At 60.2% G+C, this 113,955-nt stretch carries 104 protein-coding genes and 1 riboswitch (1 of these 105 only partly in view); of the genes, 56 read left to right on the top strand and 48 right to left on the bottom strand.

Annotated features, from left to right (window positions below; genetic code table 11):
• The first annotated feature begins 87 nt into the window (after positions 1-87).
• From FHT76_RS29415 to FHT76_RS29430, 4 genes are all read left to right on the top strand, one after another.
• Positions 88-1,749, top strand: a complete 1,662-nt coding sequence (locus tag FHT76_RS29415) for an alpha/beta-hydrolase family protein (RefSeq protein WP_183862778.1) — start codon at positions 88-90, stop codon at positions 1,747-1,749.
• 113 nt (positions 1,750-1,862) lie between these two features.
• A complete protein-coding gene (locus tag FHT76_RS29420) occupies positions 1,863-2,036 on the top strand; it encodes a hypothetical protein (protein ID WP_176705686.1) in 174 nt (57 codons plus the stop codon).
• Positions 2,037-2,467: 431 nt separating this feature from the next.
• Positions 2,468-2,683, top strand: a complete 216-nt coding sequence (locus FHT76_RS29425) for a hypothetical protein (RefSeq protein WP_183862776.1) — start codon at positions 2,468-2,470, stop codon at positions 2,681-2,683.
• Between the two features lie 113 nt (positions 2,684-2,796).
• Complete coding sequence (locus FHT76_RS29430; protein ID WP_183862774.1) at positions 2,797-4,218, top strand: aspartate aminotransferase family protein; 1,422 nt, start codon at positions 2,797-2,799, stop codon at positions 4,216-4,218.
• 13 nt (positions 4,219-4,231) lie between these two features.
• Here the strand turns inward: FHT76_RS29430 and FHT76_RS29435 are convergent, their stop codons facing one another.
• Positions 4,232-4,651 (bottom strand): DoxX family protein, encoded by a 420-nt coding sequence (locus FHT76_RS29435; RefSeq protein ID WP_183862772.1) that lies wholly within the window; start codon positions 4,649-4,651, stop codon positions 4,232-4,234.
• An 89-nt stretch (positions 4,652-4,740) separates the two neighbouring features.
• On the bottom strand, positions 4,741-5,787 hold the full coding sequence (locus tag FHT76_RS29440; RefSeq protein WP_183862770.1) for a sensor domain-containing diguanylate cyclase: 1,047 nt from the start codon (positions 5,785-5,787) through the stop codon (positions 4,741-4,743).
• Between the two features lie 228 nt (positions 5,788-6,015).
• Between FHT76_RS29440 and FHT76_RS29445 the strand changes: the two genes are divergently transcribed.
• The 3 genes from FHT76_RS29445 (at position 6,016) to FHT76_RS29455 (ending at position 9,419) form a co-directional block, all read left to right on the top strand.
• Positions 6,016-7,344 (top strand): extensin family protein, encoded by a 1,329-nt coding sequence (locus tag FHT76_RS29445; protein ID WP_183862768.1) that lies wholly within the window; start codon positions 6,016-6,018, stop codon positions 7,342-7,344.
• 390 nt (positions 7,345-7,734) lie between these two features.
• Positions 7,735-8,661: an ABC transporter ATP-binding protein gene (locus FHT76_RS29450; protein ID WP_183862766.1), complete on the top strand. Its 927-nt coding sequence runs from the start codon at positions 7,735-7,737 to the stop codon at positions 8,659-8,661.
• Entirely contained in the window at positions 8,658-9,419 is a 762-nt protein-coding gene (locus tag FHT76_RS29455) for an ABC transporter permease (protein WP_183862764.1), read from the top strand. Before FHT76_RS29450 ends, FHT76_RS29455 begins: the two co-directional genes overlap by 4 nt.
• Positions 9,420-9,428: 9 nt before the next feature.
• Here FHT76_RS29455 and FHT76_RS29460 read toward each other — a convergent pair whose 3' ends face one another.
• From FHT76_RS29460 to FHT76_RS29470, 3 genes are read right to left on the bottom strand one after another with little or no spacing between them, the layout of a single operon-like run.
• Positions 9,429-10,130 carry a TIGR02281 family clan AA aspartic protease gene (locus FHT76_RS29460; RefSeq protein ID WP_183862762.1) on the bottom strand — a complete coding sequence of 234 codons (702 nt, stop codon included), beginning with the start codon at positions 10,128-10,130 and terminating at the stop codon, positions 9,429-9,431.
• Positions 10,127-10,336, bottom strand: a complete 210-nt coding sequence (locus FHT76_RS29465) for a DUF1289 domain-containing protein (protein WP_183862760.1) — start codon at positions 10,334-10,336, stop codon at positions 10,127-10,129. The genes FHT76_RS29460 and FHT76_RS29465 overlap by 4 nt, the downstream gene beginning before the upstream one ends.
• Before the next feature lie 18 nt (positions 10,337-10,354).
• Entirely contained in the window at positions 10,355-11,137 is a 783-nt protein-coding gene (locus FHT76_RS29470) for an adenosylcobinamide-GDP ribazoletransferase (protein ID WP_183862758.1), read from the bottom strand.
• 138 nt (positions 11,138-11,275) lie between these two features.
• On the opposite strand from FHT76_RS29470, the gene cobT reads away from it, so the two are divergent.
• The 3 genes from cobT to FHT76_RS29485 all read left to right on the top strand — a co-directional run bounded on the left by cobT (position 11,276) and on the right by FHT76_RS29485 (position 14,018).
• Complete coding sequence (gene cobT, locus FHT76_RS29475; protein WP_183862756.1) at positions 11,276-12,292, top strand: nicotinate-nucleotide--dimethylbenzimidazole phosphoribosyltransferase; 1,017 nt, start codon at positions 11,276-11,278, stop codon at positions 12,290-12,292.
• 119 nt (positions 12,293-12,411) lie between these two features.
• Entirely contained in the window at positions 12,412-12,792 is a 381-nt protein-coding gene (locus tag FHT76_RS29480) for a diacylglycerol kinase (RefSeq protein ID WP_183862754.1), read from the top strand.
• A 119-nt stretch (positions 12,793-12,911) separates the two neighbouring features.
• On the top strand, positions 12,912-14,018 hold the full coding sequence (locus tag FHT76_RS29485) for a hypothetical protein (RefSeq protein WP_183862752.1): 1,107 nt from the start codon (positions 12,912-12,914) through the stop codon (positions 14,016-14,018).
• 6 nt (positions 14,019-14,024) lie between these two features.
• Here FHT76_RS29485 and FHT76_RS29490 read toward each other — a convergent pair whose 3' ends face one another.
• Complete coding sequence (locus tag FHT76_RS29490; RefSeq protein ID WP_183862750.1) at positions 14,025-15,560, bottom strand: HAMP domain-containing sensor histidine kinase; 1,536 nt, start codon at positions 15,558-15,560, stop codon at positions 14,025-14,027.
• A gap of 106 nt (positions 15,561-15,666) precedes the next feature.
• On the opposite strand from FHT76_RS29490, the gene FHT76_RS29495 reads away from it, so the two are divergent.
• From FHT76_RS29495 to FHT76_RS29505, 3 genes are read left to right on the top strand one after another with little or no spacing between them, the layout of a single operon-like run.
• Positions 15,667-16,203, top strand: a complete 537-nt coding sequence (locus FHT76_RS29495) for a thermonuclease family protein (RefSeq protein WP_183862748.1) — start codon at positions 15,667-15,669, stop codon at positions 16,201-16,203.
• On the top strand, positions 16,197-16,862 hold the full coding sequence (locus FHT76_RS29500) for a uracil-DNA glycosylase family protein (RefSeq protein ID WP_183862746.1): 666 nt from the start codon (positions 16,197-16,199) through the stop codon (positions 16,860-16,862). The genes FHT76_RS29495 and FHT76_RS29500 overlap by 7 nt, the downstream gene beginning before the upstream one ends.
• Positions 16,863-16,913: 51 nt before the next feature.
• Positions 16,914-17,402 (top strand): Lrp/AsnC family transcriptional regulator, encoded by a 489-nt coding sequence (locus FHT76_RS29505; protein WP_007533095.1) that lies wholly within the window; start codon positions 16,914-16,916, stop codon positions 17,400-17,402.
• A gap of 11 nt (positions 17,403-17,413) precedes the next feature.
• Here the strand turns inward: FHT76_RS29505 and FHT76_RS29510 are convergent, their stop codons facing one another.
• Positions 17,414-18,412: an ABC transporter permease gene (locus FHT76_RS29510; RefSeq protein WP_259186157.1), complete on the bottom strand. Its 999-nt coding sequence runs from the start codon at positions 18,410-18,412 to the stop codon at positions 17,414-17,416.
• Between the two features lie 34 nt (positions 18,413-18,446).
• On the bottom strand, positions 18,447-19,190 hold the full coding sequence (locus FHT76_RS29515) for an ATP-binding cassette domain-containing protein (protein ID WP_040674400.1): 744 nt from the start codon (positions 19,188-19,190) through the stop codon (positions 18,447-18,449).
• 213 nt (positions 19,191-19,403) lie between these two features.
• Here FHT76_RS29515 and FHT76_RS29520 point away from each other — a divergent pair, with 213 nt between their 5' ends.
• Together FHT76_RS29520 and FHT76_RS29525 are read left to right on the top strand one after the other, a co-directional pair.
• Entirely contained in the window at positions 19,404-20,384 is a 981-nt protein-coding gene (locus tag FHT76_RS29520; protein WP_183862744.1) for an NAD(P)-dependent oxidoreductase, read from the top strand.
• 47 nt (positions 20,385-20,431) lie between these two features.
• A complete protein-coding gene (locus FHT76_RS29525) occupies positions 20,432-21,421 on the top strand; it encodes a sugar-binding protein (protein WP_019279868.1) in 990 nt (329 codons plus the stop codon).
• Between the two features lie 68 nt (positions 21,422-21,489).
• Here the strand turns inward: FHT76_RS29525 and FHT76_RS29530 are convergent, their stop codons facing one another.
• Together FHT76_RS29530 and FHT76_RS29535 are read right to left on the bottom strand one after the other, a co-directional pair.
• Positions 21,490-22,191 (bottom strand): DNA alkylation repair protein, encoded by a 702-nt coding sequence (locus FHT76_RS29530; protein ID WP_183862743.1) that lies wholly within the window; start codon positions 22,189-22,191, stop codon positions 21,490-21,492.
• On the bottom strand, positions 22,188-23,057 hold the full coding sequence (locus FHT76_RS29535; RefSeq protein ID WP_183756368.1) for an NAD(P)-dependent oxidoreductase: 870 nt from the start codon (positions 23,055-23,057) through the stop codon (positions 22,188-22,190). The genes FHT76_RS29530 and FHT76_RS29535 overlap by 4 nt, the downstream gene beginning before the upstream one ends.
• A gap of 254 nt (positions 23,058-23,311) precedes the next feature.
• On the opposite strand from FHT76_RS29535, the gene FHT76_RS29540 reads away from it, so the two are divergent.
• The 4 genes from FHT76_RS29540 to FHT76_RS29555 all read left to right on the top strand — a co-directional run bounded on the left by FHT76_RS29540 (position 23,312) and on the right by FHT76_RS29555 (position 27,263).
• The gene (locus FHT76_RS29540) at positions 23,312-24,277 is read left to right on the top strand and encodes an aliphatic sulfonate ABC transporter substrate-binding protein (protein WP_183756369.1); all 966 of its coding nucleotides are present in this window, start codon (positions 23,312-23,314) and stop codon (positions 24,275-24,277) included.
• Between the two features lie 29 nt (positions 24,278-24,306).
• Entirely contained in the window at positions 24,307-25,482 is a 1,176-nt protein-coding gene (ssuD, locus tag FHT76_RS29545) for an FMNH2-dependent alkanesulfonate monooxygenase (protein ID WP_259128382.1), read from the top strand.
• A 109-nt stretch (positions 25,483-25,591) separates the two neighbouring features.
• The gene (gene ssuC / locus FHT76_RS29550; protein ID WP_183862739.1) at positions 25,592-26,428 is read left to right on the top strand and encodes an aliphatic sulfonate ABC transporter permease SsuC; all 837 of its coding nucleotides are present in this window, start codon (positions 25,592-25,594) and stop codon (positions 26,426-26,428) included.
• A gap of 10 nt (positions 26,429-26,438) precedes the next feature.
• Positions 26,439-27,263: an ATP-binding cassette domain-containing protein gene (locus FHT76_RS29555; RefSeq protein ID WP_183862737.1), complete on the top strand. Its 825-nt coding sequence runs from the start codon at positions 26,439-26,441 to the stop codon at positions 27,261-27,263.
• 265 nt (positions 27,264-27,528) lie between these two features.
• Here FHT76_RS29555 and FHT76_RS29565 read toward each other — a convergent pair whose 3' ends face one another.
• From FHT76_RS29565 to FHT76_RS29585, 5 genes are all read right to left on the bottom strand, one after another.
• Positions 27,529-28,005 carry an SRPBCC family protein gene (locus tag FHT76_RS29565; protein WP_183862735.1) on the bottom strand — a complete coding sequence of 159 codons (477 nt, stop codon included), beginning with the start codon at positions 28,003-28,005 and terminating at the stop codon, positions 27,529-27,531.
• 7 nt (positions 28,006-28,012) lie between these two features.
• On the bottom strand, positions 28,013-28,348 hold the full coding sequence (locus FHT76_RS29570; RefSeq protein ID WP_183862733.1) for a helix-turn-helix transcriptional regulator: 336 nt from the start codon (positions 28,346-28,348) through the stop codon (positions 28,013-28,015).
• A complete protein-coding gene (locus FHT76_RS29575; RefSeq protein WP_183862731.1) occupies positions 28,345-29,028 on the bottom strand; it encodes a glutathione S-transferase family protein in 684 nt (227 codons plus the stop codon). The genes FHT76_RS29570 and FHT76_RS29575 overlap by 4 nt, the downstream gene beginning before the upstream one ends.
• A gap of 90 nt (positions 29,029-29,118) precedes the next feature.
• A complete protein-coding gene (locus tag FHT76_RS29580; RefSeq protein WP_259186158.1) occupies positions 29,119-30,726 on the bottom strand; it encodes a hypothetical protein in 1,608 nt (535 codons plus the stop codon).
• Between the two features lie 127 nt (positions 30,727-30,853).
• A complete protein-coding gene (locus tag FHT76_RS29585) occupies positions 30,854-31,669 on the bottom strand; it encodes a class I SAM-dependent methyltransferase (protein WP_259186159.1) in 816 nt (271 codons plus the stop codon).
• Positions 31,670-31,793: 124 nt separating this feature from the next.
• Between FHT76_RS29585 and FHT76_RS29590 the strand changes: the two genes are divergently transcribed.
• Positions 31,794-32,516: a DUF2270 domain-containing protein gene (locus FHT76_RS29590; protein WP_183862725.1), complete on the top strand. Its 723-nt coding sequence runs from the start codon at positions 31,794-31,796 to the stop codon at positions 32,514-32,516.
• Positions 32,517-32,533: 17 nt separating this feature from the next.
• On the opposite strand, the gene FHT76_RS29595 is transcribed toward FHT76_RS29590, so the two are convergent.
• The 4 genes from FHT76_RS29595 to FHT76_RS29610 form a co-directional block, all read right to left on the bottom strand.
• A complete protein-coding gene (locus FHT76_RS29595; RefSeq protein WP_016554211.1) occupies positions 32,534-32,800 on the bottom strand; it encodes an usg protein in 267 nt (88 codons plus the stop codon).
• Positions 32,801-32,959: 159 nt separating this feature from the next.
• Positions 32,960-33,790, bottom strand: coding sequence for an ABC transporter permease (locus FHT76_RS29600; protein ID WP_183862723.1), 831 nt, complete (start codon positions 33,788-33,790; stop codon positions 32,960-32,962).
• Complete coding sequence (locus FHT76_RS29605; protein WP_016554209.1) at positions 33,787-34,590, bottom strand: ABC transporter permease; 804 nt, start codon at positions 34,588-34,590, stop codon at positions 33,787-33,789. The genes FHT76_RS29600 and FHT76_RS29605 overlap by 4 nt, the downstream gene beginning before the upstream one ends.
• A gap of 113 nt (positions 34,591-34,703) precedes the next feature.
• Positions 34,704-35,480, bottom strand: coding sequence for an ABC transporter substrate-binding protein (locus FHT76_RS29610; RefSeq protein ID WP_016554208.1), 777 nt, complete (start codon positions 35,478-35,480; stop codon positions 34,704-34,706).
• Positions 35,481-35,803: 323 nt separating this feature from the next.
• Here FHT76_RS29610 and FHT76_RS29615 point away from each other — a divergent pair, with 323 nt between their 5' ends.
• Positions 35,804-38,065, top strand: a complete 2,262-nt coding sequence (locus FHT76_RS29615; RefSeq protein WP_183862721.1) for an OmpA family protein — start codon at positions 35,804-35,806, stop codon at positions 38,063-38,065.
• Between the two features lie 90 nt (positions 38,066-38,155).
• Here FHT76_RS29615 and FHT76_RS29620 read toward each other — a convergent pair whose 3' ends face one another.
• From FHT76_RS29620 to FHT76_RS29635, 4 genes are read right to left on the bottom strand one after another with little or no spacing between them, the layout of a single operon-like run.
• Positions 38,156-38,944: a GNAT family N-acetyltransferase gene (locus FHT76_RS29620; protein WP_183862719.1), complete on the bottom strand. Its 789-nt coding sequence runs from the start codon at positions 38,942-38,944 to the stop codon at positions 38,156-38,158.
• A 22-nt stretch (positions 38,945-38,966) separates the two neighbouring features.
• A complete protein-coding gene (gene mobB / locus FHT76_RS29625) occupies positions 38,967-39,482 on the bottom strand; it encodes a molybdopterin-guanine dinucleotide biosynthesis protein B (protein ID WP_183862717.1) in 516 nt (171 codons plus the stop codon).
• Complete coding sequence (gene mobA, locus FHT76_RS29630; protein ID WP_183862715.1) at positions 39,482-40,114, bottom strand: molybdenum cofactor guanylyltransferase MobA; 633 nt, start codon at positions 40,112-40,114, stop codon at positions 39,482-39,484. Before mobA ends, mobB begins: the two co-directional genes overlap by 1 nt.
• Before the next feature lie 7 nt (positions 40,115-40,121).
• A complete protein-coding gene (locus FHT76_RS29635; protein WP_183862713.1) occupies positions 40,122-41,030 on the bottom strand; it encodes a DMT family transporter in 909 nt (302 codons plus the stop codon).
• Between the two features lie 202 nt (positions 41,031-41,232).
• On the opposite strand from FHT76_RS29635, the gene FHT76_RS29640 reads away from it, so the two are divergent.
• The gene (locus FHT76_RS29640; protein WP_183862711.1) at positions 41,233-42,003 is read left to right on the top strand and encodes an SDR family oxidoreductase; all 771 of its coding nucleotides are present in this window, start codon (positions 41,233-41,235) and stop codon (positions 42,001-42,003) included.
• 21 nt (positions 42,004-42,024) lie between these two features.
• On the opposite strand, the gene moaA is transcribed toward FHT76_RS29640, so the two are convergent.
• Entirely contained in the window at positions 42,025-43,071 is a 1,047-nt protein-coding gene (gene moaA / locus FHT76_RS29645) for a GTP 3',8-cyclase MoaA (protein ID WP_183756385.1), read from the bottom strand.
• Between the two features lie 134 nt (positions 43,072-43,205).
• Between moaA and FHT76_RS29650 the strand changes: the two genes are divergently transcribed.
• Positions 43,206-43,580 (top strand): gamma-butyrobetaine hydroxylase-like domain-containing protein, encoded by a 375-nt coding sequence (locus FHT76_RS29650; protein ID WP_183862709.1) that lies wholly within the window; start codon positions 43,206-43,208, stop codon positions 43,578-43,580.
• A gap of 26 nt (positions 43,581-43,606) precedes the next feature.
• Positions 43,607-44,788: a low temperature requirement protein A gene (locus FHT76_RS29655; RefSeq protein WP_183862707.1), complete on the top strand. Its 1,182-nt coding sequence runs from the start codon at positions 43,607-43,609 to the stop codon at positions 44,786-44,788.
• Positions 44,789-44,893: 105 nt separating this feature from the next.
• On the opposite strand, the gene FHT76_RS29660 is transcribed toward FHT76_RS29655, so the two are convergent.
• Complete coding sequence (locus FHT76_RS29660; RefSeq protein WP_259128428.1) at positions 44,894-45,361, bottom strand: MarR family winged helix-turn-helix transcriptional regulator; 468 nt, start codon at positions 45,359-45,361, stop codon at positions 44,894-44,896.
• 45 nt (positions 45,362-45,406) lie between these two features.
• Here FHT76_RS29660 and FHT76_RS29665 point away from each other — a divergent pair, with 45 nt between their 5' ends.
• Positions 45,407-46,360, top strand: coding sequence for an alpha/beta hydrolase (locus tag FHT76_RS29665; RefSeq protein ID WP_183862703.1), 954 nt, complete (start codon positions 45,407-45,409; stop codon positions 46,358-46,360).
• A 50-nt stretch (positions 46,361-46,410) separates the two neighbouring features.
• On the top strand, positions 46,411-47,022 hold the full coding sequence (locus FHT76_RS29670; protein WP_259186160.1) for a pyridoxamine 5'-phosphate oxidase family protein: 612 nt from the start codon (positions 46,411-46,413) through the stop codon (positions 47,020-47,022).
• A gap of 75 nt (positions 47,023-47,097) precedes the next feature.
• Here the strand turns inward: FHT76_RS29670 and FHT76_RS29675 are convergent, their stop codons facing one another.
• Positions 47,098-48,168 (bottom strand): GGDEF domain-containing protein, encoded by a 1,071-nt coding sequence (locus FHT76_RS29675; RefSeq protein WP_183862699.1) that lies wholly within the window; start codon positions 48,166-48,168, stop codon positions 47,098-47,100.
• A gap of 351 nt (positions 48,169-48,519) precedes the next feature.
• On the opposite strand from FHT76_RS29675, the gene FHT76_RS29680 reads away from it, so the two are divergent.
• Complete coding sequence (locus FHT76_RS29680) at positions 48,520-48,717, top strand: hypothetical protein (protein ID WP_183862697.1); 198 nt, start codon at positions 48,520-48,522, stop codon at positions 48,715-48,717.
• A gap of 6 nt (positions 48,718-48,723) precedes the next feature.
• Here FHT76_RS29680 and FHT76_RS29685 read toward each other — a convergent pair whose 3' ends face one another.
• The gene (locus tag FHT76_RS29685; RefSeq protein ID WP_183862695.1) at positions 48,724-50,331 is read right to left on the bottom strand and encodes a fumarate hydratase; all 1,608 of its coding nucleotides are present in this window, start codon (positions 50,329-50,331) and stop codon (positions 48,724-48,726) included.
• A 159-nt stretch (positions 50,332-50,490) separates the two neighbouring features.
• A complete protein-coding gene (gene fumC / locus FHT76_RS29690) occupies positions 50,491-51,882 on the bottom strand; it encodes a class II fumarate hydratase (protein ID WP_183862693.1) in 1,392 nt (463 codons plus the stop codon).
• 399 nt (positions 51,883-52,281) lie between these two features.
• Between fumC and FHT76_RS29695 the strand changes: the two genes are divergently transcribed.
• A complete protein-coding gene (locus FHT76_RS29695; RefSeq protein ID WP_183862691.1) occupies positions 52,282-54,156 on the top strand; it encodes a murein L,D-transpeptidase in 1,875 nt (624 codons plus the stop codon).
• Positions 54,157-54,213: 57 nt separating this feature from the next.
• Here the strand turns inward: FHT76_RS29695 and FHT76_RS29700 are convergent, their stop codons facing one another.
• Entirely contained in the window at positions 54,214-54,921 is a 708-nt protein-coding gene (locus tag FHT76_RS29700) for an HAD family hydrolase (protein WP_183862689.1), read from the bottom strand.
• A 190-nt stretch (positions 54,922-55,111) separates the two neighbouring features.
• On the opposite strand from FHT76_RS29700, the gene rpiA reads away from it, so the two are divergent.
• The 3 genes from rpiA (at position 55,112) to gor (ending at position 57,910) form a co-directional block, all read left to right on the top strand.
• Positions 55,112-55,810, top strand: coding sequence for a ribose-5-phosphate isomerase RpiA (gene rpiA / locus FHT76_RS29705; protein WP_183757502.1), 699 nt, complete (start codon positions 55,112-55,114; stop codon positions 55,808-55,810).
• Between the two features lie 17 nt (positions 55,811-55,827).
• Entirely contained in the window at positions 55,828-56,415 is a 588-nt protein-coding gene (locus tag FHT76_RS29710) for a DUF2059 domain-containing protein (RefSeq protein ID WP_183757501.1), read from the top strand.
• 109 nt (positions 56,416-56,524) lie between these two features.
• Entirely contained in the window at positions 56,525-57,910 is a 1,386-nt protein-coding gene (gene gor, locus FHT76_RS29715) for a glutathione-disulfide reductase (RefSeq protein WP_259128438.1), read from the top strand.
• A 4-nt stretch (positions 57,911-57,914) separates the two neighbouring features.
• Here the strand turns inward: gor and FHT76_RS29720 are convergent, their stop codons facing one another.
• Positions 57,915-59,243: a TadE/TadG family type IV pilus assembly protein gene (locus tag FHT76_RS29720; RefSeq protein ID WP_183862685.1), complete on the bottom strand. Its 1,329-nt coding sequence runs from the start codon at positions 59,241-59,243 to the stop codon at positions 57,915-57,917.
• A 288-nt stretch (positions 59,244-59,531) separates the two neighbouring features.
• Between FHT76_RS29720 and FHT76_RS29725 the strand changes: the two genes are divergently transcribed.
• Positions 59,532-60,905 carry a class II 3-deoxy-7-phosphoheptulonate synthase gene (locus FHT76_RS29725; protein ID WP_183862683.1) on the top strand — a complete coding sequence of 458 codons (1,374 nt, stop codon included), beginning with the start codon at positions 59,532-59,534 and terminating at the stop codon, positions 60,903-60,905.
• Between the two features lie 197 nt (positions 60,906-61,102).
• Here the strand turns inward: FHT76_RS29725 and FHT76_RS29730 are convergent, their stop codons facing one another.
• The 3 genes from FHT76_RS29730 to FHT76_RS29740 form a co-directional block, all read right to left on the bottom strand.
• A complete protein-coding gene (locus FHT76_RS29730) occupies positions 61,103-61,978 on the bottom strand; it encodes a hypothetical protein (RefSeq protein ID WP_183862681.1) in 876 nt (291 codons plus the stop codon).
• Positions 61,979-62,111: 133 nt separating this feature from the next.
• Complete coding sequence (locus tag FHT76_RS29735; protein ID WP_183757497.1) at positions 62,112-62,636, bottom strand: DUF1003 domain-containing protein; 525 nt, start codon at positions 62,634-62,636, stop codon at positions 62,112-62,114.
• 81 nt (positions 62,637-62,717) lie between these two features.
• The gene (locus FHT76_RS29740; protein ID WP_259128457.1) at positions 62,718-64,646 is read right to left on the bottom strand and encodes an LTA synthase family protein; all 1,929 of its coding nucleotides are present in this window, start codon (positions 64,644-64,646) and stop codon (positions 62,718-62,720) included.
• A gap of 205 nt (positions 64,647-64,851) precedes the next feature.
• On the opposite strand from FHT76_RS29740, the gene FHT76_RS29745 reads away from it, so the two are divergent.
• Both FHT76_RS29745 and bluB read left to right on the top strand, forming a co-directional pair.
• Positions 64,852-65,685, top strand: a complete 834-nt coding sequence (locus tag FHT76_RS29745; protein WP_259128458.1) for a hypothetical protein — start codon at positions 64,852-64,854, stop codon at positions 65,683-65,685.
• Positions 65,686-65,710: 25 nt separating this feature from the next.
• Positions 65,711-65,893, top strand: a riboswitch (cobalamin riboswitch).
• A 39-nt stretch (positions 65,894-65,932) separates the two neighbouring features.
• Complete coding sequence (gene bluB / locus FHT76_RS29750) at positions 65,933-66,622, top strand: 5,6-dimethylbenzimidazole synthase (protein ID WP_183862677.1); 690 nt, start codon at positions 65,933-65,935, stop codon at positions 66,620-66,622.
• A 6-nt stretch (positions 66,623-66,628) separates the two neighbouring features.
• On the opposite strand, the gene FHT76_RS29755 is transcribed toward bluB, so the two are convergent.
• Together FHT76_RS29755 and FHT76_RS29760 are read right to left on the bottom strand one after the other, a co-directional pair.
• Positions 66,629-67,711 carry a DUF2865 domain-containing protein gene (locus tag FHT76_RS29755; protein ID WP_259128459.1) on the bottom strand — a complete coding sequence of 361 codons (1,083 nt, stop codon included), beginning with the start codon at positions 67,709-67,711 and terminating at the stop codon, positions 66,629-66,631.
• A 127-nt stretch (positions 67,712-67,838) separates the two neighbouring features.
• A complete protein-coding gene (locus tag FHT76_RS29760; RefSeq protein WP_259128461.1) occupies positions 67,839-70,151 on the bottom strand; it encodes an NADP-dependent malic enzyme in 2,313 nt (770 codons plus the stop codon).
• 226 nt (positions 70,152-70,377) lie between these two features.
• Between FHT76_RS29760 and FHT76_RS29765 the strand changes: the two genes are divergently transcribed.
• Both FHT76_RS29765 and FHT76_RS29770 read left to right on the top strand, forming a co-directional pair.
• Complete coding sequence (locus FHT76_RS29765; RefSeq protein ID WP_114712829.1) at positions 70,378-71,202, top strand: UDP-2,3-diacylglucosamine diphosphatase; 825 nt, start codon at positions 70,378-70,380, stop codon at positions 71,200-71,202.
• A 160-nt stretch (positions 71,203-71,362) separates the two neighbouring features.
• Positions 71,363-72,583 carry an MFS transporter gene (locus FHT76_RS29770; protein ID WP_183862671.1) on the top strand — a complete coding sequence of 407 codons (1,221 nt, stop codon included), beginning with the start codon at positions 71,363-71,365 and terminating at the stop codon, positions 72,581-72,583.
• Here FHT76_RS29770 and dgcA read toward each other — a convergent pair.
• On the bottom strand, positions 72,535-73,518 hold the full coding sequence (gene dgcA, locus FHT76_RS29775; protein ID WP_259186162.1) for an N-acetyl-D-Glu racemase DgcA: 984 nt from the start codon (positions 73,516-73,518) through the stop codon (positions 72,535-72,537). The genes FHT76_RS29770 and dgcA overlap by 49 nt on opposite strands.
• Before the next feature lie 99 nt (positions 73,519-73,617).
• Here dgcA and FHT76_RS29780 point away from each other — a divergent pair, with 99 nt between their 5' ends.
• Genes FHT76_RS29780 through FHT76_RS29795 form a run of 4 tightly spaced genes read left to right on the top strand, consistent with a single transcriptional unit; the run spans position 73,618 to position 77,653 of the window.
• Positions 73,618-74,787: an MlaE family lipid ABC transporter permease subunit gene (locus FHT76_RS29780; RefSeq protein WP_183862667.1), complete on the top strand. Its 1,170-nt coding sequence runs from the start codon at positions 73,618-73,620 to the stop codon at positions 74,785-74,787.
• A gap of 9 nt (positions 74,788-74,796) precedes the next feature.
• Positions 74,797-75,642, top strand: coding sequence for an ABC transporter ATP-binding protein (locus FHT76_RS29785; protein WP_183757488.1), 846 nt, complete (start codon positions 74,797-74,799; stop codon positions 75,640-75,642).
• Between the two features lie 9 nt (positions 75,643-75,651).
• Complete coding sequence (locus FHT76_RS29790) at positions 75,652-77,022, top strand: MlaD family protein (protein WP_183757487.1); 1,371 nt, start codon at positions 75,652-75,654, stop codon at positions 77,020-77,022.
• Between the two features lie 22 nt (positions 77,023-77,044).
• Positions 77,045-77,653: an ABC-type transport auxiliary lipoprotein family protein gene (locus FHT76_RS29795; protein WP_183862665.1), complete on the top strand. Its 609-nt coding sequence runs from the start codon at positions 77,045-77,047 to the stop codon at positions 77,651-77,653.
• A gap of 179 nt (positions 77,654-77,832) precedes the next feature.
• On the opposite strand, the gene FHT76_RS29800 is transcribed toward FHT76_RS29795, so the two are convergent.
• Positions 77,833-84,498: a hypothetical protein gene (locus tag FHT76_RS29800; RefSeq protein WP_183862663.1), complete on the bottom strand. Its 6,666-nt coding sequence runs from the start codon at positions 84,496-84,498 to the stop codon at positions 77,833-77,835.
• A 468-nt stretch (positions 84,499-84,966) separates the two neighbouring features.
• Between FHT76_RS29800 and FHT76_RS29805 the strand changes: the two genes are divergently transcribed.
• Positions 84,967-85,335 carry an Hpt domain-containing protein gene (locus FHT76_RS29805; RefSeq protein WP_183757484.1) on the top strand — a complete coding sequence of 123 codons (369 nt, stop codon included), beginning with the start codon at positions 84,967-84,969 and terminating at the stop codon, positions 85,333-85,335.
• 204 nt (positions 85,336-85,539) lie between these two features.
• Positions 85,540-85,860: a 2Fe-2S iron-sulfur cluster-binding protein gene (locus FHT76_RS29810; RefSeq protein ID WP_027511814.1), complete on the top strand. Its 321-nt coding sequence runs from the start codon at positions 85,540-85,542 to the stop codon at positions 85,858-85,860.
• Positions 85,861-86,150: 290 nt separating this feature from the next.
• Here FHT76_RS29810 and FHT76_RS29815 read toward each other — a convergent pair whose 3' ends face one another.
• Positions 86,151-86,777: a DUF922 domain-containing Zn-dependent protease gene (locus FHT76_RS29815; RefSeq protein ID WP_183863016.1), complete on the bottom strand. Its 627-nt coding sequence runs from the start codon at positions 86,775-86,777 to the stop codon at positions 86,151-86,153.
• A gap of 98 nt (positions 86,778-86,875) precedes the next feature.
• Here FHT76_RS29815 and folP point away from each other — a divergent pair, with 98 nt between their 5' ends.
• The 3 genes from folP to folK are packed head-to-tail and all read left to right on the top strand — an operon-like array spanning position 86,876 to position 88,618.
• A complete protein-coding gene (gene folP, locus FHT76_RS29820; protein WP_183862661.1) occupies positions 86,876-87,742 on the top strand; it encodes a dihydropteroate synthase in 867 nt (288 codons plus the stop codon).
• Entirely contained in the window at positions 87,739-88,107 is a 369-nt protein-coding gene (gene folB, locus FHT76_RS29825) for a dihydroneopterin aldolase (protein WP_183757482.1), read from the top strand. Before folP ends, folB begins: the two co-directional genes overlap by 4 nt.
• Positions 88,100-88,618, top strand: a complete 519-nt coding sequence (gene folK / locus FHT76_RS29830) for a 2-amino-4-hydroxy-6-hydroxymethyldihydropteridine diphosphokinase (RefSeq protein ID WP_183862658.1) — start codon at positions 88,100-88,102, stop codon at positions 88,616-88,618. Before folB ends, folK begins: the two co-directional genes overlap by 8 nt.
• Positions 88,619-88,670: 52 nt before the next feature.
• Here folK and FHT76_RS29835 read toward each other — a convergent pair whose 3' ends face one another.
• The 4 genes from FHT76_RS29835 to FHT76_RS29850 all read right to left on the bottom strand — a co-directional run bounded on the left by FHT76_RS29835 (position 88,671) and on the right by FHT76_RS29850 (position 92,558).
• The gene (locus FHT76_RS29835) at positions 88,671-89,222 is read right to left on the bottom strand and encodes a hypothetical protein (RefSeq protein ID WP_183757480.1); all 552 of its coding nucleotides are present in this window, start codon (positions 89,220-89,222) and stop codon (positions 88,671-88,673) included.
• 210 nt (positions 89,223-89,432) lie between these two features.
• A complete protein-coding gene (locus tag FHT76_RS29840) occupies positions 89,433-90,512 on the bottom strand; it encodes a YcjF family protein (RefSeq protein WP_183862656.1) in 1,080 nt (359 codons plus the stop codon).
• Entirely contained in the window at positions 90,509-91,984 is a 1,476-nt protein-coding gene (locus FHT76_RS29845; RefSeq protein ID WP_183862654.1) for a YcjX family protein, read from the bottom strand. The genes FHT76_RS29840 and FHT76_RS29845 overlap by 4 nt, the downstream gene beginning before the upstream one ends.
• A 76-nt stretch (positions 91,985-92,060) precedes the next feature.
• A complete protein-coding gene (locus tag FHT76_RS29850) occupies positions 92,061-92,558 on the bottom strand; it encodes a histidine phosphatase family protein (RefSeq protein WP_183862652.1) in 498 nt (165 codons plus the stop codon).
• A gap of 273 nt (positions 92,559-92,831) precedes the next feature.
• Between FHT76_RS29850 and dksA the strand changes: the two genes are divergently transcribed.
• The gene (dksA, locus tag FHT76_RS29855; RefSeq protein WP_007532954.1) at positions 92,832-93,251 is read left to right on the top strand and encodes an RNA polymerase-binding protein DksA; all 420 of its coding nucleotides are present in this window, start codon (positions 92,832-92,834) and stop codon (positions 93,249-93,251) included.
• A 71-nt stretch (positions 93,252-93,322) separates the two neighbouring features.
• On the opposite strand, the gene FHT76_RS29860 is transcribed toward dksA, so the two are convergent.
• Positions 93,323-94,354 (bottom strand): flagellar biosynthetic protein FliO, encoded by a 1,032-nt coding sequence (locus tag FHT76_RS29860; RefSeq protein ID WP_183862650.1) that lies wholly within the window; start codon positions 94,352-94,354, stop codon positions 93,323-93,325.
• Between the two features lie 286 nt (positions 94,355-94,640).
• Between FHT76_RS29860 and cckA the strand changes: the two genes are divergently transcribed.
• Positions 94,641-97,241, top strand: coding sequence for a cell cycle histidine kinase CckA (gene cckA, locus FHT76_RS29865; protein WP_183862648.1), 2,601 nt, complete (start codon positions 94,641-94,643; stop codon positions 97,239-97,241).
• A gap of 31 nt (positions 97,242-97,272) precedes the next feature.
• Here cckA and FHT76_RS29870 read toward each other — a convergent pair whose 3' ends face one another.
• Both FHT76_RS29870 and FHT76_RS29875 read right to left on the bottom strand, forming a co-directional pair.
• Positions 97,273-98,199 carry a pseudouridine-5'-phosphate glycosidase gene (locus FHT76_RS29870; RefSeq protein ID WP_114712814.1) on the bottom strand — a complete coding sequence of 309 codons (927 nt, stop codon included), beginning with the start codon at positions 98,197-98,199 and terminating at the stop codon, positions 97,273-97,275.
• A 28-nt stretch (positions 98,200-98,227) separates the two neighbouring features.
• Entirely contained in the window at positions 98,228-99,172 is a 945-nt protein-coding gene (locus FHT76_RS29875) for a carbohydrate kinase family protein (RefSeq protein ID WP_183862646.1), read from the bottom strand.
• 240 nt (positions 99,173-99,412) lie between these two features.
• Between FHT76_RS29875 and recA the strand changes: the two genes are divergently transcribed.
• From recA to FHT76_RS29890, 3 genes are all read left to right on the top strand, one after another.
• Positions 99,413-100,501 (top strand): recombinase RecA, encoded by a 1,089-nt coding sequence (recA, locus tag FHT76_RS29880; protein WP_016554154.1) that lies wholly within the window; start codon positions 99,413-99,415, stop codon positions 100,499-100,501.
• A 156-nt stretch (positions 100,502-100,657) separates the two neighbouring features.
• Positions 100,658-103,318 (top strand): alanine--tRNA ligase, encoded by a 2,661-nt coding sequence (gene alaS / locus FHT76_RS29885; protein ID WP_259186164.1) that lies wholly within the window; start codon positions 100,658-100,660, stop codon positions 103,316-103,318.
• A gap of 134 nt (positions 103,319-103,452) precedes the next feature.
• Positions 103,453-104,304, top strand: a complete 852-nt coding sequence (locus FHT76_RS29890) for a GyrI-like domain-containing protein (protein WP_259128505.1) — start codon at positions 103,453-103,455, stop codon at positions 104,302-104,304.
• 1 nt (position 104,305) lies between these two features.
• Here the strand turns inward: FHT76_RS29890 and FHT76_RS29895 are convergent, their stop codons facing one another.
• From FHT76_RS29895 to FHT76_RS29905, 3 genes are all read right to left on the bottom strand, one after another.
• Positions 104,306-104,926: a glutathione S-transferase family protein gene (locus FHT76_RS29895; protein WP_259128506.1), complete on the bottom strand. Its 621-nt coding sequence runs from the start codon at positions 104,924-104,926 to the stop codon at positions 104,306-104,308.
• A gap of 102 nt (positions 104,927-105,028) precedes the next feature.
• Positions 105,029-105,475 carry a GNAT family N-acetyltransferase gene (locus FHT76_RS29900; RefSeq protein ID WP_259128508.1) on the bottom strand — a complete coding sequence of 149 codons (447 nt, stop codon included), beginning with the start codon at positions 105,473-105,475 and terminating at the stop codon, positions 105,029-105,031.
• An 82-nt stretch (positions 105,476-105,557) separates the two neighbouring features.
• Complete coding sequence (locus tag FHT76_RS29905) at positions 105,558-106,769, bottom strand: NADP-dependent isocitrate dehydrogenase (protein WP_113521065.1); 1,212 nt, start codon at positions 106,767-106,769, stop codon at positions 105,558-105,560.
• A 188-nt stretch (positions 106,770-106,957) separates the two neighbouring features.
• Here FHT76_RS29905 and FHT76_RS29910 point away from each other — a divergent pair, with 188 nt between their 5' ends.
• The 6 genes from FHT76_RS29910 to FHT76_RS29935 form a co-directional block, all read left to right on the top strand.
• A complete protein-coding gene (locus FHT76_RS29910) occupies positions 106,958-107,488 on the top strand; it encodes a hypothetical protein (protein WP_183862636.1) in 531 nt (176 codons plus the stop codon).
• Between the two features lie 163 nt (positions 107,489-107,651).
• A complete protein-coding gene (locus FHT76_RS29915; RefSeq protein ID WP_259128512.1) occupies positions 107,652-109,616 on the top strand; it encodes an FUSC family protein in 1,965 nt (654 codons plus the stop codon).
• 62 nt (positions 109,617-109,678) lie between these two features.
• Positions 109,679-110,509, top strand: a complete 831-nt coding sequence (locus FHT76_RS29920) for an RNA methyltransferase (RefSeq protein WP_259128514.1) — start codon at positions 109,679-109,681, stop codon at positions 110,507-110,509.
• Positions 110,490-111,290, top strand: a complete 801-nt coding sequence (gene murI, locus FHT76_RS29925) for a glutamate racemase (protein WP_259128516.1) — start codon at positions 110,490-110,492, stop codon at positions 111,288-111,290. Before FHT76_RS29920 ends, murI begins: the two co-directional genes overlap by 20 nt.
• A 114-nt stretch (positions 111,291-111,404) precedes the next feature.
• On the top strand, positions 111,405-112,532 hold the full coding sequence (locus FHT76_RS29930; RefSeq protein ID WP_183757464.1) for an MFS transporter: 1,128 nt from the start codon (positions 111,405-111,407) through the stop codon (positions 112,530-112,532).
• A 91-nt stretch (positions 112,533-112,623) separates the two neighbouring features.
• A protein-coding gene (locus tag FHT76_RS29935; RefSeq protein ID WP_183757513.1) for an ATP-binding protein crosses the window boundary here: on the top strand, positions 112,624-113,955 show its 5' portion. Its footprint extends 183 nt past the window's final position; the window shows 1,332 of its 1,515 coding nt (coding positions 1-1,332); the start codon lies at positions 112,624-112,626; its stop codon lies beyond the right edge, outside the window.

A 113,955-nucleotide genomic window follows, 5' to 3' on the forward strand; every position in this document is an offset into this window, starting at 1 on the left:
CCGCGCCGTTCAAGTTCCTCGGACTTTAGATGTGGCAAGACTGGGCACGCCGGTCGTTATCGGCGTCAGAAGCATGAGAGGGAACGCATGAACCGTTTGCTGCTGCGCCTGTTCGCGTCGTTTTCGACGCCGGGGCTGGCCCTAGCCTTCATTTTCTTCGCTGCGTCGCTGACGCCGAGCCTCATGCCGCGCTCCTATTTCATTCAAGGCGCTCTGTCCGGCATTGCCGCCGCGGTCGGGTATCTCATCGCGGTAAGTTTCACTTGGCTGTGGAAGTACTTGGAACTGCCCGTTTTCGACGGCCGCAGGCTGCCCGGCAACCTGATCGTTTGCGGACTTGGCCTCTTGCTGGCCGTGGCTTTCCTTTGGCGGGCTGCCGACTGGCAGAATTCGATCCGCGACTTATGGCATATCGAGCGTGTCGATACGGCCGACCCCTTCAAGGTTGCGACCATCGCCATCCTCGTCTTTTTCGCGGCCTTTCTGATTGGGCGGCTGTTCCGCCTTACCTGTCTGTCCTTTTCGGGATGGCTATCACGCTTCGTCCCGCGTCGGGTCTCGCAGGTGGTTGGCGGGGCACTGGCCATCGTGCTTTTCTGGTCCGTCGTGAACGGCGTGCTGCTGCGCTCGGCTCTCCATATGGCAGACACATCCTTCCGGAAATTGGATGCACTGGTGGAAGACAACATCCCCGTACCAGCCGACCCCGCGAAGACCGGAAGCACCGCCTCGCTTGTCACCTGGGAGGGACTTGGTCGCCAGGGCCGTCATTTCATCTCATCGGGGCCGACAGCCGTTGATATCGGCGATTTCTGGAAGACTGTGGCGCAGGAGCCGATACGAACTTACGTCGGCCTCAACAACGCAGAGACCATCGAGCAACGCGCAAGGCTTGCGCTGGACGAAATGAAGCGCCAAGGCGCGTTCGAACGCTCGCTGCTCGTCATCATCGTCCCAACCGGCACCGGCTGGATCGACCCCGAGGCAATGGATACGCTCGAATATCTGCAGCACGGGGACGTGGCGAGCGTGGGTCTCCAGTATTCCTATCTGACCAGCTGGCTTTCGCTGCTCGTCGAGCCGGAATACGGATCGGCTTCCGCCAGGGCGCTCTTTCGTGAAGTCTATGGCTACTGGACGACGCTGCCGCGAGACAAGAGACCCAAGCTCTACCTGCACGGCCTCAGCCTTGGAGCGCTGAATTCCCAGATCTCCGCCGACATATTCGATATCGTGTCGGATCCCTTCCATGGCGCGTTGTGGAGTGGCCCGCCGTTCGAAAGCAGAATGTGGCGCGACGTGACGGCTGCGCGCAATCCCAAATCGCCCGCTTGGTTGCCGCAGTTCCGGGATGGATCTCTCATTCGGTTCACCAACCAGACGAACCAGTTGGATATTCCCGGTGCACATTGGGGACCAATTCGCCTTGTCTATCTGCAATATGCCAGCGATGCCGTGACGTTTTTCGATCCTCATTCCTTCTACCGGGAGCCGGCCTGGATGCGGCAGCCGCGAGGACCCGATGTTTCGCCGAGCCTGCGTTGGTTTCCCGCGCTGACGATGCTGCAATTGCTCGTCGACATGGCAACCGCTACGACGTCCCCGATGGGGTACGGCCATGTCTATGCTCCGCAACACTACATTGATGGTTGGATCACCGTGACGGACGCGAAGATCGACGCGGAGCAGGTCGACGCCTTGAAGCGGTTGTTCCAGCAGCGGCCAGCGCAGACCGGCGAGGGCGACTAGTTATCCACAGGTCGCGCCTCAAATCGGGAAACGCTGAGCGTTAACCATGTTCATTAGGCTTTCATTCAGCGTCTCGTATCAGTTTGCGCCGCAGTGGCTGGGAAACCACAGCATTGAGGCTCGAAACAATGACCTACAGCGGCTTGCTTTTTACTGCCATCGTGGCGGGTCTGATAACAATTCTGGCCGTCGGTAGCCGTCCGGCCAGCGAAGCCGCGTCCAACTGGCCCCAGATGCAGGTGATGAAGACAGACCGGATCGTCACGGGCAGCGTTCCAGCTCGATAGACGAGGGGTGCGTCGGATTTGCCCGGCGCAAGCGACGCCAGCTGCACCAAATCGGAACCTCCGGCATCTCTTAGGGAGACGCCTTGCCTGACGTTCAGGCTTTGTTAGGCATCCCGGGGGCAATGCCTTTGTCAGGGCAGGCGGATGACCTAAGTCGACATCATGGGAGAGAAATCATCATCCGAGTCGCGGCCATGCCTGATCGATCTGGTGATCGTCGGACTGGTCGCGGGACTTCTGGCCTGCCTGCTACGTGGTGGCAGCATCGGTCCGATCGCGCCGGTGGGCTTGGGAACGGCCTTGTCCTGGTATTTTCTGGGCTTCCCGATCATCAGGACAAGAAATCGCTCGCGTTAAATTGGTAGTCCGAAGCAAGAGCACGTTAAGAGTCGAGGGCTTAAGCGGGTAGGGTTCTTTAAGGCAATTTACCCATGTGTAGTTCCGATCAACGTTACGATGTCATTTGCGACCCGCTCGATTCATGGATCGTGTGGGACAACGAGACTGAAGAGCCTGCTTCTTTCGGCGGGCAGATATTGCACGGCTTGACCGAAGGCCATGCCATCGAAGTCGCTAAGATCATGAACGAGCTCTACGGCAGCGAGAAACGCGATGTGCCGATGGCGTTTCGCAGCCTCGGCGCTTGAAGCCCTGAAGGCTGTCGACAGGTGCGCTTAGCCGGTGGGCTGGCCCCGTCATAGAGTTCAGGCTACTCTCCGCCATCGCGGGCTTTGACGGCGCGGCGTGGAGGGCGGATATCATGGGCACGAAGGAATTGTTCTCAATCGCTGCCGGTCATGCGGCCCGCTTTCGAGAGAAGAACGACGGCCGTCCCCATCACCCATTTCATGACTATTTCGCCTCGGTGGATGCCTTTGCCGGTCCGCTGCCCGAACAACCATCACCCATGGTCGACGTGCTCGAGCAATTGGTGACGGCAGCGGAGCCCGGCTTGCATCTAACGACCGGGGGGCGCTTCTTTGGCTGGGTCATCGGCGGCTCTCATCCGATGGGGGTTGCTGCCGATTTCCTGACGAGCGCATGGGGACAGAATGCCGGCAACCATATGGTGTCGCCTTCGGCTGCGGCGGTAGAAACAGTGGCTGCGGCCTGGTTGCTTCAACTGCTCGGGCTCCCGACAGGCAGCTCTGTCGGCTTTGTCACCGGCGCGACCCTCGCAAATTTCACCTGTCTTGCATCTGCTCGGGGCGAGGTGCTGCTAAGGGCCGGTTGGGATGCAGATGCCAATGGATTGTTCGGAGCGCCGCCAATCACCGTACTGATCGGCGATGACGCGCATACGACCGTGTTTTCGGCTTTGCAGTTTCTCGGACTTGGACACGATCGTGTGGTGCGCATCGCGACGGATGATCAAGGGCGCATCAAGCCTGCAGCGTTCGAGCGGGCGGTAGCGGATGTTTCCGGACCGTGTATAGCGGTCCTCCAGGCTGGCCAGATCAATACCGGCGGCTGCGACGATTTCCGTAGCTTGGTCCCGCTCGCCAAATCGAAAGGCGCATGGGTGCATGTCGACGGTGCATTTGGCCTGTGGGCGCAGGCTTCCGCCCTGCGATGCGATTTGACCGCTGGCGTAGAGCAGGCGGACAGTTGGGCCACCGACGGGCACAAGTGGCTGCAGACGCCGTATGATTGCGGCTATGCGATCGTGCGCGACGAACTGGCGCATCGGCGCGCGATGACCATCGCGGCGAGTTATCTGCCGCTTGCGAGCGAAGGCGAGCGCAATTCCTCGGACTATGTCCCGGAACTGTCGCGACGCGCACGCGGCTTTGCCACATGGGCGATGATCAAACACCTGGGGAGCAGTGGTGTCGGCGCTCTGGTCGATCAAGCGTGTGACGCTGCAAAGGCCATCGCTTTCGCTCTTGGCGCGGAACCGGGCATTGCTATCGGCAATGATGTCGTTCTCAACCAGGTTATCGTGCGCTTCGGAGCGGACCTGCCGCCCGAGCAGGGTGATGAGCTGACGAAACGAACGATCGGGGCCTTGCAGCGCGAAGGCGTCCTGTTTGCCAGCGGAGCGGCATGGCGCGGCAGGCACGTCATGCGGCTTTCGGTTTCCAACTATCAGACGGGTGCCGACGAGGCGGAGAGGGCGATTGACGCAATCTTGCGAGCCTATCGACGAGAGCGCCGCGACGCCAGTGTGACCGAGCGGTGACCTGTCGTTCGCGCTAGAACCCGCGACCCTTCAGCCAGGTATCAATCGAGAGAGCGCCTGCACCGACGGCCGCGAGCACGAACATGCCGCCTGCAATCGCGAGATCCTTCTCGAAATGAAAGAGCTCGTTCTGGTCGCTGAAGTTGGTGTGATAGAGCGTCGCCGTCGCAACGCAAAACAGGCCCAAGGCGGTCGCGCCGATGCGGGTCAAAAAACCGGCCGCGATGGAGAGACCAGCAACGATCTGCAGAGCGATCGTTGCCACAAGCAAGGGGACGCTCAAGCCGAATTGCGCGGCCATCTCGATGGCGCCGGAAAAATTCAGCGCCAGCGATACGCCCTCATGCAGAAAGATCCAGGCAAGAAGCAGCCGGCCGATCAACAGCGTAGTCTCGCGTGCACTTGTGACGACTGTGGATTTTCCGCCTGCCATATGGACCTCCAGCACGCTGCCAACGAACCCGGGATAGCGTTCCGGCATCTTACCTGAAAGCAGCAGATTCGTCAGGCTTTACCGGGTGGCTAGGCTGCATCCATCTTTCGGTTGTCGTCGCTGACCAAAGCCTGGCAGATTCGGAACCGGTTCTTGCCCTGAGACTTCGCCTCGTAGAGCGCGGCGTCGGCGCAAACGAAGATGTCGGAGCGCATGGTTGGGTCGAAGAAGGCGACGCCAACAGAGGCACCGACATGCATCCGGGAGCCATCCCGTTCGACGGAGCGGCTGAGGCAGTCGACGACCGTCTCAGCGAGCCTAGCGACGCTGCCGGCGCTGTCGTAACCGCTGACAAGGACCGCGAACTCGTCGCCGCCGATGCGTGCGACCAGATCTGCCCCCTGGCATGCCGCCAGCAGGCGCTCTGCTGTTTCCTTGAGGCATTCATCGCCGGCCTGGTGACCGAACGTGTCGTTGATCCCCTTAAAGCCATCAAGGTCGATGAGAAGCAGGGCTGTGGCGGTGCCGTTGATACAGCGGAGGGGCAGGCGTTGCAGCGCAGTCTGAAATTGCGCGCGGTTCGGGAGGCCAGTCAGGATGTCGAATTCTGCGAGATAGCGAATCTGGTCGAACATCGTCTTCTCGGCCGTGATGTCGAGTTTCATGCCGAAAATACGGACAGGTACACCGCCTTCACACTCAACGGTCGCGGTAATGCGGATCCATCGCGTATTGCCCTTGGGCGTGACGATCTCGGCGTCGAGTGTAAAGCCTGTGCGTTCCTCGATTGCACGCGTGCGGAGGCGAGCAAGCTCGGCGAGCGACTCCTTCGAGTAGCACTTCAGGATTTCGGCGCGATCGAGTTCGGCGTCGTCTGGCATATCGAAGAGATCATAGACCATCTTGGTCCAGACCAGGCGATTGTCCGGAAGGCTGCATTCCCATACGCCAATCCTGGCGGCCTCAGACGAGCGATCGAAGATCTTGCGGCTGTGGGCAAGCGCAACTGCCTGTTGTTCGAGCTGCTTTTCCGTTTCCGCGAGCGCGTTTTGGAGAGCCTCCATGGCAGCCTGGCGGCCGCGCCGGGAGGGCGCCACGCAGTCTGCGATTTTGGCGAAGGCAGCGAAGAATTTCATGCTCGACCCAACGTTGGATGGCCCAATCCTACAATCGTTGGAATGACTTAAGATTTCGTTTTGTACGCGGCGGCGCCAACGGTCTTGTCGCGCGCGCTTGTGCTAGTCCGGTACTGTTTTGGGCTCAAGGCCCGCCGTCGCCGGTCCGGGTAAGCTTTCGTTCACCGTTCTTCACTAAATTTCGGTTGAAGTTTTAGATCCCTGCCGTTCCTCGGAAGCGATGAGAGCATGGCGTTTGTTTCCATTCTTCGGCGATACGTGCTGCCAACGCTGCTCTCGACGGCGCTGGTAACATGTTCGACCGATGGCCTTATTCCGCCCGGTGACGTCGACAACGGAACTCGGGTCGGATCGATTTCGCCGCAGCGCCGCGCGCCGGCGGCGCAGATGCAGATGCCGCCGAACGAGCAACCCTATCCGGTCGCAGGTGCACCGGTCGCTGATGCAGCAGGTTCGGTCGATTACCTCGATACGCCCAATCTTGCCGGAACGGGACACAGTGGCGCGGGCACTCGGTCACGGACGCTACAGGCACCGCAGCAACCTGGGCGCTTGCCTATGATCGACAGCGATGAGGCAATGGCAGGGGCGCAGGGTGCGGCCGGATCGCTTCGCAGTCAGCCTTCGACCTGGGGAGGGACTCAGCAGCTCTCGGTGCCCGAGGGCGGCGTCAACATGGATGCCGAACTTGGTGCCGAACCGGTTGTCGGCCTCGCCGAGGAACAGCAGCAACAGATCGCGGAGGGGCACTCCGATCAGCCGGTCGTCGATGGCATCGGGACCGACAATCCTACCCAGCTCAATCCTGCACGGATCCCGGCGCCGGCGGCGCAGGCACAGATGAGCAGCGCGCCTGTTTGGAACGATGGCAGGGCGGTCGTGGCGCCCGCGCGGGTGCCCGAGGAGAACGACGAGCAGGAGGTCGCCATGCTGCGGCCGAACAACCCGACCGCGCCGATGATGAGTGCGCCCGCGGCTCCTGCTGATCCGAGCGTCATGCCGGCCTCGGAGCTTGCCTGCCGCCGCGAGCTGAAGCGAATGGGCGTTGTCTATACCGAGAAGCCACCAATCTCGAACGGGCCCGCTTGCCAGGTGCCGTATCCGATCTCGTTGCAGGGGCTTTCCGGCAATATCGGTGTCAGGCCAGCGGTGACACTGAATTGCCAGGTGACGCTCGCTTTTGCCAAATGGGTCAAGAACGAGCTCGCCCCGTCCGCGCGCTTCCGCTACTGGTCGGGCATCAAGACCATTCAGCCGCTTGGCGGATACAGCTGCCGCCGCATGAACAACAGCCGGCAGCGCTACAATCCGATGTCCGAGCATGCCCGCGGCAACGCGATCGATGTCGGCAAGTTCGTTCTGAAGAGCGGCCACGCGATCGACGTGCGCAAGAAGGGGCTGTTCTCGTTCCGGGAGGGCAGGCTGTTGCAGGCCGTGCGCACCGACAGCTGCAAATATTTCAATACAGTGTTAGGGCCCGGGAGCAACCCGGAGCACTGGAACCATTTCCATTTCGATCTGCGCGAACGCCAGAGCGGCAGGGTCTACTGCCACTGAAAAGGAAAGGCCGGCCCGAAGGCCGGCCCAAGGCGAACACGGCGCGGGCGGCACCGCCCGGCCGAGTCAGATCATGTAATGACTGGTAATGCACTTCACGCATGTCGAGGAAACACGGGAGCGTAACGAGATCGCTCAGGCGGCTGCTCCGCAAGGGGTGCGGCGGGACGGAGAGCGCTTGCTGCCTCGCCGCCTTTATGCCGCAGAAAGATCACCGGTTGATGACATGCTGCCACGCCGGAGTTTTCCACAGGCTTGGACATTTTTTTCGCTTGGAAGCGTTTTCACGGAAGTGAATACTCTGTTCAGCAGCGCCGGGATGTCAAAACCACCGGAAACGCATATATAGCGGCGAGCAACTTTTCGCCGCAGCCTCCATAAGAGCCCTTCATGGCCCCGATCATTTCCATTCGAAATCTCACCAAGACCTACGCCAACGGATTTCAGGCCCTCAAAGGCATCGACCTCGATGTCGAGAAGGGCGAAATCCTTGCCTTGCTCGGGCCGAACGGGGCGGGCAAGACGACGATGATCTCGATTGTCTGCGGCATTACCAATCCGAGCGGGGGCGCTGTTTCCGTCGGCGGTCATGACGTGGTGAAGGATTTCCGGGCGACGCGTTCTATGATCGGTCTCGTTCCACAGGAGCTAACCACCGATCAGTTCGAGACTGTGTGGAATACGGTCAGCTTCTCGCGCGGTCTGCACGGCAAGCGATCCAACCCCGCGCATATAGAGAAGGTGCTTCGCGATCTTTCGCTCTGGGACAAGAAGGACAACACGCTGCGGCAATTGTCCGGCGGCATGAAGCGAAGGGTGCTGATTGCCAAGGCGCTATCGCATGAGCCGGAAATTCTCTTCCTCGACGAGCCCACCGCAGGTGTCGACGTGACGCTGCGCAAGGACATGTGGCACGTCGTCGAAAAGCTGCGCCGCTCCGGCGTCACGATTATCCTGACCACGCACTATATCGAAGAGGCGGAAGAGATCGCCGACCGTGTCGGCGTCATCAACGGCGGCGAGCTGTTGTTGGTCGAAGACAAGACGGCGCTGATGGCGAAGCTCGGCCGCAAGCAGCTTATTCTCGAACTGAACGAACCGCTGCAAGCGCTGCCGGATCGGTTTGCGGGCAATGGTCTTTCGCTTGTGGCAGACGGCAGCCGCCTGATCTACGACTTCGATACTCAGAAGGAGCAGGAAAGCATCGCCACGCTGCTGAAGCGGCTCGGCGAGCACAACATTCACTTCAAGGATCTTTCCACGCAACAGAGCTCGCTGGAAGACATCTTCGTGGCGCTCGTGGGAGGGGCAAAATGAACTTCGAAGCCATCAGATCCATCTATTTCTTCGAAATGGCCCGCACCCGCCGGACGCTTCTGCAAAGTGTCGTTTCGCCTGTGATCTCGACATCGCTCTATTTCATCGTTTTCGGCGCGGCGATCGGTTCGCGCATCCAGCAGGTTGAAGGCGTGTCCTACGGCGCGTTCATCACGCCCGGCCTGATCATGCTGACGCTGCTCGGGCAATGCATCAGCAACGGGTCGTTCGGAATCTACTTTCCGAAGTTCACCGGCACGATTTACGAGGTATTGTCGGCGCCGGTGGCAATGACCGAAATTCTGCTTGGCTATGTCGGTGCCGCGGCGACAAAAGGGTTGATGATCGGGGTGATTATCCTGCTCACTGCGAATGTCTTCGTGGACATCCGGATCGAGCATCCAGTGATGATGGTTCTGTTCTTTCTGCTGACAGCGATCACGTTCAGCCTGTTCGGCTTCATGATCGGCATATGGGCCACGAATTTCGAACAGTTGAACCTCATTCCCATGCTCGTCGTGCCGCCCTTGACCTTCCTCGGTGGCAGCTTCTATTCGATCAACATGCTGCCGCCCTTCTGGCAGGCAGTGAGCCACTTCAACCCCGTACTCTATCTCGTCAGCGGCTTCCGTTGGAGCTTCTTTGGCATCGCGGACGTCAACCCGCTAGTGAGCCTCGGGATGATCGCGATCTTCCTGGCGATCTGTCTAGGGACGCTGGGCTGGATTTTCAGGACGGGCTACCGGCTGCGGAGCTGAACACTGCCTCTAGTCCCGCATCCGAAGCTCGTCAGTCTGGATCTGCAAGGATCCGAGGGTCGAGAGGAAGCTCATCCCGAGAAGGCTCTGATCGAGCTTGCCGTCCTGCGCGACGCTGGCGGGAACGTTATGACGGATGATTGGGCCGATGGCGACCTCGGAAAGCATGACACGGGCGGCGCGGGCGCGGCCGTTTGCAGTCATCACGCTCATCGAATATTCGAGGTTGTCAGGGATAATGCCTACTCGCTCGGCGTCTTCGCGGGACAGCGCGATCATGCTGGCGCCAGTATCGACCAGCATCGAAATACTCTGGCCGTTGATCGTGACATAGGCCTCGTAATGGCCGTTCAAAAGCTTGTGCAAGATGACCTCCTGATCACCCTCGCTGGTGGTCACGACCACGGCGCGGCCCGGGACAAGACCTGCGAGCAGACGATTGCCGACCCCGAGTGCTTCCTGCCGATAGAGATAAAGGGTCGCAAGGCCGAGGATCAGGACAAGCCAGATCATCAGGTTGCGAAGGGTCTCGCTGGCGCTGGCGCGGCGCGCCCAGATGCCGGCAGCCAGCATCAACGCGATCGGAAGCAGATAGATGAAGCGGCCGAAATCGTCGGTCCGCATACCGAAGATCCGGCTTGTGTCGTCGCTGAACAGGAGGACGGCGAGACCCAGGCCAAGGACCGCAAGGACGATCGTCAGACGGTTCATGCACGCCGCTCCGGCCTAATCTGCGTAGCCTGCGAGATATCCTGTCCCTTTGCGAAAAGCCGTGCGGGCAGTACGGCCATGAGCCGTTCGCGCTCGTCGTCGGAAAATGACATCCAACCGCCAATCTCGGCAAGCGTACGACCGCAGCCCGTACAAAGGCCGGTCTTTGGGTCGATACAGCAGACATCGATGCAGGGTGTTTGCATGCAATCTATATCGAGATTTCACAGGGCCATGGCAAGGGCGCAGACGGCGGCGATTTCCGAAATCTGTTGCGCCGCGCCGAGCGTGTCACCCGTATGGCCTTCAAGCTTGTGGCGCACGAACCGGGTGAAGGCCATGACCGACAAGCCGCAGCCAAGGAGAGCGCAAACGAGAGGAAGGAGACCAAGGCTCGGCCAGAGAAGCAGAGCGGACACAACACAGCCGGACACGAGCGCCATGTGCATCGAGCCTTCGCCGGGTTGGCCGGCGGCGGCTGCTACGCCCACGGGTCTTGCCGATGGCAGCCGGTGCCAGTGCCAGACGAGCGCGCCGCGGCTGATGCAGGCGATTGCGGGAATCGTGAGCGCCGCGGCAAGTGGCTGCGCTGTGCGTGCGATCGCAGCGAGTGCAGCCGCCCGAAGCGCGAACGACAGGATCAGCGAGAGCGCACCATAGGTGCCGATGCGGCTGTCCTTCATGATGGAGAGCGCGTGGTCGCGGTCGCGCCCGCCGCCGAGGCCATCGGCGCAGTCGGCAAGGCCATCCTCGTGCAGCGCGCCGGTCAATACTGCTTGAACGGCCAGGGCTGCAAACGCCGACATCAGACTGTCGGCGCGCAGGCCGAGCATGACCAGGAAGACAAGCGCGGGCACGAGCGCAATGACAATGCCTGCCATGGGAAAGGCGCGGGAGGCGCGGTCAAGCTTGCCGTCGAAGCCGGCGAAGGCGAAAGACGGCATCGGAATGCGGCTGAGGAAGGCGACGGCGCGAGCGAGGTCGGCCGCATAGTTTCCGATGTTCATTCTCACCCCGACTCCGCGACCATATGCAGCGCTTTAGGAGTTGTTCGCCCCGGCGCCTACCTTTAAGAGAGTGGCGACGAAAGAAGCTGATTTGCAGCGAAAAGACAAGTTACCGACCAAGACAAGGAAATCGCATTCATGAGCGTTTCAGGCCTGCCATTCGACGATTTTCGGGCACTTCTGCGCGATCTCCCGGGACCGGATGCCAGGGCACTTGCAGCCGCGCGCGAACGCGATGCTCAATTGACGAAGCCGCCCGGCGCCCTCGGACGGCTTGAGGAAATTGCGTTCTGGCTTGCCGCCTGGACGGGCAGGGCGCCTGCAGTGAACCGGCCGCTGGTGGCGATCTTCGCCGGCAACCACGGCGTCACCAAGCAGGGCATCACGCCGTTTCCGCCGGCCGTGACGCAGCAGATGGTGGAGAATTTTGCGGCCGGCGGCGCTGCGATCAATCAGATCTGCGTGGCCTATGATCTTGGGCTGAAGGTCTTCGATCTCGCGCTCGACTACCCGACCGGTGACATCACCGAAGAGCCCGCATTGTCCGAGCGCGATTGTGCGGCAACCATGGCCTTCGGCATGGAGGCGATCGCAGGCGGCACCGATCTTCTTTGCATCGGCGAGATGGGGATCGGTAACACCACGATCGCAGCAGCGATCAACTATGCCCTTTACGGCGGGAACGCGCGTGACTGGGTTGGCCCGGGCACCGGTTCCGAAGGCGAAATGCTGGAACGCAAGATAGCTGCGGTCGAAAAGGCTGTGGCGCTGCACAGTGACCATCTTGACGATCCGCTGGAGATCATGCGCCGCCTCGGCGGACGCGAAATCGCGGCGATGGCTGGGGCAATCCTGGCCGCGCGTGTCGAGAGGATCCCGGTGCTGATCGACGGCTATGTCGCGACAGCGGCCGCCGCCATCCTGAAGGCCGCCAATCCTTCGGCGCTCGATCACTGCTTGATCGGCCACGTCTCCGGCGAACCCGGACATTTGCGAGCGATTGAAATGCTTGGCAAAACGCCGCTTCTCGCGCTCGGGATGCGGCTTGGCGAGGGGACTGGCGCGGCGCTCGCGGCCGGTATCGTCAAGGCAGCGGCGGCCTGCCATTCCGGCATGGCAACGTTCTCGCAGGCAGGTGTCAGCAACAAGCACTGAAACCTTCAGGTTTATGACAGGTTGATGACAGAGTTCTTGCCGCGGGGACCGTGAACCGGTATCGCAATTTCTGACTGATGGCGGCAATGGCTGCCATTGACGGACGACGAGGGCACTTGATGAAACCTGCCGTGACAAAACTCACCGGCATCAGCCACTTCTTTGCAGCCGCCAGCTATTCGCTTGGCGGCTTTCGCCGGCTGATCAAGGAGGCGGCGTTCCGGCAGGAACTGTTGTTCTTCGTGGTTTCACTGATCCTGCTGGTCTCCGTCGGCGCGACGCTGGCGGAGTTGATGATCGCTGTCGTCCTGTTTCTCGTGCTCTTTGCCGTAGAGGCGCTCAACACCGCGATCGAGGAAGTCATCGACAGGATTTCGCCTGAGATCTCGATGGTTGGAAAGCACGCCAAGGATCTCGGCTCTTTCGCCGTGCTCTGCACGATTGCCGCGTGCGGGGTGTTCCTCCTGTTTACGATCGGCAAGCATCTGCTGTTCGGGTAAACGGCGCGCCTCCACTTCTTGATGTAATCGGTTGTTGTTACTACACAAGTGCATCTTGTGGGTGTATTTCAACCTACGCTAGGCTGGCTGTCAGGTGCGCACCAACTGGAGGGGTGGCGATGTCGGCGATGGCAGGGAGATCAAACTCAACTTCCGAGGAACGCGAGCGCGGCCGACATGCGCTTCTTCTCTGCATCGTGGGCGGAGTTGCAACGGTTGTAACCCTGCTCTTTATGCTTCTCTCGCAGTTTGACGGTTGGATCGCTGCTACAGGCGTCGGCGGTTTGATTACCTTCCTTGGAATGTCCATTGGTGGTTTCCTTGGCTTTTTGTTCTCGGTACCGCGAATTCTGGCGAAGGACAGCACAGCACCGCTCAGCGCCATTGTTGGCGCGGCAGCAAATGGGACGGGTCCATCTGCCCCGCCGGCGGCTGTGGCGGCGATTAAGCGCGAGCGTCTGCTCAGTTCGAACACGAACCTCGAGCGCATCTCTGAGTGGCTTACGACAATGCTCGTTGGCGTGGGGCTCACACAGATCGGCTCGCTCGATCGGGCAATAATGGGCCTTAGCGGCTTTCTCGACGCGAAGGCCCGGGTTTTCCTCGTCGATGGACAGCCAAATGCCGGCGTTCTCCCCGCAATCGGTCCTCTCCTGCTAGTTTGCGGATTGGTAAGCGGATTCATCTTCTTCTATCTGTATACCCGGATCTATTTGTCGCCACTCTTTCAGCGCGTTGAAGAAATTCTGGGAGACGAGCTAAGCACGGAACCACTGCTAACCGCGATCCCCGAGTTCCGAAATGCGGCGGCGAGCCTTGCCGAGGGCACTGATAACCTATCGATGGCGTACACTTCGAAGGCTTCGGAGATTTCTATAGCAGACAGTCTCGATGTCATCCAAAACCTCCTTTATAAAACCGATGGATACGCGCGAGCACTCGAGCTCAGCAACAAACTCGTGACCACGCCAGCAGTCAAGCTTGCACGGTACTGGTTTCTCATGTCGGCAGCCTATGGCCAAAAGCATCACGCACTATTGGACGCCGACGCACCCGAAGCAGAGCGTCTTTCTGCAAGGCGTGCTGTGCTTGACGCGGTGCAAAAGACCGTCCAGCTCAATCCTAGCTATAGAGCGAGGTTGATTGCCTTGACTGACGCAGGCGCGTTCGACAACGATCTGCAGGATTTTGCGACGAGTGATGATTTTTGGCGGATCGTCAAATAGTCGACATCACGCAAAACTGCGGCGCTTGCGGGAAACCGCTTGGGTATCCTCGACAGCCGGAACGGTCTGAAGCACGCGCTTGGCGGGCAGGATGGCGATAACTTCGGTGCCTTCGCGCAGCTTCGATTTGAGGATGAACTGGCCGTCGTGCTTGGCGAGGATCGCCTGAACGATCGGCAGGCCGAGGCCGGTGCCTTGTTCCGCGCTCTTGATCGCGATCGAGCCCTGGCCAAAAGCGGACAGGACCACCGGAATTTCATCTTCCGGAATACCGGGGCCGTTGTCCTTGATGGAGATGTATTGGCCGCCACCGGCGGTCCAGCCGACCTTGACGTGGATTTCGCCCGATTGCGGCGTGAACTTCACGGCGTTCGAAAGCAGGTTGAGGACGACCTGGCGAAGCGATTTCTCATCTGCCCAGACGGCGGGCAATTCGGGCTCGAACTGCTGCGAGATGGTGATGTTCTTGCCCCGAGCCCTCAGTTGCACCATGCCGATGCAATCTTCGGAAATGTTCAAAAGCGAAATCGCTTCCTCGCTGAGTTCGTATTTGCCAGCCTCGATGCGCGAGAGGTCGAGGATCTCGTTGATGAGATTCAGCAGATGCTCGCCCGAGCGGTGGATGTCGCTGGTGTATTCCTTGTAGGTCGGGTTGTTGAGCGGCCCCATGACCTCAGCTGACATGACCTCGGAGAAGCCCAGGATGGCATTGAGTGGCGTTCTCAGCTCATGCGACATTGAGGCGAGGAAACGGGACTTTGCAAGGTTTGCTTCCTCGGCCCGGCGGCGGGCCTCATCCGACATCGATTTTGCGACTTCGAGTTCGGCGATCAGGTCGTCCTTTTCTGCCTGATAGGCGAGAATCTTGAGGTTGGATTGGAAGAGCCGGTCGGCGATGTAGTTGAAGAAAATGACGGTGGTTGTGAAGATGGCGGTCAGGCTGATCTCGAGGATTTCTCGGGACAGACCGGCCTTGGCGACCAGGCCGAGGACGACAGGGGCGAAGGTTATCAGCACCGACGGTGTCAGCATGAAATTCGACATGGCCGTCACGGAAAGTGCGATCAGTAGCGTAGCGCCCTTGTAAAGCAGGAAGCTCGACGGCTCGCATACGGCGCAGTCCTGCAGAGCGAACACTGCCCAGCAGCAGCCGACCATGAGTTGGCCGAGCAGGAGAATGCGGCGCCAGCTGCGCGCGGTTGTCGCGTTGATTTCCTGGCTGCGGGCGCGGCGCGCGATGAAGACGTTTGCCGCATGGGCTGTCAGTGTCAGCAGCGCCCACAGAAAGATCTGCGTGTCTTCCGTGAAGTAAACGCCGAATGCGGCAATGATGATGACGAAGAGCGGGACGATCGAAGCGCCCTGCAGGACGGCATTGACATACATCACCAGTACGTCGCGATCGAACCCGCCGCTCGCGGCGTGGCTCGATTGCAGGCGTTCCCGCGTCAGCCGAACAGCCTTCGATACAGGCTTGTTCCGGTGACTGCGTGACTTGTCGACGATGTTCTTATCGGTCGATGTGCTAACGCCAGTACTCATTGTGCACGTTGAAACTTGATCCGCGGGTCTCTACACCCTAAAGCCCAATCCTTAAGATGATGTTAGCCATCTTTGCCAAGGATTTGTTTCTGAAGGAGGCGAAAGCGTGACGCGCGGTTGGCGGGTGATGCGCGACGGCGTGACGGCGCTGGCTTTGCTGGCGTTCCTGTGGCTGATTGCGGCGAAGTTGAACGACAAGACAGAAACGGTCCATTCCGGACAATTTCATGCCGCGGATGGTGACAGTCTGAATCTCGGCAATGAGCGGATGCGGCTCTACGGCATCGATGCACCCGAGTTGAGCCAGACATGCGAGCGGGCAGGTGGAGTATGGACCTGCGGTCAGGAGGCGAAGCGGGCATTGCAACGTCTTGTTGGGGCGGTCGATACACAGTGCGCTGGAACGGAGCGGGACCGTTTTGATCGCCTGCTTGTGATCTGCCGGGCTGGCGGCGTCGATTTGAACGCCGTGATGGTGCGGAGCGGCATGGCGGTGTCCTATGGCGCTTATGGTGACGAGGAGAGGCAAGCGAGAATGGAAAAGGTCGGGCTCTGGGCTGGGACGTTTGAGACGCCGCGCAGTGTGCGCGAGCATGCGCCAAGATCGAATGTGCGGGGAATAGCGGGATTACTCGGATGGTGACTGACGAAGGCGCGCCGGACGAGCGCGCGCTGGATCGCCTTCGGCAGGAGATTGCCGCCTGCCGGATCTGTCGTGACGCACCGTTCGGCGGGCCTGGTGCGCGATTGCCACATGAGCCGCGGCCGGTCGCGGTCATCTCTTCCAAGGCGAGGATATTGATCGCGGGGCAGGCGCCGGGGCTCAAGGTCCACGACACAGGTCTGCCGTTCAACGACGCATCCGGCGACCGCCTGCGCGATTGGCTGCATGTCGATCGGGAGACGTTCTACGACCGCGACCGTTTCGCCATTGTGCCGATGGGTTTTTGCTTTCCTGGCTACGACGCCAAGGGAAGCGACCTGCCGCCGCGGCGGGAATGTGCGCCGCATTGGCGGAGTAGGGTGATTTCGGCAATGCCGCAGATCGAACTGGTGATCGTGGTCGGCCAATATGCGCAGGCTTGGCACATGGGCCGGGAGCGCCGCGAGACTATGACCGAGACGGTGCGGGCCTGGCAGACGGCCCTTTCGCGTCCGGGCTCGCCGGTCATTTTTCCGCTGCCGCATCCTAGTTGGCGAAATACCGGCTGGATCAAACGCAATCCTTGGTTCGCAACAGAGTTGTTGCCGACGTTGCGCGAGCGGGTTGCGGCATTGCTGTCTGAAACAAAATTCTTTTAAACTCCCGGAATCGCGCTATACAGAGAAAATAATTCGAAGGGGCTTTGCCGTATGGACCGTCTTGACCGTAAGATCCTGCGTCTCTTGCAGGAGGATTCGACTTTGGCTGTGGCCGATCTTGCCAAGAAGGTCGGGCTCTCCACAACACCTTGCTGGCGGCGCATCCAGAAGATGGAAGAAGACGGCGTCATCAAGCGCCGTGTGGCCATCCTCGATCCGGAGAAGGTCAACACCAAGGTCACGGTGTTTGTATCGATCCGGACGGCAACGCACTCGATCGAGTGGCTGCGACGCTTTTCGGAAGTCGTCGCCGACTTCCCCGAGGTCGTCGAGTTCTATCGCATGAGCGGCGATGTGGACTATCTACTGCGCGTCGTCGTGCCTGACATCGCGGCCTATGATGCATTCTACAAGCGGATGATCGCAAAGATCGAGATTCGTGACGTCTCGTCTGCTTTTGCCATGGAACAGATCAAGTATTCGACGCAGTTGCCGCTCGACTATATGATCCTCGACAACGCCAAGTCGAACGAGGACTGAGGGCTCCTCAGCTACTCGCTCTGGCGGAGATTTCTCAGCCGGTCGAACAGAACCGCGAGTACGATCGCGCCACCGATGAAGGTACCTTGCCAGAAGGCGTTGATCCCCAATAGTCCAAGGCTGTTGCGGATCACCTCGATCAGCGCCGCGCCAACGATGGCGCCGAACGCAGTGCCGACGCCACCGGCTAGATTGGCGCCGCCGATGACGGCCGCGGCGATAACTTGTAGCTCCATGCCCGCACCGATGTTCGTGGTCACGGCGCCAAGCCAGCCCGTCTGGATGATGCCGGCGACCCCGGCCGAGAGTGCCGAGATCATGTAAACGGCGACCTTGATCTTCCTGACGGGCACGCCCGTCAGCGTTGCCGCGTGCTCGTTTCCACCGATGGCGAACACATAGCGGCCAAACCGGGTCCAGCGCAGCACGAAGCCGGTGAGGAGGGCCAGCACTGCCATATAGAGCACCGGATTGGCTATGCCGAAGAACCATGCGCCGCCGCCAAGCGCCAGCAGCTTGTCGTGGTCCGGGCCAAACTGGAAGACAACGGTGTTGTTCGAGGCAACCATCGCGAGGCTGCGGGCAATCGACAGCATACCAAGGGTGACGACGAAAGGCGGGAACCCAAGATAAGCGATCAGGAGGCCGTTGAAGGCGCCCACGACGAGCGCCGTGCCGATCGAAGCCGCAATGCCGGTTCCGATGCCATAGCCGGCATGCATGGTGACTGCCAATACCATGCTGCAGAGGCACAGCACCGAACCGACCGAGAGGTCGATGCCACCGGTGACAATCACAAGCGTCATCCCGAGCGCGATGATCGCGACGAAGGTGACATTGCGGGTGATGTTGTAGAGGTTGGTGGGGGTAGCAAAGGAGCTCGTGGCGAAGGACAGGAAAATGCAGGCGAGAACGACGGCGACGAGGACCCAGAACGTCTGGCTCACAAAGACTGACGACAGCCAGTTACGCTGCTTCTGCGCTATCGTTTGATCGAGGGTTATTGCCATGGTCGACCTTCGTTCGCTTGCATCCGGTGCTTGTTCACACCTGTTCGATTGCGCCGGTTATGAGCCCCGTGACTTCCTCCGGCGAGCTTGCCCCGATCTGCTTGTCGGCAACCTTGCGGCCGCGCCGCATAACGATCACCCGATCAGCTACCGAGAAGACGTCGGGCATGCGGTGGCTGATCAGGATGACGGCGATGCCGCGATCGCGCAGTTGGCGGATGAGGGAGAGGACCTCCGCAACCTGACGAACGGAAATGGCGGCCGTCGGCTCATCCATCAGCACAAGCTTCGCCTCGGCCAGCATGGTGCGCGCAATCGCGACGGCTTGGCGCTGGCCGCCCGACATCTGCTTCACCAGGTCGCGCGGGCGTGTCTCCGATTTCAGTTCCTTGAAGATTTCGCCGGCGCGCTTGTACATCGTCCGGTAGTCAAGAATGCGCAGCGGGCCGAGGCCGCGGCGGAGTTCGCGGCCAAGGAATACGTTGGCTGCGGCGGTGAGGTTGTTGCAGAGCGCAAGTTCCTGATAGACGATCTCGATGCCGCGCTGTCTCGCATCGATCGGCTTGTGAAGGATGAGATCCTGACCATCGAGCCGCATCGCGCCATGGCTCGGCCGAAAGTTGCCGGCGATCATTTTCACGAGTGTCGATTTGCCGGCGCCATTGTCGCCCATCAGCCCGACGACCTCTCCCGCTTCCAGTGAAAACGAAACGTCGTTGACCGCCTGTATGGCGCCGAAATGTTTTGATATGTTGGCGAGCTCGAGAACTGCCACCAGCCGTCTAGCCTCCTAAAGCCGAAACCCCTATTTCGGGCCGTGATGTAGCTCGCCAGTTCCTCCCTCGCGAGCCGTTGCAACATTACCCAGAACCGCGCGAAACCGTCAATCGGATGCTGCTAATTTACGGGCTCCGTTACAATTATTCGTTTTGTACTACAATTCGATTGACGCGCGTAGGTGTCTGTATATTAGCTATTGGTGGAGGAGAGTATGCTGATCCTTGTCACCGGTGGAACGGGCAAGGTCGGGCAGCACTTCATCGCTGGGCTGCTCGACGATCCGCGATTTTCAAAGGCGCGCATTCGCGCGCTTTGTCATAATCGCTTGTGCCCAGAAACCGAGCGGGTCGAAACCCTCCGAGGCTCGATCAGCGATCGCGAGACGGTAACCAAGGCGCTTGCCGACGTCACACATGTCGTGCATTTGGCGACATGCAAGGAAACGCCTGAGGACGTCATGGACGTCACCGTCAAGGGACTTTTCTGGCTACTCGAGGCATTCAGGACGAGCGCCACTGCGCGCCAGTTCATTCTTATCGGCGGTGATGCCGGAATCGGCCATTTCTTCTATCGCCATGAAGCGCCGATCACCGAGGCCACGCCGCACCAAGCCTATCCCGGGTGCTACGCGCTGTCGAAGGTTCTGGAAGAGGTGATGCTGGAACAATTCCAGATCCAGTACGGCATCAATGGCTGCTGTCTGCGTGCGCCCTGGATCATGGAGAAGGATGATTTCAAGTTCACGTTGTCGTTCGGTGATGACGTCTTCGGAGGGCCGGACTGGAAGACGCTTGTTCCGGCGAGCGATGCTGTGCGTTATGCGCGGGAACAGACGATCCCGCTCCTGCGTGACGCTGACGGTCGCCCATTGAAGCGCAATTTCGTGCATGTGGATGACCTTGTTTCCGCGATCCTTGCCGCGCTCGACAATCGGCGCGCCAACGGGGAGCTCTTCAACATCTGCATGGATCGTCCCGTCGACTACGGCGAGGTCGCCGCCCATCTGGCGCGCACGCGCGGGCTCAACTCGGTCGACATCCCAAGCCAGTTCCATTCGAACTGGATGGACAATAGCAAGGCCAAGTACCTGCTGGGATGGCGGCCCGTCTACGATCTGGAAATGCTAATCGACTCGGCCTGGGGGTATATGCGTTCGGAGGAGGATCCTCGCATCGTCTGGTATCCGGGTTGATCATGTGGCGGGCGATGGCGTCCGCCATTTTTAAATGGGAGGAAGCTATGAGGAAGGCATTATTGCTTACAGCCGCGGTGCTGGCGCTGACGGCTGGACAGGCCCTTGCCGCGAAGAAACAGCTGGTCATTGTCGTGAAGGGGCTCGACAACCCGTTCTTCGAGGCAATCAACCAGGGTTGCCAGAAATGGAACAAGGAAAACCCGGACTCCGAATATGAATGCTTCTACACCGGTCCCGCATCGACTTCCGATGAAGCCGGCGAAGCGCAAATCGTTCAGGACGTATTGGGTAAATCCGAAACGGCGGCCATCGCTATTTCTCCGTCAAACGCCAAGCTGATCGCGCAGACGCTGAAGACGGCAAATCCGAAGGTCCCCGTCATGACACTCGATGCCGACCTTGCTGCCGAGGACTCGGCACTGCGCAAAACCTATCTCGGCACCGATAACTATCTGATGGGCGCCCGCATCGGCGAATACATCAAGAAAGCCAAGCCGAAGGGCGGCAAGATCTGCACGATCGAGGGCAACCCCGGCGCCGACAACATTTTGCGTCGTGCGCAGGGAATGCGTGACACGCTGACCGGCCAGAAAGGCCTGACGGCGCTGAAAGGTGAGGGTGGGTGGACGGAAGTTGCCGGTTGCCCGGTCTTTACCAATGACGATGGCGCCAAGGGCGTTCAGGCCATGACCGACATTCTCGCCGCCAATACCGACCTCGATGCCTTTGGCATCATGGGCGGTTGGCCGCTGTTCGGCGCACCACAGCCCTATCGGGATCTCTTCAAGCCGATGGCCGACAAGATCGGCAAGAACGAGTTCGTGATCGGTGCGGCCGACACGATCGGCGATGAAGTCGCGATTGCCAAGGAAGGCCTCGTTACGGCGCTCGTCGGCCAGCGGCCTTTTGAAATGGGCTACAAGGCACCGTCGGTAATGATGGATCTGATCGCCGGCAAGACCGTCCCGGATCCTGTTTTCACCGGTCTTGACGAGTGCACGAAGGACACGGTCGATACGTGCATCCAGAAATAGTTGGGTAGAAGGAACGGCGGGCGGACGAAGATTCTCCGTCCGCTGTTTTCAACACGACTGAGGCGCGGTCATCGTTCGGCGGACTTTCGTTCCACCCTGGCAATGACCTTCTCGCTTGTCAGTTCCCGCACGGCATCCTTCCCGATCCAGCGCGCGGTCCGGTCGCTGGATGCGGCGAGGCTTTCCGCGACCGCGAGTGCCTTCGCGTGGCAATACAGATTGCGTTTGCCCATGTTCCTCAGCGCCCAGTTCACCGCCTTGCGCACAAAATTGCGTGGATCGCCAGCATGCAACTCAATGAGAGGAAGCCACGCCAACAGGGTTTCGTCCGGTTCCTTCTTCATATGAACTGCAGCGCTCGCGATCATGGCAAAGGCGGTTCGCCGAACAAACTCACGATCGTCGGCCGCGAACTCCGATATCAGCGCCTCGAGACGGGCTTCGACATAGAGGTCTGCCGCGGTATCGACGATCTCCCACGAGGCGAAGTCATCGGACCATGTTCTTGCAAGGTCCGGCGTCAACCTTTTAGGTTCGGCCGTATAGAGCGCCAGTAGGCGCGCCTCGCGGACGTTGCTTTGCCAAAGCTCAAGCGAGCGAGCGTGATTTCGCTTCACTATCCTCGCGATCTTTTGCAGATCCGGATTGGAGATCCCAAGCGCGGTTTCGGTGACGATCCCGAAACGGGCCATGCCTGATATGATTTCCTCAGAGCGCAGCGTCCGCAGATGCGCGATGAGCTCTGCTGCGCTGGAGGAGGGGACGATCATTTCTCCAATCGAGCCAGCAGCGAGGACGTATCCCAGCGATTGCCGCCCATGGCCTGAACGTCACCATAGAATTGGTCGACGAGGGCTGTCACTGGCAGCTTCGCGCCGTTGCGGCGCGCCTCGCTGAGGACGATGCCGAGATCCTTACGCATCCAGTCGATGGCGAAGCCGAAGTCGTACTTGCCCGCGTTCATGGTCTTGTGGCGGTTCTCCATCTGCCAGGAGCCGGCCGCGCCCTTGGAGATGACCTCAACTACCTTCTCGATATCGAGGCCGGCGCGCTTGCCGAAATGAATGCCCTCAGCAAGTCCCTGCACGAGACCGGCTATGCAGATCTGGTTAATCATCTTGGTGAGCTGGCCGGCACCGGCCGGTCCCATGAGGCCAGCCATGCGGGCATAGGCATCGATCACCGGCTTCGCCTTGTCGAATGTGGTTTCTTCACCGCCGCACATGACCGTCAACACACCATTCTCGGCACCTGCCTGTCCGCCCGATACCGGGGCGTCGATGAAGGCACAGCCCTTTGCTTTCGCGGCGGCATCGAGCTCGCGGGCAACTTCCGCGCTTGCGGTCGTGTTGTCGATGAGGATAGCGCCCGGCTTCATCGTCAGGAGAACGCCGTCCTCGCCCGTTGTCACCGAGCGGAGATCGTCGTCGTTGCCGACGCAGGTGAAGACGAAGTCCGCATCCTTCGCCGCTTCTGCCGGCGTTGGGGCGGACTTGCCGCCGAATTTCTCCACCCAGGCAGCCGCCTTTTCCGTGGTCCGGTTGTAGACCGTGACATCGTGGCCGCCTTTCACCTTGAGATGGCCAGCCATGGGGAACCCCATTACGCCAAGACCGATGAATGCGACTTTTGCCATGTGTCTATCCTTTCCCGAATGCAGGGCATGAGGATTAGCCGAAAGCACGGCGCCCGAAAAGCCGTCGGAAGAGCCAGCAACATCTGGAGGGAAAAATTTTCCCCGAAAGGGCCGAATGCTGGTTCGGATAATCCCGCAAGCGCCAAAAGATAATAAATATAAATGTCGATCGATTTAATGGGGTTTATCAAGATTGAAACATCGAAACGCTGGAGCGGCGACGGACAAGGCCGACTCCCAACGAGGGAACGACGATGATTTCACGACGTCAGACATTGGGGCTTTTCGGCGCGGCGGCGGCAACGGCGTTGCTCCCCGGGATCAAAGGCGCGCGTGCGGCGGCGACCGAATTTCGGATCGGCTGGCAGAAAAATGGCGTTCTGGCTCTGGCCAAGCGCCGCGGCGCGCTGGAGAAGCGATTGGCTGATCGCGGCATCACCGTCAGCTGGTCGGAGTTCACCTCGGGCCCACCGCTGCTTGAGGCGCTCGGCGCCGGTGCGCTCGACTTCGGCGCGACGGGTGATGTCCCCCCGCTTTTCGCGCAGGCCGCCGGTGGTCACCTCTACTATGTTGGACTTTATCGAGGCAGCCCGGCCGGCTCGGCGATCCTTGTCAGGAAGGACTCGCCGATCAAGTCGCTGGAAGATCTGAAGGGCAAGAAGGTTGCCTTCAAGCGCGGCTCGAGCGCCCATAACGTCACGGTAAAGGCACTGCGCAAGGTTGGGCTCGCGCCTGAGGATATCGAGGGCGTCGATCTCAGCCCAGCGGACGCCGCAGCCGCCTTCAAGAATGGCAGCATCGAGGCTTGGTCGATTTGGGATCCATATCTCGCAATCGCGGAGGCGGATCCGGAAACGCGCATCCTGACAACGGCCGAAGGCATCGTCGACTCCTACAGCTTCTTCCTGGCGAATGCCGAATTCACCGACGCAAACGGCCAGGTCATCACCGATGTGCTTGATGAGCTGACGCAGGTCGGGCGGTCTGCACAGAGCAATCTCGATCAGACAATCAAGGAGCTCTCCGAAATCACCGGCGTGCCGCCCGAAGTGACGCGTGTGACGCTGACGCGAGCTGGGGCCGACCTCGGCAGTGTTTCCGGCATTACGGATGCGGCTGCGGCTTATCAGCAGGGGCTGGCCGATGAGTTCTACAAGCTCGGCATCGTCCCGAAGCAGTTGAACACCGGCGACATCGTCTGGCGCGCCAAGGCAAGCTGATTTCTATTCCGACTAGAAGGCATCATTCCATGACCGGCAAACACGATCCCATCAATTTCCTCTGGTTCATCCCGACCTCGGGGGACGGCGCCTATCTCGGTTCGAACGAGCAGACGCGTGCGCCCGAGATCGGCTATCTCACCCAGATCGCCCAGGCGGCCGATCGACTTGGCTACTCCGGCGTGCTGCTGCCGACAGGCGTCGCCTGTGAAGAATCCTTCGTGACGGCGGCAGCACTTGCCGCCAAGACCGAGAGGCTGCAATTCCTGGTCGCCATCCGCCCGGGCACGGCGTCGCCGGCTTACTACGCTCGCCTGACGACAACGCTGGACCGCATCTCGAATGGCCGCCTGTTGCTTAACATCGTTGTCGGTGGCAGTCCGGAGGAGCTGGCCGGCGACGGCATTCATCTGGCCCATGACGAGCGCTATGCCCATGCCGATGAGTTCTTCACGGTGTTCGAAGAGCTGCTCGAGAAAGGCGTCGCGAGCTATGACGGCAAGTACATCAAGGCAACGAATGCGAAGCTTGGTTTTCCCTCAGTCCAGAACCCGCGTCCGCCGCTCTATTTCGGCGGTTCGTCGGATGCCGGCATTGATTTCTCGGTTGGTCGCGTTGACAAGTACCTGACCTGGGGGGAGCCACCTGCACAGGTCGCCGAAAAGGTCGAGAAGGTGCGCGCGGCCGCTGCGAAAAAAGGCCGTGAGGTGAGCTTCGGCATTCGCCTGCACTTCATCGTCCGCGAGACAGATGAGGAAGCATGGGCGGCGGCCGATCGCCTGATCTCGAAGCTCGACGATGAGACGATCCGCGAGGCACAGGAGCGCTTCGTGAAGGAATCCGATTCGGTCGGTCAGAAGCGCATGGCAGCGTTGCACGGCGGCAGGCGCGACAAGCTGGAAGTTTCACCGAACCTGTGGGCCGGTGTTGGCCTGGTGCGCGCCGGTGCAGGAACGGCACTGGTCGGCTCGCCGAAGACAGTGGCCGCGCGGCTGCGCGAGTATCAGGACGTCGGCATCGATACCGTCATCGGGTCCGGTTACCCGCATCTCGAGGAAGCCTATCGTGTGGCCGAGTTATTGTTCCCGGAACTCGGGATCGCACGCGACGAGCAACGGCACGGCTTCCAGACCGATTTCGCCAAGCATCAGGTCTTCGGTGGCGGCAGCCATGGGGGAAACCTGAAGGTAGTTTCCGGCTCCTGACCCGCCAGATGGCGCCGCCCGCTATCGGGCGACGCTTCTTGATTGATGACCACACCCCCATGCCTCTCCGAAGTTGAGGTGGAGCAAGCAGCAGCGAGGAAAAACCTTCATGTCGACTTTCGACACGCCGATTGGGCGGGCACTAACCGACCGCGTTGAACGCAAGGGAAATATCCGTCTGCCTCTTCCGGGGCGAGATAAGCTGTTGCCCTTCCTCGTGCCCGTGGCGATCATCGCCGTATGGCAACTGGCCTCTTCGGCCGGTTGGATCTCCTCCCGCATCATGCCGTCACCGGCGGATGTAGCCGTTGCATTCTGGTCGACGACCGCCACAGGGCAGTTGCCACACGATATCCTCGTCAGCGCCGGCCGAGCCTTTGCCGGTCTGCTGGTTGGCGGCTCGATCGGTTTCCTGCTCGGCATCGCCAATGGCGTCTCGAAAATCTCCGAGCAGCTGACGGATACGACGCTGCAGATGCTGCGCACGATCCCGCATCTGGCCATGATCCCGCTGGTCATCCTCTGGTTCGGGATCGGCGAAGAATCCAAGTTGTTCCTGACTTCGCTCGGCGTGCTCTTTCCGATCTATCTCAACACCTATCACGGCGTCCGCAACGTCGACCGTGACCTGATCGAAATGGGCCGCGTCTATGGTATGAGAGGCTGGACGTTGTTCAGGAAGGTGATCTTTCCCGGCGCCCTGCCGTCCATCTTCGTCGGCCTGCGCTACGCACTCGGCATCATGTGGTTGACCTTGATCGTATCGGAATCGATCGCTGCTTCGTCCGGTATCGGTCACATGGCGAACAACGCGCGCGAGTTCATGATGACGGACATCGTGGTGCTGGCGCTGGTGATCTACGCCATCCTCGGCAAGCTTGCCGATGTTGTCGCCCGGGCGCTCGAACGTCGAGCGCTCAAGTGGAACCCGGTTTATCAGAAGTAGGAGAGGCGTCGTGACCATCATTGCGCATGAACGTTTTCAAGGGGCCGCTGACGAGTTCGAATACGAGTCCGATCGTGCGACGCCGGAACGCACCGGGGCCGCGACGATTACCCTGAGAGCACTTGAGAAGAGCTTCGGCGGCAACCGTGTGCTGCGCGGCATCAATCTCCACATTCCGGCCGGGCAGTTCGTCGCGGTTATCGGCAAGAGCGGTTGCGGCAAGAGTACGCTCCTGCGCATTCTGATGGGGCTCGATGAGCCGACGAGCGGTGAACTGCACTTTGAAAACGCAGACGGTGCGGATGCCCAAGGGAACGCGAGGATCGTGTTTCAGGAGCCGCGCCTGCTCCCTTGGTTGAGCGTTGCCAAAAATGTCGCGGTCGGGCTCGGCGATGGCGTCGATAAAGGTGCCGCCCTTGGGGAAGCCGAGGCGGTGCTTGCCGAGGTGCAGCTTGTCGAAAAAGCAAACGAATGGCCGGCCCGTCTCTCAGGCGGACAACGGCAGCGTGTTGCGCTGGCGCGGGCACTGGTGAGCAAGCCGGGCGTACTGGCGCTCGATGAACCGCTCGGGGCACTCGACGCATTGACACGGATCAGCATGCAGGAGTTACTCAATCGCGTCTGGCGAGAATTGGGCTTTACGGCCGTGCTGGTCACGCATGACGTCAGCGAGGCTGTGCATCTCGCCGATCGTGTGATCGTGCTCGAAGAGGGGCGCATTGCGCTCGATCTGGCGATTCCCTATCCGCATCCGCGCAGACACGGCAATCCCGCACTGGCAGAGCTTGAAGGGCGGCTGTTGGCGGCGATCCTGGGAACGGAGACCGCTCAGTGAATTTTTGACCACGGCGGCCTCAAGGGCGACTAGAACAAAAATCTAGCGGCGGTAGCAATCACCAGAAAGCCTACGACGACCCAGGCCGCTGCCCATGCGACCGTGTGGTTGGCCCTTGCCAGGACTTCGGGTCTAGGTTCGCGCTTGGGATTAAACTTGTGCCGCCTTTTCTGGGCGGTTCCGGTTTGGGAAGGCCTCTTTCCTGCGCTCATGCCGTCTTACTCGCAGTGGGATTGTTCGGACAGCAATCTAGCATGAAAGCGGCTCAGTGTGTTGTGCTGCTCTCGCGTTCGACATAGGCCTGGATGCGGTCGACCAGAATCTCGGTTCCTTGCCGGCGGGAACCGCCGTCGGTGTAACCGTCAAGGAAGACCACCTGTTCCGTGAAGAGCATGGTTGTCCCTGATGGCGTCGCCTCGAAGGTGATTGTTGCGAGCGATGCCGAAATGCGTGTTTCGCCGAGCTTCATGTCATAGGCATAGATGATGCGCGCCTGCTGCACGATATCGATATAGCGCGCCTCATAAACGTGTGGGACTCCATCGCTGTCGGCGACGCGGTTTCGCTCCTGGCCGCCGACGCGGAAGTCGAGGCTGTATTCGAGGGACACCCATTCATCGTGGCAGGCGAACCACTGGTGCTTGGCGTCCGGATCTGCCCAGGCGGCAAAAACGCGTGAAACGGGAGCCCGCATCTTTCGCTCGATCGCGAACGTCTCGTGCATGGAGGAATACGTCGTCATCGCTTCATCACTCCGGTTTTTGCTCATCTGCCAGGAACTGCTCCAGGCGATCGAAAGTCTTGTTCCAACCCGCCTTATGCGCTGCAAGCCAGCGTTCCATCTCTGCCAATGCGTCCCTTTGCAGGCGATAGGTCCGAACACGGCCGCTCTTTTCCGATCGGACAAGGCCGCTTCGCTCCAGGACCGCCAGGTGCTTCATGACCGTCGGGAGCGCCATCGACAACGGTTCGGCCAGTTCGGACACCGAGGCAGGGCCGTGGCCGAGACGGTCGACCATGCCGCGCCGACTGCGGTCCGACAGCGCGTGGAACATCTGATCGAGAGCGGCGGGTTCGTGCATCATTTTGCGGCTTCATCTGGCCGGAAGCGGGCAGGCAGCCGTTCACGATAGGGATAGAACTTGAAGTACGGACGCGCCTCCTCAAGGACCCGGGCGAAGGAGGCGCGCGCAAGAAGTCTGTCGTAGTAGCCCTGCAGCCTCGGCTGGTCCACGAAAGGAACCAGTGTCTCGGCGTAGAAGAGGGCGGGAGCGGCCGCACAATCGGCCATGGTGAAGCTGTCTCCGGCGATCCACAGGCAATCGTCAAGCTGCCGCTCGATCATTCCGTAGGCTTTGCGTAGCGCCGCCTGGGCGTCCGCCACGCGGCTCGGATCGCCGCCGCCACGCAGCCGCTCCGCGACGATCTGCTGCATCGGTTCCTGCACGTGCAGGTCGAAGAGCCGATCCCACAGCCTGACCTGGAGCGCTTCATCAAAATCGTTCGGGATAAGCGGTCTTGCGCCCGGATAATAGCGATCAAGATACTCTATGATGATCGTCGTTTCCGGCACGGTGCGGCCCCGGGTTTCGTCGCGCAGTACCGGCATTTTTCCGAGCGGCCAGACACTGAAGAAGGCAGATCTGGACGCCTCGCTCCCGAGATCGACGTGCACGGCCTCAAACGGCGTGGCGTTTTCGTAGAGGGCGATCAGGACCTTGTGGCAAAAGGATGCAAGCGGGTGACTGTGGAGGAAGAGCGACATGAGGCCAGCCTTTCACGCTGTTTGAAACTTGCGTGATTGGCTAAGTATCAGGTCGTGACCCCATATTCAACGAAAAAGTTGCGTGATTAGCTAACTATTGACGGGTTGAGGAGGTGCCGGCCCGTTGTCCAGTCGCTTCGAGCGATTGCCTAGATCATCCGACATCTCTTGCCAGATCCGCCGTAGCCGCCGAACGTGGAGGTCGTCAGCGATCCATCCGATCAAGTGCTCCACGCAAGCCTTCGTTTTCGCTGGATTCTCGGTGATGGTTCGGCAAGCCCAGGTAAAATATTCATCGACAGTTGCTGCTTGGATGGGCGGAAGAGCAGATGCCGAAGGACTGTCTCCTGGTGGCAGCGAATTTGTGGGTTCATTGCGTATGATAAACGCGTTGAGGCCGCCAAGTTCGCCGATCCTGCGCGCGTCTGCGGTAACGGCAAAAAGAACGCCCGCATAGATCTTATCGAATTCGTCGGGCCCTGCTTTTTCGGTGGGCGCAGCCTCCCGTCCTCCGTAGTCGATGGCGCGCTCCAGATCGAAGACAGTGCGGATGTTCAGTTGCTTCAGCATCAGATACTTAGGGAGGCCCAGCATATTGCAGAGCTGCGCCTGTCCGACCCAGTCAATCGTCTGATAGATGCCGTAAGGCGACTCGATGTGAAGCTGGATCGGATTGTAGGTGGCAAGGTTCTGGACGTCGTAGATGCCGCACTCCTCGAGCCTGAAGCGGGTGGCGTAGTCGATCCCGTCGAGCACATCCAGAGGGGTGACACGGGTCACTGGATAGAAGCGGTCGTCGTCCATCTTTATCCACGAGATGATCGACTGCATCTTGATGAGCAGGAACTTGGTCGCGCTCTGCGGCGCTAGACCCAGCAAGGGAGCAAGCGCAAGCCACACCCATGAAATATGGGTACAATCGCGTGCTCCGTCGCCGCCCGCGCCCAGCGTTCCCAGCAGGCGTGTCGGATCGGTGAAGGCGACGTAGAGGAAGATTACGATCGCTACGGAGGCAAATATCTCCGCTGTCTGCCAGATAATTGTGTAGGCGGAGAGATCAAAGACTGCGAGGCTGCGAATGAACTGGCGGATCGCTGCAATAAAGGCGCCTGCGAATGCCAGCGTGCCTATGATCCGGATCTGACCCAGGAAGGCGTTCGGTGGGCAGCACGTGGTTGTTGCGCCACATATTGGGGCGCCCTCGACACCTGCAACCTGCAGCCCGGTTTCAAGCGCCTTGAGCAAGCTGCCAAACCCAAAATAGCAAATGACCATGAAGCCGAGCGCGGAAAGAAACAGCCGGAGGTCGCCCGCGTTGCCGATGATGCGCGACGACCGCATCCGCCTTTCGATCTCCTTGATCAGGCCCTCGGAACCGAGCCGGATCGGTTGGTCGTCCGGTTCGCGCAGATCGGATAGATATTTCGATGTCACAAACTCGAGGGCCGGATTGCTACCCGGCCTGTCCGATGGAACGCCGGCCCTCGCTGGGTCCTGGTCCCTCGTTGTCGGATAGGAGGCTATGAAGTCCGAAATGATACGCAGGCGTCGCACGCGTATGTCATTGCGCGCGTAGATGAGCAGCAGGGGGATAAAGACTGCCAAAAGCAAAACCGGCCACTGGATGTCCAAGTCGTGCAATTCCGAATGGAGCCAGCGCAGTAAGTTAGCGATGTTGAATGGTTGCGACTCTCCCATGCGACCTCTCCCCAGGGTTGCTCTGAGAGGTTCAGCCTCAAATGGTCACTCGTCTACCAACGAGACGCAATTGGTGGTTGTATTTTGCCGTAAAACCCTGTGTCGCGCGGATATTTCGCGACTGCCATCAGCCACGTCGCGCAATCACCAGATGGCCTGGACTCGGAAGGCCTTCTTGCATGCGAACGTTGATCTCCCTCATTTCGACGAGCGTGAAGCCGGTTGCCGCCAGCCTTTCGCGAATATAGGTCGCCGAATGGAGGAAGCGCTGATGAGGTCCGACCATATACGGCTGGCCGTTTCCCGAAGCCTCGGAAAGTTCCTCCGATGAGAAGATGAAGAAACCATCCGGGTTCAGATTTTCCGCCGCGCCGAAGAACAGCGGTTCGAGCGCGCCGAGATAGGGCAGGACGTCCGTTGCGGTGATGAGGTCGAACGGGTCCTCGTCATTGTCGTCGAGGAAATCTTCTACCTCCGCGACGAAGAGCGTTTCGTAGTGCTCCTTTTCATGGGCGATCTCGACCATGTTTTCGGAGATGTCGATCCCGGTCATATCTTCGCAGAGATCACCGAGCGCGCTGCCGGTGAGGCCAGTACCGCAGCCAAGATCGAGCATGCGCTTAAAGGGGCCGAGTTTTAATTCCTGCAGCCGTTGGCGGACCATCATCGGCACATGGTAGCCGAGCTGTTCCACGAGGACATCCTCGAAGACTTCGGCATGCTGGTCGAACAGGGTCTCGACATAGGCGTCGGGCGCCTTGGTCGGCGTCTCGCCACGGCCCATGGAAGCGATCCGCACGGCGGCACCGCCATGATCTTCCGGATCGATGGCGAGGACCTCTTCATAGGCCTTCACGGCGGCGTCAACGTCGCCCGCCTTCTCGAGTGCAAGTGCCCGGTCATAGGCTTCCGCGAGTGCGTCTTCGTCGATCTTCTTGGCCATAGCAATTCACCATCATTTTATTCCAAAGCTGCGTCTACGGCGACTGAATGTCTTTTGCAATGGCGACGTTCGAGGAGCAAAGTAAGTGTCCTCTAATGAACAAGAACAAAATGGAGGAAATGCCATGGTCGCCGAAGTCAGCAAGGCAAATTTCGAGAAGGAGTTGGATAGTCTGCGCCCGGCGCTCCCGGCAACTCCAGGCGAGATCACGAATACGCTCAGCCACTATTACCGCGGTGAGCTCGGCCGGATGATCAGCTGGCGGGATCGCATCGACCGCACATCGAATTGGGCGATCACCGTGGCGGCGGCGCTGCTTTCGGTTTCACTTTCGACACCGAGTTCGCATCACGGCGTGCTGCTTTTCGGGATGATGCTGATTACGTTGCTGCTGCTCATCGAGGCCCGTCGCTATCGTTTCTTCGACATTTATCGTGCCCGCGTACGGAAGCTTGAGCGAGGCTATTTCGCACAGATCCTGGCGCCGAATGGTGATTTCAAAGCCGATTGGGCCGGCGCGATTGCCAAGAGCTTGCGCAATCCGCAATTTCTGCTGAGCTACCACGGGGCGGTAAAGCGTCGACTGCGGCGAAACTATTGCTGGATGTACCTGATCCTGCTGCTCGCATGGTGCTTGAAAATCACGACACCCAAGCTCCAGACCGAAGGCAATCCGCTGACGCAGACACATTCCTGGACCTATGTGGTCGAGAACGCGGCACTTGGGCCAATTCCCGGCTGGGCAGTGCTCTGCGTCGTTGTATTGGCCTATGCCGGCATCCTCTATGGCACACTGCACCGAGAGATGGACGAAGACGAGTTCGTCAAAGGGGAGGCTCATGTCTGACCGGCCGTGCGGCCCGATCAGTTGATTATGAATTCACCTCTCAGCGCGCGCCATTCGGTGGCCGAGATCAGTTTGCGGTGAATGTAGCGCACCGAATGCAACGGCCCGTCGAGCTTCTCCTGCCAGAACTTCAGGAAACTGCGCATTTCTGGAAAGTCCGGAGCAAGGTCGTAGTCCTGCCAGATATAGGTCTGGAGGATCGTTCGGTGATCCGGCATCCGGTAGATAATTTGGGCCGTCGTCAGGCCGTAGCCTTGCAGCTGCCTTTCCATGTCCTTGTGCATCGTCGTCTCGCTTCTGGTTCCAATGATCGCGTATTAGCGATCCATAAAATGGAACCACGATAAGCTTAACCCAAGCTTGACGAATTGCTAGTGTCTCATGGATTTATCTTTTAATTTCAAGTCGTTGGCAGCTGTCGGCAGTGAGTGCTGCCAACCTCTTCAGCGCTTCAGGTGGCGGGTGAGGCGGCGCTCGATCCAAGCCCAGAGATGGCGCAGCGCCTCGACCATGCTGAGGTAGAAGATCGCCGCCCAAAGGTATGTCTGGTAATCGAAGGTGCGCGAGAAGGCGTAGCGCGTTTCACCCATCAGGTCGAGAACGGTGATGATCGCGACGACCGCTGAGCCCTTGATCAACAAGATGATCTCGTTGCCGTAGGGGCGCAGGGCGACAATCAGCGCCTGCGGCAGGATGATCTTGCGGAAGGCGATGACCTTGTGGATTCCGAGCGAAGCCGCGGCCTCGTGCTGGCCGCGCGGAACACTCTGGATGGCGCCGCGCAGAATTTCCGCCTGATAGGCGGCCGTGTTGATGGTCATTGAAAACAGGCCGCAAAACCATGCGTCGCGGAAGAACCACCAAAGTCCGACGGCTTCCAACTGCGGCCGGAAGCCGCCGAGGCCGTAATAAATGAGGAAGAGCTGGGCGAGCAGCGGGGTGCCGCGGAACACGTAGACGTAGCAATAGGCGATGCCGTTGATGACCTTGTTCTTCGACATGCGGGCAAAGGCCAGCGGCAAGGAGAGGATGGCGCCAAAGAAAACCGAGATCACCACGAGCATGATCGTCGTGTACAGGCCATGCAGATAGCGGGGACCGTAGCGGGTAAATTTTTCCGAATCCCAACCGCTGACCACCATTGCAATCAGCGCGGCGGCAAGAAGAATCCAGAGAGCGACGACCACGTAACCGGTGATGCGTGCAACGGTGATCGGCTTGTGCGCTTGCTTCGGCGCCGGCTGCGCCGGAATGAGGGTCTGGGCGTGGCTCATCGGCTGATCTCCGATCGCTTGGCCCACCGCTCGATGTAGCTGAGCCCGAAGGAGGAAATAACGGCGAGACCGAGATAGAGAGCGCAGGCAACGGTATAGAAGAGGAACGCCTGCTTGGTGACCTTAACGGCGACGCCTGTTTGGCGCAGGATATCCGCAAGGCCGATGATCGAGACGTAGGACGTGTCCTTGAGCAGGATCATCCAGAGGTTCACCAGGCCGGGCAGGGCGATCCGCACCAGCTGTGGCAGCACGATCAGGAACAGGGTGCGGCCGCGATGGAAGCCCAAGGCGTCGCCGGCCTCGTATTGGCCCTTGGGAATGGCGCGGAAAGCCGAGAGCAGCACTTCGGAGCAATAGGCGGAGAATACGACCGAAAGGGCAATCATGCCCGCGAAGAAGGCATTGATCTCGATGCGGCCTTCGTATCCGAAGGAGGCGAGGACCGACTGGATCAGGATCTGCATCCCGTAATAGATGATGAACAGCGTCAGCAGTTCCGGCAGGCCGCGGAAGATCGTGGTGTAGATGCCGGCGGCCAGGCGGACCGATTTCTCTTCCGACTGCTGGCCGAGTGCCACGAGAAAGCCGATGATCAATCCGATCGGCAGCGTTACCAGAGCGACTGCAACGGTGACCTTCAGGCCGGCGGCGATCTCATCGCCCCAACCAGTGTCGCCGCAGGCCAGGATCGTCGAAGAGCCGAACCAGGTGAAGAGTCCTGCAGGTCCGCAAAGCGGATCGAAGATATGCCCAATCCAGGCCCACAATGAGCCCAGCGCGGAAAATAATCCGCCCATGCCAGTTTTCCCCTCGCGGTTTGTACCGCTTTGATCTTTCCATCCTTGTCAAACAAAAATGGCGGAAGAGCAAGCCTTCCGCCATCAGCTTTATGAGCGACCTACAGCTTTTCTTATTCGCCGTAAACGTTGAAGTCGAAGTACTTGTCCTGGATCTTCTTGTACTCACCGCTGGTGCGGATCGCAGCGATCGCGGTGTTCAGCTTTTCGCGCAGCGCGTCGTCGCCCTTACGGACGGCAATGCCTGCACCAACGCCGTTGATTTCCTTGTCGACCGGGAGCGGCGTCAGGATCTTGCAGCATGCGCCGGCATCCGACTTGACCCACTGCGACAGCACGACGATGTCGTCGATGACGGCGTCAACACGGCCGTTCGCGATGTCGAGCTTGTATTCGTCTGCCGTCGGGTAGAGCTTCAGCTCGGTGTCGGGCAGGTGCTTTTCAGCGTAGTTCGAGTGGGTGGTCGAGGTCTGCGCGCCGATCGTCTTGCCCTTCAGGCCGGCAACGTCGGTGATGGTCGAATCCTTCGGCACGGCGATTGCCGGCGGGGTGTTGTAGTACTTGTTGGTGAAGTCGACGAGCTTCGAGCGCTCAGGCGTGATCGACATGGACGAGATGATCATGTCGAACTTCTTGGCCTGGAGTGCTGGAATGATGCCGTCCCAGTCGCTGCTGACGATGGTGCAGTCGGCCTTCATCTCGGCGCAGAGTGCGCGGGCGATGTCCATGTCGAAGCCCAGGAACTGCCCACTGGCGTCAACATATTCGAAGGGCGGATAGGTCGAGTCCGTGCCGATGACATACTTCTCACCATCAGCCATGGCGGCGCCTGCGAAAAGAGACATCGCGGCGACAGAAGCGGCGGCGAGAATACGGGTGGAGATACGCATGTTAGTCCTCTCTGTTGGTGCTGCCGCTCGTGTTCTTCTTTTGGACGGCGGCTGAGCAGGGCGGCGCTGGGCGCTGCCTTGGCGCGATACTCAAACCTTTTTTTGAGGAATTGCAACTGGAATCGCAGGGGCGCGGCGAACGGTCAACTATGGCGAAGATGAACAATGCCGCACTGCCACATTCATACCGGGTTAATAGTCCAGTTCCTAAGACTCGTGGAACAAATGCAGTCCCCGCGCGGTTTTCGCCGTGGGTGAACGCCCCAAAATCGGACGCGGCCACGACTGCGTCTCAAGAACATAAAGTACAACGAGGAGCCCCTATGGGAATGAAATCCAGATTGTTTGCCAGTGCCGCCTTTCCGCTGTTGTCGCTGTCGCTCGTAATCCCTCCAGTACATTCCTTCGCAGCAGCTGCCAGCGTTGAACAGGTTCGCACATTGCCGCAAGCAGTCGCGGGCAGCTTCGAAGTTGCACAGGATGCGCCATCCGACGAAGAGCTTCTGAAGAAGCACCACAAGCAGCACGGCGGCGGCGGTGAAGAACAGGCGCCGGCCGCCCAGCAGGAGCAGCCACAGCAATCGCAGGAAGCGCCTGCCGAAAAGCCACGCAAGCAGCGTGAGCCGGCAGCAGAGGCACAGCCCGCGCCACAGCAAGAGCCTGTCGTGGAACAGCAATTGCAGGAGGCAGCCCCCGTCGAAAAACCGCGCAAGAAGCGGCAGCCGGCCGCCGAGCAGGCAGAGCCCGCGGCTCCGCAGGAGCAGATAGCCCCGGCCCAGGAACAGCAGTTGCAGGAAGCAGCCCCTGTCGAAAAGCCGCGCAAGAAGCGGCAGTCGGCCTCCGAGCCGGCTGAGGCCGCGGCTCCGCAGGAGCGGATAGCGCCGGCGGCCCAGGAACAGCAGCCTGTGGAAAGCCAGGAAAAGCCACGTCGTAAGCGTGACAAGCAGCCATCGCAGGAAGAGGCCGCGCCGCAACCGCAGCCCGAACAGGGCGCCCCGCAGCAGGAGCAGGCTCAACCGCAGACCGAAGAGCCACAGCAAAAGGGCAAGGGAAGCAAGCAGGCCACGGATGGCTCGGAACAGCCGGTAAAGCCGCGCAAGAAGGCTGCTCAGCAGCAGGAGGCACCGGCAGCCGAAAATACGCCTGTTCCGCAGGAGTCGCCCGCGCCTGAAAAGGCTCCAAAGCCGGAGGCGGCGCCTACGGCCGAAAAGCCGGCGGTTCCCGCGCAGGAGCCGGCGATCGAAGCCCAACCCGGCGGCATGCAGCCAGCTCAGCAGCAGGGTGAGCAGGCTCCCGCGCCTCAGCCAGGCGAGCCGGCTGTTCAGCAGGGGGAACAAGTCCCGGCGCAGCCGACTGACCAGCCGGCAGCCGGTCAGGCAGAACAGGCTATCCCTGCTCCGGAGAAGGTCACGCCCAAGGAGCTTGAGCGTCGTAAGGAGATTGCCGCTGATCCGAGCAAGAGCACGGAAACCGTCGTTCTTCCGGTTGAAAACGGTGCTGCCGTTCTCGATAGCGACAAGGACGCCGATCGCTCCGGTGGGGTCCAGTCGCGCCGTGACCGCGACAGGCAGCGTGGACAGGAGCAGAACTTCCGCGTCCCGAAGTCGGATGCCGACGCCCAGATCATAACCGAAGGCGCCAAGGCCGCTCCGATCAAGATCGAAGCCGTCACCAGCGAAGAGGGCCGGCGCCTCGACAGGCGTCCGCAGTTTGACAGGCCGGAAGGTGCACGTTTCGGTGAGCGCGGCGACGACAATCGCGTGATCATTCAGATCAACAACCAGACGATCGTTCGCGGCGATGACGACAGGCGCTTCCTGCGGGATGGCGAACGTCCGATTTACGAGCAGCTGCCACGGGATCGCTATCGCGAGACCATCGACCGTGACGGCTATCAGATCGTGACGATCCGCAATCGCTATGGCGATATCATCCAGCGGTCGCGCCTCGACAACCGAGGCCGTGAGTCGGTTCTCTACTATTCGCCTGATCTCTACGAAGATCCGGACCGCGGTTACTTCGAGGATCCGGGTCGCGACCTGCCGCCGATGCGCCTGCGCATTCCGCTTGATGACTACATCATGGACACGAGCAGCGACGACGGCCGCGACTACTACGACTTCCTCCGCGAGCCGCCGGTGGAACCGGTAGAGCGTGTCTATTCGCTGAACGAAGTGAAGTACTCGGCACGTATCCGCGACAAGGTTCGCCGTATTGACCTCGATACGATCACCTTTGCGACGGGCAGTGCCGAAATCCCGATGAGTCAGGCGCGCAGCTTGCGCAAGGTTGCAGATGCCATCAATGAGGTCCTGCGCAAGGATCCGTCGGAAACCTTCCTGATCGAAGGTCACACGGACGCTGTGGGGTCTGACCAGAGCAACCTCGTCCTGTCGGATCAGCGCGCTGAATCCGTCGCGAACGTCATGACCGACGTTTACGGCATCCCGCCCGAAAACCTAGCAACGCAGGGCTACGGCGAGCGTTACCTCAAGGTCAATACGCAAGGACCGAACCAGGAAAACCGCCGTGTCACCATCCGCCGCGTGACGGCGCTCGTTCGCCCGGTCGCTTCGCGCAACTGAGCTGACGGCCAGAGTTGACGGGAAAGCCGCCGGGAGACCGGCGGCTTTTTCTTTTGCTCGCGCTGCAATGTTGGTGGCGGTTGCCGAGCCTCAGGTCGTAAAGCGGGCGTCGACGATTGGCGTTGCAAGCCCGCAAAGAATACTGGGATCGAGGCGGAGGCCGCAGGCCTCAATCATCCGGCGTGAAATGATGTTGTCAGCGTGGACGAACTCAACCACTTCGTCGGCTCCCAGCGTTTCGAAGGCCGCTCTGACCGCTAGGGCATTGATAAGCCGACCAAGCCCCTTTCCACGCTGTTGCGCCGCGACGGCGATCAAACCGACCCAGGCGGTGCCTGAGTGTTTGCTGTGGGTGTTGAAAGGCATATTCGCGTGAGCGGTTGCGACGACATGACCTTGAGCGTCAGCGAGGGCGATGGTGACCGCGGGGACTATGTTGCCAGCCAGCATGGCGCCTGAAAACGGCGCTATGCCATTTTCCGCCATGCATGTCTGAATAGCTCCGACAGCGTCGTCGCCGGGATCGGCCGTCAGATTGACACGCGTCAGGCCACCGGGAATGTCATCCTTCAGGATCGCAGTGCAGGCTCGTGTCGCCGCCGTGCGATCGGCCCTGCAGACACTCCACACGTCAACGCGATAGGACGGCCCCAGCTTCAGGCGGATGTCCTCGATGCGTGTTGCCGACATCATGCGGAAGCCGAAGACGCCGTCCTGGGCGAGGCGCTCGTCGACAAATGCCCAGTCGATGAGGTCGAAGTTGTCGACCGAGAAGAACCGCCCGGCTTGCACAAGGCCCGGCGTGGCAGCGATTTTAGGCTGCGCCTCGTCGGACTGACGCTGCAAGCGCTGCTGCTTTTCCGTGCCGTAGTAGGTCATTGCTCCCTCGCAACAGGGTTTTCTACTTTGCAGGTAGTTCCACTATTCCCGAAATGAAGTCCGCGATCGCCCTGGTGTCGTCCAGATTGAAGACCGGCAGAAAGCCTTCGGCGATCGGGTGATCGGTCGCAATGGCGACGATGAAAGGATCCGTCGGCGCGAGAGGTTCCTGGTTCGCGGAGTCAAAACGGCGGGCTTCGATCTTTGGAATCGGCTCGCGCTTATAGCCCTCGATCAAGACGAGGTCACAGGGCGCGATGCGGCCAAGGATTTCTTCGAATGTCGGCTCCGGGGCGCCGCGCAACTCGTGCATGATGGCATAGCGCGTCCCGGAAACGATGGTGACTTCGTGCGCGCCGGCCTGCCGATGGCGGTAGCTGTCGGCGCCGACCTTGTCGATGTCAAAGTCATGATGGGCGTGCTTGATTGTGGAAATGCTGTAACCACGGCTGGTGAATTCCTCGACGAGGCGGACAGCCAAGCCCGTCTTGCCCGAGTTCTTCCAGCCGGCGATGCCAAAAACCTTCGGCTTGTCCATCAGACCAGCACCTTGAGCCAGCGTTCCGCCTCTTTGAGGTCGTCAGGCGTGTTGACGTTGAAGAACGGATCGAGGAGGCTCGCCCGTGTCGGACGCAGCGGGAAGTCAACTTCCCTTACGTCATGCCGTAAGAGGAAGTCCCGAACACGGCGTTTTTCATCGGTGGCAATCCAGGTTTCGAGATCATCGGCAAGTTTAACGGGCCATAGGCCGAACACCGGATGACTGCGGCCTTCAGAGGCGGCAATACCAATCTTCAAGGGCGCGTCGATGGCGCCTGCAAGCCAATCGACGAGGTCGTTGGGAAAAAACGGGCTGTCGACAGAAACCGTCATCACGTGCGTCACCCCCCTCAGCGTTGCGCCGTAGGCCATCGCCGCGTGAATGCCAGCCATCGGTCCCGCTTTGCCGGGAATTATATCAGGAATGAACAAATGCCGGCAGTTTTCCGGCGTCGCATCGGCATTGACCGCAAGGGTGCTCACTTGGGGCTCAAGCTGTTCGATGACGCGCTCGAGCAGGCTGCGGCCGCTGAGGCGCACGGAGGCTTTGTCTCGGCCCATGCGGGAAGAGCGCCCCCCCGCCAGGACCACACCCGGTATATTGGATCTATCTAGTGCAAAATCGTTCATGATTGCCTCAGACGGGTGTTCTCGGCTCGGATTCCTGGGCGACTGGCGGCACATGGCGCTTGGCTTCACGATAGAACGTGTAGAGGCCGGACGCTATGACCACTGCAGCACCCATCAGCGTCCAGAGATCGGGAAACTCCGCAAAGAAGACGAAGCCCAGCAATGTCGAGAAGATTAGGCTGGTGTAGCGGAATGGCGCCACGAAGGAGATTTCCCCCGTTCGCATCGCCATGATCACCGACTGATAGCCAATCAGCACCAGAATGGCGGCGAGCAGCAGATGGGACAGCGATGTCATGCTGACTGGCTCCCAACCGCCAAGCAGCGGCGTCAGCAAGGCGCCGACGACCGTCACGGAGACGGCCGTTACCACTGTGATCATCAGCGAAGGGATCTCGCGCCCAATACCGCGGGTGGCGAGGTCGCGGCCGGCTGTGGTGAGGACGCTGCCGACGCAGAGGAGGGCGGCGGCCGTAAAGCCTTCCGGTCCGGGCCGGATGATGATCAGCACGCCAATCAGGCCGACGAGGATGGCCGACCAGCGACGCCAACCGACAGGCTCGCGGAAGAACAGCGCCGCACCGAAAGTAACAACCAGCGGAAGCGATTGCAGGATGGCGGACGCGTTTGCGATCGGCATCATTCCAAGAGCGGTAATGTAAGTCACCGCTGCCAGTATCTCGCAGATGACGCGGATGATGATCATCGGTTTGAGGATGATGCGCCACGGACGCAGCGCCCCCATGTGACGGGCAATAAGGTAGACGAAAATGCTCGTGAACAGGCCGCGCAGACACATGATCTGGCCGGCATTCATCGAGGCGATAACTGACTTGGAAAGTGCGTCGCTGCAGGAAAATCCGGCCATGGCCGAACTCATGTAGATGGCGCCCTGGGTATTGCGGGACCGCGGCATGTCGATATTCCGATTCTCGTACACGTCCTTTTAGAAGGTGCCTGTCGCCAAGGGAATCGATCGAAAGCCACAGTCGCGATAATTCGATTGCGCAGTGCACAATGACCCAGGCGGTGCGGGCAGGCGAGGGCAGGAAACGGGTGGCTGCGCGCCCCGATGTCTGAGATTTGGAATACCGCAAACAACAAGCGGAGGTTCCGAGATGAGATATCTGGATGGCAAGGTTGCGATCATAACCGGGGCGAGCTCAGGCATCGGCCGGGCAGCAGCCAAACTCTTTGCAGCCGAAGGCGCACGGCTCGTCGTTGCGGCCCGACGCGAGGCCGAACTCGGCATGCTGGTCGAAGAGATCGAGCGCGCGGGTGGCGAGGCCGTAGCCGTTGCCGGTGACGTGCGCGAGGAAGCTTTGAACCGGCGGCTGGTCGAGGTGGCGGTCGAGCGCTTCGGCGGTCTCGACGTCGCCTTCAACAATGCCGGCGGCACCGGCGAATCAGCGCCGGTGGCAGACCTTTCGCTGGCTGGCTGGAACGAAATGCTGGCGCTCAACCTGACGAGTGCGTTTCTCGCAGCGAAATACCAGGTGCCGGCGATGATTGACCGCGGCGGTGGATCGATTGTCTACACCTCGACCTTCGTCGGCCATACGGCGGGGATGCCAGGGATGGGCGCCTATGCGGCGAGCAAGGCCGGACTGACCGGGCTGGTGCAGGTGCTTGCCGCCGAACTCGGTCCAAAAAACATTCGCGTCAATGCGCTGTTGCCAGGTGGCACCGACACCGCGCTGAACCCGGCGAACTTCGAAAACCCGGATATGCAGCTGGTCGCCTTCATCCATGGCCTGCACGCGTTGAAGCGCCTGGCGCAGCCGGAGGAAATCGCCAAGGCAGCACTTTTCCTGGGATCGGATATGTCAAGCTTCGTGACCGGCACGTCGATGCTGGCAGATGGCGGGGTCTCGATCAACCGGACCTGATCTGCTTGAATTCAGTGGGCGTCACCCGCCGGTGACGCTCATGTGGCGGGCGACGGCCGGGCGGTTATGGGTGCGGTCGATGATGAAGTCGTGACCCTTCGGCTTGCGCGAGATCGCCTCGTCGATCGCCGCATAGAGCAGCCCATCGTCCGGGGTGGCGCGGACGGCGGCGCGCAGGTCGGCGGCGTCGTTCTGGCCGAGGCACATGTAGAGCGTCCCGGTGCAGGTCAGCCGCACGCGGTTACAGCTCTCGCAGAAATTATGGGTCATCGGCGTTATGAAGCCGAGTCGGCCGCCAGTTTCCTTCACTTCGACATAGCGGGCAGGGCCGCCGGTCCGGTAGCCAATGTCGGAGAGCGTGAACTGTTGTTCGAGATCGGCCCTGAGCTTCGACAGCGGCAGGTAGCGGTCCGTCCGGTCTTCCTCAATCTCGCCCATCGGCATGGTCTCGATGACGGTCAGATCCATGCCGCGGCCATGCGCGAAGCGGATCATCTCGGGCATTTCGCTGTCGTTGAAATCCTTCAGCGCCACCGCATTCAGCTTGACCTTGAGACCGGCCTTCTGGGCCGCCTCGACGCCCTCCATCACCTTGTGGAAATCGCCCCAGCGCGTGATCTGACGGAACTTGTCGGGGTCGAGCGTATCGAGCGAGACATTGATGCGGCGAACGCCCGACGCGTAGAGTTCATCGGCGAAGCGGGAAAGCTGCGAACCGTTGGTGGTCAGCGTCAGCTCGTCGAGACCAGAGCCGATTTGCTTGCCGAGCTCGCGCACCAGATACATGATGTTCTTGCGCACCAGTGGCTCGCCGCCAGTGAGCCTCAACTTGCGCACGCCCTTTGCGATGAAGGCCGAACAGAGCCGGTGCAACTCTTCGAGCGTCAATAGCTCCTGCTTCGGCAGGAAGGTCATGTGTTCGGCCATGCAGTAGGTGCAGCGGAAATCGCAGCGGTCGGTGACGGATACGCGCAGATAGGTCACGGCCCGCTGGAAGGGGTCGATCATTGGTTTCGCCTCTGCAACCAGTGGCGATGCGCTGCCTGTCGTTCCGACGTTGCTGTTCACGAATGCCTCCGCAATGCTACTAATGTGCGTATAGGCTATTGCCACGTCAAGGGAAACGCTGTCGGGAGCGGCAAATTACGCTTGCCTCGCCAAGCGCCATTGCCTACTCGTCATTTTTGAAGGGGAGTGGGATCATGAGCGATATCTGGCCGACCGAACTCAGAGTTTCAAAAGACCGGCAGCACCTCGTCGTCACGTTCAACGATGAGAGAAGCTTCGATCTTTCCGCGGAGATGCTGCGCGTGCTTTCGCCGTCGGCGGAAGTGCAGGGCCACGGGCCGGGACAGAAGGTGACGGTTCCCGGCAAGCGCAATGTCGCGATCATCTCGCTGACACCGACCGGCAACTACGCCGTGCGCATCGGCTTCGACGACATGCATGATACGGGCATTTATACGTGGACCTATCTGCGCGAACTCGGCGAGCATGGCGCAGAGCTATTCGCCGCCTATGAAGACGAGTTGCGGGAGAAGGGCATGGATCGCGACACGTCCGAGAAGCCGCGCTGAACGACAACAGCTAGAAGGGGGACTGCATGACGGGAACGAGCAAACGAAACTGGCTGCGGAACAAGGGCAGCAGCAGGGTCACCTTCCTCGAACTGTTTTTTGATCTGGTCTTCGTTTTCTCGATCTCGCAGCTCTCGCATGCGCTTGCAGCACATTATACGCCACTCGGCGCCGCCGAAGCCGGGTTGATGACCTTCGCAGTCTGGTGGGTTTGGATATTCACCGCCTGGGCTACGAACTGGCTCGATCCCGACAAGATGCCCGTGCGGATTATGCTTGGGGTTTTGATGCTGCTCGGCCTCGTTCTGTCCGCGTCCATTCCGGAAGCCTTCACTGACAAGGGACTGCTGTTCGCAGGCGCTTACGTTTTTATGCAGGTCGGCCGATCGCTGTTCACGACATATGCCTTTAAGGATCAGAGCGCTGCCAACTGCCGCAACTTCTTGCGTATCAGCACCTGGTTCATCGTTTCCGGTGTCTTCTGGATCGTCGGCGGCTTCCTGGAACATGAGGCGCGGTTGATCGCGTGGGTGATTGCGCTTGCCATCGAGTATGCCGGGCCGGCGAGCGGCTTCGCAGTGCCGGGGCTTGGCAAGTCGAATGCGACTGAGTGGGACGTGTCCGGCGCACATATGGCCGAGCGTTGCGCGCTATTTGTCATCATCTGCCTCGGTGAGGCGGTGCTGGTTTCGGGGCGGACATTCTCGGAAATGCCGTTCTCAACACTGACGGCGGTTGTCTTCGTCACCGGCTTCATAGGCACGGTGGCGATGTGGTGGCTCTATTTCCGTTTTGGCCACGAGCGGGCGGCGCATCGGATCGAGCACGAAGAAACGCCGGGAAGCTTGGCGCGCCAGGCCTTTACCTACGCCCACATTCCGATCTTGGCGGGCATTATTGTCCACGCCGTTGCGGTCGAGTTCATGTTCTCGCATCCGCACGAGTCCGGCAACCTTGGCGTCATGGCATCGGTGCTCGGCGGCTCAGGGCTGTTTCTGGCCGGCAATCTGTGGTTCAAGGGAGCGACCAGCGGACGCATGCCACTCTCGCATCTGGCAGGCTTGGTGCTGCTGATCCTGCTTGCGTTCATCGCACCGTTCATCGAGGTTTATCTCGCCGGCATTCTCGCGACCCTGGTGCTGATCATCGTGGCTGCGTGGGAGTATCGATCGCTTGCCGGGCAGACCGTCGGTCACACGGTTCACTAGAGCCTTTGAAGCGTTCCGTTGGCTCAAACGAGTCGCATGGCCGGTCGACCATTCGGCCCGTTTCAGCCAAAAGAACGCTTCAATTTAACCCTGAAAGGCTCGAGGTCAGTCTTCGTCGACAAGGTCGCGCTGCAACAGGCGGATGATCCGCTCCATCGAGCCTGCCATCGCCATGCATTGCTCGATCGGCTCGGGTGAAAGCACACGCTCGATGAGATCGGTCTGGATGACCATGGCCTTCTCGGTGACGTCCCGGCCTTCCGGCGTCAGGAAGAGACGCAGCACGCGCTTGTCCTTCTCATCGCCGCGCCGTTCGATTAATCCGCGCTTTTCCATCTGCGGAAGCAGCATGCTCATGTTCGAGCGACCGACCAACAGCTTGCGGGCAAGCTCCTGCTGCGAAATGCCTTCAAAGCGGTAGAGATTGATCAGAATGTCGAGATGCGGAGTCTTGATATCCAGTTCGGCGAGCGAGCGACCGAGCGACTGCTGCATCAGCTGGCAGGCGCGGGCGACGGCGATCCAGCTGCGAAAACGCGGATGATCCCAGGGCAGGGATTGATTTTTGTTCATCGTTGTACTTTATTGTTCAGTGTTGAACATTGTTGGATTCCCACTATGACAAGCTTTGCGCTGAAGGTCACCCGCCTCGGATTCTCTCTGTTGCAGTCGGTTTCGCCGCGCATTGCCGGGAAGGCGGCGTTCAGCCTCTTCTGCATGACGCCCTCGGCAAAGCCGAAGGGTGACAAGGCAAAAGCGGCACATGCCGCCGGCGCCTGGAAGCTTGCCGGAGCTGAGCGGTTCACGCTCCGCCTTGCCGGCGGCGGAAAAGCCCATGCCTATCGGTTGAATGGTGGCGCTCTGGGACGCCGCCCTCGCTATCTCGTGACGCACGGCTGGGGATCGAGCAGCGCCTACATGGCTGATCTTTTGGAGACGCTGGCTGCCTCGGGTGCAGAGGTGATTGCGGTCGATTTTCCAGGTCATGGACGCGCGGCCGGGCGGGTTCTGCACATGGGAATGGCGGTGAAGGCCATAGAGGCTGCAGAGCGACGGTTCGGCGCCTTCGACGCGGCGATCGGCCATTCCTTCGGTGGAGCCGCTCTGATGGTGGCCGCGTCCGGCATGCTGCCGGGCGTGCCTGCCGTCGTGCCGGAGAAGCTGACGTTGATCGGCTCGCCGAGCGAGATGCACTGGCTGTTCAAGGACTTCGGCAAGATGATCGGGCTCCGGCGGAAAGCGCAGGATGTGCTGGAGAATGAGGTACGGCGTGTCACCGGCCGGAGGCTGGAGGAATTCGATGCAAGCAAGGCGGCAGGCGCGATCCGACGTCCGGTACTGATCGTGCATGCCGAGGATGACAAGGAAGTAAGCCACATCCATGCTCGGCGCTATGCGGCGGCAGGCGACGCTGTGCAGCTCTATTGGGCGAATGGCTTCGGGCATCGTCGGATCGTCGCGGCGCGGCCGGTATTCGACGCGATCACTGGTTTCCTTGGCGAGGGAGCCGTCAGCAAAGATGCTGAGATCATTCCTCTTTTCGAGCTTCCGGCACGGCGCATGTCATTGTAACGTCACGTGAGGCAGCTAAAGGCCGCCTCCGACAACATGGCAGGACAATCATGAAAATCATTGAAACGGTAGAGGACCTCGCAGCGATCTACGCTGGCGGTCTGACGCAGGCATCCGTGGCCAAGGTGACGGACTATCTGACACCTCTCTACCGAGAGATGATCGAAGCATCACCCTTCGTGGCGCTGGCGACGGTGGGACCCGAAGGAGTAGACTGTTCGCCGCGCGGTGACATCGGCGGCGTCGTGCGCATTGTGGACGATAGGACGCTGCATATGCCGGACTGGCGTGGCAACAACCGCGTCGACTCGCTCTCCAATATCGTGCGCGACCCGCGCCTGGCGCTGATGTTCCTCGTTCCTGGCTCGAACACCACGATGCGCATCAACGGGCGGGGCGTCGTGACGAATGACGAAGCGGTTCTGACCAGCTTCGAGATGGACGGAAAGCATCCGCGGACGGTGATCGTCATCACGATTAATGAGGTCTATTTCCAATGCGCCCGGGCGCTGATCCGTTCCGAGATATGGAACCCGGAAACATTCGTTGACCCGAAGAGCCTGCCGACACCCGGGATGATGCTGAAAGCGGCAACCGGGGATTTCGACTACGAAACCTATGATCGCGAGTGGCCGGAGCGCGCAGCCAAGACAATGTGGTAGCGTCAGAGCTTTCGCGCTTGCGGCAGTCTCACGAACGTTGCGGATGAAGGCAGCCCAGGCTGCCAGGTCCCGAGGTTAGCCCTTGTAGATCAGCCAGCTCTTTGTGAAGTCTTTCTGCATACCGTCTTCGAAAAGGACGCTGCAGTTGCGGCCGGAATTCTTGGCGCCGTAAAGCGCCACGTCGGCCTTGTGGTAGAGCTCGCCGGCGTCTTCAGCATGGGAGGCCATGCAGACGCCGACCGATACCGTCACTGGCCCGTAGTTGATCCTCGTACGCGAGTTCGTGAAGGGCGTCGTTTCCAGTGTGCGACGGATGCGCTCGGCCGCGCTCATGACTTCCTCGGCGGTGTTGCCCTCGATGATGAGCGCGAATTCCTCACCGCCGGTGCGGGCGACAAAAACATCGCGGCGGACATTGGCACGGATGACCGAAGCGACGGTCGCGAGGATCTTGTCACCGACAGGGTGACCATAGGTGTCGTTGATCTTCTTGAAATTGTCGATGTCAGCGAGCACCAGCGCGGTGACAGGGCGCATGGCGGGATTGTTGAAGACCCCGGCAAGGCGGTCATCGAAGGCGCGGCGGTTCGACAGGCGCGTCAAGGAGTCGGTATTGGCGATACGCTTGTACTCGTCGAGTTCCTTGCGAACCTGGTCCATTTCCTGTGAGCGCTGGACGACGTTCTCGACCGTGCGTTCACCGTGGGCCATCGTGTCGCCGGTTGCTTCAGTCAGCAAGGTAAGGGCGTTTTCGATGAGCTCTACACTCGTATGGTTTTTCGAGCTGATCCGCTTGTAGGTTTCGCCAAGCAGCTTGTTGTAGCTCTCGAGAGATGTCTGCTCCTGGCGCAGGACGCGGAGCAACGTCTCCAACTCGGCGGCGATGCGGCCATGAACGTCGTCGAACACACGAGATGGGCTGTGCGCAAAATATTGTGCGCCGAGCGCGTCCAGTTCCTCCTGCGAGGCCTGGCTGCCGAGTGCGGCAAGATCCCGCGTTAGCGCCGGGTTGGAGCCGATATAAGCCTCGTAGAAGAGCTCGTAATTGCGTGGGATCGGCGCAACGCCCATGGAGCGCATCGCGAATGTGATCTGACCTGCCACATCGGGAACCTGCGCCCTAGTTGGCGCCGCGGCCGTCGTCATACGACTACTCCTCAATTGAATGTTTAATGCAGTCTTTAATTGCTTAGACTACAAATATTGGGAAATGATTAAGGGTGGATATACCAATGATTACATGCGAAATCTGGCCATCCTTAACGTTTCTATGTTTATCGCGTTGATTTTTATTCGAGAATTTAGAAGAGCGTGACAATTGCCTCGCCTTAAAGGCGAGTTACAAAAATAAAAAATCCAACCAACCGTTTTGGTTGAGTTTCTTACCGTTTCCAATTCGTTGACAGTCGGTCGCGATTGGTCGCTCTATCGCGCATCGGCAAGAGGGTGCACGTTGCTTCCAACGAGCGATACAGCTCCAACGGAAAGCATGAGATCATGGAAACGTCTCGCCACACTTCGCCTATCATCCTCGTCACCGCAGTCATTGCCGGCTCACTCGCCTTGATCGAGCAGAACGGTTTCTTCGAGGGCATATTCCACAACGAGATTCTCGCCAGCGTGAGGGTGGAGGAGACCGTCGGTGCTGCCAAAGCCACCGCGGCCGACCATACGACGACCGCGGCGGTCCATTGAGGTCGATCAGCCGAGGTTGAATTCCTGGAAGAAGTCGTTGCCCTTGTCATCGGTGACGATGAAGGCCGGGAAGTCTTCGACCTCGATCTTCCACACTGCTTCCATGCCGAGTTCGGGATATTCCAGCACCTCGACCTTCTTGATGCAGTCCTGTGCCAGCCGGGCGGCCGGCCCGCCGATCGAGCCCAGGTAAAAGCCGCCGTGCGTCTTGCAGGCCTCGCGCACCGCGCGCGAACGGTTGCCCTTGGCCAGCATCACCATCGAGCCTCCGAAAGACTGGAATTGGTCGACGTAGCTGTCCATGCGACCGGCAGTGGTCGGGCCGAAGGAGCCGGAGGCGTAGCCTGCCGGAGTCTTGGCCGGCCCGGCGTAGTAGACCGGATGGTTCTTCATGTAGTCAGGCATGCCTTGACCGCTTTCCAGCCGTTCCCGGATCTTGGCGTGGGCGAGGTCGCGTGCGACGATGATGGTGCCCGTCAGTGACAGGCGTGTCTTGACCGGGTGCTTGCTGAGTTCGGCAAGGATTCCGGACATCGGCTGGTTGAGGTCAATGCGGACCATCGAGTCCGACAGCTTCGACTCGTCGATGTCAGGCATGTACTTCGAGGGATCCGTCTCCAACTGCTCGATGAAGATGCCTTCCCGAGTGATCTTGCCCTTTGCCTGTCGGTCGGCGGAGCAGGAAACGCCAAGACCGATCGGCAGAGATGCGCCGTGACGGGGCAGGCGGATGACGCGCACATCATGACAGAAGTACTTGCCACCGAACTGCGCGCCGACGCCCATCTGCTGGGTCAGCTTGTGGATTTCCCTTTCCATCTCGACGTCGCGAAACGCATGGCCGCTTTCCGAACCCTCGATAGGCAGCTCGTCGAGATAACGCGTCGAGGCAAGTTTGACCGTCTTCAGGTTCATCTCGGCCGAGGTGCCGCCGATGACGATCGCCAGATGATAGGGAGGGCAGGCCGCCGTACCTAGCGTCAGGATCTTTTCCTTGAGGAAGTCGATCATTCGATCATGCGTCAACAGCGACGGGGTGCCCTGGTAGAGGAAGGTCTTGTTGGCCGAGCCGCCGCCCTTGGCGACAAACAGGAAGTCGTAGGAGTCGGTTCCTTCCTCATAGATATCGATCTGCGCCGGCAGATTGTTCTTGGTGTTCCTTTCCTCGAACATCTTGATCGGCGCGAGCTGCGAATAGCGGAGGTTCTTCTTCTCGTAGGCGTCCATGACGCCCTTCGCGAGGGCGGAGTAATCCTCGCCTTCGGTCCAGACACGGCGGCCCTTCTTGCCCATGATGATCGCGGTGCCGGTATCCTGGCACATCGGCAACACGCCGCCGGCGGCAATGTTGGCGTTCTTGAGCAGGTCATAGGCGACGAAGCGGTCGTTATCAGTCGCCTCGGGGTCTTCGAGAATTGACGCGAGCTGCTTTAGATGACCGGGCCGGAGGAGATGATTGATGTCGGCGAAGGCCGTTTCGGCGAGCAGGCGGATGCCTTCCGGCTCGACGGTGAGGATGTCCTGTCCCTTGAAGCTGTCCACAGAGACGTAGTCGCTGCTGATCTTGCGGTATTGGGTGGAGTCTTTGTGGAGGGGGAAAAGATCGTCAGCCATTGAAGGACCTTTCATGCGGACCGAAATCGCAGATGGTCTATTCGGGCGTCTTCGCAATTGCAATAATTCTAAAACTTGTCTGCTTTACTCATGAAAATTCGCAAAGACACCGCCGCGCGGGCGGCGGTGTCAACTGGTCGATCAGGCCGCTAGGCGGATTTATTTAGGGCCGATCATTGTCTCGGGGCGCACGATCGTGTCGTATTCCTCTACGGTGACGAGACCGCTCGCCAAGGCTTCCTCCTTCAGAGTCGTGCCGTTCTTGTGTGCCGTCTTGGCGATCTTGGCGGCGTTGTCATAGCCAATTTTCGGAGCGAGTGCCGTAACCAACATCAGCGAGCGTTCGAGTCCCGCCTTGATGTTGTCCTCGCGGGCCTCGATGCCGACGACGCAGTTGTCCGTGAAGGAAACGGCGGCGTCACCGAGTAACTGCACCGACTGGAGGAAATTGTAGGCCATCATCGGGTTGTAGACGTTGAGTTCGAAGTGGCCCTGGCTGTCGGCGAAGGTGAGCGCCGCGTTGTTGCCGAAGATGTGCACGCAGACTTGGGTCAGCGCTTCGCACTGCGTCGGGTTGACCTTGCCCGGCATGATGGAGGAGCCGGGCTCGTTTTCCGGCAGGGCGAGTTCACCGAGGCCGGCGCGCGGGCCGGAACCCAGTAGGCGGATGTCGTTGGCGATCTTGAAGAGCGCCGCCGCGGCCGCATTGATGGCGCCGTGGCTGAACACCATGGAGTCATGTGCCGCCAGCGCTTCGAACTTATTCGGGGCCGTCACAAAGGGAAGGCCGGTAATTTCGGCAATTTCGTCGGCGACTTTCTCGGCAAAGCCGATTGGCGCGTTGAGGCCGGTGCCGACGGCGGTGCCACCCTGAGCGAGTTCGCAGAGGCCGGGCAGGGTCAGTTCAATGCGCTTGATTGCGGAGCCAACCTGGGCCGCGTAACCGGAGAATTCCTGACCAAGGGTCAATGGCGTTGCATCCTGCGTATGGGTGCGGCCGATCTTGATGATGTGGCTGAATTCGGTGACCTTCATGTCGAGCGCGGCGTGAAGATGCTTCAGGCTCGGCAGAAGCTGACGCACGATCTGTTCCGCGCAGGCGATGTGCATTGCCGTCGGATAGGTATCGTTCGACGACTGGCTCATATTCACGTGATCGTTTGGATGCACCGGCTTCTTCGAACCCATGACACCGCCGAGCATTTCGATGGCTCGATTGGAGATTACTTCGTTGGCATTCATGTTCGACTGCGTGCCGGAGCCAGTCTGCCAGACGACGAGGGGGAAGTGGTCGTCGAGCTTGCCGTCGATGACTTCCTGTGCCGCATCGACAATGGCGTTGCCGACCTCAGGATTGAGTTGTCCGAGTGCCATATTCGCGCGTGCAGCGGCCTGCTTGACGATACCGAGCGCGCGGACGATCGAAAGTGGTTGCTTCTCCCAGCCGATCTTGAAATTGCCAAGGGAACGCTGCGCTTGCGCGCCCCAATATCTGTCATTCTGGACTTCGATCGGGCCGAACGTATCCGTCTCGGTACGGGTGGAGGTCATGGCCATGCCTTTCTGTCGCGGTGCCTCTCAGAGATGCGGTCTTATAGGTCCGAAACGGGCCGAAGAAAACCGTTCTGGAAAGAAACATGAATTGGCGATTCAGGTTATTCATGGGGGTCAGTGATCTTTTAGACACGTCTGAATTTTTATCATTCAGCGTCTTTTTGGCCACTGTGTCTAAAGGCGAAAATAAAGTAAAAAATTAACCAATAATTTCAGAATTTTGTGTGAACTGAAGGCTGACGTTAGCGTTATTCGCGTTACTTTGAGTTGAGTAGGCGCAGGCTGGCGGCTTCGACCGCTTTCTGCCATGTGACGCTCGCGCCGGATAAAACGAGTTCTGAGGCGGGCCGCGCCCGTTATTTTGAAGACAGCATGACACTGGGACTGGATAAAAGCATGACATTCCTTTTGAAAAGTGCGGTTTCCGCACTCGCGCTTTCCTGCGGTATGGCCGTGATGGGCGTCGCGCCCGCGAACGCCTATACGCTGATGGATATGATCCGCGGCGATCGCGCCCGGAACCAGGGCACGATTGTCAATCCGAGAGCGTCCGTTCCTTCGTATCTTCAGTCCGCTCCAGATACGCCGCTGCCGAAAGTTTCCAGCCCGCGCTATTACACCTACCAGCCCGACGCGATGCGCTTCGTCGATACCGGCAAGTTTACCGATCCTGTCGTCACGGGTGCAGTTGCCGACGCTTCGGCTGCGACTGAGACCATGCCGTCGGTGCAGCGCCGCTTCCTCATCGAGGCAAAGGTGCGCGCTCCCGTCGAGGTCGCCAAAGCGCTTGAGGCCTACTATGGCGACATCAAGAATCCGCTGGTCTGGCTCACCGGGACGGACGTCAACGATCGCGCCAAGGCAGCGATGGACGTGTTGTCGAATGCTGCGTCGGTTGGTCTCGATCCGGCCGACTATGCCGTCCAGATGCCGACCGAAGACCCCGCCAATCCTGACCCTGCCAACCGCGATCGTGCACTGACCCAATTCGAGTTGGAGCTTTCGGCCAAAGTTCTTGCCTATGTGCAGGATACCCTTCGCGGTCGCGTCGATCCGAACAAGCTCTCCGGCTACCATGACTTCAAGCGCAAGGATGTGAACCTTGCCCCGGTCCTCAAGCTTGCCCGCATGAGCCCGGATGCGGCTGCTTATCTCAAAAGCCGGACGCCGGATGGTCCGCAGTTTGTCGCGCTCGAAAGCGAATTGGCGAAGCTGCAGGCGGAGGGCGCAGGCGGCGACCGCATCGACATTGCTCTGAACGGATTGCTTCGCCCAGGCGACAACTCTTCCGAAATCCCGAATATCGTGAAGGCGATTGACAAGCACGGTTCGGCAGCGCTGAAGGCCGAGCATGCGGCAACACTTGCCGCATATACCGGCAGCACCGAATATTCAGCGGAGATCGTCGCGCTCGTCGAAGGTTTCCAAAAGGAGCATGGGCTTAAGCCCGACGGAGTCGTTGGCCAAGCCACGGTCCGTATCATGACCGGTGGCGACAGTAACGCTTCGAAGATCGAGAAGTTGATCGTCGCCATGGAGCAGGCGCGTTGGCTGCCTAACGATCTCGGCTCGCGCTACGTCTTTATCAACCAGCCGGCCTACATGGTTTACTACCACAACGACAACAAGGAGCAGTTGTCGATGCGCGTGGTGATCGGTCAGCCGTCGCACCAGACGTTCTTCTTCCAGGATCAGATCGAGACGGTCGAGTTCAACCCGTTCTGGGGCGTGCCGCAGTCTATCATCATCAACGAAATGCTGCCGCGTCTGCGCTCGGACCCGAGTTATTTGGACCGGATGGGCTACGAGGTAACTGTTGGTGGCCGCGCTGTAGCGTCGTCCAGCGTCGATTGGTACGGCTCGACGACCAACGTCTCCGTGCGCCAGCCGCCGAGCGACGACAATGCGCTTGGCGAACTCAAGATCCTTTTCCCGAATGCGCATGCGATCTACATGCATGACACACCCTCGAAGAGCTTCTTCAAGCGGGACATGCGCGCACTCAGCCACGGTTGCGTCCGTCTCGCCGAACCGCGTGCGATGGCGGCGGCGGTACTGAACACGTCGGTGGATCAGATCGGCAAGGAAATTGCTATCGGCAAGAACCACGCTCTGCAGGTTCCGCAGAAGATACCGGTATACGTCGCTTACTTCACTGCCTGGCCGAATAAGGATGGCGTCGTACAGTATTTCGACGATGTCTACGGTCGCGACGCTTACGTTCAGAAGGCATTCGACGCCACGACGAAGGCACGTGGCGCGCAGATATGATCGCGCTAAGCGCATGATAAGAAAAAGGCGGCCGTTGAGCCGCCTTTTTCGTTCGTGTCAGCCTGCCGCAGCCGTCGGCCTTGCAGCAGTGAAATCCGTGATCAGCTCGTCGACGAGCGCTGGCGTAAGTTCCTTGAAGTGCGTGATCACGCGGGTTGGTCCAAGGGTCTCGACGGGCGCGTCGGAATAGCCGAACGGTACGGCGATCGAGGGAACACCAGCATTTCGCGCGACAAGAATGTCGTTGATGCTATCGCCGATCATGACGGAATTGCGGGCATCACCGCCGGCGCGCTCGATCGTACCGAGGAGATGCTGGGCGTCCGGCTTTCTGACCGTGAAGGTATCTCCGCCGGTAATTGCGTCGAAGTAGTGGGTAAGCTCAAGTTTCTCGATCAGGCTGCGTGCCAGCCCTTCGAGCTTGTTGGTGCAAACGGCAAGCTTGCAGCCGGCGCTCTTCAATTGATCCATCGCCTCGACAAGACCGGGATAAGGAGCTGTATGTCCCGGCATGTTGTCGGTGTAGTGCGCGATGAAGCGGTCAAGGAGGCCGGGAAGTTGCTCCTGTGACAACGGATGTCCCCGTAAACTGCACGCCCGCTCGATCATGACCTTGGCGCCGTGTCCGACGAGATGAGTCAAGTCGTCGTAGCCGACTGGCGCCACACCGATCGCGGCGATCGTATGGTTCAGGCTCTCGACAAGATCGGCATGAGTGTCGAGTAGTGTCCCATCGAGATCGAATACAACTAGGGAAGGGGTCAAGGATTTCGCCTTTCGGAAATGATGTCATCAGGCAGTAGGTGATGAGGGCGGGAAAAGCAACGTTTCGCGGCAAAGCCGACGAGTTGTATTCCCCACGGCTTTTCGAAAATCATTGCGCTATTTTGGCTTTCGTTTGGCAAGCGAGCCGTGTAAACAGCACATCCAACGCAATAATCGGAGTCAGCGGCGCATGGATGCCCGCGAAATGAAGATCAAGGCCGCTGAGGCCGCACTTGCTCATGTCGAATACGGCATGCGGCTTGGAATCGGAACGGGAAGCACTGCCGAGGAGTTTGTTCGGCTGCTCGCGGAAAAGGTTGCGACCGGCTTCAAGGTCGAAGGTGTACCAACTTCGGAACGCACGGCTAGGCTTTGCGTCGAGCTCGGCGTTCCGCTGAAGTCGCTCGATGAGTTGCCGGAACTCGATCTGACGATCGATGGCGCGGACGAGGTCGATTCCGACCTGACACTCATCAAGGGCGGCGGCGGTGCGTTGTTGCGCGAGAAGATTGTGGCCGCGGCATCTCAGCGCATGATCGTTATTGCCGACGAAAGCAAACTGGTCGAGACGCTCGGCGCATTTCCGTTGCCGATCGAGGTCAATCCGTTCGGACTCGTGTCGACGCGTATGGCAATTGAAAAGAAGGCTTCGAAACTGGGATTGAGCGGCGGCTTGGCGCTGCGCCAATCCGGAGGCGGAGACTTCATGACGGACGGCGGCCACTACATCATCGATGCATCTTTTGGCCGCATTCCTGATGCAGAGGCGCTTTCAAACGAGCTGAATTCAATACCCGGAGTCGTTGAACACGGGCTCTTTCTCAATATGGCGGCGCTTGCGATCATTGCTGGTCCAGCAGGTGCACGCACGCTGCGGGCGAACAGGTAACAGGAGCATTGAAACTCATGATTAAATTTGCAGGTCTTGGCCGTTTTGCTGCTGCGACCGTTATTCTTTCGGGCGTTGCATTCGGCTCTGTCGCACACGCGCAGGAAGCATCTCCGGAGCAGCTGAAGGCAGCCCGCGCCGCTATCGACGCGATCGGTGCAACCGCGCAGTTCGACAACATCCTGCCGGGCCTCGCCGAGCGCCTGAAGGCCGACCTGATCCAGGATTCTCCGAACTACCAGGATGCCATCACGGCTGAGGTCGATAAGCAGGCGCTGGCACTTGCACCGCGTCGCGCCGATCTCGAAAAGGAAGCCGCTCTGACCTATGCCAAGGCATTCTCGGTCGAAGAACTCAACGCAATCGCCGAGTTCTACAACTCGGAAGTCGGCAAGAAGCTGCTGAAGGATGGCCCGATCGCATCTCGCGAAACCGTGAAGGCGGCTGATATCTGGGCACAGGGTATCTCCCGTGATTTGCAGAAGCAGACCAGCACCGAGCTTGCCAAGGTCATCAAGGCTCCGCCGCCGGCCGCCGATCCGGCCAACCCGGCCGCAACGACGGCACCGAAGCCCGCCGCGCCGGCCCCAAAGCCGAAGCCGTAAGCTGTACCTGTAAGAGATCGAAAGCCCGGCATCGTCCGGGCTTTTGTTTTTACGGTGGTCGATACTATATCAATTTCACCTTTCCAGCCGATTTCATCCGGAGCTTCTCATGACGTCCTACGATTACGATCTTTTTGTCATTGGCGGCGGATCGGGAGGTGTACGAAGCGCCCGCGTTGCAGCATCGCTCGGTAACAAGGTCGCGATTGCCGAGGAGTACCGCTACGGCGGAACCTGTGTGATCCGTGGCTGCGTGCCCAAAAAGCTCTTTGTCTATGCGGCCCAGTTCCACGAGCATTTCGAGGACGCCGCCGGTTTCGGCTGGACGGTGGGTGCGAGTTCGTTCGATTGGAAGAAACTGATCGCCGCGAAGGACAACGAAATCGCGCGTCTGGAAGGGCTCTACAAGAAGGGCCTCGCTGGCGCTAACGCCGAGATACTGGAAACGCGCGCTGAGCTGGTTGACGCGCATACTGTTCGACTGGTCAATACCGGCAAGACGGTGACCGCCAAGACCATCGTGATCGCGACGGGCGGTCGGCCTAACCCGCACGCTGCCTTGCCGGGACATGAGTTCTGTATTTCATCCAACGAGGCTTTTCATCTGGAAGAGCTTCCGAAGGCGATCGTCATTGCCGGCGGTGGCTACATCGCGGTGGAGTTTGCCAATATCTTCCACGGCCTCGGCGTCGAAACGACGCTGATTTACCGTGGCGCCGAAATCCTTTCGCGCTTCGATCAGGATCTTCGCCAGGGGTTGCATGAGGCGATGGCCGCGAAGGGTATTCGCATTCTCTGCCATGACACTCTGGAGAGCGTCTCGAAGCAGGAGGGGCGACTTTCCATAGAGACGTTGAAGAATGGTACGCTGACGGCCGATGTGGTCATGCTGGCGCTTGGACGCATCCCCAACACGGAAGGCCTCGGCCTGGAAACCGCCGGCGTGAAGACTGATGAACGCGGTGCAGTCGTCGTCGACGAATATTCGCGTACCAGCGTGCCGAATATATATGCGCTCGGCGACGTCACCGACCGGGTCCAATTAACGCCGGTGGCAATCCACGAGGCGATGTGCTTCATCGAAACCGAGTACAAGGACAACCCGACCAAGCCGGATCACGAGACGATCGCAACGGCTGTTTTCTCGCAGCCGGAAATCGGTACCGTAGGGCTGACGGAGGAAGAGGCGAGCAAGCGCTACAAGGAGCTTGAGGTCTATCGCGCCCAGTTCCGGCCGCTGAAGGCGACGCTGTCGGGGAGGGGCGAGAAAATGATCATGAAGCTGATTGTTGATGCTTCGAGCAGGAAGGTCGTCGGCGCGCATATCCTCGGCCACGATGCCGGAGAGATGGCGCAAATCCTTGGTATTACGCTAAAGGCAGGCTGCACGAAGGACGATTTCGACCGTACTATGGCCGTGCATCCGACGGCGGCCGAAGAACTCGTCACAATGTATGCGCCGAGCTATCGGATTCGGGACGGCATTCGAGCCTAGCCGATCAACTGGTGATGCGGGGCATGCGGATGACCTTGAGGAAGAGCGCCTGCATCGCATCGGTTATACCCTGGGTCGGCGTCACCTCGAAATAGAGACCTGGTGAAGCGCAGTTCTGCATCTTCGTCGGGATTTCGTTTTGGAAGGGCTTGATCCAGCTATTATACCAGCTGTTCTTCGGCAGCGGCAGGTACGTCGTGTAGAGCACGGCGATCTTGACGCCCCGGTCCTTCAGCGGCTTGCAGAAGGAAATGTCGATCGGCTCCTGGCAGCGCTCGCCTGTCTTTGGTTTCGTGCAGTTCGACTTCTGGCTGTCGCCGACGCCATCGGATACGAAGAACAGAATCTTCTGAGGCTGCGCTTCGGTGCTCCCGTTGCCCGGCGTGGAGATAATCTTGTTCATCTGCGTGAGCGAGTTGTCGAAGCTCGTTTGCTGGTCGTTATTGTACCCCTGCCTCGGGATCGACATCAGGGTGACCGCATTCGTATAGGTTGCGACCTTGTCGAGATCGGTGATCGGCGCTGAGATCGTCGTCAGGTTTGCGTCTTCGGCCTTCTTGCCGAAAGTATAGACGCCCATTTTGAACTGGTTATCAGAAGCCCGCTCGGTCTTTGCTGTCTCGGTGAGCTTCTGCGTAGCCTGGCGAACCACGTCGACGCGAAGGGTCACGCCGTTGTTGCGCGCGATGTTGTAGTAGCTGTTCTTGTCCACGACACCAGCTTCCGACACGATATGGCAAGCAAAGGCACAGGTATCGGGTGTCTTCTGCTCCATGAGGGCGACGTCGGCCGGGGTCGCTCCGACACCCATGGAAGGTGTGTTGTCGATAAGGATGTAGAAATCCATGAACGCCGCCGTCTGGAAGGTTGCCGTAGCGGTGCCCGAGATATCGACGCTGTTGCGACCGAGGATTTGCATGAAGGTGGTCGGAACCGAGGCAGTGAAACTGACGGAAGAGTTCAGTTTGTTAGATGCGCGGCTCACCTGCACATCCACGGCCACCTGACTTCCGGTAAGTTCGCCCTGCATTTGGCCGACGAAAATGTTTCGGGCGTCGTCCTGTCCGGTGGATATCGGTCCGTCACTGGTCATCTTCATGGCGGCCGCAGCTGCGGCCGAATTCGCGGAGATTGCTCCGACGGCCGCGGCGTCTGCTGCCGCATAGAGTTGCGTGCGCAGACTGAGCGCGTGGGCGAAGTCGACGGCCACGCCCGCCGAGCCGATCAGGGGTACCATGAGGATGGCTGTCAGCATCCCGAAATTGCCAGAACGGTCAGTGCAGAAATGATACAAGCTGCGCACGAAATCAAACCCATGATTCCACCATGCCATCGGTGATCAAGCGGGGTCGTCATGACGCGCTATTAGAATTGACGGTGTTTCTACGGTACAAGCTTGAATTAGATACAAACTGTCTTGGTTTATTGACCGTTAAATTGCGCGCCTATGTTTGAAAACGCGGCGCGGAATTCCTTTATATCGGCTGTTGTTGGTCGATTGAATCAGTAACGCCAAAGAGCGGAACGCCGCTATGCAAGATGACGCTAACGGTTTATAAGCCGCCCAACATTTTTAGGACGGAACATCCGGACGGACCGGATGCTGGAGCAGGTGAGTGACATGGCAGAGAATTGGACACCGAGCAGTTGGCGGCAAAAACCGATTCAGCAGGTTCCGGACTATCCGGACCAGGCGGCATTGGCAGCAACGGAAGCCACGCTCGCGTCCTATCCGCCGCTCGTCTTTGCGGGGGAAGCTCGTCGCCTGAAAAAGCATCTTGCAAACGTCGCTGAAGGCAATGGTTTCCTGCTACAGGGCGGAGATTGTGCAGAAAGCTTCGCCGAGCACGGCGCGGATAACATCCGGGACTTCTTCCGTGCATTCCTGCAGATGGCCGTTGTGCTGACGTTCGGCGCGCAGTTGCCGGTGGTCAAGGTCGGACGTATCGCCGGCCAGTTTGCCAAGCCGCGTTCCTCCGGGATCGAGACGCAGAACGGCGTTTCGCTGCCGAGCTACCGTGGCGATATCGTCAATGGCATCGAGTTCACCGAGGAAGCCCGCGTTCCGAACCCGGAGCGGCAGGCGATGGCCTATCGTCAGTCGGCCGCGACGCTGAACCTGCTGCGCGCCTTCGCGATGGGTGGTTATGCCAACCTCGAGAACGTCCACCAGTGGATGCTCGGTTTCGTCAAGGACAGCCCGCAGGGCGAGCGCTACCGCAAGCTTGCCGGGCGCATCAGCGAAACCATGGATTTCATGAAGGCGATCGGTATCAGCGCGGAAAACAATCCGAGCCTGCGCGAGACGGACTTCTTCACCAGCCACGAAGCGCTGCTGCTGGGCTACGAAGAAGCCTTGACTCGTGTCGACTCGACGTCCGGCGACTGGTACGCAACGTCAGGCCACATGATCTGGATTGGCGACCGCACCCGTCAGGCCGACCATGCGCACGTCGAATACTGCCGTGGCATCAAGAACCCGATCGGTCTCAAGTGCGGCCCGTCGCTGCAGGCGGACGACCTTCTGAACCTCATCGACATCCTCAACCCGCAGAACGAGGCGGGTCGGTTGACGCTGATTTGCCGCTTCGGACACGACAAGGTCGCCGACCATCTGCCGCGGCTTATTCGCGCGGTTGAGCGCGAAGGCCGCAAGGTCGTCTGGTCCTGCGATCCGATGCACGGTAACACGATCACGCTGAACAACTACAAGACCCGTCCGTTCGAGCGGATCCTGTCGGAAGTCGAGAGCTTCTTCCAGATCCATCGCGCCGAGGGCTCGCATCCGGGCGGCATTCATATCGAGATGACCGGCAAGGATGTCACGGAATGCACTGGCGGCGCTCGTGCCGTAACGGCCGAAGATCTGCACGATCGCTACCACACGCATTGCGACCCGCGTCTCAACGCCGACCAGGCCCTGGAACTTGCCTTCCTGCTGGCAGAGCGCATGAAGGGCGGCCGCGACGAAAAGCGGATGGCCGCCAACGGCTGATCAAGGCGAATGTGAAAGAAAGAGCCCGGCCATGCCGGGCTTTTTCATTTGGGAACGGACCGACCGCTGGCAGCGGGGGCATCGCATGTTGTGCCGATCCTGAGGTCAAGCGGCAGCGGCGTGTTTGCGGTTCGCCAATCGGTGCGATGCGGACCTGTCGCACACCGTTTCGCACCGACACGCGGGTTGGCAACCGGCTAGCGGATCTGGCCGGCGGCCCAGTGGATCGCCCTGTCCAGCTCGGCGAACTTTGCGGATTGCCAGTAGAAATAGTCCTCGATGAACGTGCGCGAGAGCCAAAGCGCACCGCGGCTGCGTGGGCTCTCCCAGCCAAGCATGTCATCCCTTTCGGCTTTCTTGAACATCCGCTTGAGGTTTGTCAGGGAGATACCGAATTCATTAGCGATTTCGCTGATGCTCACGCCTTTCAGCAGGATGCGATGCTGTTCACGCGCGTCGTCCGGGAGGCGGCTTATCAGATCATGCAGCACGAGGCCACCGACATCGGACCAGAGGAAGTGGCCGATGCTCGCCCGCGGCTCCTTCCACACCGGGTCCTGGATCAGGGCACGCGCGGCGCGCGGCTGTGCCAGATAAAAGAGCCGAGGGTCATCTGCGGTCAGGCTGCCGCGGTTGGCACCGTCGAGTTGATCGAGGCAGGCCATATGTCCCTGGAACCAGGAGGCCATGGCCTCCTCGCTGAGTTCCGTCGTCTCGAGGCGGCGGAGGCGCCGATCGGGTGTTTCATCGGGAGCATCCCGCAAAAACTTGTAGGCGATCAGTTCGGCAAGAAACGAGGCGGCCGTATTCTTGCTGGCGAGATCGAATTCCTTGGCGACCTGCATCATGCGACCGGCCGTAAGGCCCGAGACCGGATTGCTTTTATCGCGTCCAGTATGCATGGCGAACAGCGTCTGTGTCAGCAGCCACTTCTGGTGCGACGCAGCAAGGCGGGCAAGGCGAGGAGCGCGCTTGTGGATGCCGATAAGATGGAGTGCGATCTGGCGTTCTATGGACAGAAATAGAGGGTGATGAAGGATTTCATCGCGAGTATGTGGCCTGCCAGTGAGCATTGTCTTGTACGGTCGGATCGGATTGGTTTCCGTTGCTCCTCCAACATTTGCGTCGATGTTTCAATGCGGGACGTGATTAGCGGATCGTTAATCAGTCGGTATAGTTAAATTCAAGCGGTTCCGGACGGCGGCATCAACTTGGTAGTCGCTGGTGTAGCCGTTCGATATCTTCTCGCAATGCTGCAATTTCCGTGAGCACGCGCATGTCTATCTTCTGATGCAGCGACAGGACTTCGAGTTCTGCTTTGAGATTGACCTCGTAGTCTTTGGCGGCCTCGAAACGATCGCGCTCAGCCTGACGGTTCTGCGACATCATGATGATCGGAGCCTGGATGGCGGCAAGCATCGACAGCACAAGATTGAGGAAGATGAAAGGATAGGGATCGAAAGCGCGTGTGAGCAGCACGATGGTGTTCACGACGCACCAGAAGACCAGAAAAAGCAGGAACGTGACGATGAAGTACCAGGAGCCGCCAACGCGGGCGATCGAATCCGCCAGGCGTTCGCCGACAGATGATTCGGCCCGCAGAGCCGCATTGATATCGGTCGAGATTATCTTGCGCTCATGGGCCTTTGCGAGGACGCGCTTCTCGATCTCGCCGAGTTCGTCGGCCGACTTGTCGAAGTGATGGTGGATGAAGTCCGATAGATTATGCATGGCTGACTCCGAATGCTAGATCGCTCGGGCGCCAGTATTCCCCAATGTTTTCAAATTGCAATGTGGACTTCTGTCGCTCTTTTACGTGCCTTGCGCATAGAGCCAGGCATGCTGTGGGAAGAAGCGATCAAGGGTCTCGGCCTTGCCGAACATGATGTCGTGCTGGAGGTATCGATAGTCCCGCACGAGAGGATCGAGGTTTTTTGGTTTCAACACCCAATCGGGCGACGGCGTGTTGTCGCGCGCAATGAGCTGATAGCGGTCGATGACGCTGTACTTTTTCTGCACGCGACCGAGGAAGCCCGTATAGTAGGGATGCTCGAAGCCGGCGAACTTCAGAAGATGATAGGGAAGCAGTGACGGGCTGATAGTGCCGACATCCTTTTTGCTGCCCTTCTTGTTCGACCAGATCACGAGCGGGGTCTCGTGCTCCTGTTTCATGACGCTGACCGATGCCTTGCGGGTCGCAACCTGATCCGGCATGTAGCCTGTCGCCATGTAGACGTTGCCGAGCGGAGGCAAGTGGTCTCCCCAGAGCACGATGATTGTTTCACGGTCGCGCTTCTTAGCCCAATCCATCAGCATCTTGAGGCTATCGTCGGCTTCCTTGATCCCCTGTGTGTAGGTGGCGAGCGTCGCCCGGTCCGCGTCGTTCAGGTTGCCCTGTATGTCGATGCTGTTGTGCGCATAGCGGTTAGGCTCGTAAGGGCCGTGTCCCTGAAGAGTGACCCCGAAGAAAAAGAACGGGCGATCAAGGCCGTCGGCTTCGTTGATGATCTCCTTCATGAGGGACTCGTCCGAAGCGAAGATGCCCCTTTTCTCCATCGGCGGCAGGGTTTCTTCCGAGCGGAACTGCTCGAAGCCGAAATCCTTGTAGACTTCGTTGCGGTTCCAGAACCAGCCGCTGAAGGGGTGCAGCGAACGGGCAGCATAGCCTTCGCCACGGAAGAACGTCGCAAGCGAAGGAAGGTTGCCTCTAATATACTGCTGATACGGGATGCTGCCGTAGGGCAGGAAGGCATTCGAGAATCCCGTCAGCGCTTCGAATTCGACGTTGGCCGTCATGCCCCCGAACTCGGGCGAGAAGACGTAGCCCGACTGCGCCGCGCGGATGTTCGGCATGGGATCGGGCGACATGCTGATGTTCCTCAACCTGGTCGGATCCCAGAAGGATTCGCTCATCAGCATGATCACGTCGGGCTTTTCGCGCGGGCCGCTGAGGTAACCGTAGTTACGGCCGGGAATGGCATCGAGCGCTTGTGCACCGAAGCCGGCTGGCGCTGCCACGTCGGCCATCGGAATATTGAAGATGAAGGCCAGGATGAAGCCGTTGCTGCGGTAGTTTTCCTTCTGGTCCCACATCATCGGAACGACCTGAAGACGGTCGCGTATGTAGGAGTATTTGGAATAGTCCATCAGCGTGCCGAAGGCGGCGACGACAGGCAGGCCGATGCAGAGGTGACGCAGGCGAGTGGTCTTCGAAAGCCGCGGAAAGTGGCGCCAGGCGAAATGCCAGAGCGCGGCAATCGCGGCAACGGAAAGAATGATGCCAACCAGCATGGCGACGGCGGTCCACGGTCGGTCGCGCACCATCACCGGCAGCAATTCCATGATCTGCCGTCCGAAGAGGACGTCTGACGGATAAAGAGGATCCGAAAGGTAGTGCTGCTTTTGGTTGGAGACGATAGCCGGGACGATAACCACCGGCAGAACGATCAATGCCGAAATGAATCGCCTTCCCAGGGCTGCATCCAGAGAGAGCATCAGAACGGTCAGCATCGCGACGGTGGTGATACCGGGACGTGCCGGCGACGTCAGGAATTCCCCAACGTCGGCCAGCCCATCGCGCGCAATAATTTCAACCGCTACGGTGGCGAAAACGGCAATGAGAGCGGAAAGGCTGATGGCCAGGGCCGTCCGTATAGCCGGCGACCGTGCGCTTCCCCGGACACCGGTGGAAAGCGACGCAACCCGCGTTGCCGCTGCGGACCTCATTACCAACGCGATCAACTGAAAAACTCCAACGTCATAAAAGCTTCACTGAACTGTCACACCTTCGTCATGAACGCTAGATGAACCGTTAGGTTTCCAGCATTTGTGATTGGTGGATAAGGGCCGAGGGCCGTGTGCCCGACACCCATCGCTACCCCGCGTCGACTTGTGCTCGGTGGCGAGGCATCGTAGGTCAGGGGAATCGATGTCAGGAGGATTTAGATTGAGAAGTTCCGTCGAGATCTACAATGTCAGAACGGGCGAGGCGCGCGTCGTCTGGCAGACCGCGCAATTGGTGGAAGCGCCGAACTTTTCGCCGGACGGAAGCTATCTTCTGCTGAATGGCGACGGGCTTCTTTACCGGCTGGCGCTAGACGGTTCGGGCAAGGTCGCGAAGGTGGATACTGGCTTTGCCAGGACCTGCAACAATGATCATGGCATCTCGCCTAACGGCCGTGAGATCGTCATCTCCGATAAGACGGAATTCGGGAAGTCGACGATCTATGTGCTTCCCGCCGAAGGCGGGACGCCGCGACTTGTGACGCAAAATCAGCCGTCCTATTGGCACGGCTGGTCGCCCGACGGAAAAGAGCTCGCCTATTGCGGCATCCGCAACGACCTGTTCGATATCTACACGATCTCTGTGGCAGGCGGCGAAGAAAAGCGTCTAACGCATGGCGAAGGACGCAATGACGGGCCGGACTATTCCGCGGACGGCCAATGGATCTATTTCAATTCCAGCCGTACCGGCCTCATGCAGATCTGGCGGATCCATCCCGACGGGACCGGGCTCGAGCAGATCACCGGCGACAACTACGGGAACTGGTTCGCTCATCCGTCGCCCAACAATGACAAGGTTCTGATCCTCTCTTACGACCCTGACGTCTTCGATCATCCGCGCGATCTCCACGTTCGCCTGCGGCTGATGGACATGGACGGCGGAAATCTGAGGACGCTCTTCGATCTCTTCGGCGGACAGGGAACGATCAACGTGCCCAACTGGTCGCCTCTAGGCGATGAGTTCGCCTATGTACGTTATTACCCGGTCTCTGCGTAAAGGATTGCATCGAGCGATTTTTACCGGCATAGACCCTCCGTCGGGTGCCCGTCTCAGGCGGGAGAATCGGGAATTCGGTGAGAGACCGGAACGTGCCCAGCGCTGTAAGGCTGACGTCTGCCGCATCAAGCCACTGGTCCAGCACCGGGAAGGCGCGGCAGTCGGATGACGCCAAGTCAGAAGACCGGCCCGACATCGTAGACTGACCTGCGTGGACGGCGGGCGGTTGTGTTGTTGGGGATTGACGATGCGACCAGACCATTCAGGCTCCCTGTCGGGAGCCGCAGCCTTTTCGACCGAGGAACGTGACGCCGTTTATCGTGCGATCTCGACGCGTCGCGATGTCCGTTCGGAGTTTCTCCCGGATCCGATACCGGACGACGTTGTCCGCAGGCTCTTGACCGCCGCGCACCACGCGCCGTCGGTTGGGTTCATGCAGCCTTGGAATTTCGTCCTGGTGCGCGATCAGCAGGTGAAAGAGGCAGTATGGCAAGCCTTCGATCGCGCCAATCGCGAGGCCAGCGAGATGTTTGCGGGCGAGCGGCAGCAGCTCTACCGGTCGCTGAAGCTTGAAGGCATCCGCGCCGCACCGCTCAGCATCTGCGTGACCTGCGATCCGGATCGCTGCGGCGACGTCGTTCTTGGCCGAACGCACAATCGGCGGATGGATTCCTATTCGACGGTGTGCGCCGTGCAGAATCTGTGGCTGGCTGCCCGAGCCGAAGGTATCGGGGTTGGTTGGGTGAGCATTTTTCACGAGTCCGATATCAAGCAAATCCTCGGTGTGCCGGATCGCGTCGAGATCGTTGCCTGGCTCTGCGTCGGCTATGTCGATCAGCTCTATGACCAGCCGGAGCTGGCGGCCAAAGGTTGGCGTCAGCGGCTGCCGCTGGAGGAACTCGTGTTCACTGACCGTTGGGACAATTCGCTGGACTGAGGGTGGCTATTGTTGCTGCGGCTGAGGGCCCGGCTTTGCCGGGTTCTTCAGGTCGATCGTGCCTTGGTCGCCGGCCAGGAACTGTGGGCCGATCTGGCGGACCTTGCTGGTTGCCGGATCGTAAGGCCTGTCAGGTGCCTGTGGCTGCGAAGCCGCGGGGGTAACGGACTGGACCTTGGCCTCGGGCTTTTTGGTTTCGATCGTCGTAATTGATCCCTGCTGTGGAGGTTCGCTGATCGATTGGCTTTTTCGCATCCGCTCGTAGTAGCCGTTGAGATCGCAACTGCAGGACGATTTTTCGCCAGGCTTGCGGTTCTTGTAGGCGAAGGCATTCGGCATGGCGCTGTAGGGAGCGCCCGTCGCGGCCGAAATCATCTGTGATGTCTCGGTGCTGGAGACGTCATGATAGAAAAGCTCGGTGTCGATCCCTGGACACATCTTCGAGCAGGTATCGGCGTCACGGGGGAAGTCCTGGGAGGTCGCATTCGAGCTCAATGGGAAGAAGCCGCCGTCGCAGGTTCGGACACAAACGGTGTTCAGATGAGAGAGAGTCGACATGCCGAAACCGTATCGGCGCTGGTTAGGATCGTCACCTAAAGGTATGAAGGTGTCGTTGCGCATAGCCTGGTCTTCGATGCTCGGCGGCGCCGCGTATCCCTCTGCGCGGTCCTCGGGCCACTGCTCGTCATTGCAGCCGTTGTCGTCGAGTGCCGCCAGCAGCTCGTTTCTCGTGCGCACATCCTGGCTCTGGCCACGCAATTCATCGCGCCGCTGCTGCAGATAACGGATGTTGTCGACCATCTTGCTCTCTGCGCGCTCGAGCTCGCCGCAATAGCCGTCGTCATCGCCGATCACGACCATGCTGCCGCTCGTGCAACCGTTCTGGCGCAGATCGCTGCGGAGCTTGCGCAGTTCAAGGTTCTGTTCTGCAATGGCACTGGCGAATTTGCGCACCTCTGGCGTGGTGCCAATGATCTCAGGCAGGTCGGCGAGCCGCGCCCGCAGGTCGCCACAGATTGCCGGCACCTGCGCATGGGCCAGGCCGGTGAAGGCAAGCACTGTTGCGAGTGACAGAATCCAGCGGTTCAAGGCACGGTCCCATCGGTAAGCAAATACGAGCGGTCATAGGCGCGGCGTTGTGCCTCACCTCTGCCGCGAGCCTGCTTGTAGCAGGCTGCGGTTGAAATCTTAGCGCATTTTCACCATCGGCCGCAAATCACGCTGGCTGTGAAGCCTCAACGACGGCGAGGGCGGCCATGTTGACGACGCCGCGCGAGGTCACGGACGGCGCGAGGATATGTGCCGGGAGTGCAGCGCCAAGCAGGATCGGTCCCACATGCAATCCGTCGATCATCGATTTCACGACGCCGAGCGTGATGTTTGCCGCATCGAGGTTCGGGAAGACCAGCAGGTTCGCTTCGTCGTGCAGGGTTGTGTCAGGCATGACCCGCTTGCGCAGGGCGTCGGAGATGGCGCTTTCGCCGTGCATCTCGCCGTCCACTTCGAGCTCAGGCGCAGCCTCGCGCACAAGCTGAAGCGCAGCGCGCATCTTCGTCGCACTCTCGGACTCACGCGAACCGAAATTCGAATGGGATACCAAAGCAGCGCGCGGCGTGATGCCGAAGCGCTTGATTTCCTCGGCGGCAAGAACTGTCGACTCGGCAATTTCTTCGGCACTCGGATTGAAGGTGACGTAGGTGTCGGTGAAGAAAGTGGCGCCGCGCTGGGAAATCAGGAGGCTGAGGGCGGAGAAATCGCAGACGTCGTGCCTCTTGCCGATGATCTGACGGACATCGCGGAGATGCTTTTCATAGCGGCCTTCGAGGCCGCAGATCAGTGCATCCGCTTCGCCCCGCTTCAGCGCCAGTGCACCGATCACAGTTGTGTTCGTACGAACGATCGTGCGCGCGGCCTCCGGAATGACCCCACGGCGTCCGACCAGCGAGAAGTAGAGATCGACATACTCGCGGAAGCGCGGGTCGTCTTCCGGGTTGATGACGGCGAAATCCGAAAGCGGCCGGATGCGCAGGCCGTAGCGCTGCAGGCGTGTTTCGATGACCGATGGGCGGCCGATCAGGATTGGCTCGGCAATGCCTTCCTCAAGCAGAACCTGCGCGGCGCGCAGGACGCGCTCGTCTTCGCCTTCGGAGAAGATTACCCGCTTGCGCTCGGCATTCTTCGCGGCGGCAAAGATCGGCTTCATGATGAAGCCCGAACGGAAGACGAAGCGGTTAAGCTGGTCGAGGTAGGCGTCGAAATCTGCGATCGGACGCAACGCGACGCCGCTTTCGGCCGCGGCCTTTGCGACCGCCGGGGCGATGCGCAGGATCAGGCGCGGGTCGAAGGGCGAGGGGATCAGGTAGTTGGGGCCAAAGACAGGAGTTTCGCCCGAATACGCCCGGGCGGCGACGTCGGATGGTTCCTCGCGCGCAAGGGCCGCGATGGCGCGCACGGCGGCCATCTTCATTTCTTCGTTGATCGTGACTGCGCCGCAATCCAACGCACCGCGGAAGATATAGGGGAAGCAGAGAACGTTGTTCACCTGGTTCGGGAAATCGGAACGACCAGTGCAGATCATCGCATCGGGACGCGCTGCCCGGGCGAGATCGGGCATGATCTCCGGGGTCGGATTGGCGAGCGCCATGATCAGTGGGTTTTCGGCCATTTGCGCCAGCAGTTCCGGCTTCAGCACGCCGGCTGCGGAAAGGCCAAGGAAAACATCGGCCCCACCGATGTTCTCGGCAAGCGTGCGGGTGTCGCTTTTCTGGGCGTAAACGCTCTTCCATTCGTCCATCAGTTCGGTGCGGCCCTCGTAGACCAGACCTTCGATGTCGTGGACCCAGATATTTTCGCGCCTGGCGCCCAGCGTGACGAGCAGATTAAGGCAGGCAAGGGCGGCAGCACCTGCGCCGGAGGCGACGATCTTGACCTCGTCGATTTTCTTGTTCGCCAGTTCGAGGCCATTGAGGATCGCCGCGGCGACGATGATGGCAGTGCCGTGCTGGTCATCGTGGAAAACCGGGATCTTCATGGTCTCGCGAAGGCGGCGCTCGATCTCGAAACATTCCGGCGCCTTGATATCCTCGAGATTAATGCCGCCGAAGGTCGGCTCGAGCGAAGCGACGGTCGAGACCATATGATCAACGCTCGATGCCTCGACTTCGATGTCGAAGACGTCAATGTTGGCGAATTTCTTAAAGAGGACGGCCTTGCCTTCCATGACAGGCTTTGAGGCGAGTGGGCCGATATTGCCGAGCCCGAGAACGGCGGTGCCGTTGGATATGACCGCTACGAGATTGGCGCGCGACGTGTAGTCGGCGGCCGTCTCCGGATTGTCGCGGATTGCGAGACAGGGTGCTGCAACACCGGGGGAATAAGCCAATGCCAGGTCGCGCTGGTTGCCGAGCGGCTTGATCGCTTGAATCTCGAGCTTGCCCGGACGCGGATAGCGATGGAAATAGAGCGCCTGCTCATCGAGGCTTCCACCTACCAAATTCTTTTCCGTCTTGGACTTTTCGTGATGATCCATCATCGCCTCCGGGCTGCCGCATGCTGTCTTGAAGTGTTTTCAATACATCAATCGGCATGGCGGAACAGTCGGAATTTCCATCTAAATGCGAAAACAACGCGAATCTCTCCTGGCATCCGCGCAGGTCGACAGGAGCCGGGAAAATCAACCGGGAAAGCGGCGTGTCATCTTCCTGAAACACGACTCTGGTTTTGGAGAGGCAGGTGAACGATGGGACACGAGCAGGATGCTTGTGAGGGACAACATGGATACGCGGCACTTCCGTACGCTTTTCATTTCCGATGTGCATCTCGGCTCCAAGGCCGCGAAGGTGGACTTCCTGTTGGATTTTCTCAAGCATCACGACGCGGACACGATCTTTCTTGTCGGCGATATCGTCGATGGTTGGCGGCTGAAGCGAAGCTGGTACTGGCCGCAGGATTGCAACGACGTTGTGCAGAAGCTGCTGCGCAAAGCGCGCAAAGGCACGCGGGTTATCTATATCCCGGGCAATCACGACGAATTCCTCCGTGACTTTCCAGGCACCCATTTCGGCGGCATCGAGGTTGCCGAGCGGATGATGCACGAAACGGCCGACGGCAAGAAATACCTGGTCCTGCATGGCGACGAGTTCGACGTCGTCGTCCGCAATGCGCGCCTTCTCGCCTATCTCGGCGACTGGGCTTACGACATGGCGATCATGATCAACATCGGCCTGGCAGCGATCCGCCGCAAGATGGGTATGCCCTACTGGTCGTTTTCGGCGTGGGCCAAGCTGCAGGTCAAGCACGCTGTCAATTTCATAGGCGAGTTCCAGCGCGTCGTCGCCGACGAAGCCCGCAAGCATGGCGCAGACGGGGTGATCTGCGGTCACATCCATCATGCCGTGATGGAGGACATGGATGGCATCCGCTATATCAATACTGGCGACTGGGTCGAAAGCTGCACGGCGATTGCCGAACATCAGGATGGCACCTTCGAATTGATCGAGTGGCGTTCAATGAGCGGAATACAGCCAATCCCGATGGCTATCGGTCACCGCGAAAAGGAAGTCGCGCCGCAGGCTGCCTAGTCGCGGCCTTTGCTCCCGCAATTCACAGTATGAATTTAGCCCGTTGTGTCTTTGCGACAGGCCCTATTTATTTTCTAAAACGTTTTCGATGGGCAAGTTCTTGCCATAGTCGCCCTTAGGTTGACGTGCTAGGCAGCGTTCAGTTTCCTGCAGGTCCATCATGATTCCCGCTCAAAATCCTCCGGCAAGTGAGGGCGCGCCACCGCGCTTTCGGCTTCTCAGTGCCTTGTCTTACTGTGCGCCTTTGCTTGTTAATGGCGTTGCCTTGCCGTTCTTCCCGATGTGGCTCGCGCTGCACGAGTTCAACGATCATCAGATCGGCGTCATCCTGGCAGTGCCGATGGTCGTACGCGTGCTCGTTGCACCTATTGTCGCCATGTATGCCGACCGCATGAAGGAGCGGGCGGATGTATTGCTGTTTTCCGGAAGCCTGTCGCTGCTGACGGCGATTGCGCTTTACTGGACAAATACGTTCTGGCCAGTGCTGATCGTCTATACCATCCAGGGCGCGACTTTTGCCTGTTACGTCCCGGTCGTGGAATCGATCGTGATCTCGGGTGTAAGGCGCTGGGGGCTGGACTACGGGTCGATGCGGGTTTGGGGCTCGATCGCGTTTATTGTGTCCACCCTGATTGGCGGGCAGTTGATCGGGCATTGGGGCGGAGAGATGGTGCTGCCCGTGATGACCTTTGGTTTCGTCACGACAGTGGTCATGGCGATCTATTGTCCGCGGATTGGTCCGACACGCAGACGTGGCACGCCTGTCGATATTTCGGCGGCGACCGGGAGTTCGTTGCGTCAACCGCATCTGCTGGCCTTGCTGATCGGAGTCGCCATCCAGCAATCGAGCCACGCGGTTCTGCAGGCTTTTGCGTCGCTCTACTGGCGTGAACTCGGTTTTTCCGGCACGCAGATCGCTGTGCTGTGGAGCGCCGGCGTCGCGGCCGAGGTGACTGTGTTCTTTCTCTCGCGCCGGCTGAACCGTCGGTTCAGCGCCTGGACCTTGATTCGCTTCGGTGCGGCCGTCAGTGTCTGCCGCTGGATACTGTTCCCGATGCACTGGGGCTTCTGGGGCTTCTTTCTGCTCCAGTGCATGCATTCCTGCACTTATGCGTTCGTGCATACCGGCGTGCAACGCCGGATCGTTGCCACCGTCCAGGAGACCCAGGAATCGTCGGCCCAGGGCGCCTATTTCTTCTACAACGGCATGTTCCTGGGGCTGATGACAATTGCCTCCGGCTACCTCTACGCCTGGCTCGGCCTCGCCAGCTATTACGTCATGGCAGTGGTCGCCCTAACGGGCCTCGGTCTTGTTATCGCGGCTTATTATCTTCAGCCCCAGAGGGTGATCTCCGGCGGCCAGACGAGCGAGGCCGTGTAGCGCAAACCCGGGTCGCGGTCTCGAGCGAGAAGCAGCGGCCCGTCAAGGTCAACGAACTCAGCATCCTGCGCCAGCAGCACGGCAGGCGCCATTGCCAGTGACGTGCCGACCATGCAGCCGACCATGATTTGGAAATCAAGGCGTTGCGCCTCCTTTTTCATGGCCAGCGCCTCTGTCAGTCCGCCGGTTTTGTCGAGCTTGATATTGATCGCGTCGTAGCGGTCGCGAAGGCTCGCAAGATCGCCGGCGTGGTGGACGCTCTCATCCGCGCAGACGAGGACCGGCCGGCGAATCTCTGCAAGAAGTTCGTCCTTGCCTGCCGGCAGCGGTTGTTCGACCAAAGCGATACCCGCTTCGGCAGCAATGCGTAAATGGTGCTCCAGCGTGTCTTCCGGCCAGCCTTCATTGGCGTCGAGGATAATAGCCGCATCCGGCGCAGCGGCGCGAACAGCGCGGATTCGGCTTTCGTCGTCACCAGTGCCGACCTTGACTTTCAAGAGCGCGCGCCCGGCATTTGCGCGCGCCTGGTCCGCCATCACGTCGGGCTCGCCGAGGGAGATCGTGAAGGCGGTCGTCAGCGATTGGGGCTTGATCAGGCCGAGGCTCTTGGCGACCGTGTTGCCCGAACTCTTGGCCTCAAGGTCCCAGAGGGCGCAGTCCACTGCATTGCGTGCGGCTCCTGGCGGCATGGCGCGCTGTAGCTCCAGGCGCGTCAGGCCACCCTCGATCAACGGCCTTGCCGCTTCGATCTGTGCGGCAACACTCTCCATCGTCTCGCCGTAACGGCGATAGGGAACGCATTCGCCCCGGCCGGCGATCGGGTGCTCCCGGATTGTGCAGAGGATCACGTCTGCTGACGTCTTGGCGCCGCGCGAGATCGTAAACGTGCCTGAAATGGGGAAGGATTCCGTCTGAATTTCAAGTGACCGTGGCATATTTGCAATCCTGCGCGCATGGAAATTTGGTGTGGCTTGGGTATATTGATCCGAAGCGGCGAACCGTTAGTTCGCGAGTCGGCAATGTCGCCGTAAGCCTTGAAAGACACAAGCGTTTTGAAGTCCGAAACCCGTAACGCCGCGTCACTGCATGTGGACGACCAAACCCATGGATCGGGCCAGCTCGTTCATATCGAGGGGAACTGGCGGAGCGCGAACCTGCATCTCGTGTTGCGTGACTTCGAGAAGCTTACCGCCGCTCGATCTGGCGAAGTGACCCTCGATCTGTCGGGCGTGACCGATATCGACACGGCGGGTGTCTGGCTGCTCTGCCGGCTGAAGAAGCAAGTTGAGGGTGCGGGCGGTACCGTGCGCTTCGAAGGCAGCAACGAACATATCGACGAAATGATCGCGGAGTTTTCCGAAGAGCCGCCGCAGCTCGACCAGGAGCCGCAACGACGTCCAGGCTTGGCGGAACGAATCTTCGCGCCGATCGGCAAGATCACCTTCGATATCTGGAACAATCTCGCGGCCGCGATGTACATTCTCGGCTCCGCTGTCCGCGGCGCCCAAATGAAATTCGGGCGGGGTAGCGGCGTTTCGCCAGCGTCGATCGTCAACCAGATCGACCATATGGGCGTACGCGCGGTGCCGATCATATTGCTGATGTCGTTCCTGATCGGCGCGATCATCGCACAGCAGGGCGCCTTTCAGCTCCGCTACTTCGGCGCCGAAGTCTTCGTCGTCGATCTGGTTGGCATTCTGCAGCTTCGCGAAATCGGCGTGCTTCTGACGGCAATCATGATCGCCGGCCGTTCCGGTAGCGCCATTACCGCCGAAATCGGCTCGATGAAGATGCGCGAGGAGGTTGATGCGCTGAAGGTGATGGGGCTCAATCCCGTCGGCGTTCTCATTTTTCCGCGACTGGTTGCCCTGACTGTGGCGTTGCCGCTGCTGACCGTGATTGCGAACTTTGCTTCGCTCGCCGGTGCAGCCGTCGTCGCCTGGGCGTACTCCGGCATCACCTTCGCGAACTTCATCTCGCGCCTGCATGAAGCGATTACGCTGTCGACGGTCCTGTCCGGGATGATCAAGGCGCCGTTCATGGCGCTGGTTATCGGTATCGTCGCGGCGGTTGAAGGCTTAAAAGTAGGCGGCAGCGCCGAGTCGCTTGGACAGCACGTGACCGCTGCGGTCGTGAAGGCGATTTTCGTCGTTATCCTCATGGACGGGCTTTTTGCCATGTTCTATGCGGCCATCAATTTCTAAGGATTGTACGTGGACGGACAGCCTACACAGACCGGGAACAATGAAGGACGGGATGTCGTGCTGTCGGCGCGCGGCGTGACGGTCGCTTTCGGGTCCAAGGTCGTTCTCGACAATCTGAACCTCGATATCTATCGCGGCGAAATTCTTGGCTTTGTCGGCGCCTCGGGGACGGGCAAGTCGGTGCTGATGCGGACCGTGCTTCGGCTGCTGCCGCGCCGCTCGGGAAACATCAAGATTCTCGGCCAGGATTTCGACGAGCTCGACGAGCCGCAGCGCAATGCACTCGATATGCGGCTCGGCGTGCTCTTTCAGCAGGGAGCATTGTTTTCGTCGTTGACCGTGAAGGAGAACATCCAGGTGCCGATGCGCGAGTATCTGGACCTGCCGCAGTCGCTGATGGACGAACTGGCAAAATTGAAGATTCGACTGGTTGGGCTCGCGGCGGATGCTGCCGACAAATACCCGTCGGAGCTTTCGGGCGGCATGATTAAACGTGCGGCGCTTGCGCGCGCCTTGGCGCTCGACCCCGAACTGGTGTTCCTCGACGAGCCCACGTCAGGGCTCGACCCGATCGGTGCCGCGGAATTCGACGAGCTTATAGCGAGACTTAGGGACACGCTCGGGCTGACCGTCTACATGGTCACCCACGATCTCGACAGTCTCTTCTCGGTCTGTGATCGCATTGCTGTGCTTGGCAAGAAGCGGGTACTGGTCGAGGGAACGATCGACGACATGCTGGCCTACGACGATCCGTGGGTTCAGGCCTATTTCAAGGGCAAGCGGGCGCGTTCGATCGTGCCGCAGAGTGGCCACGCCGGCGAGAACAGCCTGGCGCAAGATAGCCGCGGGAAGTGAGCGGATACGATGGAAACAAAAGCGAACTACACGATTGTCGGCTTCTTCACGGTGCTCGTTATCGCAGCGGCGTTCGGTTTCGTGTATTGGATGGCCGAATACGGGCGTGGCGGTCCGACGGCGGAGCTGATCGTCCGCATTCCGGGCTCCGCGAACGGTTTGAGCGTCGGCTCGCCGGTGCGGTTCAACGGCATTCAGGTCGGCTCGGTCAAGTCGCTATCGATCGACGCCGATGATCCGAGCTTCTCACTCGCCTTCACCGAGGTGCGAGTCGACGCGCCGATCTATCCATCGACAAAAGCCATCCTGGAAATCCAGGGCTTGACGGGTGCGGCCTATATCGAACTCTCGGGCGGCAAGATCGGCGAAAAAAACATCCTTCAGCAATCGATCGATAGCGGCAAGCGAGCGGTGATCGTGGCGGATCAATCGAGTGTCACGAATCTGCTGGCGACAGCGGATAAGATTCTGGACCGCGCCAACGATGCCATCGGGCAGGTTCAGGGGTTTGTGAAAGACGCGCGCGGACCACTGACCAAAACGCTGCAGAACGCCGAGACGTTCTCCGACGCCTTGGCCAAGAACTCCGGCAACATCGACTCGTTCCTGCAAAGTGTCGGGCAGCTCTCCGATACCATTCGCAAGGTTTCTGGTCGCGTCGACTCGACGCTTGAGGCAATCGAGGCACTTGTGAAGGCCGTCGACGCGAAGAAGATCGATACCATTCTCAGCAATGCCGAGAAAGTTAGCCGCGACGTCGCGGATGCATCTGGCAACTTCAAGGGAGCGATCCAGAAGTTCCAGGAGACAGCAACGACCTACAACGACCTCGGCAAGAAGGCACAGGCGACACTCGACCGGGTGGATACGCTTGTAGCACAGATCGATCCGGCCAAGGTCAAAGGGTCCGTCGACGACATCTCGCAGGCGACCAAGGATGCGCGCACCGCTGTCGCCTCGATCAAGGACGTCGCGAACACGGTTGCTGCGCGACAGAAGGACATCGATCAGACAATCCAGAACGTGTCGCAAATGGCGAACAAGCTGAACTCGGCGTCCACGCGCGTCGACGGCATTCTAGTCAAGCTGGATGCGCTGCTCGGGACCGACAACACGCAGTCGCTTTTTGCGCAAGCGCGTGACACGCTTACCTCCTTCAAGAAGGTGGCCGACAACCTCAATTCTCGCATTGGCCCGATCGCCGACAATCTGCAGAAATTTTCCAGCGGTGGACTGCGAGATATGCAGTCGCTGATCAACGACACACGCTCCACCGTACAAAACCTTAGCAATGCGATCAGTGACTTCGACCGCAATCCGCAGCGGCTGATCTTCGGCGGCGATACTGTAAAGCAATATGACGGCCGGACGCGGCGTTAAAAGGGACATTAGGGGAGCGCATATGGCCGTATCGGATCTGGTTCAGCGTCGTTCGTGGCTATCGACAACCGCGATCGCGCTGCCGCTATTGGCAGGCCTTGCCGGCTGCGGAACCTCTGCAAAGAACGACACCTACGATCTATCCGGTTCGGTGACCGGCAGTGGACCAGCGGCGAAAGGCCGGCAAATCCTGGTGCAGCAGCCGACTGCACTGAAGGCGATCGACAGCGAGCAGATCGTCGTTCGGGTCGCTCCCTCGCAAATACAGTATCTTTCCAAGGCGCAATGGGGCGACAAGCTGCCGCGCATTGTTCAAGCGAAGCTGGTCGAGGCCTATGAGAACTCGGGCAAGGTCGGTGGCGTCGGTGTACCGGGCCAGGGGCTGGCTATCGACTACCAGCTCGTGACGGATATCCGGTCCTTTGAGATCGACACCACCAGTGGCAGCCGCGCGGTTGTCGAGATCTCAGCGAAGATATTGAATGATCGCAACGGTACCGTACGCACTCAGAAGGTGTTCAGACAGGTCGTGCCTGCCGGTGGCTCCAACGATGGCCTGGTGAAGGGCCTTGATGGTGCATTCTCGGCCGTAGCCGCTGAGATCGTCGCGTGGACGCTGCAGTCGATCTGATTCTTGCGTGGGCGCGGACGGCAAGCGCCGCAGGCCCATGGAGGCGTAGCCGCGACAAATAGACGGACGTGTGCGGCTTGGCCTGAAGTCTAAAGAAGGTCTTAGCCGAATCTTTGCAAGGGCAACTTCCGGAAATGCAAATGGCCGCCGAAAGGCGGCCATTTTTGATTTCCGAGCGCTTACTTCAGCCGTCCGGCTGCGTGGGCGAGCATCGTATAGACCTTGCCGGTGTCCGAGGTCAGATAGGACTGCGTGATCGTCTTGTCGCGATCGCCACGGGAGACATCGGCAAGCAGCTTCTCGAAGTCAGCGATATAGCGATCGACGGCGGTGCGGAATTCCGGCTCGCGATCGTACTTGCGCTTGATCTCGTCGAAGGTCTGCTGGCCCTTGAGCGTATAAAGCCGGCGGGTGAATACATCACGCTCGCCACGCTGATAGCGACGCCACAGATCGACCGATGCGTCATGATCGATCGCGCGGGCGATATCCACGGAAAGCGAATTCAAGGATTCGACGACGTGGCGTGGGTTGCGGCTGTCGGACGTGCGGGCCGGCGCCGGAGCGGGTGTCTCTGCGCGCGGTGCCGGTTGCCGCGCTGGAGCCTCCTCGGCGGCCTCTTCACGCGAGGCTCCGCGCAGGAGGTCGCTGATCCAGCCGCCGGTTGCCGGGGAGGCCGGAGCCGGTGCGGCCACAGGTGCCCGCTGCGGTGTTGTAGTGGCAGGCGCCGGCGGTGTCAGCGAGCCGCGTAGACCGAAGTTTTCGATCGGCGAGGGTGTCACGGCAGGAGTCGGAGCCGGGACCGCCGGAGGAGCCGGTTGGGGTGCCTGCTGGGCAACAGCGGGCTGGGCCGGACGCGGGGCAGGCTGAGGTTGCGGCTGCGGAATGGCACGCGGCGCAGGCTCGGAAATCTCCAGTTGCTGGGTCGAACGACCAACGATGTGGGAGATATCCTGCAGCGCCTTGATCTGCTCGGCCACGGCTCGGCGCATTGCGGCGGCGCTCTCCTTGGCTTCCTCGGGAAGGTCGAATGCACCGCGCTTCAACTCGCTGCGGGTCATATCGAGTTCCTTGCGGATATCGCCGGCGGAGCGGCGAATTTCCTCGGTAGCACCGGAGAAGCGGGCCACAGCCTCGTCGACTGCTTCGCGAAGCGATTCGCGCATCTGCTGGGCCGCACCGTCGGACTGGCGACCGGCTTCGCCAAGCATCCGCTCGACTTCCGAGAGCGATGCCGTCAGGCCACCGCGCAGGCGGTTGGAAAGCTCGCCGGAGCGGCGCTCGGCGTTGCCGAATGCGCCATCGATCGTTGCGTTGGCTTCCTCTCCGGCCTTTTCGAGGGCTGCGCGCATGGTCGCGGCTGCTTCCTCCGCACGCTTTTCGGTTTCAGAGAGAACGCGGCCTATGTCGGAGAACGAAGACTGCACGCTTTCACGCAGCGTCCCGCTGACCTGGTTGGAGCGCTGCTCGGCGCGGTCAAAGGCGGATTCGACCATGCCACCCAGAGAGCGCATCGTCTTTTCGATTTCCTCCGAGCGCTGGACGAGACCAACAGAAAGGTTCTGCAGCGCGGTTTCGCGATCCTCGAGGGTCGAGACGAGATTCGATTGAGCCGCCGCAAGCAGCCCGGATGCCTGGCTGAGGACCTTCGAATGCTCGTCGAAGCGACCGATGATCCCACCGACCTGGGCAAGCGTCTGGCCGGAGATATCGGAGAGACGATCGACCTTGCCCTCGAGCAGACGCGTCGATGCGGACACCATCTCAGCGGCCTTCGATGCGGACTCGGTGAAGCGCGAGGTCGTATCGCCGAGGCGGCCATCGACCGCGGCCAGATTCTCGGTCGCACGGCTCATCATCTGGCCCATGGCGGAACTGTTGTCCGACAGGCGCTCGATCAGCTGGTTGACGTTGGTAAGCAGGCTGCTTTCCATCGCATCGACGGCGGAAGACGCACTCTCGGTGCGTGCGGCAATCGCGTTGATCAAGGCTTCGTTTTCGCTGCGAAGGCGCTCGGTGCTCCGTTCGGTTGCCGCAGTGATGCGAGCGGCGGCGTCCTTGCCAGCCTCAGCGTAACGGTCGATCAGTGGGCGTGCGGTCTCGTCGAGGATGCGCGACAGCTCGGTGGAGCGGCCGGCAAGCATCGAGTTGAGTTCGCGCGTGCGGTCGTCCAGTGTCGTGCGGATGGCGCTGCCGCGTGCATCGAGCGCCTTTTCGACGTCCGTCAACGTCGAGTCGATTTCGCGTGTGCGATCTTCCAGGCTTGAGCGGATCGCGTTCCCACGCGCTTCCAGGGCGCGTTCCACTTCAGCCATAGTCGAGGCGATTCCCTCGCTTGCGTCGGAAATCGTCGTACGGATGCCGGCGCCATGGTTTTCGAAGGTCGCTTGTGCGTCGCCGAGAGCGCGGGAAATGGCACCAACCTGGCCACTGACCAAGGTCTCGGCTTCCGCGACTTTCTTGATGATTGCGTTGCCAGCTTCCGAGAAGGTTTGAGCGACGGCCGCTGCCTGGCCGGCGAGGCGGTTCTGGGCTTCCGAGACCCGACCGACGATCTGTTCGGAGCGTTCCTCGATTGCGCGGCTGAACTCGTTGCTTTTGCCTTCAAGGCTTTCGGCAAACTGCTGCCCCGTGCGGCCGAGGTTTTCGGCGGCGCGGGCGGCTTCGTCATCCATTCCCTGTGTCGTTTCAGCGACCGCGCTGCGCAGCGACGCAGCAAGGCCGGCGGCCTTGCCTTCAATTGTGCGGTTGACCGCATCCAGGCCGACCGTCAGGGCTCGGTCCATGGTCGACAGGCGTTCTTCGATGCGCGCACTGCCACGTTCCATTGCCTCGCCGATGCTTGCCGCGCGGCTGTCTATGCCGGAGGTCAGATTGGCCGTGCGGCTGTCGATTTCCGTCGTGAGGTTGGCGGTGCGGCCATCAAGCGTTTCGGCAAACTTTGCGGCGCTGTCGTTGAGCGCCGCCGCAATCCGGTCGGTTGCTTCTTCGCCAAGCGTTCCGAGGCGGGAGATACCGTCGGACAATGTGTCGGACAGGCGACCGCCAGCAGCATCGACCTGCTCGGCGACACCGCCGACGCCGTCACGAATGCGATTCTCGAGAGCGGCAAGGCCGGCTTCGACACGAGAGCCCGTTTCCGCAAAGCGGCCGGTCATGCCCTCGATGGACTGGTCGAGCTGCGAAGAGAAGGTTTCCGCCGACCGCGAGATCTCGCTAGCGGACTCCTGGAACCGACCGGCAATGTGGCCCGTGCTGTCGCGCAGCCGATCTTCGAGCGCCCGGGCGCTGTTGTCGATCGTCTGGCGAAGCGAGACCTCATGGTCTTCCAGCGACATTTCCAGCATGCCGACACTGGTCGCGATCGATGCGCCAATCGTCGTCGCCTGATCGGAGAGCGTGTCACTGATGCGGCTGTGCGCATCGCTGAGCGCCAGATTGATCGCCTGCTCGCGATCAGCGAGCGTCGAACGAATGCGCTCATGGGCCGATTCCAAGCCCCCTTCAATGCGCGTCGCGGCATTGCCGGTCAGAGCCTCGAAGCGATCGTGGGCGGCGGCAAGGCCTCCTTCGATCCGGGATGCGGCGCTGCCGTGCAGTGTCTCTAGTCGCTGATGCGCATCGCTCAAGCTGTATTCGATGCGGCTGGCGGCGCTGCCGGTGAGTTGCTCGATACGGTCTCCGCCGGTCGAAAGCGTGCCGGCCAGCGTCGCTGCGTGATCGCTCAGCGAACGCTCGAGGCGTTCCTGGCTCTCGGTGTAAGCGCTCCGAATTGCGTCGGACTTGTCCACGAGGGCGCCGGCAACGCGAGATTCTGCGCCAGCCACTGTGTCGAGCAACGCATTGGTGCGCGCTTCCAGCGCGTCGTCAAAGCGGCTCTGGCTTTCGCTGAAGGAGATCGCGAGCGCCATGGCCTTCTCGTCGAGCGTATCGGAAAGACGGTCCTGAACCGTGGCAATCGAATTGGCGATGGTATCGACGCGCCGCCCAAGCGCGTCCTCGATGCGGCTGTGACCCTCGTTCAATGATACGGCGAGCGCCATGACGCGATCATCGAGCGCTTCGGTGATCCGGTCATGACCGCCGGTGAGTGAATGGCTGATCGCGTCAGCATGATGACCGAGCGTGTCTTCGAGACGGGTCTGGCTCTCGTTCAGGGAAATGGCGAGCGCCATTGCCCTATCGTCGAGAGCTTCCGTGAGCTTCTCGTGGCCGCCGGCGATCTGGTTGGAGATCGTTTCGACATGGTGACCGAGCGCGTCGGCAAGGCGGGATTGTCCCTCGTTGAGGGAGATGGCGAGCGCCATCGCCTTGTCATCCAGAACGTCGCTGAGCTTCTCGTGGCTGCCGGTGAGCTGGTTTGCGACCTTCTCGACATGGTGGCTGAGCGTGTCGGCGAGGCGGGACTGCCCCTCGTTCAACGAGATGGCGAGCGACATCGCCTTGTCGTCAAGGACTTCGCTGAGTTTGTCATGGCCGCCTGCGAGCTGGTTTGCGACGGTCTCAATATGGTGACTAAGTGTATCGGCGAGGCGGGATTGGCCCTCATTGAGCGAAATGGCGAGCGTCATCGCCTTTTCATCAAGAGTGTCGGCGAACCGTTCGTGGCCGCTGGCCATCGAAGCCGCGATCGAGTCGGCACGCTTGGCGATCGTATCCTCGAAGCGGTTCTGGCTTTCGTCGAGCGAGATCGCGAGTGTCATCGCCTTGTCGTCGAGCGTTTCGGCAAGGCGCTCATGGCTGCCGGCGACGGCGTTGATGATTGCTTCGGAACGGCTTGCAAGGGTGCTCTCGAATCGTTCCTGGCTGTCGGCGAGGGCTGTCGTCAGCGCGCCACCGCGATTGGCCATGACGCCGTCGATCCGTTCGTGCGCCGAGTCGAGCGCCTGCGTAATATCAGCGGCGCGCCTCGAGATCATCGTGTTCAGATCGTCGGCACGGCCAAACGCCGAAGTGATCTGCTCGGTACCGGCGGATACCGCGGAACTCAGGTCGGAGGTCGTGGACAGCAGCGTGTCGCGGAACTCCGTCGCCCGCGCCGAGAGGTTGTTGTGAAGTTCCGACGTGCCGGATGCCAGCGCCAGCGAGATTTCGGAGGTTGCGTGGCTTAACGCCGACGTCATACCCGTCGTGTGGGTATGGATCGCTTCGGTAACCTCGGAAACCTTGCCTGCCAGCGAGCTTTCCATGACTTCCTGGCTGGTCGCGAGGGCCGTTGCCAGTGCGAAGGACTGGTCGGTCAGCGATGCGCCAAGCCGGTCGATGCTCGAGCTCAGAATGCCGTTCAGGGACTCCGAGCCACCGGTCATAGTCTCGTTGATGCGATTCAGGCTCTCCATGAGCTTCGTATCGAGCGAGCCGGCCCGCTTGTCGAAGGCGTTGGCGAATTCAGCAACGCGTTCATCGAACGAGGTCGACAGCTGCGCGACCGTCGCCTGCAGTCTCTCGTCGAAGAAGCCGGAGCGCAGGTCGAGATCCATGATAGTGTCGTCGACACTGGATTGCAGGCTTTGGCGGAAGCTCGAACCCTTCTCGTCGAGAGCACTGTTCAGCTTGGAGAGGACGTCATCAAGCGTGGTGCTGATCGTGCGTTCGCCGCCCGTCAGGCTCTCATTGATCTCGCGGGTGCGGGCAATCAGGATCTCGTTCAGCTGACGGGCACGGTCGTTCAACGCCGCGTTCAGCTTTTCGGCGTTGCTGTCCATCGTGGACGCACGCGTTTCGAACTGACGAAGGATCTGATCTCCGTGTTCGCTCAGGCTCGACGTGAGAGAGTCCAACCGTGTGTCGAATTCGTTGGTGAGCGCGAAGCCGGAGGAGGTCAGCGTTTGCAGCAGCGAATCCGTCTTAGCCGCGAGCAGCGTGCCCAGCGACTGGATCGCCGACTCCGATTTTTCAGTGATCGCCGCGGCGCGGGTGTCGATCATCGACGCGAAGGCTTCGCCGGAGGTTGCGAGGCGTACCGCGATTTCCTCTGTCGCAAGCGACAGGTCTTCCTTGAGCTGATCGTGGACGCCTGAGATCGACGTACGAATGCGCTCGGCGTGGTTGACGATCGCTTCGCGCTCCGAGCCAAGCTCGTGTACGAGGCCGCGCACGCGCAACTCGTTGTCGGCGTAGCTGCGCTCGAGCGCGTTGACCTCGGAGTGGACGAGGGTTTCCAGTTCGGACGCACGGGCAATGGTGCGCTCGATGCCCTCGTTCATTGCCGAGACTTCGCGGCGAACCGCCTGGCCGACCGTCATGATGCGTTCGGAGGCAACGGTCTCAGGCTCCGAGAGGCGGAGCGCAACTTCGGCCATGGAGCGTGCGGCATTGCGCATGTCCTGGGCGCGGGCCATCATGACCGCGAAGGCATAAAACAACAGCACCGGCACGATAATGCCGATAAAGCCGGCGATGACGCCGGGCAGTCCCAAAAGATCGGCGATCGATCGGATCTGCCAGATCTGCGGCGAATAGAGCAGGGCCATCAGGCCGAGTCCGCCGACGATCCACAAAAGCGACACGAGGGTTGCATTGCGCATAGCCGATCGGCTGGAGCCGTTCTCGAGGGACTTCAGAAGCGAAGCCGGCGATATGCGGTTGGCGTCGTTGGCGGCGAAGGATGGAGCGCGTGACGGCTGTTCGGGCTGGCGAGGCGTGCTAGCAGCGCGGGCGCGCTTGGCATCGGTCTGGTTCTGCTGATTGCGGGCACTTGGTGTTTCGGACAATTTGGCCTCCGGGGCGTCGGTCTTGCCGTTGCGAGACAGCGTATCGTCTTCTCCGAAGTCGATCTGGAGCGCTTCGTCCAATGCCTTGAACGCCTTGTCCTCGATCGACTCGTTGTACTTGTTGTTCGCCATTTACGTTACGCCTCGTTACATCCCAGCCGGTTCAACAACGCATCCGGGCTTCCCGCCGAGCCCGAACAAAACCTTAGCCTCTGAGCCCGCCCGTCCACGCTGCCGAGGACGGATAAGCATATCATTTCAGAGTGGATAGCTGCTTTTTCATACAGACGGTATCAAAACATTACCATTATCCACTTGGCGAGCAAAGGCAGGGACCGGAGAGCTCGCCCAGTAGTATCGTAGTGACACATCCGGGACTGCTAGACAATTAACGCAACCAGTCAAATCCCCCGATATTAAGGTCTTGTTAACACCATTTAACAAACGTGCGCACTTAAAAACCAAAGGGTTAACGAGGTTTAGTCGATGTTAACCATATCCTGAGAAATCCGCCCCGAATGTGCCGGAATTTAACGCGATGCCCACATGGCGCCCGCACGATCATCTAACAGCGGGGCTAGACGACCGGAGAATTGGCACATGGCAGCAGTCAGTATTGCGTTTGCGGCACCCGACAATTGCAAGGGTCCACGCCCATCGCAGGAGCGTCCCGTGGATCTTGTGCATTTGGCAAACCAGACAATGGGCGACAAGAGCCTGGAAATCGAAGTTCTGCAGATGTTTGCGCGGCAGGCGCGCGCTTGCCTGCACGAAATATCTTCCGGCGACATCAAGACGATTGAAGCTGCGGCGCATCGCCTGAAGGGCGCTGCCAGCGCGGTCGGCGCGTTCCGCGTTCATGCGGCCGCTGAGGCGCTCGAGGGCAATTGCGGCGACGCTGCAACGATGGCGGCGGTTGGCATTGCGGTGATTGAGGCCGAGAATTTCATTCTCAAGCTTTGCCGTTAAGCGACGCAAGTCGGCCGCAGAAATCGGCCCGCTGATCCATTTCGGAGCAGCGGGTCTTTTTGTGACCGTCAGCGTGACGCATTTTGACAAGCGCGTCGCTTCCCAATCTGTGATGAAGGGTATCAGCGGTCGATGTTGACTGCCTCGACGATTTGTTGGAAGAAAAAATCCAGACCCTCCCATTGACGACTACCGGAAATCACTATGCCCAAACTGACTATTGTCGCCTTCGACGGCACGCGCTTTGATCTTGATGTCGACCAGGGATCGACCGTTATGGAAAATGCCGTGCGCAATTCGGTGCCGGGCATCGAGGCCGAGTGTGGCGGCGCCTGTGCGTGCGCGACCTGTCACGTCTACGTCGACGACGAGTGGACGGAGCGCGTCGGTCCACCTGAGGCGATGGAAGAAGACATGCTCGATTTCGCGTTTGACGTGCGTCCGACGTCGCGCCTCTCCTGTCAGATCAGAATGAAGGCCGTCCTGGACGGACTCATCGTCCACGTGCCCGAGCGTCAGGCCTGATCGCCACTCCGCACAAAAAAAGCCTCGCTGGCCGTTAGACGAGCGAGGCGAGGTAGGCGCATTACCTACGGACGAGGGAGGATCGTCCGCGGCTTCGCAACGCGCCAGGAGAACCCAGGAGTGAAAGTTCGGGCTTACGAACCTGAACTTTCGAATGTCTGAATATTAGCGCGTTGTAGTTGATTTAGCTAGACCGAGAAATAACCAGTAAATCACTGGGGCGACTGCAGTTTCACACAAGTTTCGTTACGCGGCTAAACTTCTGTGATCGCCTTAAGCTTGAGAATCGGCTATCTTTCGCCGCCGGATGTTTTCATCCGATTGTTCAGAAGTCTTATCATCCGGTTCTGAAAATTGACGGCCTCGATTCGGTCGAATCGGGCCTGCAGCCTGTCGTGTTCGTCGATTCCGCGTGTCGAGACATCGGTGACCAGTTCCTGCATGCGTTCGCAAGTGGACTGTGGTGGAAGGGCGAGGATCTGCCTTTCCATGATGCGCGCCTGGTTTCGAGCAATCTCGGCATGCCGCTCCTCGTGCCGCCTGATGTCGCTCGACAGAGCGTCCCATATCATCGACAACTGCTTGCTCGCACCTCTGCGGTTGGTCCAGCGGGGAAGGATAATCTGTGTGTGGACCGTGACCTTGGCGCTGCCTACCCGGCATCGCCCTCCCGCCTGGACATAGGTGGCGTCGCCGCCAAAGCGAATCTTGGTGGCTCCCGGGTGACGAGCTGACGAACCGCTCGCGGTCGGTCCGTTGCTGCTCAGTTGCTGATCCAGTTGGTCGGCGGTTTTGCCCTTGATGGTGAAGTATGAGTAGCTTCGCGTCGCGATGACGGCAGCGGCAGCTGGACCGCAGGCGGCTATGGCCATGGAAAACCCGAGGAGGAGCGGCATATAACGCGGTACGAAAAGCATTCTGCAGATACTCATGTTGAAGTTTGCCGGAGCTTGGGGCATAGCCACGACCAGCGCAATATCGCTGGCGCTTTTTTCGATCGATAGGATGAATGCCGTTGACACAGCTTAGGAGCAGTTTCTGGCGCGTCGGGCATGGTCGTGAGGTCGAACTGGGCGCGCGTTCCGTGCTCATGGCGATCGTCAATGTGACACCGGATTCCTTTTCCGACGGCGGGCGATATGAGAGCGTCGAAGGGGCTGTCGCACATGCGCTCGAAGCTGCGAACCAGGGAGCTCACATCATCGATATCGGCGGGGAGTCGACACGCCCGGGCGCTGCCGCCGTTACTCCCTCTGAAGAGCAGGCGCGGGTGCTGCCGGTCATCGAGGCGCTGCGTGGTAAGACTGACGCGCTGATTTCGATCGATACGTATCGGGCCGAGACCGCGCGGCTTGCCGTCGGCGCCGGCGCGCACATCATCAACGACGTATTCGGGCTCCAGAAGGAGCCGGAAATCGGGAATATTGCTGCCGATACCGGTGCGGGGCTGTGCCTGATGCACACCGGTCGCGACCGGGACAAGCTTCCGGACGTGATTGCCGACCAGTTTGCTTTCCTGGAGCGCTCGCTCGAAATCGCTACCGCAGCTGGGGTACGTAAGGATCACGTCGTGCTGGATCCCGGCTTCGGCTTTGCGAAGGACACGCAGGAAAACATCGAGCTGATGGCCCGTTTCGGCGAACTGCACCGCTTGGGATTTCCGCTGCTTGCCGGAACCTCGCGCAAACGGTTTGTCGGCGCCGTCACCGGCAGGGAAGCCGCCGATCGAGACGTTGGGACGGCGGCGACGAGCGCGCTGCTGCGTCTGGCGGGAGCCAGCATTTTTCGCGTACACGATGTCGCAATCAACAGGGACGCTCTGGCCATCGCCGATGCTATGCTTGCGGCGCGCTGTAGCTTCGAGCAGGGAACCTTGGCATGAGCACCACCTACACCATCACGCTTCAGAACTGTGCCTTCTTTGCCCGGCATGGCGTTCACGACGAAGAGGAATTTCTCGGTCAGCGTTTCTTCGTGGATGCCGAACTCGACGTTGTCGCCGGCGATGCACTGCAGAGCGATTCGATCAACGATACCGTCAACTATGGGATCGCATTCACGGTGATCGAGGAGATTGTCACCGGCAAGCGTCGGTATCTGATCGAGGCGCTTGCGCTTGATATCGCCAAGGGGCTGTGTTCGACATTTCCGCAGATCAAGCGTGCAAAAATCACGGTCCGCAAGCCCAACGCGCCGGTGCCGGGCGTTCTTGATTTCGTTCAGGTGAGCGTCGAACACTTTGCCTGAGGCTACTTTCGATACCGCCACGCTCGGACTTGGCGGCAATCTCGGCGATCCCGTCCACGCCATGGCCCTCGCGCTGAGGGCACTTGACCAGAGGCGCGACTGTCACGTTGTCGCTGTCTCGCGGCTTTATCGCACCCCGCCGTGGGGAAAGACCGACCAGTCCTATTTTTTCAATGCTTGTGCCGCGGTCAAGACGACGCTTGGTCCCGAGGCGCTTCTCGATGTCTGCCTTGATATCGAGCGGGGCATGAAGCGCGAGCGCATCGAGCGCTGGGGGCCGCGGACGCTGGACATTGATATTCTGACCTACGGCGATGTGGCACAATCGGCGCCGCGGCTGGAGCTTCCGCATCCACGCATGACGGATCGTGGATTCGTGCTTATGCCGCTCGCTGATATTGCCCCGGATCTGCGGGTCAGCGGCGCGACCGTTCGTCAATGGCTGGCAAAGGCAGATGTGCAGGGGATCGAAATAGCTGACCAGACCGGCGAGTGGTGGCATACGGCCTGAAACAACAAAGCGGCGGAAAATCCGTCGCTTTGCAAAGACTTATCCTGACGCTCTATTCGACAGAGCCGACGGTGATTTCGTCGACCTGACGCGTCAACGTAAGGCCGATCACCGGGACCATTTGGCTTTCGACCTTCACCGATACGGTAACGTTCATTGTCTTGTCGTCGCGGACGCGGGCGATCATCGCGCCGTTGAGCTTGGAGCGGTTGAGACCGACAACCACAGTATCCGGCGTCACCGCACCCGAGACGACGTCAAGCCCCTTGCCCTCGGCGCCATCAAGGAACTTGCCCTTGTAGGAATTGCCGGACTGGGTGATCAGCGCCGTCATGGGTTGCTTGAAGACACCGACCCTGCAGCTCCCGTCGAGCTTGATCCCCGTGCCGCCGGCGCTTACCGGTTCGCCAACGAGGTTGCAGGTGAATTTCGTACCCTTGTACTTGCCAGCGACGATCTCGCCGGGACCTCGCCAGGTGCCGGCGATTGACTCGAAGAAGGCCTTATCCCGTGTTGCCGCCGTTGCGGACGGAGCCATGTCGGCGACCGGTGACAACGCCACGGCAGCGAGCCCGAAAAGAAGAAGAAACTTGCGCGAATACATGGATTTTCCCTAGCGACACCATCGCTTAACTGGTTCCAAGTTTTGCCGCAGAATGGTTAATGGTTGGTTTCTTGCGGGCCGAAAAGCGCTGAATTTCAGGGCGTCTCGCAGGTGCCGATCGTCCTGATCGGGACGCTACCCTGTTGAATTCGTAGCAAGTATTTTCCCACGCCGTTCAGCGCCTGGCAAGCGTTAGAAAACTGTCAATTCTCAAGAACTCTTGTCGCGCGACGTCATGGACGGCGTTAGATCGCCGATGAAGTCGCCGATTCCCGGACGCTTCAGCGCGTGGAAGGAAAGCGGACGGCAGAGATCCATCGCGGCGATCCCGATGCGGGCGGTCATAAGCCCGTTGATGACGCCTTCGCCGAGTCGCGCGGACAGTTTCGATGCCAGTCCGTGCCCAAGCACCTGCTGCACCAGACTATCGCCGACGGCGATCGAGCCGGTCACGGCAAGATGCGCCAGCACGTCCCGCATCAGTCGGATCATCCCCAGCGTCCCCGGTCGTCCACCATAGAGCTCCGCCATAGCTCGGACCAGCCGAGCGGCCTCATAAAGCACGTACAGCAGGTCGACGATCGCGCGCGGGCTGACGGCGGTGACGATAGAGACGCGCTTCGATGCGTTGACGATCAACGCGCGTGCCTGCCGATCGAGCGGCGCCAGAAGCTCCCGTTCGGCGAGAGCGATCAGCTGCGGTGCGTCGATAATATCGCCCTCTGCCGCCGTCAGTGTCGCTCTGCCCTTGGCAGTTTCAGGTTTGCTGGAAAGCAGGGTCTCGAGGCGCTTGACCAGTGCGCGTGCCTTCGCCGGCTTCGGCTCAACAATGGCGGCCTCGGCCTCCGTCTTGATTTCCTGCACGGCTGCTAACCGCATCAGGCCGGCTGTTTCACGGATAACGATGGCGATCACCGCCAAGAGGCCAATTCCGAGCGCAGCAAGCGCCGCATAGCCCAGCCAGTCGGCGCGACTGAAGAGATTGCGGATAAGGCTATCGGTCCAGAGGCCGAAAGCGAGCGAGAAAAGAATGCCGAACGCGGCAGCCGCGATTTTCCCAAACGACGCGCCGCGCCTGCGCGTGATTGCGACCGGAATTGGCGCGACATCCTTTTCGGGACTAAGGAATGGGTCATCCTCGTCGGCGGTCAGCACGACATCGTCGGTGAAGCTGCCGGGCCGCCGCGGGCGGTGTTTGGTCTCGATCGCTGGTCGAGCCGGTGTATCCTCTTCATAAGAAAAGGCGGCCGGCGCGCGAGGTGTGGGGCGTTCGGACGGTGGCTTGATCATGCGAGGCGATCTCCGAACAGAAATTGCATGGCACGGTCCAGGCGGATATGCGGAACCGAGAGCGTTATGCCGCCACCCGTTTCCTCAAGGTGGGGCGGACGGAAACGCACTACGCTCACATCGGGCAGGGAAACATCGCTGTCTCCCGATTCGATCCGCTCGAACAGGCTCTCGGGATCCGCGGGCAGGTCGCCGGGAAAGATCGCCGTCTTCTTTTGACCGTCAAAGCGCTCTCCGCCGATGGTTTCGCCCTCGATTGGTGTTCCAACGATGACCGGGAGGTCATGGCCGTCGCGTTTCACAGTGGCTTCGCGAGTGGCGCGGACCGATGCGAGCGCCATGACATCAATGCCCGCGCCGGCCATGCCAATCCGATGCACCGCGCGATCGACCAGGCGGCGGGTGAGGGCGTCAAGCCGATCATGGCTTTCGTGGTGCAGATGGTCGGCCTTCGTCGCCGCGACGAGAACGCGGTCGATCCGGCGGCCGAGCAATGAGGATAACCAGGAATTCGTGCCTGGGCGGAAGCAAGCCAGAACGTCCGTCAGGGCTCGTTCGAGGTCCTGTACCGCCTCCGGGCCACGGTTGATGGCCTGCAAGGCATCGACGAGCACGATCTGTCTATCGAGGCGGGCGAAGTGCTCGCGAAAAAAGGGCTTCACGACGACGGACTTATAGGCCTCATAGCGTCGCTCCATCATTGCCCAAATGGACCCCTTTTGGGGCTTAGCTTCCGGCGGAAGTGCGAGCGGTGCAAAGGTTAGGGCCGGCGAGCCATCGAGATCTCCCGGCAGCAGGAAGCGGCCCGGCGGAAGCGTCGAGAGCGAGCGTTCGTCGGCTTTGCAGGCCTTGAGATAATCAGAAAAGGCGGTGGCGAGGTCGCGCGCGCGCATCTCGTCGGCCGAAGCAGTGACGTCGGTGGCGTGAGTGAGCGCCAACCAAGCTTGCGAAAGCTCTGCGCGAATGCCGGCTTCCGCCAAGCCGATCGTCTCTTCGCTGAATGTCCGGTAGTCCTTTGCGAGCAGCGGCAGATCGAGGAGCCATTCGCCGGGATAGTCGACGATATCGATTGATAGTCTGCCTGGCGAGAACAGCCGGTTCCAGCCGCTTGCGCTCTGATAGTCCAACGTGATGCGCAGTTCGGAGATCGCCCGCGTCGAGTCCGGCCATACGCGATCCTTGACGAGGGAGCGAATGTGATCCTCGTACTGGAAGCGCGGCACTGCATCGTCCGGTTGCTGCTCAAGCCGCACCGCCGAAACACGACCGGACTGGACGGGTTCGAAGAGTGGCAGACGACCGCCGTGCAGAAGGTTGTGGACCAGAGATGAGATGAAGACCGTCTTGCCGGAACGCGACAAGCCGGTCACGCCGAGGCGCACGGTGGGATTGATCAGGCCCGACGCCCGGTCGGCAAAATTGTCCAGGGCAATGCGCGCGTCGTCGGAAAAGGAGGTCAGGCTGGGCGGCAAGGCGGAATTCCGGTGGATCGTGACAAGCCATATAGGGACCGCAGGTCGACGCGAAAAGACGTTCCGCGAAAAGACCTTAGTCGATCACAAAATCAACGAGACGCCAGCCTGGCAACCCGCCGTCATAGTCCAGAACCGCAAGGCCGGCCGTCGGAAAGCCGGTCGGCAGCGCCTGACAGAGCGCCTCGTGCCCAATCAACGCTTCGAGCGTCTGTTCCATCGTTGGGTTATGGCCGACAAGCATTACTGAATTGATGGTTTCTTGTGCGTCGATGATCTCAAGGTAGACCTCCGGCGAGGCATTGTAGAGGGCGTCGACAAACCGGAGGTCAAGCGTAGAGCCCATGGCCCGATGCACGGCATCAGCAGTGTCCCGGCAACGCGCAGCTGTGGAGCTCAGAAGCAGATCCGGCCTGTAGCCTTTGTCGGCAGCCTTGTCGGCGACGATCTCAGCGTCCGCATAGCCCTTGTCGTTCAGCGGGCGGTCGAAATCACGTTGTCCAGGTGCGGCCCAGGCAGCTTCGGCGTGCCGCAGCAGATAAATCCGGGAGGGCGGAGGCGTGATTGCAGCCATAGGAAAATCCACGTCGAAGGGACTTTTTCAGTAGCGGGTGAGCGGCCCGCGCGTCAACCGTGCCGGCAGGAGTCGCCGCTAAATCCAGGGTAGGAAAGTGTGGGGTTACCGGGAGCGAAACACGTGCTCGTCGGAATAGTGGTGAGAAAATAGTCTGTTAGCGTAAAAATATGACAGATTTAAAAAACTGTTTACCTAGCGTATTTGGCTTGAATCAACCGCAGTGCTCGCGATATACACCCGCCAGATGAGATGTTCTTCAGGAGAATCGCGTTGAGTGAGAAGATCGATCTTAGCAACTACGTACCCTCGGAAGAGGAAGAGTTCATGAACGGTAATCAGCGGGCTTATTTCAGAGCCAAGCTGGTGGCCTGGAAGAATGATATTCTCAGAGAGGCGCGCGAAACCCTCGACCACCTGGCAGAGGAAAGCGCAAACCATCCGGACCTTGCTGACAGGGCATCGTCTGAAACCGACCGGGCCATCGAACTTCGAGCCCGCGACCGCCAGAGAAAGCTGATTTCCAAGATCGACGCAGCACTGCAACGTATCGAAGACGGCACCTACGGCTATTGCGAGGAAACCGGCGAACCAATCGGCCTCAAGCGGCTTGACGCTCGACCGATTGCAACGCTCTCGATCGAAGCCCAGGAACGGCACGAGCGCCGGGAAAAGGTCTACCGGGACGAATAATCCCGAAATGCCGACAAGAAAAAGGGCACCACGGTTTCCGCGGTGCCCTTTTTTACTTGTGCGTCGATCGACTATTTGTCGCGATTGACGCTCATTTCACCGAAGATGCGTGCGACTTCGTTTTGAAGAGCAGCATCCGCACCGGTAATCGGGGCCATTTCAGGATCGCGGCGAGGTTGGTTGCCGGGTGCTGGACTTGGCCGCGGTGCAGGTGCCTGCGGTGCCGGTACGATGCGCTCGGCGGCAAGCGTGCTGGTCATTTCCTCCTCGAGAATGCGCTGAAAGTCGCTCGGCTGTACTGCTGGCGCCAGTGTTCCCACTTCAACGAACGCCGACGAGGGCTGCACGGGCGCAGGAGCGCTTCGGATGGGCGATGGGGTGATCTGCGGCTCGATGCGCTGTTGCGGCAGCACACGCTGGCGGGCCGAATCAAGGATATCAGCGGCGGCTGAAGCTTCGATCGGGGCAGGCGCCGGTCGTGGTTCCGGGCGTGGTTCGAACGAGGGTGCCTGACGTGGTTCGAACGACGGTGCTGGACGCGGGGCGCGCTCACGTTCGGCAGCAACTGGCGGCGGCGACGCGGACGAGGGGGCGCTCATCGGTTCAGGGCGCGCTTCAATCGGCGCACGCTCGACGGCGGGAGGTTCGGTCGGCGTGTGGCTAAGGACCGGCCGTGCATTCTGGACTTCGGCAGGCGCAATACGAGCGGGCGCTAGCGGTTCCGGTGCCATCTCGATCTGCGGGGGCGCTGGCGGTGCTGGAGCAGGAACGAGTGCAGATTGATTCGCTATCTCGGCCGATAGCGCCTTGTCTGCAGCCTCGCCAATGCGGCTCTCGATCACGATATCGGTCGGACCGCCGATCATGATCAAATGCTCGACGTCGTCACGGCGAACGAGGACGAGGCGCCTCCGCGCATCGACGGCGGCGGCATCGAGAACCTGCAGCCGTGGTTGGCGATTGCGACCACCACGGACGAAGGGCGAAGGCGCGCGGCTACGGACGATCAAGAGTACGACAATCAGCAGCAACAGAGCTAGGCCGACGCCGCCAGCGGCAAGAAGGAAGCGGCTTCCGTAAGCTCCCATGAGATCATCGAACATCTTGGTTTACTCCCTTCGCGGTTTTGCACCACATCGCGATATTACCACTTCGTAGACAAGTCGCGACGGCCTTGTCCAGTCATCCCAACCCGAAGTGGAATTCGAACATGTTTTCTTAACAACGCATTTTAATGGCGAAATTGGCGCTCTTCGCTGTGAATTCAATCAGTCTTCATGGAGACCAGTGTTTTTGCGGAGACCGCAAATTGGTAAGAAGAAAAGGCGCCTGATTCCTGCTTTGTCTCCCTGTTACGACCGAAGCCCGGCAGGCCATGCGAGGGAATAGATGACGAAACCGCGTCAGGCCGAAGACTTTAACGAACCGCTCTTGGACCGCGGGGGGCGCACGGGCACGGCTTTGCGGATCATTCTGCTTGCGCTTGTCTTGATTGGCGCAGCCGCCGGGTTCGTTGTCTTCAAACGCTCACTAGACAACGAGATGGTGCTCGGTGTTCTCGGCGTGCTGGCCATGGTCGGGATCTTCTTCCTCGTGTCCTCGGTGATCGGTTTCATCGAGGTCATGCCGCAGCGGCAGTCGGACAGCCTGGCGCGGGCCTTTTTGAACAGCCACCCCGACGGGTCGCTGATTACCGACGAGAAGGGCCGCATCGTCTATGCGAACGCGGCCTATGGTCAATTGACCGGCGCGCGCAAGTCGACGGAGGTTCAGACGCTTGAAGCGCTGCTGTCGCGACATCGGGAATCGAACGAGGCGCTTTATCGCCTCTCCAACGGACTGCGTGAGGGCCGCGAGGGCAGCGAGGAATTCCGCCTTTTGCGGTCGCTCGGCCCTGCCACAAGTGGCGCGGGAGCGCATTGGTACCGTCTGAAAGCGCGGAGCCTGCGGAGCGAGGAGATAGGACGCAAACCGCTTCATATCTGGCAGATCAGCGACATTACATCAGAGCGCGACGATCAGGAGCGGTTCTTCAAGGAATTGCAGAATGCCATCGACTATCTCGACCATGCGCCGGCTGGGTTCTTTTCGGCAGGGCGCAAGGGCGAGATTTTCTACCTCAACGCGACGCTTGCCGAGTGGCTCGGCATCGATCTCACGAAATTCGTGCCCGGTTCGGTAACGATTGGCGACTTTGTTGCGGGCGAGGGGCTTGCGCTGATCCAGTCGGTGCAGGCGGATCCCGGCCTGAAGAAGACGGTGACGCTCGATCTCGACCTAAAGAAGATGAACGGTCAGAGCCTGCCTGCACAGATCGTTCACAGCGTCACGTCGATGCGTGACGGCGCGCCCGGAGAAAGCCGGACGATTGTGCTGACCCGCCAGAAGAGCGGAGAAAGCGACCAATCCGCCTCGGCCGCGGCGATGCGGTTTACGCGTTTCTTCAACAACACGCCGATGGCGATCGCCTCGGTGGACGGCGAAGGCCGCATCCTGCGCACCAACGCGCCCTTCCTGAAGCTGTTTTCCGGAATCGTCTCGCGCAATGACGTTGAGAACGGTGCCTTGCTTGAGGTCATTGTGCAGGACAGCGACAAGGCAAGGCTGCAAGACGCGCTTGCGGCGGCCAAGGACCGGCAGGGCGATATCCCGCCGATCGATTCGCGCACGCCGACGGATGAAGCCCGCCACTTCCGCTTCTACGTCAATGCGGTGATCGACCAGAGCGACGAGGCGCCGGAGGAGGCCGCGATCGTCTATGCCGTCGAGGTGACCGAGCAGAAGGCGCTCGAGGCGCAGATGGCCCAGACGCAGAAGATGAATGCGGTTGGCACGCTGGCAGGTGGGATCGCGCACGACTTCAACAACGTTCTGACGGCGATCCTGCTGTCCTCAGACCATCTGCTGCTGCAGGCACGGCCTGCCGATCCAGGCTTTGCGGACCTGATGGAAATCAAGCGCAACGCCAATCGTGCCGCCGTGCTCGTGCGGCAACTGCTGGCGTTCTCGCGCAAGCAGACGATGCGACCGACCGTGCTCAATCTGACCGATGTGGTGGGCGACCTCAGGATGCTTGTCGATCGCCTGCTGTCGGGTACGAATGTGAAGCTCGACGTTGAGTATGGTCGTGATCTCTGGCCAGTGAAGACGGACCTTTCGCAATTCGAGCAGGTGCTGATCAACCTCTGCGTCAACGCGCGCGATGCCATGCCGCAAGGCGGCAAGCTGACGCTTCGCACGAAGAACGTGACGGCGGAAGAGGTGGCCGCGTTCAACTATTCCTACATGCCGCATGAGGACATGGTCCTTGTCGAGGTCTCGGACAACGGGACGGGCATCGCGCCTGAGATCATGGACAAGATTTTCGAGCCCTTCTTCACGACGAAGGAAGTGGGCAAGGGAACGGGGCTTGGCCTCGCGATGGTTTATGGCATCGTCAAGCAATCGGGCGGGTTCATCCAGCCCGAGTCCGAAGTTGGCAAGGGGACCACGTTCCGGGTGTTCCTGCCGCGCCATATCGTAGAGCCGGCGGTTGCAGCAGAGGTGGACGCCGTGACGCCAGCGGCTGGTACACCGATCGAAGCCGTGCCGGCAGCTGTGGAGCAACCTGAGGATTTGACCGGATCCGCTGTCATCTTGTTGGTCGAGGATGAGGAAGCGGTACGTCGGGGTGGCAAGCGCATGCTCGAGACCCGCGGCTATACGGTTTACGAGGCGGGATCCGGCGTCGAGGCGCTGGATATCATGGACGAACTCGAAGGTAAGGTTGACATCGTCGTTTCGGATGTCGTGATGCCAGAGATGGATGGTCCATCGCTACTGCGCGAACTGCGCAAGAATTATCCGGACCTGAAGTTCATTTTCGTTTCGGGTTATGCCGAGGATGCGTTTGCGCGCAACCTGCCGCCGGATTCGAAGTTCGGCTTCCTGCCGAAGCCTTTCTCCCTCAAGCAGCTTGCCGTCGTCGTCAAGGAGACGCTTGACAGCTAAAGGGGCGCCAAAGCGCCCCTCCTTCAACCAATCAGCCGGCTAGTGCGACGGCAATTTCTGCCGCCAGTCGCGCATTGTTTTCCACCAGCGCGATGTTGGTCTTCAGACTCTGGCCATCGGTCAGATCGAAGATCGTGCTGAGCAGGTAAGGCGTCACTTCCTTGCCGCTGATTTCGTCGCGCTCGGCGCTGTCGAGCGCGCGCTCGATGTAGATTTCCATTTCCTCCCGCGGGATCTCGTCTGCCTCCGGCACCGGGTTGGCAATCAGCATGCCACCGTCAATTCCGAGCTGCTCGCGCACCGCCTGGAAATTGGCGATGGCTGCCGGGCTGTTGAGCGTCAGCGGACTGCGCAATCCAGAAGCACGCGACCAGAAGGCCGGGAATTCCTCGCTTTCATAGGTGACGACAGGCACGCCAGCGGTTTCGAGCACTTCCAGAGTTTTCGGAATGTCGAGGATTGCCTTGGCGCCGGCGCAAACGACGATGACGCCGGTGCGGCCGAGTTCTTCGAGGTCAGCGGAGATGTCGAAGCTTTCTTCCGCCCCGCGGTGGACGCCGCCGATCCCTCCTGTGGCGAAAACCTTGATGCCAGCGCGTTCCGCGGCGATCATCGTGGCTGCAACAGTCGTCGCACCGTGACGGCGCTCGGCAATCGCGAAGGCAAGATCGGCGCGCGAAACCTTGAGGACGTCCTTCGCCTGCGCCAGTTGCTCCAACTGATCGGACTCAAGGCCGATATGCAGCGTGCCGTGGATGACTGCGATGGTAGCCGGAACCGCACCCTGTTCGCGTATGAGCGCCTCGACGCTGCGGGCCATCTCGATATTGCCAGGGTAGGGCATGCCATGGGTGATGATGGTCGATTCGAGAGCCACGATCGGCGCGCCGCGCTGCTTGGCGCTTGCGACTTCCTTGGAGTAGGCGATCGGCAGGAGGGGGGAGATCGGTTTCGTCATTGTCTCTTCCATTTCGTCTGTATTGGCTTCAATGCAAAATTCTCGCCGACGGAACAAGGGCAAGTGTCTCCCTCACCAAATCCGGAGAAAGATTTTCATTGACCGCATGTGGGGATTGCACCGTCAGGGCTGCCGCGGCCGCACCCTCGCGCACGGCATCGGCCAAGGGCATTCCGCGCATAAGCCCTGATATGACGCCTGCTGCAAGCGAGTCGCCGGCGCCGGTGACATCGGCGACGCCCTCGAGATTTACGGGCTGCAGGGCAACAACGCGGCGGCCTGCAAACGCGATCAGCTCGCGTTGGCCGCGCGTGACGACGCCGCCGCGCAGACCGATGTCACTCAGCAGTGACGGCCAGTGGGCCGGGTCGTTTGGCCGTTCGCCGGTGAGCGCGGCGGCCTCGGCTTCATTGAGGAATAGATAGTCGATTCCGTGGATGCATGGTTTCAGCTTAACGGCCTTCGCCGGCGAGATCGCGATCGCGCCAACCGGCTTGCTAAGAGCCTTGGCGCGCTCGACGATCGATGCCAGCGTTTCTGCCGGCAGGTTGGCATCAAAGAGGATGAAATCAGTCGCGGCAAAGGTCTCGCGGACAGCGCGGATCGACAACCGGCGCGGCACGAACATGCGATAGAGATCCATATCGGCAAGCGCAATCACCAGGTTTCCGTCGTTCTCGATGATTGCAGTGTAGCTCGGCGTCTTCCGGTCGAGAAAAACAAAGGGGCGGTCGTGAACGCCCGCAAAATCGGCTGCCTCGCTCACCATCTCACCGATCGGATCGCCGCCGCGGGGCGAAATCATGGTCACCTCGAACCCCAATCGCGCCAGATTGCGTGCGGCATTGAAGCCGCCGCCGCCCGGCTCCTCGAACCATGAGCCCGGATTGCTGGCACCGGCCACGGTGTCGCCGGAAATGCGTCCGCGCCTGTCGATATGAGCTCCGCCAAGGACCAGAATCTTCTGTTTCATCTCATCGTCCCGCAAGGTCGGAAGATGCGAATCGTCCCGCTGCCGCTACCCGGCTGGCCGGCAGCGCCCTATCTCTAAGCTGTTGCTTTCCATCACTAAAACAAATGCAGAACACAGGCCGTTTTACCTTTTTCTTTCAGTCATTTGAAGGCGGCTTGCGCAATGAGAACAAATGCGGTACAAAATCCGCATTGGCGGCGACATTGCTTGAGCGGCTTCAATAACCTAAAGGTGGATCGAATGTCACAGAATACATTGCGGCTTGTAGAGGACAAATCGGTGGACAAAAGCAAGGCACTTGAAGCGGCACTCTCACAGATCGAGCGGTCGTTCGGCAAGGGCTCAATCATGAAGCTCGGCTCGAACGAGAATGTCGTCGAGATCGAAACGGTTTCGACGGGTTCTCTCGGGTTGGATATCGCGCTCGGCATCGGCGGCCTTCCGAAGGGTCGTATCATTGAAATTTACGGACCCGAGAGTTCGGGTAAGACGACGCTGGCGCTGCAGACGATTGCGGAATCGCAGAAGAAGGGCGGCATCTGCGCCTTTGTCGATGCAGAGCACGCTCTTGATCCGGTCTACGCCCGCAAGCTCGGCGTCGATCTGCAGAACCTCCTTATTTCGCAGCCGGATACGGGCGAACAGGCGCTCGAGATCACCGACACTCTGGTCCGCTCTGGTGCCGTCGACGTTCTCGTCGTCGACTCCGTCGCCGCGCTGACGCCGCGGGCGGAAATCGAAGGCGAGATGGGCGATAATCTGCCGGGCCTCCAGGCTCGTCTGATGAGCCAGGCACTGCGCAAGCTGACGGCTTCGATCTCGAAGTCGAACACCATGGTTATCTTTATCAACCAGATCCGCATGAAGATCGGCGTCATGTTCGGCTCGCCGGAAACGACGACTGGCGGTAACGCGCTGAAGTTCTATGCGTCCGTTCGCCTCGACATCCGCCGCATTGGCGCGGTCAAGGAGCGCGAAGAGGTGATTGGCAACCAGACCCGCGTCAAGGTCGTCAAGAACAAGATGGCGCCTCCCTTCAAGCAGGTCGAATTCGACATCATGTATGGTGAGGGTGTTTCGAAGACCGGCGAGCTCGTAGACCTCGGTGTCAAGGCGGGTATCGTCGAGAAGTCGGGCGCCTGGTTCTCCTACAATAGTCAGCGTCTCGGCCAGGGCCGCGAAAATGCGAAGCTCTTCCTGCGCGACAATCCGGATCTCCTGCGCGAGATCGAGACCGCGCTTCGTCAGAATGCCGGTTTGATTGCCGACCGCTTCCTGCAGAATGGTGGGCCTGATGCAAATGACGGTGACGAGGCTGCAGACGGCTAATTCTGCTTGACGGTTGCCAGAAGTTCAAAACCGGCCGCATTCCTCGATGAGAATGCGGCCGGTTTTGTTTGTCTGCTGGACAGTGGTTAAGGCGAGCGATAAAAGCCACTGGATTTAAGTTTTGACCTGCCTCCCGGCAGCATTGAAGGGCATAGCATGAGCGGTGTGAATGATATCCGGTCGACCTTCCTCGACTACTTCAAGAAGAACGGCCACGAAATCGTTCCGTCGAGCCCATTGGTGCCGCGAAACGATCCGACGCTGATGTTCACCAATGCCGGCATGGTGCAGTTCAAGAACGTTTTTACCGGCTTGGAGCAGCGGCCGTACAAAACCGCCTCGACTGCGCAAAAGTGCGTCCGCGCCGGCGGCAAGCATAACGACCTTGATAACGTCGGCTACACTGCACGCCATCACACCTTCTTCGAGATGCTTGGGAACTTCTCCTTCGGCGATTACTTCAAGGAGCGGGCAATCGAACTTGCCTGGAACCTGATCACCAAGGAATTCGCCATCGACGCCAAGCGCCTGCTGGTGACCGTCTATCACACCGACGACGAAGCCTTTAATCTCTGGAAGAAGATCGCCGGCCTGTCCGACGACAAGATCATCCGCATCCCGACCAGCGACAATTTCTGGGCGATGGGCGATACCGGCCCGTGCGGGCCATGCTCAGAAATCTTCTATGACCACGGCGATCATATCTGGGGCGGTCCTCCCGGCTCGCCGGAGGAAGATGGTGACCGCTTCATCGAGATCTGGAACCTCGTTTTCATGCAGTACGAGCAGGTCACCAAGGAAGAGCGCGTCGACCTGCCGCGTCCGTCGATCGACACCGGGATGGGTCTCGAGCGCGTTGCGGCTGTCCTGCAGGGCAAGCACGACAACTACGATATCGATCTTTTCCGCGCCCTGATCGAGGCCTCGGAAGAGGCAACCGGCGTCAAGGCCGAAGGTGAGCAGCGCGCCAGCCACCGGGTCATAGCCGACCATCTGCGCTCGTCGGCCTTCCTGATCGCGGACGGCGTTCTGCCGTCGGCCGAAGGCCGCGGTTACGTTCTGCGTCGCATCATGCGCCGCGCCATGCGTCATGCCGAACTGCTCGGCGCCCGCGAGCCGCTGATGTGGAAACTCCTGCCAGCGCTGATCCAGCAGATGGGCCGTGCCTATCCGGAGCTGGTGCGCGCCGAAGCGCTGATCACCGAGACGCTGAAGCTTGAGGAAACCAAGTTCCGCACGACGCTGAAGCGCGGCCTGTCGCTGCTCTCCGACGCGACGACAACGCTCGGCAAGGGCGACATGTTGGACGGCGATACCGCCTTCAAGCTCTACGACACATATGGCTTCCCGCTCGACCTGACGCAGGACGCGCTGCGCGCCCGCGAAATCAGCGTCGATCTCGCCGGCTTCACCGATGCGATGGAGCGGCAGAAGGCGGAGGCCCGTTCGCACTGGGCCGGCTCCGGCGACAAGGCCACGGAAACCATCTGGTTCGAGCTGCGCGACAAGCACGGCGCAACCGAATTCCTCGGCTATGACACCGAGACGGCCGAAGGCGTGGTACAGGCGATCGTCAAGGACGGTGTTACCGTCGACGCGGCCGCCAAGGGCGACAAGGTGCAGATCGTCGTCAACCAGACGCCGTTCTACGGTGAATCCGGTGGCCAGATTGGCGATACTGGGATCATCTCCTCCGACACCGCGAAGATCGAAATCTCTGACACGCAGAAGCGCGGCGAGGGGCTTTTCGTCCACACCGGTACCGTGGTCGAGGGCAGCGTCAAGGCCGGCGACGCGGTTGCCATGACCGTCGATCACGCCCGTCGTTCGCGCATCCGCGCCAACCACTCGGCGACCCACCTGCTGCATGAAGCGCTGCGCGAGGTTCTCGGCACGCACGTGGCGCAGAAGGGCTCGCTGGTTGCGCCGGAGCGCCTGCGTTTCGACGTCTCGCATCCGAAGCCGATGACGGCGGAAGAGCTGAAGCGCGTCGAGGATATGGCCAACGAGATCATCCTGCAGAATTCGCCTGTCACGACGCGCCTGATGAGCGTCGACGACGCGATCGCTGAAGGTGCGATGGCGCTGTTCGGCGAGAAGTACGGCGAGGAAGTGCGCGTGGTCTCGATGGGCCGCGGGCTGCATGGCGCCAAGGCGGGCAAGGCCTACTCGGTCGAGCTCTGCGGCGGTACGCATGTGTCGGCGACCGGTGACATCGGCCTCGTGCGCATTCTCGGCGACAGCGCGGTGAGCTCCGGCGTGCGCCGCCTCGAAGCGGTGACCGGCGAGCCGGCGCGTGCCTATCTTGCCGAGCAGGACGAGCGCGTGAAGGCGCTTGCCGGCGCGCTCAAGGTCCAGCCGGGCGAGGTGCTGTCGCGCGTCGAGGCGCTGATGGACGAGCGCCGCAAGCTCGAAAAGGAATTGGCGGACGCCAAGCGCAAGCTCGCTATGGGCGGCGGGCAGGGCGGCGCCGATGATGCTGTGCGCGAAGTCGGCGGCGTGAAATTCCTCGGCAAGGCGATCTCGGGCGTGGATCCGAAGGATCTCAAGGGTCTCGCCGACGACGGCAAGGCAAGTCTCGGCTCCGGCGTCGTTGCTCTGATCGGCGTATCCGACGATGGCAAGGCAAGCGCCGTTGTCGCCGTCACTCCTGACCTGACTGGCCGTTTCAGCGCTGTCGATCTCGTCCGCGTCGCGTCGGCGGCATTGGGCGGAAGGGGCGGCGGCGGTCGTCCCGACATGGCCCAGGCCGGTGGTCCCGACGGTGCGAAGGCCGATGAGGCGATCGAAGCCGTGGCGCTCGCGCTGGCAAGCTGAGCGTACTGAACTACATCGATTTTTAGAAAGGCGGGGTGATCCCGCCTTTTTCTTTGCGTAGTCGTCGAAGTCCGCAGGATTTGTCAAATCACGCTATGGTTCTGTTGGCCGATCGGTTTGCAAGAGGTTCTGACATGAATGGCGCAACGGCATGGACGCTCTATGAAGCTCGGCTTCGCCGGGTATCCGCCCATATCCACAATCACCTCGACGAGGATCTGGATATGGACAAGCTTGCAGAGATCGCCTGCATGTCGAGCTATCACTGGCATCGGGTCTACCGAGCCATTCATGGTGAGACACTTGCCGCGACCGTAAAGCGGTTGCGGCTGCATCGTGCTGCGGGCGATATCGTCGGTACGCATCTTTCAGTTGGGGAAATTGCAAAGCGATCAGGCTATCCCAACCTCCAGTCATTCAACCGCATTTTCAAGTCGGTCTACGGCATGCCGCCGGCGCAATACCGGAAGAAGGGTAGTCACACAGCGTTTGAACCTTCACCTAACGGAAAGATCATAGCGATGTTTGATGTTACCATACGCAAGATTGACCCAATTCAATTGATTGGCGTACCGCACCTCGGCTCCTACATGCAGATCGGCCAGGCCTTCGAGACACTGTTCGGCACCCTGCATGTCCGCGGATTTGCCAAGCCAACGATGCGGATGATCGGTGTGTACTTCGACGATCCCGACATCGTGCCCGCCGACAAGCTGCGCTCCATCGCGTGTGCGAGCACTGACGGTGATGTTGCCATTGCGCCGCCACTGCAGGCCCAGATGCTTGATGGCGGCGAGTATGCCGTCCTGCGCCACAAGGGGCCTTACGCCGACATGCACAAGGCCTACCAGTGGCTCTACGCGGAGTGGTTGCCTGTTTCCGGCCGGCAGTTGCGCGACAGTCTCATGTTCGAGGAATACCTGAACAACCCTCGCGATGTACCGCCGACCGAGCTTCTGACCGACATCTACATGCCGCTTGGCTAGCCTATTCGGCTGCCTTCATGGAAGCGTCGTCTATTTCCGACGCCCGCTTGAAGCCGGGACGTTCCATCAGGCGGCCGAAGTAATCGACGAAAGCCTGGCGCTTCTCGAGCGTGCCGAAGCTCATGCCCCAGCCGATATGCGAGCCGACATAGACGTCGGCCGCAGTGAAGCGATTGCCTGCTATGTAGGTCGAGGCACCGACGGCCTTCTCCAACGTGTTCATGACATCCGAGAAGCTGCCGTAACCCGCCATGCGGCTCTTGTCGGCGGGTGTATCGAAGCCCAGCGCCTTGTTGGTCGCTGCGGCTTCGAGCGGCCCGGCTGCAAAGAACATCCAGCGATAGTAGTTGCCGCGCTCATCCGGTTTCGGGGCAAGCTCCGCTTCCGGGAAGGTGTCGGCGAGATAGGCGCAGATCGCGGCGCATTCGGTGACAACGGTCTTGCCGTGGCGGATCGCGGGCACTTTTCCCATCGGGTTGACGGCGAGATATTCCTGCGACTTCATTCCGCCGTCGAAACCGATGATCTTGGTTTCATAGGGAGCGCCGGTCTCCTCCAGCATCCAGCGGGCGATGCGGCCGCGTGACATGGGGTTCGTGTAGAGTATCAGTTCCTCAGCCATTCAATTCCTCCTCCTGTTCGGTTTTCGTCGGTCCCCCTCGACCCAGCTATCCACTGCCGGGAAATAGGACAGTGCTGGTTGAAGCAAAGTCCGCGTGTTCGATCAAAGCGCCTTGCGATACTGGATGAAGCCTGAGCGCGCAGCGATCCGGTCGTACAGCTTTCGGGCGGTGGCGTTTGTTTCGTGGGTCATCCAGTAGAGCCGTCCGGCGCCATTCTCCCGCGCAAGATCGGCGACCGCATCGATCAAGGCAGCACCGGTGCCGAGGCAGCGCTGATCGCCTTCCACGTAGAGGTCCTGAAGATAGCACGTCCATTTCGGCAACCAGGTCGAGCGATGGAAGATGGCATGGACGATGCCGACAAGTTTTCCCTCGGGATCGAATGCGCCGAGCGCATGCATGCCCTCGGCGGGGTCGTGGAACCGGCTCCATGTCAGGTCGGTCGTCTCGTCGGGAATGACGACTTCATAGAAGCGCTGGTAGGCAAGCCACAGCGGTTCCCATGCCGCGCGCTCGGAAGGCTGAAGTGGTCTGATAGTCGCGGTCATTCCAGTTGTTCCCTTGTTATCTTGTCCTGAAACGAAAACGGCGGGGAAATCCCCGCCGTCCATTCTGATATTTGCGTCTGGCTTATGCCATCGCCTTCTGCAGGTTTTCGTCGATCTTGTCGAGGAAGGCGGTGGTGGAGAGCCACGGCTGATCGGGACCGATGAGCAGCGCCAGGTCCTTGGTCATGAAGCCGGCTTCGACGGTGTCTACGCAGACCTTTTCGAGCGTGGCCGCGAACTTCGCCAGTTCGGCGTTGTCGTCGAGCTTGGCGCGATGCGCGAGGCCGCGGGTCCAGGCGAAGATCGAGGCGATCGAGTTCGTCGAGGTTTCCTGGCCCTTCTGGTGCTGGCGGTAGTGACGCGTCACCGTGCCGTGCGCAGCTTCAGCTTCGACCGTCTTGCCATCCGGCGTCAGGAGAACGGAGGTCATCAGGCCGAGCGAGCCGAAGCCCTGGGCAACCGTGTCGGACTGGACGTCGCCGTCGTAGTTCTTGCAGGCCCAGACGTAGCCACCAGACCACTTCAGAGCGGAAGCAACCATGTCGTCGATCAGGCGGTGCTCGTAGGTGATGCCGATTTCGTCGAACTTCGCCTTGAATTCGGTCTGGTAGACTTCTTCGAAGATGTCCTTGAAGCGGCCGTCATAGGCCTTGAGAATGGTGTTCTTGGTCGACAAGTAGACCGGCCATTTGCGCATCAGGCCGTACATCATCGAGGCGCGCGCGAATTCGCGGATCGACTCGTCGAGGTTGTACATGGCCATGGCCACGCCGGCGCCGGGAGCGTCGAAGACTTCCTTTTCGATGACCTGGCCGTCCTCACCGACGAACTTGATGGTCAGCTTGCCCTTGCCCGGGAACTTGAAATCGGTGGCGCGGTACTGGTCGCCGAAAGCGTGGCGGCCGACGACGATCGGCTTGGTCCAGCCGGGAACGAGGCGCGGAACGTTCTGGCAGATGATCGGCTCGCGGAAGATAACGCCGCCGAGGATGTTGCGGATCGTGCCGTTCGGGCTCTTCCACATCTGCTTGAGGTTGAATTCCTTGACGCGATCTTCGTCCGGCGTGATCGTCGCGCACTTGATGCCGACGCCGTGCTTCTTGATGGCGTTGGCAGCGTCAATCGTCACCTGGTCATTGGTGGCGTCGCGGTTTTCGACGGAAAGGTCGAAATAGTCGATATCGAGGTCGAGATACGGATGGATCAGCTTATCCTTGATGAGCTGCCAAATGATGCGAGTCATTTCATCGCCGTCGAGATCGGCGACGGGATTGGCGACCTTGATCTTCTTCATGTATCTGCCTCGTTCGAGCTTTTTGAGGGACAGGCGTCCCGGGTGGGTGATTTCAAATGCCGAGCGCTATAGCATTGTGGGCCGGGAGTGCAAAGCCGGAAGCAGAAGGGGACGGTGTTTTTGCGGCCATTGCCAAGCGGAGGAAAATGGCTAGTCTCCGGCGCAAAACCATTGCCCGGATGCTCGTCATGAAGAAGACTTCCCTTGCCTTAGCGGTCCTGCTCGGTTCAGCCTCGCCGATGTTCGCCGCCGACGTTACGGCGCCTGTGAAAGAGATCATGGACGCGACCATCAAGAACTGGTCTGGCGCAGACAGCGACTGGATCGACATCTTCGATCCAAGCAGGCTTTCGCGGCTCTACAGCAAAGACTTCGTGACGAAATACCAGGCGGCCATTCAGAACCCGGCTGCCGACGAGGACGGTGTCTCGCCGTTCGACTACGATGTGATCGTCAATGGCGAGGATGCATGTCCGCTTGAGGATCTGACCTACACGCCCAAGCCGTCCGCCGACAGTGCAACGGAAGTTGTCGTCACCTTCAAGAAGGCGACCTGCATGGATGACGGATCGGACAAGCAGGCGATCACGACCGTCCGCTTTGAGATGCTCGAGGAGGCCGGCAAGCCGGTCATCGACGACATCGTCACCGAAGGCGATCCGGGCCAACCACCGAACTCGCTCAAAAACACCATGGTGCAGATCGCTAAGGGACAATGATGACTTGGATGGCTCCGGACGGCACTTTCCCGGGCTGACGAATGCGCTAGTTTCCACCTGCCGAATGGCGGTTGTGCGAGGGATGGCGGGCCGTCCCGCGAAGGAATACGAGGCTTCCCTCAATCAATGACTGCTCGACGTCACGAACAAGGGGCGGGGATGCGTGCTTTCCGGTTTTGACTTCCGTGACTGGTTGCTCGCGCACGACCCGGCGCTGTCGCGTCTGCGCATCGCGTCGCGGGTAACGCTAGCGATGGTTCTCTCGTTTGGAGCGCTATTGGCAATCCACCATCTGCTGGTTCCGCTCCCGGCGGCGGCCTACGGTCTCGGCATTGTCCTCTCGATCGAAGGCGGGGTTGCGGTAAAGGACAAAGGCGGTGCCTCCCAGCTCGTCACGCGTTTATTGGGCTGCGTGGCAAGCGTCTGTGTCGTCGGCCTCGCCGCGGTCCTCGAAACAAACCGCTATGTGTCGGATGCAGCGTTCCTGCTCATCATCTTTCTTGCCTCGGCCGGACGTGTGTTCGGGCCGCGTGGGCATGCGATCGGCATGTTTGCCTTCACCTCCTATTTTCTCGGAGCCTACTTCCGCCCGCACATCGCAGACCTTCCGCTGATTGCGATCGGGCCGGTCGCTCCGGCTTTGATCGGGCATGCCGTACGTTCTCTGGTGCTTCCCGACGATTGGCGTCGGGATCTCTTGCGCTCGCTGGAAAGCGTGCGCGGCCGGATCAACCAGATTTTGTTCAAGATTGCTGCCCTCGCGTCCGTGGGGCGAATGGCGGACAAGGATGCACAGGAATTGAGGCAGCTGGAGGAGCGGCTGAAGGAAGTCGTGTTGATGGCCGAGGGTTTCATACCACGACCGCCGGCGGGCGTCTTCGAGGGCACTGAGCCGGCGGCGGTGTTGGCGATCCGCCTGTTCGACGCCCATCTTGCCGCCGAGAGTGCCATCGTGCTCAGTTCGCAAAGCCTGCCGCCATTTCCTCTCGTTCACGCGATCATAGACGGCTCTCCGCCGCCGGCAATGCTGGAAACACTGGACGAATTAGAGGCAGAAACAAGCCAGGCTTTGATCCGCCTGGGAGAGGCAAGAGCGCTGCTCGCAGAGACGATCGAAAGGGGCTATGCGACAGGATTTGCCGAGGTCGCTGCCGTGACAGATGAAATTGCCGCTCCTGCGAAGATCGACTTTTCGCTCAATAATCCGCTGATCCGCTCCGCGCTGCAGATAACCTTGGCATCGGCGATCGCGATGACATTCGGACTTATGATTTCGCGAGAGCGTTGGTTCTGGGCGGTGCTTGCCTCGTTCCTGGTGTTCACGAATACCAATTCCCGTGGTGATACCGCTATGAAGGCGCTGCAGCGTTCACTTGGGACGCTTCTCGGGATCGCCATGGGGCTGGTTTTGGCAACCGTTCTCACGGCGCATATGGTGGCTGCGCTTGCCGTCACGACGATCACCATTTTCCTCGCCTTCTACTTCTTGCAGACATCCTACGCGACGATGACCTTCTTCGTGTCGATCGCACTCTGCCTCGTCTATGGAATGATGGGATCGCTGACAGTCGATCTCCTGTTGTTGCGCATCGAGGAAACCATGCTGGGCGCAGCTGCCGGCACGTTCGTCGCGTTTGTCGTCCTTCCGTCGCGGACGCGGGGAGCGTTGGATATGGCAGTTGGCAAGTGGTTCTCGGCTTTGGAAGAACTTCTTTCTGCCGCTGGTGCGAAGAACGCGACCGACTCGTTGATCGCCTTTTCGCAGAAGCTCGACGCCGCATACCGGGATGTGGCCACCGCGGCACGTCCTCTCGGTACCTCCTGGTCGATTGTCACCAAGCCGGGACATATTCGGCAAACGCTGGCAATCTTTCTCGCCGCGACCTATTGGGCACGGGTTATGGCCAGAGACCAGGAAGCAGCCGCCAGCGATGTGGAGAGCCCGAAGTTGATTGACGCAGAGCTTCAGCGCGTAACGCTTCTGGCAAAGCGTCAGTCGGAGTGCTTCTTCGTCGATAGAAAGACCGGCGGCACGCCCGGACGGCATTTGCCGCTCTCGCGTCCCGGCTCTCGCCTTGGGCTGGAGATGATCGGTTCTACCTTGGAGAGACTCTACGCTGGTGCTTGACCCTTGCCGTTTCGGTCCGGCTTGGCTATTCCCGCGCTTGCTTAGCAAAAGGATCCAGCGTTATGGCAGGCACGAACAGCGAGCGGCAACTTCTCAGGGAAGGTCCGGTGATCATCCTTGTCGAACCCCAGATGGGCGAGAACATCGGCATGGTCGCGCGTGCCATGGCGAACTTCGGCCTGGCGGAGCTGAGGCTCGTCAATCCGCGCGACGGTTGGCCGAACGAGAAGGCACAGGCTGCCGCTTCGAAGGCAGATCATGTGATCGAGGGCACGAAGGTTTACGAGACGCTGGAACAGGCGGTTGCCGACCTGAATTTCGTCTATGCGACGACAGCCCGGCAGCGGGATGGCTTCAAGCCCGTACGCTCACCCGTGGCGGCGGCAGAAACGCTGCGAGCGAAGTTCCGCGCAGGTGAGGGCACCGGTATCCTCTTCGGCCGCGAACGTTGGGGGCTCAACAACGAAGAGGTAGCGCTCGCCGACGAGATTGTGACCTTCCCTGTCAATCCCGCCTTTGCCTCACTCAACGTCGCCCAAGCGGTGCTCTTGATGTCGTACGAGTGGATGAAGTCGGGCATGGAGGATGTCGCGGCCGTTCCCTTCCAGGCGATGTCGCAGACGCAATCCACGAAAGAGCAACTTTTCGGTCTCTACGATCAGTTGGAAGAAGCGCTGGACGCACGCAATTATTTCCATCCGCCCGCGAAAAAGCCAAAAATGGTGGACAACCTGCGCGCAGTCCTTTCCCGCCGCGCGTTCACGGAACAGGAAATCAGTGTATTGCGCGGCGTGATTTCCTCCCTCGACCGCTTCTCGCGGAAATATCCGCGCGGTAGCCGGCCGCCCGTAGACGCCAAGGAACAATCGAAAGATGACAGCAGCGCGGAATGAACTGAAACCGGTTCTGGTCTTCGATTCCGGTATCGGGGGGCTGACTGTGCTCCGCGAGGCGCGCGTGCTGATGCCGGAGCGCGGGTTTGTCTATATTGCTGACGATGCCGGCTTTCCCTATGGGGGCTGGGAAGAACAGGCGCTGAAGGAACGGGTCATCGGCCTTTTCGCCAAGCTGCTTGTCGACTACGATCCCGAGGTCTGCATCATCGCCTGCAACACTGCCTTCACGCTTGTCGGGGCGGACTTGCGTGCGGCGTTTCCCCGGATGACCTTTGTCGGCACTGTGCCGGCGATCAAACCGGCCGCCGAGCGGACGCGCTCAGGGCTGGTCTCTGTGCTGGCGACACCGGGGACCGTCAAGCGCGCCTATACGCGCGACCTGATCCAATCCTTCGCGCAACAGTGCCACGTGCGCCTGGTCGGGTCCGAAAACCTGGCGCGGATGGCAGAGGCCTATATCCGCGGCGATGCTGTGTCTGACGAGGCTGTGCTTTCCGAGATAAACCAGTGCTTCGTGGAGAAGGACGGTTCGAAGACCGATATCGTGGTTCTCGCCTGCACGCATTATCCCTTCATGGCCAACGTGTTCCGTCGGCTCGCACCCTGGCCCGTCGATTGGCTCGATCCGGCGGAGGCAATTGCCAGACGTGCCCGAAGCCTCGTTCCGCATGTCGCCGATGCCGTGCATCCCGATAACTTCGACTTTGCGGTCTTCACCTCAGGCAATCCTGATTTTGCAACGCGGCGGCTGATGCAGGGATTTGGGCTGAAGGCTTGACGTACGGCGCTGTCGCGCGACGCGGGATCGATCTTGATGCAATAGGGGCTATCGCAAGGCCATGCGACTGCGCAAACTGGGGTTGTGATTCGCATCGATCCCGCCGAGCTCCGCATGTCCTTTCAAAAGCTTGTAATGGCTATCTTTTTCCTGCAGCCGATAGCATTCGGCAGTTGGCTGCCGCGCATCCCCGAAATTCAGGCCCGGCTGGAGCTTGGTCCAGCCGATCTTGCGTTGGCGCTGCTCGGCATGCCGGTCGGGATTCTCGTGACGCTGCCCTTTGCCGGGCGAGTGGTGGCGCGGATAGGGGGTAAGACCACCGTTCTAGCCGGGTTTGTCGTCTTCTCGGTGATCGTCTGCCTTCCCGCTTTCTCTCGAACGTCGATCGAGCTGTTCATCGCGTTGGCGTTGCTTGGCGTTGCAATGTCGACGTTGGAGCTGGGGCTTAATGTCGAAGCGGACCGCGCCGAAAAGGATACTGGCTCCATCATCATGAACCGCTGCCATGGCTTCTGGAGCCTTGGTATCATGGCCGGCAGCCTGCTTGGTTCGGGAATGGTCGCGATTGCTGCCCCTGCCGAATGGGCGATCATGGCAGCCGCCTTCGTCGTTCTGCCGTTTGCCATCGTCGCGAGCCTTCGTCTGCCGCCCGATCGCGAGGCGGGCTCGGTTCCGCCGCACATGCCGTTCAAGCTGCCGAGCAGCGCGCTTCTCGGCATCTGCGCCTTCGTCTTCGGGATCACCATGACCGAGGGCGCGATTGCCGACTGGTCCGCCGTCTATCTCAAGGACGTTTTCCAGACAGACGGCATGATGACGGGTATCGGATACACGATTTTCGCGATGATGGTGGCGACCGGACGCTTCAGCGGCGACCACCTGAAGCAGCGTTTCGGGGCAATCGCGCTGGCCCGTGGTTGTGGGGTGGCGGCTCTTACAGGAATGCTGATTGTCGTCTTTGCTTGGCATAGCCTGGTGACTCTGGCGGGGTTTGCCTTGGTCGGGATCGGCGTGTCGGTCGGTTTTCCCCTGGCTGTCACTGCCGCGGCGAGCCTCAAGGACCGACCGGCGGCAGCCAACGTCGCGATCCTGTCCTTCATGGCTCTCACAGGTTTCCTGATCGGACCTCCGTTGATCGGCTTCATCGCCGAGGTCTTGGGGTTGCGCGTCGGGCTTGCCATTTTGCTGGTTCCGCTGCTGATCAGCTTGGTTTTCACACGGATGCTGAAGCCCAGGTTCTGACGTTTTCTCCTGTGGGTTTGTGTTGCCGTGTTGCCAAAGACACGGTCTGATCTGCTACGACGCCGTGTTTGATTGAAAGAGGAATGTGACATTGCAGGTTGGTATCGATATGGGATCGGCGTCGGGAGGCAATCCGGCCACGCTCGATATCGAGGAGCTTCTGGCTACCCGTCTTCTGGTGCAGGGCAATTCCGGCTCCGGCAAGTCGCATCTGCTCCGTCGTCTGCTCGAGCAGTCCGCGCAGTGGGTGCAGCAGGTCATCATCGATCCCGAGGGTGACTTCGTCACCTTGTCGGACAAATTCGGTCATGTCGTCGTCGATGGTGAGCGTACGGAAGCGGAGCTTGCCGGCATCGCCAACCGCATCCGGCAGCACCGCGTTTCCTGCGTTCTCACGCTGGAAGGGCTTGAGATCGAGCAGCAGATGCGCGCCGCCGCAGCCTTCCTCAATGGCATGTTCGATGCCGATCGCGAGTTCTGGTATCCGGTCCTCGTGGTGGTCGATGAAGCGCAGATGTTCGCGCCGTCGGTCGCTGGCGAAGTTTCCGACGACGCGCGAAAGATGTCGCTCGGCGCCATGACGAACCTGATGTGTCGCGGTCGTAAGCGCGGTCTTGCAGGGGTGATCGCGACGCAGCGCTTGGCAAAGCTTGCCAAGAACGTGGCCGCCGAAGCCTCGAACTTCCTGATGGGCCGCACCTTCCTTGACATCGACATGGCGCGTGCGGCCGATCTGCTCGGGATGGATCGGCGGCAGGCGGAAATGTTCCGCGATCTGAAGCGGGGCAATTTCGTTGCGCTCGGGCCAGCTCTGTCACGTCGCCCACTGCCAATCCAGATCGGCAATGTCGAGACCTCCGCGCGTTCCTCGAGTCCGAAGCTCATGCCGCTGCCGGATGCCCCGCAGGACGTCGAGGACCTAATCTTCACGCCGGATCCAGAGGAGTTCCAGAGGCCAATCGTGCGCCGTGCTCCGCCGGCGCCACGTCCGACCACCGACATTCTTGCCGAACTGTCGCGGTCCGCGCCTGCTGCCTCGGCGCCCGTCTCGGAGGCGCGTTCCTCTCAGCCCGAATTGTCCGCCGAGGAGCGCGAGGAAAGGCTGACGGCGGTGCTGCACGAGATACTCGACGATCCAAGCTCGGGATTCCGAACGGATTCGGTGCTTTATCAGGACTTCCTTGTGCGCCTTCGCATGCGCCGGGTCCCGGGCCCTCCGATGTCCCTGCCGGAGTTTCGGCGCCGCGTGGCGATTTCTCGCTCCGGCGTGGATGCCGCCACGGCAGAGACCGAGGCCTGGGCAACGGCATTGTCGCTCTCTTCGGGTGTCACCGACGATCTGCAGGGTGTTTTCCTGATGCTGGCAAAGGCTGCGGTCTGCGGCGAGCCGTGCCCATCCGATGCGCGGATTGCCCGGGCTTAC

Source organism: Rhizobium sp. BK176, assembly GCF_024808055.1.

What these genes read in the sequence shown, in the direction of transcription:
- FHT76_RS29415 (WP_183862778.1), top strand. Translation starts at nt 88, where the DNA reads ATGAACCGTTTGCTGCTGCGCCTGTTCGCGTCGTTTTCGACGCCGGGG.
- FHT76_RS29425 (WP_183862776.1), top strand. Translation starts at nt 2,468, where the DNA reads ATGTGTAGTTCCGATCAACGTTACGATGTCATTTGCGACCCGCTCGAT.
- FHT76_RS29430 (WP_183862774.1), top strand. Translation starts at nt 2,797, where the DNA reads ATGGGCACGAAGGAATTGTTCTCAATCGCTGCCGGTCATGCGGCCCGC.
- FHT76_RS29435 (WP_183862772.1), bottom strand. Translation starts at nt 4,651, where the DNA reads ATGGCAGGCGGAAAATCCACAGTCGTCACAAGTGCACGCGAGACTACG.
- FHT76_RS29440 (WP_183862770.1), bottom strand. Translation starts at nt 5,787, where the DNA reads ATGAAATTCTTCGCTGCCTTCGCCAAAATCGCAGACTGCGTGGCGCCC.
- FHT76_RS29445 (WP_183862768.1), top strand. Translation starts at nt 6,016, where the DNA reads ATGGCGTTTGTTTCCATTCTTCGGCGATACGTGCTGCCAACGCTGCTC.
- FHT76_RS29450 (WP_183862766.1), top strand. Translation starts at nt 7,735, where the DNA reads ATGGCCCCGATCATTTCCATTCGAAATCTCACCAAGACCTACGCCAAC.
- FHT76_RS29455 (WP_183862764.1), top strand. Translation starts at nt 8,658, where the DNA reads ATGAACTTCGAAGCCATCAGATCCATCTATTTCTTCGAAATGGCCCGC.
- FHT76_RS29460 (WP_183862762.1), bottom strand. Translation starts at nt 10,130, where the DNA reads ATGAACCGTCTGACGATCGTCCTTGCGGTCCTTGGCCTGGGTCTCGCC.
- FHT76_RS29465 (WP_183862760.1), bottom strand. Translation starts at nt 10,336, where the DNA reads ATGCAAACACCCTGCATCGATGTCTGCTGTATCGACCCAAAGACCGGC.
- FHT76_RS29470 (WP_183862758.1), bottom strand. Translation starts at nt 11,137, where the DNA reads ATGAACATCGGAAACTATGCGGCCGACCTCGCTCGCGCCGTCGCCTTC.
- cobT (WP_183862756.1), top strand. Translation starts at nt 11,276, where the DNA reads ATGAGCGTTTCAGGCCTGCCATTCGACGATTTTCGGGCACTTCTGCGC.
- FHT76_RS29480 (WP_183862754.1), top strand. Translation starts at nt 12,412, where the DNA reads ATGAAACCTGCCGTGACAAAACTCACCGGCATCAGCCACTTCTTTGCA.
- FHT76_RS29485 (WP_183862752.1), top strand. Translation starts at nt 12,912, where the DNA reads ATGTCGGCGATGGCAGGGAGATCAAACTCAACTTCCGAGGAACGCGAG.
- FHT76_RS29490 (WP_183862750.1), bottom strand. Translation starts at nt 15,560, where the DNA reads ATGAGTACTGGCGTTAGCACATCGACCGATAAGAACATCGTCGACAAG.
- FHT76_RS29500 (WP_183862746.1), top strand. Translation starts at nt 16,197, where the DNA reads ATGGTGACTGACGAAGGCGCGCCGGACGAGCGCGCGCTGGATCGCCTT.
- FHT76_RS29505 (WP_007533095.1), top strand. Translation starts at nt 16,914, where the DNA reads ATGGACCGTCTTGACCGTAAGATCCTGCGTCTCTTGCAGGAGGATTCG.
- FHT76_RS29510 (WP_259186157.1), bottom strand. Translation starts at nt 18,412, where the DNA reads ATGGCAATAACCCTCGATCAAACGATAGCGCAGAAGCAGCGTAACTGG.
- FHT76_RS29520 (WP_183862744.1), top strand. Translation starts at nt 19,404, where the DNA reads ATGCTGATCCTTGTCACCGGTGGAACGGGCAAGGTCGGGCAGCACTTC.
- FHT76_RS29525 (WP_019279868.1), top strand. Translation starts at nt 20,432, where the DNA reads ATGAGGAAGGCATTATTGCTTACAGCCGCGGTGCTGGCGCTGACGGCT.
- FHT76_RS29530 (WP_183862743.1), bottom strand. Translation starts at nt 22,191, where the DNA reads ATGATCGTCCCCTCCTCCAGCGCAGCAGAGCTCATCGCGCATCTGCGG.
- FHT76_RS29535 (WP_183756368.1), bottom strand. Translation starts at nt 23,057, where the DNA reads ATGGCAAAAGTCGCATTCATCGGTCTTGGCGTAATGGGGTTCCCCATG.
- FHT76_RS29540 (WP_183756369.1), top strand. Translation starts at nt 23,312, where the DNA reads ATGATTTCACGACGTCAGACATTGGGGCTTTTCGGCGCGGCGGCGGCA.
- ssuD (WP_259128382.1), top strand. Translation starts at nt 24,307, where the DNA reads ATGACCGGCAAACACGATCCCATCAATTTCCTCTGGTTCATCCCGACC.
- ssuC (WP_183862739.1), top strand. Translation starts at nt 25,592, where the DNA reads ATGTCGACTTTCGACACGCCGATTGGGCGGGCACTAACCGACCGCGTT.
- FHT76_RS29565 (WP_183862735.1), bottom strand. Translation starts at nt 28,005, where the DNA reads ATGACGACGTATTCCTCCATGCACGAGACGTTCGCGATCGAGCGAAAG.
- FHT76_RS29570 (WP_183862733.1), bottom strand. Translation starts at nt 28,348, where the DNA reads ATGATGCACGAACCCGCCGCTCTCGATCAGATGTTCCACGCGCTGTCG.
- FHT76_RS29575 (WP_183862731.1), bottom strand. Translation starts at nt 29,028, where the DNA reads ATGTCGCTCTTCCTCCACAGTCACCCGCTTGCATCCTTTTGCCACAAG.
- FHT76_RS29580 (WP_259186158.1), bottom strand. Translation starts at nt 30,726, where the DNA reads ATGGGAGAGTCGCAACCATTCAACATCGCTAACTTACTGCGCTGGCTC.
- FHT76_RS29585 (WP_259186159.1), bottom strand. Translation starts at nt 31,669, where the DNA reads ATGGCCAAGAAGATCGACGAAGACGCACTCGCGGAAGCCTATGACCGG.
- FHT76_RS29590 (WP_183862725.1), top strand. Translation starts at nt 31,794, where the DNA reads ATGGTCGCCGAAGTCAGCAAGGCAAATTTCGAGAAGGAGTTGGATAGT.
- FHT76_RS29595 (WP_016554211.1), bottom strand. Translation starts at nt 32,800, where the DNA reads ATGCACAAGGACATGGAAAGGCAGCTGCAAGGCTACGGCCTGACGACG.
- FHT76_RS29600 (WP_183862723.1), bottom strand. Translation starts at nt 33,790, where the DNA reads ATGAGCCACGCCCAGACCCTCATTCCGGCGCAGCCGGCGCCGAAGCAA.
- FHT76_RS29605 (WP_016554209.1), bottom strand. Translation starts at nt 34,590, where the DNA reads ATGGGCGGATTATTTTCCGCGCTGGGCTCATTGTGGGCCTGGATTGGG.
- FHT76_RS29610 (WP_016554208.1), bottom strand. Translation starts at nt 35,480, where the DNA reads ATGCGTATCTCCACCCGTATTCTCGCCGCCGCTTCTGTCGCCGCGATG.
- FHT76_RS29615 (WP_183862721.1), top strand. Translation starts at nt 35,804, where the DNA reads ATGGGAATGAAATCCAGATTGTTTGCCAGTGCCGCCTTTCCGCTGTTG.
- FHT76_RS29620 (WP_183862719.1), bottom strand. Translation starts at nt 38,944, where the DNA reads ATGACCTACTACGGCACGGAAAAGCAGCAGCGCTTGCAGCGTCAGTCC.
- mobB (WP_183862717.1), bottom strand. Translation starts at nt 39,482, where the DNA reads ATGGACAAGCCGAAGGTTTTTGGCATCGCCGGCTGGAAGAACTCGGGC.
- mobA (WP_183862715.1), bottom strand. Translation starts at nt 40,114, where the DNA reads ATGAACGATTTTGCACTAGATAGATCCAATATACCGGGTGTGGTCCTG.
- FHT76_RS29635 (WP_183862713.1), bottom strand. Translation starts at nt 41,030, where the DNA reads ATGCCGCGGTCCCGCAATACCCAGGGCGCCATCTACATGAGTTCGGCC.
- FHT76_RS29640 (WP_183862711.1), top strand. Translation starts at nt 41,233, where the DNA reads ATGAGATATCTGGATGGCAAGGTTGCGATCATAACCGGGGCGAGCTCA.
- FHT76_RS29650 (WP_183862709.1), top strand. Translation starts at nt 43,206, where the DNA reads ATGAGCGATATCTGGCCGACCGAACTCAGAGTTTCAAAAGACCGGCAG.
- FHT76_RS29655 (WP_183862707.1), top strand. Translation starts at nt 43,607, where the DNA reads ATGACGGGAACGAGCAAACGAAACTGGCTGCGGAACAAGGGCAGCAGC.
- FHT76_RS29660 (WP_259128428.1), bottom strand. Translation starts at nt 45,361, where the DNA reads ATGAACAAAAATCAATCCCTGCCCTGGGATCATCCGCGTTTTCGCAGC.
- FHT76_RS29665 (WP_183862703.1), top strand. Translation starts at nt 45,407, where the DNA reads ATGACAAGCTTTGCGCTGAAGGTCACCCGCCTCGGATTCTCTCTGTTG.
- FHT76_RS29670 (WP_259186160.1), top strand. Translation starts at nt 46,411, where the DNA reads ATGAAAATCATTGAAACGGTAGAGGACCTCGCAGCGATCTACGCTGGC.
- FHT76_RS29675 (WP_183862699.1), bottom strand. Translation starts at nt 48,168, where the DNA reads ATGACGACGGCCGCGGCGCCAACTAGGGCGCAGGTTCCCGATGTGGCA.
- FHT76_RS29680 (WP_183862697.1), top strand. Translation starts at nt 48,520, where the DNA reads ATGGAAACGTCTCGCCACACTTCGCCTATCATCCTCGTCACCGCAGTC.
- FHT76_RS29685 (WP_183862695.1), bottom strand. Translation starts at nt 50,331, where the DNA reads ATGGCTGACGATCTTTTCCCCCTCCACAAAGACTCCACCCAATACCGC.
- fumC (WP_183862693.1), bottom strand. Translation starts at nt 51,882, where the DNA reads ATGACCTCCACCCGTACCGAGACGGATACGTTCGGCCCGATCGAAGTC.
- FHT76_RS29695 (WP_183862691.1), top strand. Translation starts at nt 52,282, where the DNA reads ATGACATTCCTTTTGAAAAGTGCGGTTTCCGCACTCGCGCTTTCCTGC.
- rpiA (WP_183757502.1), top strand. Translation starts at nt 55,112, where the DNA reads ATGGATGCCCGCGAAATGAAGATCAAGGCCGCTGAGGCCGCACTTGCT.
- FHT76_RS29710 (WP_183757501.1), top strand. Translation starts at nt 55,828, where the DNA reads ATGATTAAATTTGCAGGTCTTGGCCGTTTTGCTGCTGCGACCGTTATT.
- gor (WP_259128438.1), top strand. Translation starts at nt 56,525, where the DNA reads ATGACGTCCTACGATTACGATCTTTTTGTCATTGGCGGCGGATCGGGA.
- FHT76_RS29720 (WP_183862685.1), bottom strand. Translation starts at nt 59,243, where the DNA reads ATGGCATGGTGGAATCATGGGTTTGATTTCGTGCGCAGCTTGTATCAT.
- FHT76_RS29725 (WP_183862683.1), top strand. Translation starts at nt 59,532, where the DNA reads ATGGCAGAGAATTGGACACCGAGCAGTTGGCGGCAAAAACCGATTCAG.
- FHT76_RS29730 (WP_183862681.1), bottom strand. Translation starts at nt 61,978, where the DNA reads ATGCTCACTGGCAGGCCACATACTCGCGATGAAATCCTTCATCACCCT.
- FHT76_RS29735 (WP_183757497.1), bottom strand. Translation starts at nt 62,636, where the DNA reads ATGCATAATCTATCGGACTTCATCCACCATCACTTCGACAAGTCGGCC.
- bluB (WP_183862677.1), top strand. Translation starts at nt 65,933, where the DNA reads ATGCGACCAGACCATTCAGGCTCCCTGTCGGGAGCCGCAGCCTTTTCG.
- FHT76_RS29760 (WP_259128461.1), bottom strand. Translation starts at nt 70,151, where the DNA reads ATGGATCATCACGAAAAGTCCAAGACGGAAAAGAATTTGGTAGGTGGA.
- FHT76_RS29765 (WP_114712829.1), top strand. Translation starts at nt 70,378, where the DNA reads ATGCTTGTGAGGGACAACATGGATACGCGGCACTTCCGTACGCTTTTC.
- FHT76_RS29770 (WP_183862671.1), top strand. Translation starts at nt 71,363, where the DNA reads ATGATTCCCGCTCAAAATCCTCCGGCAAGTGAGGGCGCGCCACCGCGC.
- dgcA (WP_259186162.1), bottom strand. Translation starts at nt 73,518, where the DNA reads ATGCCACGGTCACTTGAAATTCAGACGGAATCCTTCCCCATTTCAGGC.
- FHT76_RS29790 (WP_183757487.1), top strand. Translation starts at nt 75,652, where the DNA reads ATGGAAACAAAAGCGAACTACACGATTGTCGGCTTCTTCACGGTGCTC.
- FHT76_RS29795 (WP_183862665.1), top strand. Translation starts at nt 77,045, where the DNA reads ATGGCCGTATCGGATCTGGTTCAGCGTCGTTCGTGGCTATCGACAACC.
- FHT76_RS29800 (WP_183862663.1), bottom strand. Translation starts at nt 84,498, where the DNA reads ATGGCGAACAACAAGTACAACGAGTCGATCGAGGACAAGGCGTTCAAG.
- FHT76_RS29805 (WP_183757484.1), top strand. Translation starts at nt 84,967, where the DNA reads ATGGCAGCAGTCAGTATTGCGTTTGCGGCACCCGACAATTGCAAGGGT.
- FHT76_RS29810 (WP_027511814.1), top strand. Translation starts at nt 85,540, where the DNA reads ATGCCCAAACTGACTATTGTCGCCTTCGACGGCACGCGCTTTGATCTT.
- FHT76_RS29815 (WP_183863016.1), bottom strand. Translation starts at nt 86,777, where the DNA reads ATGCTTTTCGTACCGCGTTATATGCCGCTCCTCCTCGGGTTTTCCATG.
- folB (WP_183757482.1), top strand. Translation starts at nt 87,739, where the DNA reads ATGAGCACCACCTACACCATCACGCTTCAGAACTGTGCCTTCTTTGCC.
- FHT76_RS29835 (WP_183757480.1), bottom strand. Translation starts at nt 89,222, where the DNA reads ATGTATTCGCGCAAGTTTCTTCTTCTTTTCGGGCTCGCTGCCGTGGCG.
- FHT76_RS29840 (WP_183862656.1), bottom strand. Translation starts at nt 90,512, where the DNA reads ATGATCAAGCCACCGTCCGAACGCCCCACACCTCGCGCGCCGGCCGCC.
- FHT76_RS29850 (WP_183862652.1), bottom strand. Translation starts at nt 92,558, where the DNA reads ATGGCTGCAATCACGCCTCCGCCCTCCCGGATTTATCTGCTGCGGCAC.
- FHT76_RS29860 (WP_183862650.1), bottom strand. Translation starts at nt 94,354, where the DNA reads ATGTTCGATGATCTCATGGGAGCTTACGGAAGCCGCTTCCTTCTTGCC.
- cckA (WP_183862648.1), top strand. Translation starts at nt 94,641, where the DNA reads ATGACGAAACCGCGTCAGGCCGAAGACTTTAACGAACCGCTCTTGGAC.
- FHT76_RS29870 (WP_114712814.1), bottom strand. Translation starts at nt 98,199, where the DNA reads ATGACGAAACCGATCTCCCCCCTCCTGCCGATCGCCTACTCCAAGGAA.
- FHT76_RS29875 (WP_183862646.1), bottom strand. Translation starts at nt 99,172, where the DNA reads ATGAAACAGAAGATTCTGGTCCTTGGCGGAGCTCATATCGACAGGCGC.
- recA (WP_016554154.1), top strand. Translation starts at nt 99,413, where the DNA reads ATGTCACAGAATACATTGCGGCTTGTAGAGGACAAATCGGTGGACAAA.
- alaS (WP_259186164.1), top strand. Translation starts at nt 100,658, where the DNA reads ATGAGCGGTGTGAATGATATCCGGTCGACCTTCCTCGACTACTTCAAG.
- FHT76_RS29890 (WP_259128505.1), top strand. Translation starts at nt 103,453, where the DNA reads ATGAATGGCGCAACGGCATGGACGCTCTATGAAGCTCGGCTTCGCCGG.
- FHT76_RS29895 (WP_259128506.1), bottom strand. Translation starts at nt 104,926, where the DNA reads ATGGCTGAGGAACTGATACTCTACACGAACCCCATGTCACGCGGCCGC.
- FHT76_RS29900 (WP_259128508.1), bottom strand. Translation starts at nt 105,475, where the DNA reads ATGACCGCGACTATCAGACCACTTCAGCCTTCCGAGCGCGCGGCATGG.
- FHT76_RS29905 (WP_113521065.1), bottom strand. Translation starts at nt 106,769, where the DNA reads ATGAAGAAGATCAAGGTCGCCAATCCCGTCGCCGATCTCGACGGCGAT.
- FHT76_RS29910 (WP_183862636.1), top strand. Translation starts at nt 106,958, where the DNA reads ATGAAGAAGACTTCCCTTGCCTTAGCGGTCCTGCTCGGTTCAGCCTCG.
- FHT76_RS29920 (WP_259128514.1), top strand. Translation starts at nt 109,679, where the DNA reads ATGGCAGGCACGAACAGCGAGCGGCAACTTCTCAGGGAAGGTCCGGTG.
- murI (WP_259128516.1), top strand. Translation starts at nt 110,490, where the DNA reads ATGACAGCAGCGCGGAATGAACTGAAACCGGTTCTGGTCTTCGATTCC.
- FHT76_RS29930 (WP_183757464.1), top strand. Translation starts at nt 111,405, where the DNA reads ATGTCCTTTCAAAAGCTTGTAATGGCTATCTTTTTCCTGCAGCCGATA.